The organism is Microvirga sp. 2MCAF38, assembly GCF_052115485.1.
Taxonomy (GTDB): domain Bacteria; phylum Pseudomonadota; class Alphaproteobacteria; order Rhizobiales; family Beijerinckiaceae; genus Microvirga.
This window is the reverse complement of record NZ_JBFRGU010000008.1, coordinates 1-113,372: the sequence shown is the minus strand read 5'-3', so window position 1 is coordinate 113,372 and position 113,372 is coordinate 1. Positions and strand designations below refer to the sequence as shown.

Genomic DNA, 113,372 nt, shown 5'->3' with positions numbered 1-113,372 from the left:
TGCGCCGGTCTACTGTTTCTGGTGTTGTGAGTGCAACCCACGCGAAGGCGGCTAGAATTTGCTGAAGCGCGATGCCTGCCGCGAATGCGGTTGAGACGAAGCGAGGTTCGATCGAGAGAATCCAGTCGACGGCAATCAGGCTGATCACCAGTCCGTAGTACGCCAGACCAAGAGCTGCGACGAGCGTGGTGCAACGTCCTTGCGCGATCATCAACGCGAGGATCGACCACCCACCGAGTGCCAGAACCGTCCTTGCCAGGAATAATGGTTCGTTGAGGTAGAACCTGCTGAGCCCCGGCGGAAGCGATTGTGGGTTCGCGACCCACGGGAAAACCGCCGAGAGGTTCACCACGAGCGGCAGAAATGCGAGCATGACGAGCGGGATCATGCTGGCGGCGGAGAAAAGCGTCGGGCTAAGCACCTCGCCCCATTCACCGCCGACGAGGCGATGGATCAGCAGAACGACGAGGCTTCCAACCGGGATACTGCTCCAGAAAACGAACGCGACGAGCCAGCCTTGCGCCACCGCTTGCGATTTGGTGCACAGGAGCGCGGCGAGCCCGAGAACCACGCAGGCCCCTCCCGCCCAGGCGACAAGTGGAAACGGCGAAAACCGGGAAGGGAGGGCTGAGCTTGTCAAGGCAGCTTCTCCTTCGCTTCCGGCACGTCGGCTTCCTGGGCTCCTTGCGAGAGTTGCAAGGCCCGGACATAGGCCACGATGGCCCACCGATCCTGCGGAGGGACGCGCGCTGCATAAGAATACATGACGCCGTAACCATTGGTGATGACGTCGAAGACATATTGCGCCGGTGCCGCTCTCAAGCGTGCGGTATGATAGGATGGCGGTGTGGGAAAACCGCGCGCAACGATCATGCCCTCACCGTAGCCGGAAAGACCATGACATGGCGAACAGAAGACATTGTAACGCTCCTCGCCACGTCGAAGAAGCGCCAAGGATACCTGCGGCGGTGTTGTTATCTCCGCCAAGCGGGAGAGATCGCCACGCGCGACGACATGGGCGGGCAGTGGGCGGGCTTCTGCCCCGTCGGGCCATAGGCCGGCTGGCCCGAACACGTCGTATCGGTTCTGTCGTTGCATGGATTGATCTTTGCAGCCGGCAAGAACCCACAGAGCCATGAGCAGCAGGATGCATCTCATGATCCGACCTCCGAGACGGTCAGCGCTCCTGTTTGATGGAGAAGGTCACGAAGGCGTCCGTCGCGCGAATCGGGCTTCTCTTTCGTGAGCAGGAAGAAGCGGTCCTGGCTCGCCCTCTCAAACTGAACTGCCCCAAACACCGGGTGGTGCAGCCGCGGCAGGCCACAGCGCCAAAGAAGAATGACGAACCCGGCCACGGCGGCTGCAAGAACTCCGATCTCGAAGGGCACGAGGAGGAAGACCGGCCAACTGTGCAGCGGTCGACCGCCGAGATTGAGTGGAAAGTCGATGACAGCGCTCCACCATTGCAGCCAATATGCGAACGCAGCCACGCCAAGACCGGCGACCAGCATGCCCCCGCGGATCCGGGAAGGAGCGATATCGATGGTGTCCGCGATCCCCTCCACGGGAAATGGCGTAAACGCATCGAGAATGCTGTGCCCGTTTTCGCGAACTTGTCGCGAGGCAGCGAGCAGAGCATCCGGATCGCGGAATTCGGCGAGGAGAGGTCCATTCATGCCGCTTTCTCCTCGCGACAGAGCTGTCGGACCTCATGCATCGATACTGCCGGCACGAGGCGCGCGAAGCAGAGGAATAGCAACGCGAACAATCCAAGCGGCCCGAACAACAATGCCCAGTCCCATATTGTAGGGTAGAAGAGGCGCCAGAGAGGAGGCATGTAGTCGTGAGACAGCGTATTCCAGATGATAAGGATCCGCTCCAGCCACATGCCGACATTGATCAGAATGGCGATGACGACAAGCACCGGGATGCTGCGACGTACGCGTGGGAACCAGAGAGCCTGCGGGAGAATGCAATTGCAGAGAAGCAATATCCAATAGAGCGGAGCATAGGAGCCCGCGAACATATAGGCCACGAGTGAGCGATCGACTGGATCACCGCCATACCAGGCCATGAACCACTCCGTCGCGTAGGAATACCCCATGACGATCGATCCCATCAGAAGGATCTTTGCCATGACATCGAAATGGCGGATCGTGATGAATGCTTGAAGGGAAAGGCCCCATCGCATGGCGGCTGTGAGCACGACAACCATCGCGAAACCGGAGAACATGGCACCGACCACGAAATAGGGCGGGAAAATGCTTTCCTGCCAGCCGGGCATGAGGCTCGCGGCAAAGTCGAGCCCAACGATGGAATGCACGGAGCACACAAGCGGAACCGCGAGGGCAGCCATCGCCGGATAGTAGGTCTTAAAGTAATGCCAGTGCCGAGCCGAACCGCGCCAGCCAAGCGCGAAGGCGCCGTAAAGGGCGCGCCCAAGGGGGGTGCGTGCGCGATCCCGCATGGTCGCAAGATCAGGCAAGAGCCCGACATACCAGAAGAACAGCGAGAACAGGATGTAGCAGAGGATGGCCCAGAAATCCCATATCAGGGCACTCCGCCATTGCGGCCATAGCAGCATGGTGTTCGGATAGGGAGCGAGCCAGTAAAAATACATGGGACGGCCGAGATGCAGGATCGGAAAGAGGCCCGCGATCGATGCCGCGAACAATGTCATGGTTTCCGCAAATCGATTGATCGATGATCGCCAGCGCTGACGGGTCAGCAGAAGCATGGAAGAAATAAGCGTTCCGGCATTTCCGATTCCGATCCACCAGACGTAATTCGCGATCGCGTATCCCCACACGATGGTTGAATTGACGCCCCACACGCCGATTCCGCGCGTGAACAGCCAACCGATGGCGACGAGCGTGATGACAACGAGAGCGAAGCTGATGCCGATGGCAATCCACCACACTCGCCCGGCACGTCGCTCGAGGATCGGATCGGCCACCGCAGCCGTTATCGCTGTGTAGCTCGCGTGTTCCGTGGCGATCCACTCATGGCTGAGCGAATTATGCCCAAGCGAAACCTGGCGGCCGAGCGCGGCGCTCATGAGGCGTCGTCCTCTATGACGGGGTTGAGGTTCTTGAAATCCGCGAGGTAAGTGGTGCGCGGTCTCGTTCCGAGGTCGCCGAGAAGTGCGTAATGGCGCGGCCCGCTCTTGAGACTTCTCACTTCCGATTGTTCGTCATTGAGATTGCCGAAGGTGATGGCTTGGGTCGGACAGGCGGATTGGCACGCGGTGACGACCTCTCCGTCGGCAATGACACGATCTTCTTTCTCCGCGGCACGCCGGTTGCGGCTTATCCGCTGGACACAATAGGTGCACTTCTCCATGACGCCGCGTGTTCTCACACTCACATCGGGATTGCGCTGGGCTTTGACGGCTTCACCGCCGAGGTCGCCATATTCCTGCCCGTCGGCATAGGCGAAGAAGTTGAAGCGACGCACCTTGTAGGGACAATTTGCTTCGCAAAAACGGGTCCCGATGCAGCGGTTGTAAACCTGCACGTTCAGGCCCTCGCGATCATGGACGGATGCGGCCACCGGGCAGACGGGTTCACAGGGTGCTTGTTCACAATGCATGCACGGCACGGGCTGGAAGCCCGGTTTCGGTTGATCGGGCGTACCGTGGTCGTAGATGTCGATCCTGAGCCAATGCATGTCGCGACCTCGCGCAATCTCCTGCGGCCCGACCACAGGCACGTTGTTTTCCGCCTGGCAGGCGATGACGCAGGCATTGCAGCCGATGCAGGCAGCCGCGTCGATCACCATGCCCCAGGCATAACGATCCTGCGGCCAGTTTGGATACAGACTTGGTAGTGGACTCGTATTGCCTTTGATTGCCCCTCCATCGGCAAGGCTCGCGACTGTGATGACGGGATAAAGATCGTCCACGCGTCCTGGAATTCGGACATAGCTCTGGGTTGTCAGGATTTCCCCTCGCTGCTCGGTTTTGGCGATGCCAACTCCGCGGATCAGCCAGGGCTCATTGGGAGAGCGCAGCGCGAAGGCATTGGCTCCGATTCCCGATCCGATGACTCCGGCGCCGGTTCGGCCGTAGCCTAGCGTCAGGCTCGCGACGCCCGGTGCATGCCCCGCAACGACGTTGACGGGGGCGAGAACCGAGCGGCCTCGGACGTCGAGACGAACGTTGTCGCCCGTTACAAGATCTAGGCGTTTCGCATCGGTTGTGCTCAACTCCAAGGCATTGCCCCAGACCTGCTTGGTGATTGGCTTCGGGCATTCCTGTAGCCAGGCATTGTTGCAGAAGCGGCCGTCCCACACGCAATCGTCCGGCTGAAGTACGATTGTCATACCCTCTGAAGGAGAGGAGGGCGTGATTTCTGGCAGGCGGGGCTCTGGGGTTGTCAACGGCAGCGCCTTGGATCCTGCAATCACGCCGTCGTGGAGTATCTGCCACCACCATTGGTCGAAGTTTTCGATGCCGCGCGCAGTCCAGGTTTCGCGGACGATGTCATAGGATGCAGCGTCGATCCTGCCCACGAGGCTTGCGAGGAGCTCGTGTTCCGTCCGGGTGGCGTAAAGCGGACGAATGAGCGGCTGCACGATACTCGCCGTGCCGTCGACGGAGCGCAGATCCGACCAGCTTTCGAGAGGATGAGAGGCGGCCACATGCCAACGGCAGAGACTTGCCGTCTCGTCCACATAGGAACCGTGATGGATGCTGAACGGAACTCGCGAGACCAGCTGGCTCAGCCTGAGTTCTGCCGGAGCGTCGTAGGCAGGGTTCACGTCGAGGAGCACCAGCATTTCGACGCGATTTGCCTCAAGTTCCGCGGCGAGGGACGAGAGTGAACCCGGTTGCTGGCCGATCGCGCTGTCCGGCTTTTCGAAGAATTCGACGGGGGCGGTCAGTCGCGCATTGATCCAATGGACGAGGGCATGGGCTTGTGGGGAGAGCGTTCTCCCTGCGAGCACTAATGCGCGACCGCGATGAGCGGTCAGATCCTGAACGGCGGCATGCACGAAATGAGACACGTGCTGCGGAAGGTTGGGCGTCGATAGGTTTGCGCCGAGTGCGTTCGCAATCAGGATGGCAACATCCTGAATGTGATCCGGATGCAGGGCCATGCGGTGATCGGATTTGACGCCGGTCAGGGTGGGCGCAGACTCGATCGCATAGAGCCGCGAGAAGGCTTGTTGTCCCTCGACGGTTTTGCGGCCTTCGAGCCATCCGCGCGCGTTTCTGATCTGATCGGGACCCGGCCCCAGCGGATCGGCATCGAGTGTAACGATCACGTCGGCCCGGTCGAGATGCGGAAGCACCTGTAGCGCGCGACCAAAGGCGAGTGTTGCGCCCGCTTGTTCTGCATCGTCACTGACGGGCTCATACGAGTACCAGCGTGCCTGCGGATAACTCTTCAGGATAAGACCGAGTTGATGAATGAGTGTAGGAGAGGTGATGCGGCCGGTCAGGAGACTGAGCCCCTGGCCGCCGATTGTTCGGAACCTCTCAAGTTGAGGGATAAGTGCCTTGAGGAACATGTCCCAGGAGGCGATGGAACCATCCTGCAACACGGTGCGCGACCGACCGGGATCGTAGAGCGAGAAGATTTCGGCCTCCGCGAAGACGTCGGTTGCTCCGAGGCTTGCCGGATGGAGTGGGTTACCCTCGACCTTGATCGGTCGCCCATCGATCGAAATCCCCAGAACGCCGCGTGCATATCCACCGAGTGGAAGGCTGGTTGCAAAACGGAGCGGCTCTCCCGGAACCAGTCGCTCGGGCATCCGAACGTAGGGAACGATTTCCTCGTCGGGCTTGCCACAAGATGCGAGGCCGAGGGCAATCTGCGTCGCGAGAAGTTTCAGGGCCTGTCGACGCGTAAGCTCATCGCTTTGGCCCCCCACGGGTGTGATCATGCATTCGGATACTGAAGGGATCAGCGATGACATAGGGAGCAATCGGTCAGGTTGGCGCGAATGTGATATTCTGCGACGAGCCTCTTCCCTTTCTCCGTTTGGTCCGCAGGCGACGTCCAGCTCATGTCGAAGATGGCCTCGCGCGGACGCACATATTGTTCAGGATTGCGGTGGCAATCGAGGCACCACCCCATGGTGAGGGGCGCGGCTTGCCGCATGAGCGGCATTTGATCGACCGCCCCATGGCATGTGCTGCAACCGACGCCTTTCGCCAGATGGATGCTGTGGTCGAAATAAACGTAATCCGGCAGCGTGTTGATGCGGCGCCAACGGAGAGGCTGATTGTCCGCGAGGCTCATCCTAACCGGCGCGAGCATACCTGCGTTGGTCCACAGTTGGGAATGGCACGTCATGCAGGTTTCGGTCGGCGGCATTCCGGCAAACCGGGCCTTCTCGACCGATGTGTGGCAGTAGCGGCAATCGATACCCAGTTCTCCGGCGTGATGCTTGTGACTGAAGGGTATCGGTTGCTCGCGCGTCTCATTCTGCGCGGTCACGTAGGGCGATCGCACAATTGCGTAGGCGAGGCCGACGACGAACACCGGAAGGAGTGCGATTGAGACCAGCACGACCCGTGCGATGGTGTCGGCCTGCGGACGAAAAATCTGCATTCCGCATCCCCGAGCTGCTGGAGAGGCCGTGCGACGATGCTGAGCTTCCGAATCCGAGGTGTCAATTCACCCGGAAGACTTAGCGGATTGTTCGAATTCCATATTCTCGACCGCTGTCGGCACTTCCAATTTGCTCCCAGCTTCTTCGATCAAGCCGACCTTGATGTCTGAGTTTCATCCCAACAGAAGATGTTCCAAGTCCTCCCTCTTTTGCGCAAGGAACATAGGCTGCGCAAGATGGTTCCACCCTTGCAATCGGGGTGTTCCGATGCCGCTTCGTCGCCGCGATTTCCTGGCCACGACAGCCATCCTTATCGGTGGCAGCATTGGCGCGCGGGCGAGAGTGCTGTCGGGCCGGTTACCTTGGGAGCCCAATGCCGGAGTACCTCCCGATCAAGTCAAACCAGGCCCTTGGCTTTACTTTACCGGGCCCGAGGCAGAAATGGTCGAAGCTCTGGCAGATCGCATCATCCCGCCTGATCCCGAAACTCCGGGAGGAAAAGATTCTGGATGCGCGGTTTTCATCGATCGTCAGCTCGTCGGTCCCTACGGCCGCCAGGAAGGTCTCTACATGCGACCGCCGTTTCTCAGGGGCACTAAGGAACAAGGGCCTCAGGATGAAGCTGGGCCGGCGCAGAAATACCGAAAGGGCCTCGCGGCGTTGGAGGCATATTGCAAAGGCGGAGCAGATAGCCGGTCGTTCGTCGCGCTGACGGCGGAGCGCCAGGACGAGATCTTGAAGGGCCTCGAAAGCAGCTCGCTCAAGCTTGTCGATGCCGATGGGCAGGCCTTCTTCGAAATGGTGCTGAAGGACGTGCAGCAGGGATTTTTCGCGGATCCGATTTACGGGGGAAACCGTGACATGGCGTCCTGGCGGATGATCGGATTTCCGGGGGCCCGGTATGATTATCGGGACTGGGTCGGCCGTCACAACGAGCGCTATCCACATCCGCCCGTCAGCATCACCGGTCGGGTGGATTGGACGCCTAGAAAAAGCTGAGAGGTCGATCGATGGCTCGAAGGCTCCCGCATAAGGACGTGGTCATCGTCGGAGTCGGATGGGCCGGATCGATCATCGCACAGGAGCTGACCGATGCTGGGCTGGAGGTGGCAGGGATCGAGCGCGGCCCCTGGAGGGATGCGGCGACTGACTATCCACCAACCTACAATCAGGACGAACTCCGCTATCGCATCCGTCACGAACTGTTCTTGCGTCCGGATCAGACGACGTTCACCTTCCGCAACAAGATGAACCAAACGGCACTCCCCATCAGAACCTGGGGCGCGTTCATGCCGCCCAACGGAGTCGGCGGCGGCGGCGTTCACTGGAATGCGGAGACATGGCGCTTTCTGCCGTCCGATTTCATCCTGAGAACACATCTGACGGAACGCTACGGCGCGGACTTTCTGCCGCCGGACATGACAATCCAGGACTGGGACATCACCTACGACGAACTGGAACCTCACTACGATCGTTTCGAATATTTGTGCGGAACGAGCGGTACCGCAGGTAATTTGCGTGGAACAATCCAAGACGGAGGAAATCCCTTCGAAGGGCCGCGCTCGAGGCCCTATCCCACTCCGGCGCAAGCTCAGCCTTTCAGTCATGCGCTGTTTGCGAAAGCCGCGCGCGATCTCGGATACAAACCGTTTCCGCAACCGTCCGGTAATTTGTCTCAACCCTACTTGAACCCCCTCGGTGTGCGTCTCGGGCCTTGCACTTATTGTGGCTTCTGCGAATGGTTCGGTTGCGGGAATTACTCCAAGGCGAGCCCGCAGACGACGATCCTGCCTGTTCTGATGCGCAAATCGAATTTCACGCTTCGGGACAATAGCGAAGTCACGCACATCAACGTCGACAAGGCGGGCCAACAGGCGACCGGGGTAACCTTCGTCGACACGAGCGGTGAGGAATGGGAGCAGCCGGCGGATATCGTCATCCTCTCCGCCTACACGATCTTCAACGTGCAGATCCTGCTGCTTTCCGGAATCGGAAAACCATACGATCCGGTCGCCAATGAGGGCGTGATAGGTCGCAACTTTACCCATCAGACGATTTCCGACGTCACCGGATTCTTCGACAACACGAAGTTCAACTTCAATCCATTCATCGCATCCGGTGCCATTGGCATGTGCATCGACGAGTTCAATGGCGACAACTTCGATCATGGGCCGCACGGCTTCGTCGGAGGCGGATATGTGGGACAAGTTCAGACCAATGGGCGTCCCATCGAGACCACGCCTGTTCCTCCAGGCACCCCGCGCTGGGGCGCGGAATGGAAGTCGGCTGTTCGAGACAATTACCTCAGCACCGTCAAACCCGGAACCGGCACGCATGGAAGTTTCTATAGCTATCGCGATATCTATCTCGACCTGGACCCGAATTATCGCGACCGCTTCAATCGTCCCCTCGTACGAATGACGATCGATTTCCACGAGAATGAATTGAAGCAGAATGCATTTCTGACGGATCGATTTGCCGAAATCATCCAGGCCATGGGTGCGAAGGCAGTCATGAAAGAATACAGAAAAGGGCCTTACGACATAACCAAATATCAAACCACGCACCTTTGCGGTGGTGCGATCATGGGAACCGATCCCAAGACAAGCGCCATCAATCGCTACCTCCAGAGCTGGGACGTGCCCAATCTCTTCGTCGTCGGCGCAAACGCGTTTCCGCAGAATGCCGGCTACAATCCGACCGATACGGTCGGGGCCCTCGCTTACTGGTCGGCTGCGGCGATCCGGGAAAAGTATCTCAAGAATCCGGGGGGTCTCATGCATGGCTAAATCGCTCACAATCTCAGTCCTCGCGCCGACCTGCCTGTCGGTTCTCGTCCTTATCCTCGGGAGTGAGCGGAGTAGCCCCGCGAGCGCGGCCGATGCGCAGGATTTTGCGCGGATCGAACGAGGACGCTATCTGGCAACGACGGCGGATTGTGCGGCGTGCCACACGTTGCCGGATCAGAAGCAGCCCTTTGCCGGCGGGCGTTCCATTGAAACGCCATTCGGGATGATCGTCGCTCCCAACATCACGCCTGATTTCGAGACGGGCATCGGGGCTTGGACAGACGATGAGTTCGATACGGCCTTGCGCGAAGGGAGGCGCCCTGACGGTGCATATCTCTATCCGGCGATGCCCTATCCTTTCTTTACGAAGATGTCGCGGGAAGACGTGTTGGCGATCAGGGCCTATCTAAACACCATCACATCCGTGCGGCATGAGGTGGAGCCGAACCAGCTGCCATTGCCGTTCAACATTCGCACCGCGATGTCGGTCTGGAATGTCCTCTATTTTAAGAAGGGACAGTTTCAGCCGGACGCGGCGAAGTCCGCTGAATGGAATCGCGGGGCATATCTGGTCGAAGGGCCAGGCCATTGCGGCGCGTGCCATACACCGAAGACGTTTCTGGGCGGAGATAAAGGCTCTCTTTCTTTCGACGGCGCTGTCATCCAAGGTTGGTTTGCGCCGAATATTACCGGCGACAATGCGCAGGGCATTGGTCGATGGAGCAGTGAGGATCTGATCGCGTATCTCAAAACTGGACATAATCGAATGACCGGCGCGACAGGACCCATGGCTGAAGTGATCACCTTGTCGACGTCACGCATGACCGATCCCGATCTACGGGCGATCGCGACCTATCTGAAAGACTTGCCTGGCAGAGCGAGTGTTGCTTCCGCGTCACCCGCACCCGATCCCATTATGAAAGCGGGAAGCGCCATTTACCTTGACAGGTGTTCGGCATGCCACGCATTGGACGGGAGTGGGGTCCCTAATTTGTTTCCATCGCTTGCTGCCTCATCATCATTGCGTTCTTTCGATCCGACGACACTCATTCGTGTTGTCCTTCGCGGTGCCCGCAGCGTCGCAACAGATGCCGAGCCCACGGCACCGGCCATGCCGGCTTTCGGATGGCAGCTCGATGACGAACAGGTGGCGGCGGTTCTAACCTACGTTCGTAACAGCTGGGGCGGCGCTCCGTCAGGAGTTGTCAGCGCCGCTGACGTTCAACGAACAAGAATGGAGCTGGCGAAAAGGCGCGATTGAACGGGTCCGCAAGAGGTTAGATTCACGGTGCTTGTTGAGCCCCGTACTCGCAGGTTTGTACAGGTTCTTCACTAAGCTTTGTCAGAACTCGGCAGACCGGGAAAGGTCGCTACTGGCGCTCGCTCCGTTCCATGCCTGCAAGCCGACCTGCGGCGTAGCCGCCCGCAAAGGAGGCAATCACGCCGGACAGAAGAAACCAGGCCCCGGCCCCGATGGAAAGGGAGCGGATTTAACCGACGCCTCGTGTAAAAAGAAGTAGGCGGCAAGTGGCCGCCCACTTGTGCGCTGTCACTCGGCGGGATTCATCCGCACGGTCGGCCCTGAAGCTGCCGACGTGGTCGGGCGGAATACGAGATACGCAAACAGTAGCGTCGCGGCGAGCACAATAAGCGAAGCGACTGCGGCGGCCGGATCCGCAGCCGTATAACCGAGATGAATGGCGGCGACGGCGATTGTCATAACGATCGTCCCGACTGACCACAGGCCAACCTGGATAAAAGCAAGGCGGCTGGTATCGAGAGCCGGACGGCGCTCATAGTAGAGGCCAAAAAGAAAAAGCGAGACCCACCCAAGCAGATTGAGGTGAGCATGGGCAGGCATGATGGAATGATCCTGCGTGGCAGCCATTCCGATACCCATGGCAATGCCGACGATAATGAAAGTAACGGCGAATCGGAAGCTAAGTGATGATGCAGTCATAGAAAAATCCCTCTTCTTTCCCTGGCGCATTGAACCAGAAAAAGGAATCTTACACCTTTAATTCCCATTTGTCCGTATGGGATGAGGGATCAATTTTGTAATACACTAGGGATATTGATATATATCATACAGCTCCATCAATGCGCAGTAAATTTGAGTGAGCGGTTCTTTGAATTTATTCAATTTGAATGACTTATTTAAAGGTTCCCATGTCTTAAAGGTTTGAACAAAACGAGGTTATATTCCGTAGTTAAATGCTCACATTATTTCTTGAGTGGCTTGGGACTGCGCGCGGCCGGGCTGGACGGCATTCGATCGGGCTCTGATCTACGCGACCGGAGGTCTCGCTTTGGCAGTACAAAGAATGCGACGACCATCAGTTCGGTCGTGACCGGCCCCGAAGGCACGGGTAGCGAGTTGTGGGCGGGATCGAAGAGCGACACGCGTATGGGCTGGGCTCTGGGAGGCGGCGTCGAATATGCGTTCACGGCAAATCTCTCGGCCAAGGTCGAATATCTCTACTACAATCTCGGCACAGCCACTCACGTCATTGCCCCCGAAGAGGAGTTTCTCTGCGGCATTGGTAAGCGCAGGATCGAAGGCAGCATCGTGCGCGCTGGCGTGAACTATCGGTTCAGCACCGACTAGTCGCGGCATGCGAGTGTGATGATCGAACGACGGCCTGGACGGTCGCCGGTTTTCTTATATCCCGGAGCCGATGGGAAGATTACGAGGGAGGCGGCTTGTGATCAGTATCGAGGGGTCGCGCAGGAGCTATCCGTCCTGTCCATTTTGCATCCGGGATAAGCTGCGTAGAGGCAAAGCTTGCCAACGGAGCGGCAATGCGTAACTTAGTTACCGCATTTCCGCCTGTATTGGGTTGCATGTCGCGCGCGTCGTGACTGTCCCTCACCGTGGCGGTCTCGCGTTTTGTCGCCACTGCTGCTCTTCGAATGCCAGGTAATGTTTTGACGGACATCATAAAGCCCACGGAGGCTCAGCAACTCGCTCTCCAGGTTCTGGAATATATTGCGCGCGACGAGGGGCGGTTTGACGATTTCATCGCCGCCACCGGCTGCGGATCATCTTCCGGCCAAGCGAGAGAGACAACGGCGCGCTTTCTTCTTAGCGTCCTGGATTACACCCTGAAGGACGAGGCGCTCTTGATGGCGCTTCAGCAAGAACAGCACATTAGGCCTGCCTCAGTTATGGTGGGTAGCGTGTACCTTACCGCAGGAAATATGGTTGGCGCGTCGGATCAGAAGTCGGAAATTTGTCTGTCCTTCTCGCATTGGCCCCTGTTCTATTGAGGGATGGGTGAGAGGGCGGCTAACTCGGCTCGTTGCCCGTCATATTGATGCGCTGCGGCTCCATGAGTTTGAGGGTTCCGTCAAGGTCTCTCGCTAGCGTGTGGACATAGAAATACGTATCTCGATCGTTGGTCGCTTCCATGACGGGCGATGGAGCGGACACGATCAGAAGCTCACCGCATTTCCCGATCCAATCCACATGCCGATGGCCGTGCATGATAACGGCACGACCCGCAAGGCGTTGGAGATGGCGCACGAACCAGCTGCCATTGACGAGGGCCGTGCCGATGCGCTCCGAGAGCGCTTTCGCAGGTCGTGGATACTCGACGACATGGTGATGGAGAGCCACGATCCAGCAGGCGCGTGGATATCGCGTGGTGGCGATCTCCAGGGCCTGCGCCTGCTCTGTTGAGACAAGACCGAGCGCATTGGTGAAGGAAAAATGCGTTTCGGCATTCGAGTTCAGAATGATGACTCCAAGCCCGTCCTCGGTATCCGGCGGGAGCACCATCGGAAAGAGTGCCGCCCACAGATTCGACAATGCCCATGAAAGGCGTAACGAGCCCTTATCGGCGAAGGTCATCATATTGGCACGATGCGCCGCCAGCGCCTTCGTGAGAGTATCGCCGAGGTTTTCGGTTTCTCGCTCCACGACTTGAACGCGCGCCCCTTGCAGCGCTTCGAGTGCGGAGATTGTCCTTACCTGACGAAGCCGCTTCTTAGGGCTCGTCGGTAAGTCGAGCCGCGCCGGATTGGCCTTATCGACCACGTTGACGTCATGATTGCCGGGGAGGGCCAGCATTCGCTCGGCGAGTTGCGGATAAGGCGTGAGCGCCTCAAAGAATTCCGCCCACTCCACCGAGAGACCGGCATCCGTCATGTCGCCGGTGATCAGGATGAGATCGAGAGGGCTTTCTGTGTGAATTTTGTCCAGCTGCGCGAGTGTTCGCCTGAACCTCTCATTCCCACGCGGACCGGCGCGTCCGCTTTCGATGCGAAATCCAAACCGTTCGCCGACGGTGTGGATGTCGGACAGGTGAGCGATGCGCCATGTCCGTACGCCGTCGACAGCGGGATGGAATGAGACGAGATCGTGAGGTTGCGCCATCGTCGCATCGGCGATGCCCCATGTGAGGGAAGCGACGGCGAGATAGCCTGCGATCAGCAGAATGCTGTTGGCAAGAGCCGCCAATACGAGACGGGATGGTGCTGCCAAATCCGAGAGGTGGCCCACCCATTGCGTGGATGGCCATACCAGCACAGCGACCCACAGCGCGAGGCCGCAGATCAAAACGCCTGCGATACCGGCGGTTGCAGCCTGCGTATAAGGGCGCAAGCTTTTGGCTGTCGGGCGCGGGAACAACAGATCGACGAGATGTCGAAGGCCTTCGCGGCAAAGCATATAGGCTGGCTGGACCGCAAGTGAATTGAGGGACCAGAAACTGGTTTCGGCAAGCCGCAGAAGAGGCCTCCCTCCGAACCAACCCAGAACGGCGAAGGTCACCAATATTAATGCAGGCCAGAGTCCGGTGAGGATGGTCGAGGCCTTGGATGAGATTGTGCCTATCCAGATCGAGGCGAAGAGCGGCGCCACGCCGAGGAGCAGGCAGGGTAAGCCGATGAGGAGGAACCAGGCCGAGATGAGTTTTGGCAGGCTGATTTCCGCCAGCAAGCTGCCTGCAAGGGACAGCAGCGAGCGCTGCTTCGTGCTGGAGGCGTCGTCCTCAGTATCGCCTTTGCGTGGATCGATTACTGGTTCCATGGGGCATCTCCAAGGAAGAATACCCGCATGACAGCGTCAGGGCGTCAAGATCGACTTCGTGTTCTATAGAGGAGCCGGCGCAAGCGAACGCCGGCTCCTGTACCTCTCAGGTGGCCGTGGTCAGGCGCGCGCGCAGGGCTTCAAAGCGTGCGAGCTGATCGTCCTTCAGGCTGCGATCCTCGTTGCGCCCGACAAACACTTTGAACATCGCCTCGCCGTCATGGTTGATAAATTGCACGGAGCAGGAGCGCTTACCGAAGAAGGGACGGTCCACGAAATAGATGACGTGGCAGCGGTCCGCTTTGATGTGGCCGCTGATAGGGCTGTCGCCGTGGACGTTGAAATAGCCCCGCCCTGTCGTACCCTCGGGAATAGCACCCTTGGTTTCAAAAACACCGTCGCGAGTGTGAACGACGAAGGTGATCTCGCCCCATTTCGTCAGGTCGCTCCAGACGCCCTCGAAATTCTCGTCCGCGGCAGGAGAAGCCGCGCCATCAGCGAGGCATTCTAAGACTGCCCGAAGGGGGACGCCGTGCTTTTCGGCAACTGTTTCCAAAATGCCGTCTGGTTTTTCAGCGAGATCTTGCCGGATCAATGTCTGGGCCTCGGGTCTTGCGTGCATGGGGAAACTCTCACGCTGCGACTTGAGAAGGGCGGCGGATAGTCTGGACAACTTCGAAGCCTTCGAACTCCGGGTGGCCTAGAGTCAGCGGCTGGCCGGCGCTCGCTCGCGTGTGCGAGATGCGAAACTGCTCGGATTGGGTCCAGGCCTCGAAATGCGCTTTCGTGGCCCAGAGCGTGTAGGAGGAATAGAGCACATGATCCTCGCGCGCTGGGCCGCGCAACATATGAAACTCGATGAAGCCTTCGAGCTCGTGCAGATAGCTCTCTCTTGTCAACCACCGCTGCTCGAATTCCTCCGATGCATCCTTGATGACCTTGAAGCGGTTCATGGCGATGAACATGGCTATTTCCTTGATGTTTGAGCAATGCGCCTTGTCACGAGCGTCCCGGCCTTCCGGTGGGGCTGAGTGAACGCGCGCGCGATCGGTGATCCGGTTGTTCAGGCCCTTCCGCGCAAATGCAGAATGCGCGCAAAGGCAGGTTGAAGTCACCGCACAGGAACGTAATCGTCCCATCGATTCCAGTTGTTGCAGATGTTCGTTTGGATATCTGGCTGGCTTGCGTCGAAATTGACTTCGCGCTGGCTGGCTATTTGACTCGGCTCTCTATGAGAGAATTTGCATCCGATATCTAAATCGAGTAACGGCGTCAATATAGACCTGAGCCGACGCAGTTTTACATAATTCTAAACTGCGAATACATGGTCAGTATATCGGTATACATTAGAATCAGTACAATGGAGATTATCGTGCTGAACAAGCCGCCGCCCGAGGCGAAGGGTGGAAAGCCCGCCAATGTCAAAGAAGTCGACGTGTCGACCTTGATCGAAGGTGGCCGCGAGGTTGTGCTCGTCCATCGTGGCGAACGTTACCGATTGCGCATCACGGCAAACGACAAGCTCATCCTCACGAAATAGGGAAACACACCCATGAACCGCCTGTCCCGTCGCGAGATGATGCTCGCATCCATGCTGCTTTTTGCATCCTCCTCCGCGCGAGCCGATGCCGCCCGTCGGATCGTGAGCGTCGGCGGTGCCATCACGGAAATTCTCTATAAGTTGGGGGCAGAGGCCGAGATCGTCGGCGTCGATTCCACGAGCCAGTTTCCGGCAGGCGCTCTTCAGGCGAAGGCCAATGTCGGTTACCTGCGCACCCTTGGCGCGGAGGGCATCCTGTCGCTCAATCCCTCGCTCGTTCTAGCGTCCGAATCCGCTGGACCGCCGGATGCCGTGCGCCTCATCGAGCAGGCTGGCATTCCTGTTATCAGGATCACAGACGAGCCGAGCCCTGCCGGGATTGTGCGGCGCATTCGCGATATCTCAACTGCGGTTGCGGCGCAGGAGAGAGGCGCGGCTTTGGTTGCGGAAGTCGAGCAAGGTTTCTCGCGCCTCGCTCAGGAGCGCTTGCAGATCAAGTCCGGCACCCGCGCGCTGTTCGTCCTGTCGATCCAAAATGGGCGCCCGCTCGTCGGAGGACGAGGCACGACAGCCGACGCCATGCTGGCGCTCTCGGGTGCAACGAATGTCGCGTCCGCGCTCGATGGCTGGAAGCCATTGTCCGATGAGGATCTGATAGCTGCAGCGCCGGAGGCGATCGTGATGATTAATCATGGGCCGGGCGGTGCTGCAACCGACCCGTTTACGCTCCCGGCTTTCGCGGCGACCCCGGCCGCGGCCAAGCGCAAGCTCGTCGTGATGGATACGCTCTATCTTCTCGGCTTCGGTCCACGCACGTCCGCCGCCGCGTATGATCTCATGCTCGCGTTGCATCCCGACCTTCCTGGAGAGGTCAAAAAGGCACCGCAACCGTGATGGCGTTTGTCATAGAGCGAAAGAAGCTTCGCGAGCAGCATAGCCTCGTTCTTGGGATGCTGGCCATGCTGCTTGTCGGGGTGAGTCTCGTCGCATTGAATTTCGGGGCGAGCGGCATCGCGACGAAACGCATCTTCGCAATTCTGGTGAGTGTTTTCGGCGCGGACGTCGGCACGACGGGAGGCGATGCTCTCATCGTTCTGCAAGTCCGACTGCCGCGCCTCCTGCTGGGGCTTTTGATTGGCGCGGCGCTCGCATCGTCGGGTGCGTTGATGCAAGGGCTGTTCCGTAATCCACTTGCCGATCCTGGTTTGGTCGGTGTATCGGCCGGCGCATCACTCGCGGCAGCCGCTACCATCACTTTGGGCGACAGACTTGTCGGAACGCTCCCGTTCAGCATGTTGCCGCTGGGCGCTTTTGCTGGCGGACTTTTTACAACACTGGGACTTTATCTTGTCGCGACGCGTACCGGGCGCACATCCGTCGCAACGATGCTCCTTGCCGGAGTCGCTTTCGGCGCTCTCGGGGGGGCGCTCATGGGGCTCCTTTCTTACCTCAGCGACGATCGGCAATTGCGCGACCTGACATTCTGGTCTCTAGGATCGCTCAGCGGAGCGACATGGACGAAAGTGATTGGCGTCGTGCCGTTCGTGGCGCCCGCACTCCTGGCGATGCCTTTTCTGGCGCGAGGATTGAACGCGCTTGCGCTCGGTGAGGCAGAGGCCTTTCACCTCGGCGCATCCGTTCAACGGGTGAAGGCGCTTGCGATCTTTCTCGTGGCCGTCTCTGTCGGTGCTTCAGTTGCAAGTGCAGGTGTCATCGGCTTTGTCGGAATCGTCGTGCCGCATATTTTACGATTACTCGCGGGGCCCGATCATCGCTTGCTTTTGCCCGCCTCGGCACTTCTCGGCGCCGCGTTATTGACCGGGGCCGATATCGTAGCGCGGACTATCGTGGCACCTGCCGAGTTGCCTATCGGAATTCTCACCGCTGCAATTGGTGCGCCTTTCTTCCTGTGGCTTCTTCTGCGCCGGCAAAGGAACATGGGATTATGAGCCTTTTTCTGGAAGCCAGGGCGGTCTCGTATCGGCGTGACGGACGAACGCTCGTGAGCAATGTCGACCTCGCCGTGGAGCGCGGCAGTTGCACAATCGTCGTTGGGCCAAATGGAGCGGGCAAATCGACTCTTATGAGACTCCTGTGCGGTGAGCTTGCCCCGACAGAAGGGGAGGTTCGTCTGCATGGTGCTCTCATAGGCTCGCTGCCGGCATGGCGTTTGGCCCATGCTCGAGCTGTGATGCCGCAGGCTTCCGATCTCGGCTTTCCTTTCACATGCTTCGAGGTGGCCAATCTCGGTGTTGAAGGGATCGGGCGGGGCCTCGGGCATGAGGATAAGAGGCGCATCGTGCATGGAGCGCTCGCACGGGCCGATGTCGCGCATCTCGCGCGTCGGAACTATCAGTCCCTGTCCGGTGGAGAGCGCCAACGCGTCCACTTCGCGCGCGTTCTGGCGCAACTCGAAGCAGGGAGTTCCGACGAGCCTCGGCAGATCCTTTTTCTCGACGAACCGATTGCAAGCCTCGATCTCAAACATCAGCTGGCCGTGCTAGAAGAAGCGCGCCGCCTTGCCCGAAGCGGACTTGCGGTGGTCGCGATTTTGCACGATCTCCAGTTGGCCGCGAGCGTCGGCGACGAGCTCGTCCTGATGAAAGACGGCGCTGTGGTTGCAAGCGGGCCCGCAGACAACGTTCTGAACGCAGCACTGCTCACCGATGTTTTCGGCGTGAGGTTGAAGGCTGATCTGTGGCCCGCTTATCCATGGGACATAGCAACTGGATAACGTTGAACGCTTGCGCGGCATCGGTCCCGTGTTAGCTGAGCTTGCAACGAGCCGATTAGAGCCGGCTCGGATACGTGGTGCATTTTCTCGAGCCTCACCGATAAGCGGAACAGTCAGCCGGGCTTGAGGGTTGAGAGCAGGGAGGCGAGGCATGGCTGTGCAGAATTCGTATCTTCTCTTTAAATCTGTTTCTCGTGTTCTCAGGGCGAGTGGTCGTGGGTTAACTCTTTTCATTCTCATAGGCTTTGCGTCGGTCGCTCACGCCACGTGCCAGGATGCGCCTAATCCGGGCGTCAACTGGATGAATTGCTCGAAGACGCAACTCATCCTCGCCGATGACGATTTGAGCGGGGGGATTTTCAGTCGGGCTCATCTGACGTTCACGGATTTCTCCGACGCGAACCTACGGGGAGCGAAGCTCAATGAGGCAGAAATCAGCCGGGCTCGCTTCGAGGGCGCCGATCTCTCGGGGGCCGACCTGTCGAAAGCCGTCGGTTGGCGTGTGGATTTCAACAATGCAAATCTTGCGAATGTGAACTTCTCGTCAGTTGATGTTGGGCGCGCCAATTTCACCGGTGCCAAAATAGCCGGAAGCAATTTTTCCAAGGCAGAAGTGAACCGTTCGGACTTCACCGGCGCGGATCTGACCGGCGTGGATATGTCGAGGGCAGAAGCAGCGCGCGTTATATTCAGCAATGCCAAAATGGCGGGAATGAATTTCAGTTACACGAATCTTTCGCGCGCCAAGCTCGACGGGCAAGATTTGACGGAGGTCGATATGAGCAGAGCCTATCTTTTCATGACCCAGATTCGTGGAACCAACTTAAGCAGGGCGATCGGCCTCACACAGGAGCAACTCGCCCTGGCCTGCGGGACGAGCGAAACAAAGTTGCCGCAAGGATTGATCGCGCCAAAAATCTGGCCTTGTCCCGAGGGAGACGACTGACTGACCAACACAAAAAGTAAGGCAAGAGGGGGGAACGCTTGCTCAGGCCGCAGCTTCGATGACATCGTTTGTCATTATGCAAGACCCACGCAAGAAAAGTGAGCGACTCTCGATCTTTCCTATGGCATGAGGTTTTTGTTCGAGGGCTTTGGGATGAAAGCCGCTAAAAGGCGCGCCACTCATTCAAGCCGTCATGATGGCTGTAAAAGATTCAAGATTACATGATATCTCGCGTCTCACGCCCAAGCGCCGTGCTCAAATGGAGCGTCCCTGGCACACTTTTGAATCTGATTGCGACGGTCATCGCCCTCAGTATATTTGCCCTTTTCATCGAGGCACTATGGGAAGCGCGTCGCGATACGTGGCGTGAAGCCGAGCAGTCTTCGAAGAATCTCCTGACCGCGATTGCGCGAGATATCGGCGGGAACATCGAACTTCTGGATCTTTCGATCCAGGGTGTTATGCGAGGATTGAACTATGAAGGCTTCGACAAGCTACCGCATAAAATCCAGCATCTGATTCTTTTCGATGGGGTCGCTGTCACGACCTATATGGGGTCTATCGTTATTCTGAACGAGCATGGCGATATTGTTGCCGATGCTTTTTCTCTCAGTCCCCGGCCGGGCAACTTCGCCGATCACGACTATTTTTCCGTCCACAAGCAGGGCGAGGATGTCGGACTGTATATCAGCAAACCCTACAGGAGCCACCTGCGCGGAGACGATGTCAGTTTTGCGGTCAGTCGGCGCATCTCGAATTCGGATGGAAGCTTCGGAGGAGTCGTCATAGGTGCGGTATCTCTGACGAACCTTCAACAGGCGATGGCCAATATTCAGCTGGGTGAGAATGGCACGATCAGTCTGGTCCGGAAGGACGGTGCCATGCTGTTGCGCCATCCTTCCCAGGAAGAGAACCTCAATCGCGATTTCGGAAAATCCGAGAATTTCCAACGCATTCTGAGAGAAGGCGCAGGTACGTTTGACGGTGTCTCAGTTGTTGACGGCGTACATCGCATTTACACGTTCGGTCCGGTTGCGAGTCTGCCTCTTTTCCTCACGGTCGCGGTTTCCTACGACGAGGTTTTTAGCACGTGGTGGCGTAAGGCAATGTCTCTGAGCATTATTACGCTTTTGCTTTGCACCTCGGTCGTCACGCTTACCTTCCTTTTTCAGCGGGAGTTGCGCCGGCGTCGCACGGCCGAAGCCGAACTGGCGAAGCTCGCATTGACCGATGGGCTGACGAGCCTGCCCAATCGCCGCGCTTTCGATGAAGCGCTCGCACGAGAATGGAGTGAAGCGCTGCGCACTGGGAGATCACTATCCCTTCTCTTCATCGATGCGGACTTCTTCAAAGGCTTCAACGATCATTATGGGCACGGCAAGGGCGACAATCTATTGATCTCCATTGCGCGGGTGCTAACGGAAGCATTGAAACGGCCTCGGGACTACGCAGCGCGCTATGGTGGCGAGGAATTCACAGTTTTGCTGCCCGAAACCGATGAAGCAAACGCAATACTCGTTGCGGAGAGAATTCGCGAAGCGGTCATGAAACTCGACATCAAGCATGCAGTAAGCGCTCACGATGTCGTGACCATCAGCGTCGGTGTGGGGAGCGTGATTCCGATCTCCGGACAGAAGGCGGATTCTCTTCTGAATGCCGCCGACTCGGCACTTTATCAGGCAAAAGCCCTCGGACGGAATCGGGTCAGTCTCGCCTGAATCGAATTGCAAGCTTCACGCAATCCAACCGTGTTCAATCTTCAGGTTGTGGCGCTTATGTCACGGCCGCACGGCGCCACACTTTTGCCATATCGGATCCACTTTGCGGCCATTCGCGACGACTTGAACCTTCGCAATGAGGTCGATGTCATGTCGACTCAACCGATAAAATGCAATTCAGGAATAATGAGTTCCGATCGATGTTCGTGCTTCGCACAATGATGAGCCGCGTCACCCGCTTCAATGCTTCCGGCCTTTTCGTTACCCTTATGGCTCTTGCGACAGCCGGCTGCGTTTCCACTGCGCAGCCCCCGTTGCAAAACACGCGTTTGGGACCGGATCCCGCTTACGTTGCCATGTATGGCCCACGACCTGACGAGGTCCATTCCCTGCCCGCGACTGATATTTCGGAGGTCGATCCGCAATTCTTGCGCCATGAAGTCGCCTATAACGGATCTGAGCAGCCAGGCACCATCGTTGTCGATACGGCCAACCGTTATCTCTATCTCGTCAGGGAGAACGGCCGCGCGATCCGCTATGGCATCGGCGTCGGCGCAGAAGGGATGGCATGGAGCGGTCGCGCACGCGTCGGACGCAAGGCCGCCTGGCCGCGCTGGACTCCAACCACAGCGATGATCAGGCGTAACCCCGAGAAGAACGGACCTTGGGCAGGTGGAATGCCAGCCGGACTCGAGAACCCTCTCGGCCCACGCGCCCTCTACTTGTATGATGGGGACCGCGATACGCTTTACCGATTACACGGGACCTCCGAGCCGTGGTCGATCGGCGAGGCGGTCTCCAGCGGCTGTATCCGCCTGTTCAACCAGGACATCATTGATCTCTACAATCGCGTACCCGTGGGTGCGCCGGTGGTGGTGCTCAATAACGGTCTGCGATTTGAGACCGAGAGTGATTTTGATGAAATGCCGGACCTCATCGATGGTTAACGAAATTAAGAAAATTCCAACCCATTGGCCAAAGGTTGCTTGACATCGCGCGCTCGCGAAATGAAGACCACTGCTCGTCTTTAGGGGAGCAAGCAATGAAGCATCCGATGTCCAGCACCGTCCTGTCCGGCCTCGTCGTTGCAGCAGGATTTGCTGTGGTTGCGCCCGCTTCGGCTGCTGACCCTGTCTTTACGTCCTTGAATGTAGCCTCCACCGGCTGGATCGCGACCGTGAAGGGGAACCTGGGAGCCGGCCCCCGCTATCCTGGGGCCGACGATTTCGGGTTTATCGCCTACCCTTCCATCAGTTTCAGCCGTGTGGGAACTGTACAGCGCTTCAGCGCGCCCGACGACGGCCTGAGTTTCTCCGTCCTTGAGGATTCCGGGCTGCGTGTAGGCGTAGTCGGTCGCTTCCAGGGTGGGCGTTATTTGAAAGACGACCGAAAGCTGTTTGGCCTCGATAAGATCAACTGGGCGGTCGAGCCTGGTGTTTTCGTCGAATATTGGCCTGTCGCGTTCCTTCGCGCGCGCGCAGAAATCCGCCGGGGTTTCAATGGACACGAGGGTTTCGTCGCCGATTTCGGCATCGATTGGGTGCAGCAATATGGCGCCTTCACCGTGTCGCTCGGGCCGCGCCTGTCGCTCGCCGACAGCGAGTTCATGCAAACCTATTTCGGGGTGACGCCTTTCGAGGCGTCTCTCAACGGCCTCGTCACTCCCTACAAGCCGTCAGGCGGCATCGAGTCGGTCGGCGCGACAGCCGGAGTGACGTACAATTGGTCGGATCGTTGGTCGACGACTGCCTTCGTCACGTACAAGCGCTTGGTCGGCGATGCAGCCGACAGCCCGATCGTCAAGCGCTTCGGATCAGAAAACCAGATTGGTCTCGGCCTCACTGTTTCCTATTCCTTCGATAGCGGCCTCTGATAAACTCTTCGCACTGATTGGTACGCAGGCCTTCAAGCCGCGGCGCTTTCTTGCGCAGCGGCTTTTTTGCGTCTGCTTCGTGATGTTGGGATCGCAGATTCTGAGCCTGTGACACCGCCTGTTTTGTTAACGCTGTGCGCAAGAAAAAGGGCCGCGTACGAGACGCGGCCCGAAGTTCAGGGAGGAAAACATCGATGAGATGTCATCACGCCGTAAGGACCACGTGATGAGAACAATAGAACACAGGACCCATCTGGGGTCAATCATTTTTGTTCGATATTAAGAACAATTACTCGACGGCGTGAGAAAAAAAGTTGGAATTCGCGCGATTCTGGTTCGATTTTAGGGATTAATTCAAATAAACAACGAAATATTCTCTCGTTTTCGGGCCGGAGAGGAGAAGCTTCTACATCGGACGGTTCTAAAAAAAGAACATTCGGGTTGACGAAAAGTCGCTCCTTGGGCCATTCTTTCATGGTCTTCGGAGTGGTTTTCCAGTGCCGAAGTCCGCGGTGATTTGAAGTGTGCAGCTTGCGCCGCGTCATCAAACGCTAAAGCGCCACGGAGCGTATCGCGCGCCTCGTGGTCCTCAAGTGAGGATTACCGCCCATGATTTTACCTTTGCTGAACTTCGCGCTGCTTCGCATCTCCCGTCTGCGCGTTCGCGGCGTACGCGACTGGTGTCGGTTCTAGACGCAATTTTTTCACTTCGTCTTCAATCCGTCACGTCAACGCCGGTATTAAGCTGCCGGCGACAGGAGAATTGTGCCATGAGCATCGCCTACGTCATCGAAGTCGGCGAGACCACCGCAGGCATCGTCGTTGCAGAAGAAGGGGGATTTCGGTTCTTTACGGCCGAACATCTCTTCAGAGCTCTCGATGGAGCTGTATTTCGCTCTATCGCGGAAGCGAGCCGCGCAGCGCGCGAGAAACTGAAAAAGCGTCGTTAACGATCCGAAGCTGGCGCGAACGGCCTGAATAGCCGCGTTCCTTCATGGACCGTTCGCCTTTTCGCCAAAGCGTGAAAATGCGAAGGCCGAGAGATCGATCTTGCTTTGGCCCTCTGTGACGATTTCGGCTGCGGCTTCACCGATGGCTGGCGAATGCTTGAAGCCGTGGCCGGAGCAGGGCGAGACGATGAGGATGCGTTCGAATGCGGGGTGACGGTCGATCAGAAACGCTGAATCGGGCGTGACCGTGTAAAGGCATGTCACAGCTTTGAGCCTGCCTGGGCGAACACCATTGAGCCTACCCGCCACATGGCGCTCATACATGGTTTTCGATTCCTGCTCGCTGACTTCCCGTCGTATATCATTCGGGTCGACTGTCTCGCCGTGTTCATCGGCGGTCTTGATCGCGCCCATTCCGGCGAGCGACGGGAAGCCGTAGAAGAAATCGTCATTTTCATTTCCAGAACCGTGTGGCCAGATGAAAACAGGTCCTCGCTCCCAGTCCCTCTTTTTATTTTCTTCAACACCAAACCAGTGCATCATCTGGCGCCTCGGTTCGAGAAGCTTGTCGAACGGTCGTCCGAGCAATGCAGGGGCCCAAGCACCGACCGAGACAATCACCTGACCGGCAAGAAAAGTGCCCTCGCTTGTGGTTACCGTGACACCGTCGCCCTTCTGCCCGACGCTTTCGACGATGGTCCCGAGGTGAATTGCTGCGCCGAGTTGCGCGGCCCGCGTCAACTGCGCATTCACGCAGGCTTCCGGGCGGACATAGCCGCCACCCGGCTCGAAATAACCGATCTCCGCATCGGTGGCGGCGAATTGTGGATAGCGGTGACGGATTTCCGCTGCATCGATGATCTCGTGCCGAATTCCATATTGTTCCGCCGCTTCGCGGGTCCGCATGAGAAAGCTCGTACGCGCGCGCCGGTCCGTGCTAGCGTTCTTCGGAGCAATGATCAGACACCCGGCCTCGACAAGAAGGCTCTCGCCTGTGTCGGCCTCAAGTTCCTTCCAGATTTCGTGCGCGCGCAGTGCAAGCGGCACATAGAACGATCCCTCTCCGATGGCCTGACGCGTGATGCGGGTTTCCCCGTGAGTCGAGCCGCGATCGTGGGGAGGGGCAAACCGATCGATGCCGACGACTTTCGCCCCGCGCTTCGCAAGCTGGTAGAGCGCCGCAGAGCCCATGGCGCCGAGGCCGATGACGGCGACATCGTAGGAAAGGGTGTTGGAAGTCATGTCGGACCTTCTCGGGAAAACGCGTCTTGCTTCATCACTGCCTCGAGGCCGCGGGAAAGTCTACGGGAGCGTTTGCCCAAGCGCCTGATCCCGAGACAAGTTACACCCGAGAGCAGGCCGCCATTTGCGAGTAGTGGGCTTACGAGACGTGTGCTCAGTGCGCCATCAGAATCGGGAATTCCGAATTCGCCAACATGTCGCGGGTTGCACCGCCCATGATCCACTCACGTGCGCGCGAATGGCCGTAGCCGCCCATGACGACCAGATCGGCCGACAGGCGGCGCGCTTGCTCGAGAACGACCTCACTGATGCCGCGATCCTCGCTCTCGACGAGATTGATCTCGACTTCAGTTCCGTGACGGTCGAGATGGCGGGCGATATCGGTTGCAGGTGCGCTCTTGGTGCCACTCCCGTCAGGTGTTGGATCGACGACGAGGATCTCGGTGCGCGTCGCTTTTTCCAGAAACGGCAGTGCTTCTGCGACCGCACGCGTGGCTTCCCTGCTGTCGCGCCAGCAGATCAGGATACGCCGGATTGCATCAGTCGGCTGCCTGTTCGGCGGAATGACGAGAACGCTACGCCCACCCTCGAACAGAACCGTCTCGAACAGATCGTCCCAATCGGTTTTGCTGTTTTCGCGATAGGGTTGGCCGACGACCATAAGGTCGCCCCACCGGGCCTCTGAGGCGACAAGGTTCGAGATCAGGCCTGGAACGTCCTCGATCCGCCTGATCTCGTTGGAGACCCCGAGCCTCGCGAAACGCTCGGTGAGACGTTGCTGAACCTCATCGGCTTCTCGTTTGCTTTCGTCTTGTAACTGCGCCAGCAACGCGGCGGCTCCGGCACCGCCGTCCATGGATGCGAAGGCCGCGTAATCCGGCAACGAATTGGTGAATAATCCGGTAATGTGTGCTTCGTGGGTCGACGCAATCGACTCTGCGTGCCCGATGCGCATCTCGTCTTCGGGCGAACCGTCCAAATGCACGAGAATGTCCTTGATCATCGATATATTCTCCACTTTTCAATCCACTCTACTGGATTGCGGACAACAACTTACTTGTTTAAATTCGGCTTCGGCTCTTCCCCCTGCATATCAGGCCGATAGACGATTGAACCGCTATAAGGCTCGACGAAAACGAGATGATCTCGCACTCTGATCACGCCCGGAACATTTTCGACGGCGACACGCACTGCGTTGCGCTCCCGCTCGTCCAGAAGCGTGCCCCACAGATCGACGACGCCTTCGTCGACCGTGATATTGAGAAGCGCGACCGGAGCCCAGCTTTCTTCCTTGAGCTTGTCGAAGATCGCATCGCGCAACCCGGCATCCTCAGCGCTGACCTCCGCTTCACGCTCTCGCAGACTGGTTGCAAGGGCACGCATGACGTCCGCTCGACTGACAATGCCGATGGTGCTCTCGCCGCGCCGAACCGGCAAACGCTTGATGCGATTCTCGATCATCAAAGACACGACTTCATCCAGTGTCGTGTCTTCGGTGACGCTGATCACGTCAGGTGTCATCACATCAGCCACTTTGCGGCCATGCGTTTGCACATATTCATCGGCCAGCCTGCCGGGACTAAACAGAAACTCGAGCCATCGCGGCCTTTTGCGTTCGGTGCCTAGTTCCGCGCGACGAAGAAGATCACCTTCCGTGACCATGCCGACGAGCTTGCCGTTTGCGTCGATGACCACGAGACCGCTAATGCGTTTTTGAAGCATCAGCTCTGCGGTATTCGCGAGCGGCGTTTCCGGTAGAACGCTCAGAACTTCTCGCGCCATGATGTCGGCAACGCGCATCGATAACCCCAAGCACTACTTCTCTTGAGACCGACAATAGGAAAGTTCGCTCCTTCTGCATTGATTAGGATCAAATCTCCAAGCCCTCGAGCGAGGAGATCATCGGAAATGGAGCTGCGTTTATGCTCTTCGTGCAGTGCGTATCAGCCCCGATGGTCTACCAACCGATGCTTTGGGGCAGAAGGTTGTTGCCAAAGCGATCGTAGATCGGATGCACACCGCCTGCGCTGTCGGCAACATAATTGGGCGCCCGCCGTCCTGGCGCGGAGATAGGGCCCGGATCGAGGAAGCTTCGCTCTTCCGGCAGCGCGACGGGCGCTCGCTGAGCCTGAACCTGCGGCTTTCGCGGCTTTGTCTGCGCATCTGCTCCCGGGGAGACAGCCAAAGTGCACAAGATGGTCAATAGGGTGATGCCGAGGCCGAAGGGTTTGGCGGTCATGAGAGGCTCCTCGCTGGACACTAATATCCTTCACTGTCGAGGATCGGCACGCTATCGGGATTTGACCTGAGAGGCTCTCGATTATTCTACCGAGGTGGACAACCCCCGTCGCGGGGTTGCCCAGCGTGCAACAATGCAGCATGGATCTGCAACCTTTGCAGGTCTCGCAGCATGCCAAAGCTGCTACAGCGCTTGTGTTGAAACGAATCGCGGCCCAATGCCCCCCGTCAGCTCCTCCAGCCTCAAAGACAATCCCCTTCGCGGCATCGCGCTCATGCTCGTCGCGCTCATATTCTTTTCCTTTTCGGATGCTGCGTCCAAAGGGCTGACAGCTACGATTCCGGCCGTTCAGGCGGCCTGGCTTCGCTTTGTGATCTTCACGATCCTCATGTTCTCGGCGGCAGCTGTCATGCGCAAGGGAAACCCGTTGCGCTCGCAGCGCCCTTCGTTACAGATCCTGCGCGGTCTCGGAGTTCTCGGTTCGGCGACGTTCTTCGTAATGGGCCTGCACTATCTGCCCATGGCCGAGGCGACGGCCATTTCCTTCATCTCGCCAATCTTCATCACCGGACTTTCGATTGTTTTCCTCAATGAGACCGTGGGCATCCGGCGCTGGGCGGCGGTGGTTGTCGGTCTGATCGGTGTTCTCATCGTTATTCGACCTGGCTCGGGTGCCTTCGACCTTTCGGCTCTTTTCCCCATCATTTCGGCGTTGAGCTGGGCTGTGGCCTTGACCGTCACCCGTAAGATGAGCGCGGCGGACGGTCCCATCGTGCCGTTGACCTATGCAGCCCTGACGGGGCTGATCGTTCTCTCTTTTGTGGTTCCGTTTTTTTGGACTCCGCTCGGCTGGCACGAGATCAGGCTAGCCTTGGTGACGGGCTGTACCTCGACAATCGGGCAATTGCTCGTTGTCCTGGCGTTCCAGAACGCTAAAGCGTCGGTTCTGGCGCCCTTTTCCTACATGCAACTGATCTCGTCGTCCGTGCTCGGCTTCATCTTCTTCGGCAATCTGCCGGATATATGGACCCTGGTGGGCGCGAGCGTAATCGTAGGGAGCGGTCTGTACACGGCCCATCGCGAGCGTGTTCGCGGCTCCGCGTGAGTTTTAAGTGTTTGCCAGAGCCTCAGAAACAGGCCGGGGCCGCGTGAAGCGCAGCCTATCGAGCATCAGGTAGATGATCGGCGTCGTATAGACCGTCAAAAATTGCGACATGATGAGGCCGCCGATAATGGTGATGCCGAGCGGCGCGCGGATCTCCGATCCGGCACCGGAGGAGAGAATCAGCGGCAATGCGCCCAGCAGCGCGGCGAGGGTCGTCATGGTGATGGGCCGGAACCGTTCGATGCACGCTTCGCGGATCGCAATTTCGGGCGAGACGCCTCTCTTGCGCTCAACCTCCAAAGCGAAGTCGATGAGCATGATGCCGTTCTTCTTCACGATGCCGATGAGAAGCATGATGCCGATCAGAGCAAGAAGCGACAAGCTCGTGCCGGTGAGTTTGAGAGCAAGCAACGCGCCGAGCCCCGCGGAAGGCACCGTGGAGAGAATCGTAAGCGGGTGGATCAGGTTCTCGTACAGAATGCCGAGAACCAGATAAACCGCGACGATGGCCGCAAAAATGAGGAAAACCTGACTTGTCTGGTTTTGCGCGAGAGTTGCCGCATCGCCCGCGAATTGCACGTGGACGCTCTCCGGCATGTGAAGCCCAGCGATCGCCAGAGCGATTTGATCGGAAGCTTCGCCGAGCGCCATATCGTCAGCCAGATTGTAGCTGATGGTCACGGACGGAAACTGCCCTTGATGGTTGACGACGAGCGGCGCGGAGGAGGTCTCCAGACTCGCCACGGTAGAAAGTGGGATTTGCTTACCGCCACTCGCGGTCACGTAAAGCTGGTTCAACCCCGTCGCGTCACGCTGCAGGCGCGGGTCCACCTCGAGGATAACTTTGTATTGATTGCGTTCCCCATAGAGCGTCACGATCTGGCGCTGGGAGAAAGCGTTGTTCAAGACATTGTTGATGTCGCGCACGGCGACGCCGAGCCGTGCCGCCTGCACCCTGTCGATACGAACGAAGACCTCGGGGCCGCCCTGTTCGCGATCCGTATTGACGTCCAGAATGCCGGGGATCGAGCGGACACGCTGCACCGCTTGAGGCACCCAGCGTGTGAGATCCGCGAGATCGGTGCTCCAAAGGGTGACCTGATATTGCGAGCGTGAGCTGCGCGCGCCGATCGAAATTTCCTGCGGAGGAAACAAAGTGACCTGCGCCTCGACCACAGCCGCGAGTTTCGGCCGCAGGCGCGTGATGATCTCGAAAGTGCTGACGCCGCGCTCCGCCGGAGGTTTAAGATTGAGAAAGAAGCGAACCTGATTGTTCGCGCCGTAACCCGAGCCGCCGACGGAATAGCTGACACCCTCAACGCCTGGATCCGACATCAGAATATCGGTCACGCGCTCGCTGATGCGGTTCATAGCTTGGAACGAGGTATCGGGCGATGCACGTGCGAAGCCGACGATAAGGCCGGTATCACTCTGCGGCATCAGCGATTTCGGCAACGTCACATAGAGATAGCCGGTGAGCCCAATGGCGCCGAGCGTCACGAGCAACATGAGCCAGCGATGGTGGAAGGCCCTGTTCAGGCTTGCCGCATAAAGACGAGTCACGGCATCGAGAACAGGCTCGATGATCCGGTCGCTGACAGTCTCACGAGGCTTCGGCAGGCGGCGGATGAACCGGCCGCAGATCATCGGTGTCACAGTCAAGGACACGACAGCGGATACGGCAACCGCGTAGGTCAGCGTGAGGGCGAATTCGCGCAGGATCCGGCCGGTAACGCCGCCCATGAACAGGATCGGGATAAAAGCAGCGATCAGGGAAATGCTGATCGAGATGACCGTGAAGCCGATCTGGCGCGATCCGGCCAGAGCGGCCTGGTAGGGGCGAAGGCCTGCTTCCATGTTGCGATAGCAGTTCTCGATCATGACGATGGCGTCGTCGACGACAAAGCCTACTGAAATCGTGAGCGCGAGCAGAGACATGTTGTTGAGGCTGAAGCCCGAAGCCCACATGAGAGCGAGTGTTCCGGCAAGTGATAGTGGAACCGTCACGCCAGCCGCGACGATGGCTGCGCCGCGCCGCAGGAAAACGAAGACGACGAACATCACGAGGGCGACGCTGGCGCCGAGCGTGAACTGAAGTTCGTCGATGCTCGCGTTGATCATCTTCGTCCGGTCGTTCATGACGAAGAGGGTCACGTCGGCCGGGATAAGGTTCTGAATCTCGGGCAGAAGCTTGCGGATGTTGGCAACGGTCTCGACGACATTCGCTTCGGACGTCTTCTGGATCGTCAGCGTGACGGCCGGTTGCTTGTTGTATCCACCCGCGCTCAGGCGGTTGCGGGTCGCGGCTTGGACGTTTGCCACGTCGGTGAGGCGAACGATGCGCCCTTCGCTCGATTTCAGAACGATGGTGTTGAAATCCTCGATGGTCTGGATCTGGCTGTTCGTGCCGATCAGGACGCTGTTATCCGGCCCATCGAAGCGGCCCATCGGAGCAAGTGCGGATGCACTCGTGATTGCGGTGCGAACATTCTCGAGACCAAGCCCTCGCGCCTGGAGTGCACCTGGATCGACCGCCACGCGGAAAGCCGGTTGCTCCGAACCGCCGACATTGACATCGGCTACGCCTGGGACCTGCGCGATGCGGGTCCCGACGACCAGATCGGCGATGTCGTAAAGCTCGCTCGCGCTCCGCGTCTTCGATGTCATGATCAACATCATGACTGGGATCGAAGCGGGATTGAGCTTTCGTACCGTCGGTTCACGGGAAAGGCTGCTCGGCAGATCGGCGCGCGCCGCCGTAATCGCCGCCTGCACATCGCGTGCGGCGTCGTCCACGTTGCGGCTCAGATCGAACTGAACGGCGATATTGGTCGAGCCGAGAGAGCTTGTGGAAGTGAGTTCCGTCACGCCCGCGATGGTCCCGAGATGACGCTCGAGCGGCGCGGCGACGGTTGCCGCCATAGTCTCGGGGTTGGCTCCCGGCAAACTGGCGGAAACGCGGACGGTTGGAAAATCGACACTCGGTAGACTAGCAACAGGAAGGAACCCGTAAGCGACTGCACCGGCCAAAAGAAGCCCGACAGCCAGCAGCAAGGTGCCTATTGGTCTGCGAATGAAGGGCTCCGAAAAGTTCATGGCCGCTGCTCCGGCGGTTCCGTCTCCACATCGGGTTCAAGGCCGGGAAATTCGCCGATGTGGTTGACGATGCGGCGGCGAAGGCCGTCCATCGCGAGATAGATCACCGGCGTCGTGTAGAGCGTGAGGATCTGGCTTAAGATAAGCCCGCCGACGATGGTGATGCCGAGCGGCACACGCAGCTCCGCACCGGCTCCGTGGCCGACGGCGAGGGGGAGAGCGCCGAGAAGGGCAGCGACCGTCGTCATCATGATCGGGCGGAACCGCAGGAGGCAGGCCTCGCGGATCGCCGCTTCCGGCGAGAGGCCTTGCGTGCGTTCGGCCTCTATCGCGAAATCGATCATGAGGATCGCGTTCTTCTTCACGATGCCCATCAGCAGAATAATGCCGATGATCCCGATCAGCGACAATTCCATGCCGAACATCATGAGCGCGAGCAGCGCGCCGACGCCGGCGGAGGGTAGGGTGGTGAGGATCGTGAAGGGATGAACGAGGCTCTCGTAGAGCACGCCGAGAACGATATAGATCACGACGACAGCGGCGAAGATGAGCCAGGGTTGGCTCGCGAGAGATTGCGCGAATTCCTGCGCATCGCCGGCAAAGCTGCCGACGAAATTCGACGGCAGATTGACACTTGCTTCCGCCGCTTTGACGTCGCGGATCGCCTCATCGAGGGAGGCTCCTGGTGACAGCTCGAAATTGAACGTGACCGCCGGGAATTGCTGGACGTGATTGACGACGAGAGCTGCTGCGACGCGTTTGACCTCGGCGACGGCGAGAAGAGGAATTTGTGTTCCGCTGGTGCCTGCGACATAGAGTTGTGCCAAGGCGGCCGGGTCGGTCTGATATTTCGGGTCAGCCTCCATCACGACGCGATACTGATTAGCCTGGCCGTAGATGGTGGAAATCTGGCGTTGTCCAAAGGCGTCGTAGAGTACTTCGTTGATCGCCTGCATGGTGACGCCGAGACGGCCGGCTGCTATGCGGTCGACGTTGATCTGCACGCGTTGGCCATTGTTTTGCAGGTCGGAGGAGACGCTCGTGATCGATGGCAGATTGAGCAAGGCATCGTTGATGCGCGCAGCCCACGTCGGGAAAGTCTGCGGATCCGCGCCGACGAGAACGTATTGATAGGGCGTGCGCCCGGTTCTCGTGCCGATCTGGATATCCTGCACCACCTGGAAGCTGGAGTTGATGCCGGGGATGCCGTTCAATTGAGCCTGCAGACGCGCGACAATGACTTTGGCGTTCGCACGCTGAGAAAGCGGCTTGAGAGAAACCGCAAGACGTCCCGCATTGAGCGTCGGGTTCGCAGCACCGATGCCGACGAGCGAGACGACGCCCGAAACGTCAGGATCGCGACGGATGACCGCCTCCACCTGAGCCTGCAGCTCTTGCATCCGCTCGAAGGACACATCCTGAGCCGCCTCGGTGGTGACGGTTAGCAACCCGCTGTCTTGCTGCGGCATGAATCCTTTGGGAATGACCACGTAGAGGGCCACCGTCGCAATCAGCGTGACAATGGCCGTGACGAGTGTCAGTCTCCGATGTCGCAAGACGCTATCGAGCGTGATGCGGTAAAAGCGGAGCAGCGCGTCGAGCCCTTTCTCACTCCAGCGCACAAGGAAGAAATGTCCGTTGTGGCGCGGTGCTTTCAGAAGGCGCGCCGACATCATCGGAGTCAATGTCAGCGAGATGACGGCGGAGACGATCACCGTAATGGTGAGCGTCAACGCGAACTCGCGGAACAGGCGGCCCACGATGCCGGTCATGAAAAGGAGCGGAATGAAAACCGCGATGAGCGACATGGTGAGCGAGATGATGGTGAACCCGATCTCGCCTGCACCTTTGTAGGCCGCCTCCAGAGGGGAGAGGCCCTCTTCGATGTAGCGTGTGATGTTCTCGATCATCACGATGGCATCGTCGACCACGAAACCAGCGGCGATCGTCAGCGCCATGAGAGAAAGGTTGTCGATGCTGAAGCCGGCGAAATACATCACGCCGAAACTCGCCATGATGGACAGGGGAAGGGTGACGCCTGCGACGATTGTGGCGCTGAACGTACGCAGGAAGAGAAGCACCACGAGAATGACGAGGCCGACGCTGAGCACGAGGGTCAGTTGCACTTCCTGCACCGAGGCGCGGATCGTGCCTGTACGGTCGCTGACGATGGTAAGCCTTGCGCTGGCGGGCATGGATTGCGAGAGCGTCGGCAATTGTTTCTGAATCAGCTCGACCGTCTGCACGATGTTCGCGCCGGGTTGGCGCTGCACATCGATGATGATGGCGGGCTTGCCGTTGTAATATCCGCCGACCTTGTTGTTCTCCAGCCCACCGATGACCGTCGCGACGTCTTTGAGGAAAATGGGCGTGCCGTTCGGCGACGCAATGACGACATTCTCGTAGGCCTTCGCGCTCTCCAGCTGGTCGTTGGCGGAGATCGAGAGCGCTTGCTGAGCACCGTCGAGCGAGCCTTTCGAGCCGGACAGATTGGCATTGGCAATGGCAGCCCGCAGGGTTGAAAGCGAAATGCCGTAGGACGCAAGGCGGGGGAGATCGATCTGCACACGAACAGCCGGGCGAAGCCGGCCTTGAACCGTCACGCGCCCGACACCCGTGATTTGACTCAGGCGCTGGCCAATGAGCGTGTCGGCGATGTCGCTCAGTTGCGGCAGGGAAACGGTGTCGGAGGTAATCGCCAGCGTCACGATGGGCGGATCCGCCGGGTTCACCTTGGCGTAAGTCGGCGGGTAGGGCAGATCGCTCGGCAGGGTCGAGTTGGCGGCGGTGATGGCCGATTGAACATCCTGCGACGCTGCATCGATATTCCTGTCGAGGATGAATTGTAGCGTGATCTGGCTCCAGCCGTAGGAACTCATGGAACTCAGCGTCTGCAGGCCGGAGATCTGACTCAGTTGTCGCTCGAGCGGCGCGGTCACCAAGGCGGCGACCGTATCCGCGCTGGCGCCGGGGAGCTGCGTCGTAATCTGAATGGTCGGAAAATCGACCTGAGGAAGAGAGGAGATCGGCAGCAGCCGATAGCCGAGAATGCTGCCGAGAAGGATCGCTATGGCGAGAAGCGCTGTCGCGATGGGGCGCGCGATGAAGGGCGCGGAGACGTTCATGGCACGCGCGTCTGCTCAGCCGACGAGGCGCGGCGTGGTCTGCGAGCTGTTGGCTCCTCGCTCGTTTGAGGAGATTTCTCTTCGGATACATTCACCCGCGAGCGATCCTGAAGATTGGCAAAGCCGCTCGTGATCACGCGCTCGCCGGGCATCACTCCTTTCGCGATCACGGCCTGAACCTCGTCCTGCTGTGTCAGCGCGACTTTGGTGAGTTTTACGGTGCTGTCATCCTGCAGCACGTAGACATAGCTGCCGATGGAGCCCTGCTGCACGGCTGCGGCCGGGACCACGGTTGCATTGGCGAGGGTCTTCAGGAGAAGCCGCACATTGACGAACTGGCCCGGCCACAGGCGACCAGCCAGATTCTCGAATGTGGCCTTCATCTTCACTGTGCCGGTGGTCTGATCGACCTGATTGTCGATGACGTCGAGAATGCCCTGATCGAGTGTCTGCGAGCCGATGCTCGCCGTCACCGGAATGGACCGCACCGAAGCCGCGCTCGCGACATCGGAGACCTTCGTTTCCGGCAAGGTGAACAGCACCGAGATGGGCTTCAGCTGCGTAATCACGACGATGCCCGCCGCATCGCTCGACGTCACGAGGTTGCCTTCGTCTACCTGCCGGATGCCTGTGCGGCCATCGATGGGCGCAATGATGGTCGTGTAATCAAGATTGGCTTTGGCGCTGTCGACAGCCGCCTGGTCCTGCCGCACTTGGGCTTCGGCTTGCGCAACTGCTGCGCGCTGCGTGTCGGCCTGTTGTTTGGAGGCATAGTCGGATTTCGCAAGGCCGGTATAGCGCTCGAGATCGCGCCGCGCGTTTTCGAGGATCGCCTCGTTCATCGCCTTCTTGGCGACGGCCTGATCGTAGGCGGCCTGATAGGTGACAGGATCGATCCTGGCGAGAATGTCGCCCTTGAAAACGTCCTGGCCTTCTTTGAAATTGACGCTCACCAGTCGCCCGCCGACTTGCGGCTGAACGGTGACGGTCTTGTAAGCTCGCACTGTGCCGACGCCGTCGAGATAAACCGGCACATCAGCCGTCTTTACGGCCTCGACCAGAACCGGCACGACCATATTGCGGCGGCCCGACCCACCTGCACCGGACCTGCCGCCCGGCGCTCCGGCTGCTTCTTGTGTGGTTGGGGACTGAAAATACCCGCGCCAATAAAGTCCGCCGGCGGCGAGAGCAACGATTCCGACCGTAGCAATGAACACTTTGCGTTTCATGGGACGCGCGCCACATCGATGGCGGGGCTGCGCTCCCATCCGCCGCCAAGGGCGCGGTAGAGATCGACCACCGCTTGCAGCCGCGACAAGCGGACCTGGACAAGGTTATTCTGCGCCGAGAACAAGGTCTGCTCCGCGTTGAGGAGAGTGGTGCGGTCGATGATGCCCGCCCGCAACTGCTCCAGTGATATATCATAGGCTCGCTGCGAAGACTCGACAGCTTTGCGTTGCAAGACTTCCTGTTCCGAAGTCTTTTGATAGGCGATGAGCGCGCTCTCGACTTCCTGGAAAGCCACGAGAACGGCCTTCTGATAGTTTGAGAGAAGCTCTCGGAAGCGCGCCTGATCGACCTCCACCTGGCCTTGCAGAGAATAGGCGTCGAGGATTGGCTGCGTGATGCCGGCGGCCATCTGATAGAACTGGCTCGTCGGATTGAGCAGGGTACGGAACGCCGCACTTTGGAAACCGCCTTCTCCCGTCAGCTGAATCGACGGCAAGAGTTTCGCTTTCGCTGCCTGGATGTTGAATCGGGTAGCCGCGAGCTGCGCCTCAGCGAACGCGACATCCGGCCTCCGCTCGATGAGTTGCGAAGGAAGACCGGGTCGGATGACTGGGACTTTGATGGCATCCGGATTGTTGCCCGCAATTTTCAGGCTTTCCGGTGTCTCGCCCAGGAGAATAGCGAGAGCATAGATGCCCTGTTCGACTTGCAGCTCCAGCCCCGGCACGGCCGCGAGCAGATTGTCGAGAAGGCTTTCCTGTTGCGCCTCATCGAGAACGGACGCCGTGCCGAACTTCAAGCGAGCTCTGACCGCGTCCAAGATGGTCCTCGCGCTGGCGATGTTCTCGCGGGCGATGGTGACCCGGCGTTTGAGGGCGAGGATTTGAAAATAGGTGTTCGCGACACTCGCATCGGTGGTGATGACGACAGTCGCGAGATCGAACTCGCTGGACGCGGCATTGGCCTCGGCGGCGCGCCGGATCGAAAGGTTCTTACCCCACAGATCGAGTTCATAGCTTGCGCCGAGAGAGGCTGAGCGGGAATGGTTCAGGCCTCGGCCGGCGCTCCCCGAGCGGCTTCCCTGAAAGGATTGGCCCGCACTTGCCGATCCGGAGAGGCTCGGGATCAGACCCTGGCTTGCGACCTTGATCTGGGCATTGGCCTGTTCGATCCGGGCCATGGCGGCTGCCGTATCGAGATTGCCGGAGCGCGCGGTCTCCATCATCCGGTCGAGTTCCTTCGACCCGAGAATACGCCACCATCCGTCTTTTGGCCAAGTCGAGCCCGTTGAAAAGCCGCCATTCTTGAACTGCTCCGGCACTTTGGCCGAGAGGTTCGGCACATCGGGATCCAGTGCACAGGCCGAGATTGCCAAGGTGAGGGCGACCGGGCCGAGAACGCGAATGAAACGGATAAACGTCATCAGGAAGTCGATTACGGCTCGGGCGCGAACGAATGTCGCAGGGTATAGGGGCTAAATGGATCCGAAGGGCTTCAACCCTTGGGCCAGCTTGGAAAAGTGGCGAAACGAGTCGTCATCTCACCGCATGCTCTACATCCCAAATAACGTCAAGCTTATGACCGAGCACGCATTGTGCACATGATGCGACTTTTGTCCTGTGCCCGAAGGGCCTATATACCCCTCCGATACCGGACCGAGACGATCCTGCCACAGGATCTCTGACAGGACGAGGCCGATGCACAGTTTGGTCTATTCCCAAAAGATGTTTCCCCGGCAGGCTTGCAACGCCTGCGGAGGCTGCGAAACCCGCCACATGGCGCTTTGCGCGGCGCTCGGCCTGGACGAATTGCCGGAACTCGAACGGATCATGGGTTCGACCAAGCTGGATGCCAACCAGGCTCTTTTCGAGGAAGGAGATTCTCGCCGGCGCGCCTACACGCTGACGTCTGGAATGATCCGCCTGTCCTTAGCGCTACCGGACGGGCGACGCCAGATCACCGGCTTCCTCATGCCGGGCGACTATCTGGGCCTCGCCGACGAAGATACCTATCTGCAGACCGCCGAAGCGGTTGTTCCTTCGGTCCTGTGCTCATTCTCTGTCAATGAAATGGATGCTTTGATGGAGCGTTACGGTCATCTCAAGGACCGGCTTTATGAAATGACCCGTCAGGCCCTGCGTCAAGCGCGTGAAAGTCAGATGATCTTGGGACGCTTGGCGCCATCGGAGAAAGTGGCGTCATTCCTGCTCGTCATGTCCGCGCGCGCAGCCGAACACGGGCTTACGGACAATCCGCTTCACCTGCCGATGACGCGGACCGACATCGCGGATTATCTCGGGCTGACCATCGAGACCGTCAGCCGGACTTTCACCAAGCTCAAGACGCAAGGACTGATCCGGTTGCCCGAGCCGCATCTGGTCGAAATCGTCGACAAGCGTCTTCTTGCGGCCGTGGCGGGCAACATCGCTTATTGAGCGGCCACGAGGCGCCCGGCTTCCAGCGTGTAGATCCGGTCGACCGCTCCATCAGGAAGTTGCGCGTGAGTGGCGATGAGAAGGGTGCGCCCCGCCGTCGCCGATGAAAGGTCGTTCAGGAACGCCAGTTCGGTTTCACGGTCGAGGCCGCTTGTCGGTTCATCGAGGGCAACGATACCGGCGGGCGAGAGAAGAACGCGGGCGAGGCAAAGACGGCGCGCTTGCCCGGTAGACAATGTCCGTCCCGATTCTCCGAGCCAGGTATCGAGTCCTTCCGGCAGGATGCGGACGAAGCTATCGAGCCTTGCAGCTTCAAGGGCTCGCCAACAATCCTCCTCGTCAGCGCCTGGATCGCCGAGAAGAAGATTGTCGCGGATCGTCCCGAGAAAGACAGGCGTGTTCTGGGTGAGAAGCGCCACACGGCGGTGAAGCGCTGCCTGAGGCACTTCTCGAATGTGGGCTTTTGCGACGCTGATAAGGCCATCGTCGACATCCATGAGTCGCAACAGCAAGCTCAGTATCGTCGACTTTCCGCTGCCGCTTGGGCCCACCAGGGCGACACGCTCGCCGGATGAAATTCGAAGAGTGAGGCCGTCCAGAACAGGGCGATTCTTATCGTAGCCGAAACGCACGTTTTCAAATGAGACATCGGTGCCACGCGGCAGGTTTCGTGGTGCGCCGGGGTCGCGCACCGCAGGCTCCGTCGTGGAGATTTCGCGGACTCGATGGGCGGCTGCTCGCGCAACGCCAAGATGCCCCGAATATCGTGCGACTGCACCAGCGGCTTCGAAGCTTCCGAGAACCGCGAGAAGGAGACCGACCAGGAGCGGCCCGCTTATATTGCCGAATGCAAGTGCGTCGAGCCCGAACCAAAGAACGATCAACAGTGTGAAACCGGCGAGAATCTGGGTCGACGCGGTGCCGAGCGCGTTGAACAGGATACGACGTATTTTCGCGTGCGCGAGATCCTTGTTGCTTGCGTTGAATTGTTGTTCCGCCCAAGGCGTTGCACCGAGAGACAGAAGATCAGCGTGACCTTCGATGCCGTCGAAGACGCGTATGCGAAGCGCTGCTGAAGCTGCGGTCGAAGCCTCGCCCGCCGAGCGCGACGCCGTCACCAGAAGGGATGGAATAACGAGCGTGGCTACGCCGAAGCCGAGGCCGTAGGCGAGCCCGGCAGCAGGTATGAGCAATGTGAGTACTGTCGTGACGACGAGGCCCACGGCGAGCCCTGTCAGGATCGGGCCGATGGCGGTAAGAAAAACCGTATCGAGCGCGTCGATATCCGCTGTCAGTCGCGACACGAGATCGCCGTGCCGCAGGCCGAGATGAGGAAGCGGCACGCGCGGGATGAGCGCGCGAAATTGCCAGCCCCGCAAAGTGGAAAGAAGGCTCAAGGTGGCATCGTGGCCGATCAGCTTTTCGAAATAGCGCGAGACGATCCGCACCATCGAAAATCCCCGCACGAGTGCGGAAGGGCCGAAAAGATTGAAGGCGATCCCGGCTCCGGTGAGCGCGGCTCCGGTTAGAAACCAGCCAGAGACTCCTAGCAAGGCGACGCCCGCAGCGAGGGTGATAATGGAAAGTCCGAGTGCTGCTAGAAACGCGCTGAGGCGTTGCATGAAGAAGTGTCGAAGGAACAGAAAAGCACTCATGCGACACCTTGCTGCGAACGACGATCCCTCATGTTCTGGCGCAGACGCGGGGTCGGAAGAATGGTGCCGCCTGCGATCCGCACAACACGATCCATCGTCGATGCGACTTTGAGAGAATGCGTGGCGATGACGAGTGTTCGCCCTTCCGAGAAGGCATTGATGGCGGATAGAACGCGGTCTTCCGTGGCCTCATCGAGATGGGCCGTCGGTTCATCGAGAAGGATGATTCCGGGATTGCGCAAGAAGAGGCGCGCCAGTGCAACGCGGTGCGCTTCGCCGCCAGAGAGCCCGATCCCGCCTTCACCGATGACGGTTTCCAGTCCGTAGGCGAGCGCGTCGGAGAATTCGGTGACGCAGGCCAGCGAGGCGGCCTGACGAATGTCTTCCTCTGACGCGTTCTGGCGGCCGAGGCGAATATTCTGGGCGATCGTGTCGTGAAACAGATGCGGACGCTGCCCGATGAACGCGACACCTTCACGTAGATCGTCCTCGCTTATGCTCGATAAATCTTGCCCATCAAGTAAGATCGATCCGTCAAAAGATCGAAGCCGCGCCAACGCGTCGAGCAAAGTCGATTTGCCGATTCCACTTTCCCCTAGAATGGCGATCCGTTCGCCGGGCGTGACGCTAAGGTCGACTCCATTGAGGATCATGCGGCTGCGATCCGGCGTCCGGATCGTCACATCCTGCAAGGTGACGGCACCCGGGTGAGGGAACCCGGTTGAGGCGACAACGGACAACGCCTCAGCGCCAAGATCCGGGAGACCGTCGAACAGGTTGGCGATCTCGGCCACTGCCGCTTTCGCGGCGGCGCGGTCGTGGTAGTGCACCGCCAATTGGCGAAGCGGGAGATAAACTTCCGGGGCCATCAGCAGACAGAACAATCCCGCTTGCAGCGTTAGAGGGGATGAGCGCAGGTCGAGAAGGCCGAGATAGGTCAAGCCCACATAGAGTGCGACGCCGGCGACGCCGAGGGCGGCGAAGAATTCGAGAACGGCGGATGACAGAAACGCGATCCGCAACACGCCGAGGGTGCGGCGGCGCAAATCTTCGCTTGCCTCTTGGATAACTCCTGCTTCCGCTTCAGCGCGACCGAAGAGCTTAAGCGTGACGATCCCGCGCAGACGATCCGCAAAGAGCCCTGACAGACGCGCAAAGGCCTGCACGTTCTTTCTGTTGGCTGCTTCAGCGCCCCAACCGATCAAGGCCATGAAGACCGGAATCATGGGAGCGCTGACGAGAAAGAGGAGCCCGACGGTTACGTCCACCGGGAGAACGGCTAAGGCGAAGGCGACAGGTAGGAACGAAGCCGCGATCATGGCCGGCATGTAGCGCGCGAAAAATCCTTCGAGCGCTTCGACCTGATCGACGATCATGCCCGCGAGAGCGCCCGAAGGGCGTGCGGCTACCCAACCCGGCTCTTCCTGCAAGAGACGCGAGAAGAGCCTTTCGCGAAGATTGAGCTTGATCGTCTCAGCGGCATGGCCACCGGCGCGCTCGCCAAGAAAAGAAAGGGCGGCCCTGACTGCCATCAGGCCGCCAATAGCGACAATGAAAGGCAAAAGTGTCGCCCGTGCTACCTGACCGATGATCGCATCATGCAGCACTCGGGCAATAAGGTAGGCCTGACCGATGAGGAGAAAGCCGGAGAGTAGGGGGGAAGCAACGGCAATCAGAGCAAGAGGACGGACGGTTTTTCCGAGTGCCATCAACCAGCGCATCTGAGCCCGGGCGACCTCCCGATCGGTCATGCCCGAACTCGTCTCGATACCCTGCACCATTCCAAGTCCACCTCTCCCGGAAGGCTCAAGCTAGTTCCCCGCTTCCTCGGACTGCATTGATTTGAATCAAGGTGCGTCGCCGAACGCGGGCTTATCGCTGAGCACGATCCGACATCCGATGGTCGGCTCCAGATGAGGCAAAACTATGCTGGACTATTCCATTGTCGATCTGTCGCGGCTGCAATTCGCGGCAACGGCCATGTATCACTTCCTCTTCGTGCCCCTGACGCTCGGCTTGTCGTTCCTGATGGCAATCATGGAGAGCGTCTATGTGATGACGGGTCGCGAGATCTGGCGACGGATGACGCTTTTCTGGGGAACGTGCTTCGGCATCAACTTCGCCATGGGAGTGGCGACGGGCATTGTAATGGAGTTTCAGTTCGGAACGAACTGGTCCTACTACAGCCACTATGTAGGCGATGTGTTCGGCGCACCGCTTGCGATCGAGGGCCTGATGGCCTTTTTCCTTGAAGCAACCTTCATCGGCCTGTTCTTCTTCGGGTGGGATCGGTTGCCGAAAGTCGGCCACCTTGCCGTGACATGGCTTGTTGCCATCGGCGCCAATTTCTCCGCGCTCTGGATTCTCATCGCCAACGGGTGGATGCAAAATCCTGTCGGCTCGACTTTCAACCCCGAAACGATGCGGATGGAGGTGGTCGACTTCATGGCCGTTCTCTTCAATCCGGTGGCGCAAGCGAAATTCGTCCACACCGTCAGCGCGGGTTACGTCACGGGCGCGATGTTCATGATGTCGGTGAGCGCCTATTACCTCCTGCGTGGCCGGCACCTGGACATCGCCAAACGCTCGATGGCGGTTGCGGCGAGCTTCGGTCTGGCGTCCGCATTGTCGGTTGTCGTTCTTGGCGACGAGAGCGGTTACGTCACCACCGAAAACCAGAAGATGAAGCTCGCGGCCATGGAGGCCATGTGGCACACGGAGCCGGCACCGGCGCCCTTTACGGTTTTCGCCCTTCCCAATGTGGGAACGCGCGAGAACGAATTTCAGATTCAAGTTCCCTATGCACTCGGCCTCATCGCAACACGCTCGCTGACGCAGGAAGTGCCGGGCATCCTGCCGCTCGTCGATCACGCCAAGACTCGTATTCGCAACGGCATGACCGCTTATTCCGCCTTGGAAGCTGTGAGAGCGAATCCGAAGGACGAAGCCGCACGCAAGACGTTCGACGCGACGTGGCATGATCTCGGCTATTCGCTTCTTCTCAAGCGCTATCGCAGCGACGTGACAAAAGCGACCGACGCGGAGATCGAGAAGGCGGCGTTCGATACGGTGCCCAACGTGCCGGTGCTGTTCTGGAGTTTCCGCGTCATGGTCGGAATCGGCTTTTACCTCATCGTCTTTTTCGCCCTGTTCTTCTGGCTCTCTACAAAACATAAGATCGACAATAGCCGCTTTCTTCTCGGGGTTGCGCTCCTCAGTTTGCCGTTGCCCTGGGTCGCCATCGAATTGGGGTGGCTCGTGGCCGAATACGGACGTCAGCCCTGGATCATCGAAGGCGTTCTGCCGACGTTCTACGCGGCATCCGGCCTGACGCTGACGGATCTCGCCATCAGTCTTGGTGCGTTTCTAATCATCTACACCGTGTTGGCGATCATCGAAGTGATCCTGATGCTGCGCGTCATCAAGAAAGGGCCCGCCGATCGGTCCGTTCTCGAAGATCAAGCGGAGGGGGCAGCCCATGTACCTGCCGCCGCTCACGCCAATCCGAACCGCTGACGTCAGCCTATCAGGATATTCATCATGATCGATCTCATTCCTCTCTCGTATGAAATGCTTCGGGTGATATGGTGGCTGCTGCTCGGCGTGCTGCTCATCGGGTTTGCGCTGACCGACGGTTTCGATCTCGGCATCGGCGCGCTGCTTCCCTTCGCCGCGAAGACGGACGCGGAGCGGCGCGTGCTCATCAACGTCGTCGGCCCCGTGTGGGAAGGTAATCAGGTATGGCTGATCCTTGGCGGCGGTGCGATCTTCGCCGCATGGCCACCGCTCTATGCCATTTCTTTTTCCGGCTTTTATCTCGCTATGCTGCTCATTCTCGTGGCGCTGATCCTGCGGCCGGTAGCGTTCAAGTTTCGCGGCAAGATCGAGGATCAGAGATGGCGCAATCTGTGGGATGGGGCGTTATTCATCGCGGGCGTTGTTCCCTCGTTGGTTCTCGGTGTCGCCGTCGGCAACGTTCTTCTCGGCGTGCCCTTCCGGTTGGATGAAACGCTGCGCGCGCATTACGATGGCCATTTCTTCGGCCTGCTCACGCCCTTCGCTCTGCTGTGCGGCCTCGTCAGCCTCTCGATGATCGTCGCGCATGGTGCCGCCGTCATCGGGCTTCGTACGGAAGGTGTGCAGGCCGAGCGCGCGCGGATCTATGGCCGTTATGCGGCGCTGACGGCAGCGGTGCTGTTCGTTCTCGGCGGCTTATGGGCCACTTTCGGTCTCGATGGCTATACGGTCACGAGTGTTCAGGACACGCTCGGCCCCTCTAACCCGCTGCGCAAGACGGTGGCGACCGTACCAGGGGCGTGGATGAACGGTTATGCGTTGCGGCCCTGGACGATGATCGCCCCGGCGCTCGGCATCCTCGGCTGCGTTCTGGCTTTCGTCGGCATGACCATGCGAACCTGGAGGGTTGCGCTCACCGGTACGAGTGCTGCGATTGTCGGCATCATCTCGACGGCGGGCCTTTCGTTGTTCCCGTTTCTGCTGCCGTCCTCAGTTCAACCGAACGCGAGCCTGACCGTGTGGGATGCCTCGTCGAGTCTTTTGACGCTTTGGACAATGCTTCTCGTCACCGGCTTCTTCCTGCCGATCATTCTCGCCTACACCGCATGGGTTTATCGCGTCATGCGCGGCACGGTGGATGCCGAGAGCATCGGCCGCAACCCGAACGCTTATTGAGGAGTCTGACCGATGTGGTACTTTTCTTGGATTCTCGGCGTTGGCCTCGCCTGCGCCTTCGCGATCTTGAACGCCATGTGGTTCGAAGTGCGCGAGGACCGCCGCAAGCGGGAAGTGGGCAAGCGGTAATGTCTGATCTCGTCAACCGCTATGGCGGACTACCAGTCCCTCGTTACACCTCATATCCGACGGCGGCCGAGTTCGCGCCGAACGTCGGGCCGGCGGATTATGCCGGCTGGCTTAGCCGGATCGATCCGAGGGAGGGCGTTTCAGTTTATCTCCACGTGCCGTTCTGTCGCGATCTTTGTCATTATTGCGGATGCCATACCAAGGTGGCACGGCGTGACGATGTCATCGCCGCGTATCGCGAGAAGCTGGAAGCGGAGATCGCGCTTGTTGGATCACAGTTCCCTGCGTGCCTGAAAATGGCGCGATTACACTGGGGTGGCGGCACGCCGGGCATCATCGGCGCCGAGGGCATGAAGAGAGTCATCGATGTGCTTCGGCGCTATTTCTCGGTTGAACCCGATTGCGAACACGCCATCGAACTCGATCCGCGCTTCGTCGATGCCGCCTTTGCACGAAAACTCGTTGCGCTTGGGGTCAACCGGGTCAGCCTTGGTGTGCAGGATCTCGATCCTGCCGTGCAGACCGCCATCGGGCGAGTGCAGCCGCAGGCTGTCGTCGAAGTGGCAGTCGGCGCGCTTCGTGCGGCAGGATTGCATCACATCAATTTCGATCTGATGTACGGACTTCCGCTTCAGACGGAAGATTCCGTGCGTCGCACCAGCGAGGCCGTTGCCACACTCTCCCCGGAACGGATCGCCTGCTATGGTTATGCCCATATGCCGGCGCGCAAGCGCCAACAGCGCCTCATCGACGAAGAGGCATTGCCGGACGTCGCTGCGCGGTTTCGTCAGTCGCGGGTGGTGGCTGAGACCTTCCTGGAACATGGCTATGTGAGCATCGGGATCGATCATTTCGCGCGGCCGGAAGATCCTCTTGCACGCGCTGCACGCGAAGGGCGGCTTCATCGGAACTTTCAGGGCTACACCGATGACGATCGGCCTATCCTCATCGGGTTCGGCGCATCGGCGATCTCGTGTCTGACGAATGGCTTCGCGCAAAACGTTCCCGACATCTCGACCTATCAGCGCATCGTCGCGGAGGGAATTCTACCGACGGCGCGCGGCTGTCGGTTCACTGATCGTGATCGGACACGCAGTGAGATCATCGAACAGCTTATGTGCAACTTCCGGGCCGATCTGGCTTCGCTCGAAGGGCTGGAAGAATTCGCGGACGAGTTGGCTCTGCTGCGTCCGTTGGTCGTTGACGGCATCGTCACGGTCGACGGGCGTCGGGTGACTGTCACCGATGAGGGAAAGCCGTTTGTTCGCCTTGTCGCTGCCGTCTTCGACCAATATCGTGAAGACGGCCCGAAACGGTTCAGCAAGGCGATTTGACGCGTCTCCGGTGAAAAAGCCCGGCACGAAACCGGACTCTTTTGGTCACGCCGTCTCAGACGACGCGGACCTCGATGGTGCCCACGCCTTCGACACCACCTGAGATCTCATCGCCGCGCTCGACCGCGCCGACCCCTGCGGGCGTACCCGTCATGATGACGTCGCCCGGAGCTAGCGTGAAGAACTCGGAGAGATAGGCGATGGTGTCCGGAACGTTCCAGATCATCTGTGCCAGATCGCCCGTTTGGCGGCGCGTTCCATTCACGTCGAGCCAAATCGCGCCCTTCGAGGGATGGCCGATCTCCGACGCAGGAACGAGCACGCTCGTCGGGGCTGAATCCTCGAAGGATTTAGCGATCTCCCACGGACGTCCCATCTTCTTCGCTTCGGCCTGAAGATCGCGGCGCGTCATATCGAGACCGACCGCATAGCCATACACGTGGTCGAGTGCGCGATCCGGTGAGATGTTCGAGCCACCCTTGCCGAGCGCGACGATGAGTTCGATCTCATGATGCACGTCGTTGCTTTTCACGGGGTAAGGAAATTCGCCGGTAGTGATTAGCGCGTCGGGGTTCTTCTGGAAGAAGAAAGGCGGCTCGCGATTAGGATCGTGTCCCATCTCGATGGCGTGATCCGCGTAGTTGCGGCCGACGCAATAAACGCGTCGAACCGGAAACAACTGGTCCGTTCCCTCCACCGGAATGGAGGGAACGGCAGGAACCTCGATCACGAAACCTGTCGAGCGCGCGCTCATGGCCTTGTCCTTTTGAAACGCATTATTGTTCGCATCGGTGAATTGTTTAATTGCCGATGCGATTGCGTCTTACGGCGTCTAAGCCGGAGCGCCAAGCGCTTTCGCCTCCCGGCGACGCGCATGAAGAACCCATTCGGTGTAGCCGTTCGCCTGTGCGCGCCCCTTGTAGATGAGATCGCAGGCAGCCTTGAAGGCCGGGCCATCGAAGTTAGGGGCCATCGGACGATAGAGGGGATCGCCTGCATTCTGGCGATCGACGACTTGTGCCATCCGCTTCAAGGTGTCGAGCACCATTTCCGCCGAGACGACGCCGTGGTGCAGCCAATTGGCGATGTGTTGGCTCGAGATGCGCAAAGTTGCGCGGTCTTCCATGAGGCCGACATCATGAATGTCCGGCACCTTGGAGCAGCCGACGCCCTGATCGATCCAGCGCACCACGTAACCCAGAATACCCTGGCAGTTGTTGTCGAGTTCCTGCTGCACCGCATCCGGTGCCCAGTTCGATTGCGAAACCGGGATCGTGAGAATGTCGGAGAGCTTCGCTCGTGGACGCTTGCGCAATTCGTCCTGGCGCGCCTGCACGTCCACCTGATGGTAGTGAAGCGCATGCAGTGTCGCGGCGGTGGGGGATGGGACCCATGCGGTGTTCGCGCCGGCTTGCGGGTGGCCGATTTTTTGCGTCAGCATATCCGCCATCTTGTCGGGCGCAGCCCACATGCCCTTGCCGATCTGAGCATGTCCGGGTAGTCCGCAGGCGAGGCCGATATCGACGTTGGAATCTTCATAGGCCTTGATCCAGGCCGTCGATTTCATGTCGTTCTTCCGCACCATGGGGCCAGCTTCCATCGACGTGTGGATCTCGTCGCCCGTGCGGTCGAGGAAGCCGGTATTGATGAAGAAGATTCGCTCTTCCGCCGCACGGATACAAGCGGCAAGGTTGATGGTGGTACGCCGTTCCTCATCCATGATGCCCATCTTGAGCGTGTTGCGCGGCAGGGACAGCATTTCTTCCACGCGGCCGAACAGATCGTTGGCGAAGGCGACTTCGTCAGGCCCATGCATCTTGGGCTTCACGATATAGACCGAACCGGAGCGGCTGTTGCGCAGGAGACCTGTCGCACGTAGATCGTGGATGGCGATGAGCGCCGTGACGGCGGCGTCGAGGATCGTCTCGGGAATTTCCTGGCCGGATTGGTCGAGTACAGCGTCGGTGAACATGTGGTGGCCCACATTGCGCACCAGCATGAGGCTGCGGCCATGCACGCGCACTTCGCCTGTCAGGGGCTCCTTGTAAATCCGGTCTGGGTTCAGGCGACGCTCGATGGTGCGGCCGCCTTTTTGAAGTGTCTCCACCAGATCGCCGCGCATCAGACCGAGCCAGGTGGAATAGACCGCGACCTTATCCTGCGCATCGACAGCGGCGACGCTGTCTTCGAGATCCATGATGGTGGACAACGCCGATTCAAGCACAAGATCGGCAATACCCGCCGGATCTTCCGCGCCAATCGGATTCCCACGATCGATCTTGATTTCCACGTGCAGGCCGTTGTGGCGCAGAAGCACGGCGGAGGGAGAGGCTGCTTCGCCTTGATAGCCGACGAGCTTTGAGGGCGTCGCAAGCCCGGTCTTGCTGCCGTCCGTCAGCAGGACATCCAGCGCTCCATTCTCAATGGAATAGCGGCTCGAATCCTTGTGGCTGCCCTCGATCAGGGGGGCGACCTGATCGAGGAATTCGCGGGCGCGGGTGACGACACGGGCGCCGCGTACCTTGTTGTAGCCGCCTGAGCGCGTCGCGCCGCCGTCTTCGGGAATGACGTCCGTACCGTAGAGCGCGTCATAGAGACTGCCCCAGCGCGCATTGGCAGCGTTCAGGGCGTAGCGTGCGTTGGACACGGGAACCACGAGCTGCGGCCCGGCGATGCGGGCAATCTCGTCGTCCACATTGCGGGTCGAGACGGAGAACTTGTCCGGCTCCGGTAAAATGTAGCCGATGTCGCGCAGAAAGTGCTCATATTCGGCTTGGTCGAAAGCCTTTCCGATGCGGGCACGGTGGTATTCGTCGATCTGTGCTTGAAGCTTGTCGCGAATGGCGAGCAATTCACGGTCGCGGGGCGCGAAATCCGCGATGAGGCGAGCAAGACCGTTCCAGAAGGTTTCATTGGAAATGCCGGTGCCGGGGAGGGCTTTTTGCTCGACGAAGTCATAGAGAACTTTCGCAACCTGCAAACCGGAAACTTGAACCCGTTCCATCGTCTCGCTCTTCCCTTTAAAACTGCTCCGTATCTAGCGGCCGGAGGCCGGGGGAACATAGTGCGAGAGCTTCCTTCGACCAAGTGATATACGCTTCCACTAAAGTCAGGGGCGCTCCGGTGATCGGAGGAAAATTCAACAGATCGCCGGAGGGACGGGCTTCTCAGGAAGGCTGAAGTCCCTAATCTGCGATCCTGGTCGGTCCGGAGTTGCGATGCCAAACGATGCCGAAATCCTGAGAGAGCTCTTTCAAGCCGCGCTCGATGCTGCCCTGCCCGAGGGGAAGTTGGACGGAATCCTGCCGGACCGTCCGAAGGGGCGCACGATCGTTCTGGGAGCGGGCAAGGCCTCGGCTCGGATGGCGGCTGCTTTCGAGGAGGCGTGGAGCCGGGTCGGCGGGACCTGCGAAGGGCTTGTGGTCACCCGCTATGGCCATGGTTTTCCCACGCGCTCCGTTGAGATTGTCGAGGCTGCCCATCCGGTGCCAGACGAGGCAGGACTCAACGCCGCGCGCCGTATTCTGAAGCTGGCGGAAGAGGCGGGCCCCGAAGATCTCGTTGTGTGCCTGATCTCCGGTGGAGCTTCGGCCCTCCTGGCTCTCCCCGCCGAGGGTCTCACTCTGACAGACAAGCAGATGGTGAACCGGGCGCTTCTCGCATCCGGCATGCCAATCAGTGCGATGAACCGGGTCCGTAAGGCCCTTTCCGCCATCAAGGGTGGGCGGCTTGCTGCCCATATCGGTGGCGCGAAGCTTGTCACTTATCTGATTTCAGACGTTCCCGGTGACGATCCGGCCAGTATCGGATCTGGCCCGACCATTCCCGAACGCTCTGATCCGCAAGCGGTGCTCTCGCTTCTGCGGGATTACGGGATTGAGGTGCCGGAGCGGATCGAGGCCGCCATCCGCGCTAATGCGATCACGTCGTCAGCCGCCGGCGGCGAGGTTCATATGCTGGCGACGCCACACATGGCGCTTCGGGCGGCCGCTGAGAAATCCCGGGAATTCGGTCTCACGCCGCTGATTTTGGGCGATGCCATCGAAGGCGAGGCCAGAGAGGTTGCGCGGGTCATGGCGGGTATAGCGCGCTCCGTCGTCAGCCATGGAGAGCCCGTGTCGACACCGTGCGTGCTTCTCTCCGGCGGTGAGACCACCGTGACGCTTCGGGGCAAGGGTCGCGGGGGTCGCAATGCGGAGTTCCTGTTGGCGCTCGCCCTCGCTTCACGCGATTTACCGACGCTTTCCGCCATTGCCTGCGATACGGACGGGATCGACGGCTCTGAGGATAATGCGGGGGCATGGTTCGATGCTTCCCTTTATAGCCGGGCGGAGGAACGCGGGATCGACCTTGCCGCTTCACTCGTGGACAATGACGCCTACACGGCGTTCAAAGCCTTGGATCGTCTCGTGATGACCGGGCCGACCTTCACCAACGTGAACGATTTTCGGTGCATTCTGGTGCGTTGAGGGAAGGGTTGCCGCGAAAAGCTTGAATTCGGGAGATGTTTCAGGTTCAGAGGAAGCATGAAAGATCGACCGATGACGCAGATTGCCATTCTCGCCGATGTCCATTTTCACGACGTCTATGGCGATTACGATTTCGAAGGGCCGGTCATCCCGCGCGCGGGTCGAAGGGCCAACGTGCGGACCTTGAAGGACACGGTCAGCTCGACACGGATCTTCAACGAGAATTACTTTGCGTTGTTCTCAGTCCTCGACGATCTCGCTGCGCGCAATATCAAGCATGTGGTCTTGGTCGGGGATTACTCGGATGATGGCCAGCGCGCGACGGTTGCAGGCCTGAAGGTCATTCTCGACCGTTATCGTGAGCAGCATGGCATGGCGTTTTATGCCACCATCGGCAATCACGATGTGAGAACGCCGGTGGGCGGCCATCATGACAAGCGGTTTCTCAATGCCGACGGGAGCCACACGCTGACCACCAGTTCGTCTTCCATGAAATCGAGCGGGTCGCAGGTCGTGACGGACAAAATGTTCGGCCTTGGCTATCGTGACGCCATGCTCGCAATGGCGGATGCCGGCCTCTTCCCGCAGGAACACTTCCTGCATTGGGAAACACCCTTCGGCACCGATGGCGATTTGGCGCGACGCGAATTCGAGATCACGTCAGAAGATGGCCGTAATACGCGTAAAGTCATCGATGCGTCCTATCTCGTCGAACCATTCGACGGCACTTGGCTCGTTGCTATCGACGCCAACGTCTACGTGCCGAAAGATGGTTCCTTCTCGGACGACAACCCAAAGGGTTATGTGGAGAGCACCGATGCGGGTTGGAACGCCATGGTGCAACACAAGTCGTTCATCCTGGATTGGCTTGCCGATGTAGAGCGCAGAGCCAAGGCGAGCGGTAAGAAGCTTCTCGTTTTATCGCATTATCCTGTCGTCGATTTCCTGCGCGGGACAGTTGCCGAAGAGACCGCACTTTTTGGCTCGACCGGATTTACGCGCCGCTCTCCGACATCGGTGACGAGCGATGCTTTTGCGAAGACCGGTGTTCTTGTTCATTTCAGCGGACACCTGCATGTGAATGCCCTTGGGTTTCATGAAGGAGAGCGTGGCACGCTGGTCAATATCGCGATGCCATCGCTCGTCGGATATCCGCCCGCCTACAAGATCGTGTCGCTGGGCGATGGCGAGATCAAAATCGAAACGGTCGTCATCCGTGATGTGCCGCATTTCGACGATTTTCTCGATCTCTACCGACAAGAGGTTGCTCATCACGGCGACAAGGAAAGCGCGATCCTTGGCGCACGGAATTACTACGAGTTCGTCCGTGCTCACATGACGGAACTCGTCGATCATCGTTACCTGCCGAAGGAATGGCCACACGAGTGGCGTCCCTTGGTCGAGCGCTTGAATGGACGTGATCTCGTGACGCTTTCGCGCATCGATGAACCACTCGAAGTCGAAGAGGTGTTTGCGCGCCTCCGGCAGGAGGAGGCCAGTTCGGATTCCAAGCGATATACGCGAGTAACATTCAAGGAGATGGTGGTCGATTGGTATCGATTGCGCCATGCGTCCGATCTCGCCTTCAGCGATATCGATACCGAGCGCGCAGGACTCTATGGTGAGATCGTCGGGATCCTGAGACAACGCAAAGGCAAGGGAGGCCTTCAGGGGCAGTTGGCACTCTTTGCGGAAATCATGAGAGCTTATCTGGAAGGTCCACCTTCCATCGATATCGCAATCGATACGGCGACCGGCACTGTCCGGTCTCTAGGGGCAAGCGGACGGATCAGCTCCGTCGTTTGCTCGGTTGCCTAATCCAGAAGGCGAGTTGAGATTATCTTGCATTTGAGACACAAACGTCGAAATAGCGACCGTTTGGCCTCAGCTCGCCGGCCCCGGTTTCAACAAGGTATGGCGTATGGTCGATCTTAAACCCTGGCTCATCGAAGAATCCCTCCCGTTCTGGATGTCTCAAGGGTGGGACAGGCGCTATGGCGGGGTTTATGAACATTTTCTATGGAACGGCACTCCCGACCATCACGCCATCAAGCGTGTGCGTGTCCAGGCCCGTCAGATCTATGCCTACAGCCACGCGGCAATTCTCGGCTGGTGCCCGGGAGGTACCGAATTCGCCCTCGGCCTGCTCGATTGGATGTTGAAGAAAGCCCGCTCGCCCGACCGCGAACCGGGCTTCGTGCATCTGCTCAACCCGGATGGCTCCGTAGCCAATCCGTTGCGCGACACCTACGACCACATGTTCATCCTGATGTCGCTGGCTTGGCTCGCACACGCTAGCGGCGATGCGCAGGTGCGCGGATTGGTCGATGAGGTCATGGATTTCATCGACGAGCGCCTGACCGCGCGCGATGGCGCTTTGATTGAAGGTATCCCCGCATCCTTGCCGCGTCGACAGAACCCGCACATGCACTGTTTCGAGGCGATGCTCACTCTGCACGAGACTCTGGCCTATCCAGGCGCGCTCGAACGCGCTGGAAAGATTCTGGGGTTCCTGAAGGAGCGTTTTTTGGCACCGTCTCCTAAGCTGCGCGAGCATTTCAGCGACGATTGGAAAGTGTGGCCCGGCCCGGAGGGCGAGAGTATCGAACCGGGCCATCAGGCGGAATGGGCTTGGCTCCTGCGCCGCTATGAGCGCGCCACCAACAGCGCTCCCGATACCTTGCCCAGCCAGTTGCTCGACGATGCTGTGAAGGTCGCCGATCCGAAGACGGGTTTCCTTGTCGACGAGGTCGATTCCAAGGGGAAGGTTCGCCGCGGGACGCGCCGTATGTGGCCGCAGACCGAACTTGCCAAGGCATGGCTTGTGGAGGCCGAGATTGGACGTGAGGGCGCCCTCGACCGCGCGCTCGAAAGTCTGACGAAATTGCGCGATGTTTATCTCGCCAAGCCGTTTACGCCCGGTTGGATCGACCAGTTCGATGCGGATGGAAAGGTCTCTATTGAGACCGTGCCGGCGAGCACGCTTTACCATGTGCTCGGTGCCGTGGTCGAAGCCGATCGCGTGTTCGATAAATTGGGCGTGCGATGAGCGCGGTTCGAATTGGGATCGATGTTGGCGGTACGAAGATCGCCGCAGTCGTTTTGAGCGCGAAAGGCGAGATGATTTTTCGCACGCGGATCGATACTCCAGACAACTATGTTGATCTCATCGCAGCCGTTCCGATTGTTCTCGATCGTTGCAAGCAGGCGGCGAAAGATGTCATCGGGGTTGGCATCGGCATGCCGGGGTCGCAGTCGCCGAAGACGGGTCTTTGGCGCAATTGCAACATGACTTTCGTCAATGGTCGCGATGTCGTTTCCGATCTTCTGGCGGCCATTCCCTATCCGACCCGCATTGAGAACGATGCAAATTGCTTCGCCTTGTCCGAGGCGCTCGGCGGAGCTGCCGATGGACGCGCCGTCGTTTATGCGCTGACCCTTGGGACCGGTCTCGGCGGCGGGTTGGTGATCGACGGTCGCGTCAGGCGAGGTCCGCTGGCGATTGCGGGCGAGGCGGGGCATGTTCCAATCGTTCTCGCCGATGGCGCGACGCCGCGTCCCTGCTATTGCGGCAGTTTCGATTGCGCCGAGCTTTTCGTTTCCGGCACAGGCATGGCGCGCGATCACTTCGAGAGAACGGGTGCACGTTTGACGGCGCCGCAAATCATCGGGGCCATGAGAACCGGCGATATCCATGCGCGCGCCACGTTCGACCGGTGGATCGACAGGCTTGCCCGCCTCATCGGCTCCGTCACGAACGCACTCGATCCCGATGCTTTCGTGCTTGGGGGAGGATTAAGTGGGGTCGATGAGCTTCTCGATGCCTTGAACGCAGTAACACCACACTACGTCTTTGGGCAGGAATCTGTCCCTCTCATCGTGATTGGGGAGACGACAGAAAGTGGCGCGCGCGGCGCGGCGCTGCTATGGCCGTGAGATTGCACTCTTGAAATTAGCCGCGCGCGGTGGACGTTCCTGACGTGCCTGCAAGGCGTTTTGCGTCGAGCAGAACCGAAGCGAGTTCGGTAAAGCCCTCGCCTGAATGGCCCTTCGTGACATAGGTCGGCTTCGCCTTTAGGCGGTGAGCGAAATTATGAATGTTGGCCACGCCGACGCTGAGCGGGAAGGCGGCGAACATAGGCTCGTCGTTGGGGGAGTCCCCTGCATAGATCACCGCATCGCCATCGCGCGCGATGTCGATGCCGAAAATCTCTTCGAGCAGAATCTTCGCCATGCTCAGTTTGTTGTAGTTGCCGAACCAGCCATTGACGTGAATCGAGCTGACCTTGGCTTGCGCTCCGGCTTTCTCGAAAATCGAGACGATGCGATCCACTTCCGATTCCGGCAGCGGCGGCACGTCCTCGCAGAAATCGATGGCGAGATCAGCGATGCGATAAGGCTGATCGCTCGCCAGCGCGGAGCCGGAGACAGAGGCCAGAACCTCATCGCGGATGGTGACGAGACGGGCGCGGTTTATTGCGAATTCCTCCTCGCTCGCCCAGAACCGCTGCTGCATCTTCTTCAGCTTGCGGTCATAGCGGAAAAAGAAAGCGCCATTTTCGCCGACGATTGCGTCTACCGGCCACATGCGCGCGATGTGATCGCACCAACCGGCGGGACGGCCCGTGACGGGGATCACGATAAAACCAGCCTTATGCAGATTCTCCAACGCCTCATAAGCGACGGCGGTGAGCACCCCGTCGGTCGTCACCGTATCGTCGATATCGGTCAGCACCACGCGCACAGACTGCGCTTTGGAGAGCGGTAGTTCCGAGATCGGCTTCATGATTGGGTTCCTGATACCGAGAGCCACCATCGAGCGCGAGCGTCCCAGAGGCAGGCAACTAATGAGTTGGCTCTATGACACAGGAAGGCGGTTCTCGCAAAGTGACCACGCCGATTTGCGAACGCGGTCCCGCCGCTCAGGTGATCACCGAGGGAGTTGAGCGGCCGGTATGCGTTGTGATTTGCGCGATAGCCTCAGCCGCTTCCGCGACCGAAGCGAGCGCATCTTCGCGCGAAAGATCGTGGCGGCTCGGATCCGGCTCGAACCTTTCCAGATAGACACGCAACGTCGCGCCGGAAGTGCCGGTGCCTGAGAGACGGAACACGGCTCTCGCGTCTTCCTTGAACAGGATGCGGATGCCCTGCTGCGGTGTAAGCGATCCATCGACGGGGTCCGTGTAGGCGAAATCATCGCAAGCCTCGACCGTAAGACCTCCGAAGGTCTTGTCGGGCAGGGAGGGCGACGCTGCCCGCAAATGCGCCATGAGCGCGTCGGCGCGGGCCGTCTCGATCTCCTCATAATCGTGACGTGCGTAATAGTCTCGGCCATAGGTCGCCCAATGCTCTCTGACGACTTGGTCGGCAGGCTTCTTCAGCTCGGCCAGAATGTTGAGCCACAAAAGAACTGCCCACAGGCCATCCTTCTCACGGATATGATTTGAGCCTGTTCCAGCGCTCTCCTCGCCGCAGAGGGTCACGAGGCCCGCATCGAGCAGATTGGCGAAGAACTTCCAGCCGGTGGGCGTTTCAAAAGCGCGAATGCCGAGTTTCGCGGCAACCCGGTCTGCCGCGCGACTCGTGGGCATGGAGCGCGCCACGCCGGCGAGGCCCTTGGCGTAGCCGGGGGCAAGATGGGCGTAGGCGGTCAGAATTGCGAGGCTGTCGCTGGGCGTCACGAAGAGGCCAGGCGCGACGATCATGTTGCGGTCGCCGTCTCCGTCTGAAGCCGCACCGAAATCCGGTGCGTTCGGCCCAAGCATCAGTTCCATAAGGTCGTGAGCATGAACGGGGTTCGGGTCCGGGTGATGGCCGCCGAAATCGGGCTTCGGCTCGCCGTTAGCCACTGTGCCTGCGGGAGCGCCGAGCTGTCCCTCCAGAATGGCCTTGGCATAGGGGCCGGTCACAGCGCTCAGAGCGTCGAAGCGCATGCGGAAGCCGGACGCGAACAGAGCGGCGATTTTGTCGAAATCGACGAGGGTCTCCATCAGCTCCGCATAATCGGCGACGGAATCCACGACCTCGACGACCGTACTTCCGAGCCGCGTTTCGCCGAGCACATCGAGATCGATGTCGGATGCGCGATGGATATGATAGCTGGAGATCGTCTGCGTGCGCTTGAACACCGCATCCGTGAAAGTCTCGGGCGCGGGGCCGCCATGGGAGACGTTGAACTTGATGCCGAAATCGCCATCCGGACCGCCGGGATTGTGGCTTGCCGACAGAATGACCCCTCCGATGGCCTTGTATTTGCGAATGAGGCAGGAGGCGGCGGGAGTCGAGAGTAGCCCGCACTGGCCAATGAGAATGCGTGCGAAGCCGTTTGCCGCGGCCATCTTCAGGACCGTCTGAACGACCTCCCGGTTGAAGAAGCGCCCATCGCCTCCGACCACGAGGGTCGCGCCTTGGCGCCCCTCCACGGAGTCGAAAATCGATTGCACGAAGTTTTCGACGTAGTTCGGCTGCTGAAAGACGGTGACCTTCTTGCGCAGGCCCGATGTGCCGGGTTTCTGATCGAGGAAAGGCTTCGTCGGGATTTCTGTAAGGGTCATCGTCTTTGGCGCTGGAGAATGAGAGTTCAGGTGATGAGGAGGCGACGGCAGTATTAAAGAGGCAATATCTCCGGTTTAAGGCCCATGACCGAGCCCTTCAACATCCATGTTTACGGGAGTGGCACAACATTTTGAGGAACTGCCAAGCGCTGGGGGGCTTGTCGGGAGAAAAGTGTCTCTTATGGTTAATGGATGCCTCGAAATCCGGCCACCGGATCGCTCAACTCAAGCGGCTTTTGCCTCGACTTTGAAATGATGTCACATTAGACCGTCAGAGGTTCCTATGAATATTGTCATGAAAACACTCGGTGTCGCTCTCGCTCTGGGAATGGCTTTGTCCACAGGCGCGAAAGCCGACGTGGTCGTTTCCTCGAAGATCGATACGGAAGGCTCGGTTCTCGGAAACATCATCCTGTTGATGCTCGATGCCAACGGCATCAAGACGCAGGATCGCATTCAGCTCGGGGCGACCCCCGTGGTTCGGAAGGCGATCACTTCGGGCGAAATCGACATCTATCCCGAATATACCGGAAATGCCGGCTTCTTTTTCAACAAGGCGGACGATCCGGTCTGGAAGGATGCGGCAAAGGGTTATGAGGCCGCAAAGAAGCTCGATTACGACGCGAACAAGATCGTCTGGTTGACCCCCGCCCCGGCCAACAATACCTGGGCGATCGCGCTGCGTAAGGATGTGGCGCAAAGCGGCAAGCTTGCGAGCATGTCCGATTTCGGAAAATGGGTTTCCGGTGGGGCCAAGGTCGTGCTCGCGGCCTCCTCCGAGTTCGTCAACTCGGCTGCAGCGCTGCCTGCGTTTCAGGCGACCTATGGCTTCGCCATGAAGCCGGATCAGCTGATCGTTCTCTCTGGCGGCGACACCGCGGCGACCATCAAGGCCGCAGCGGAGAAAACCAACGGCGCCAATGCGGCGATGGTCTATGGCACGGATGGCGGCATCGCACCGTCCGATCTTGTGGTTCTGACCGACGACAAGAACGTGCAACCGGTTTATGCGCCCACGCCGATCATTCGTGAGGCGATTCTCAAGGAAAACCCCAAGATCGCCGATATCTTGAGCCCTGTCTTCAAATCGCTCGATCTTGCGACGCTGCAGAACCTGAACGCGCGCGTTCAAGTGGGCGGCGAACCTGCGAAGACCGTAGCGAGTGAGTATCTGAAATCGAAAGGCTTCCTGAAGTGATGCATTACGGGTTCAGCCTTTCTTGCAGAGCGAAAGACATATTTCGCTCGTGACGACGATGCCTCAAGGACGCATCGTTGGCGTGGTCTCACGTCGTGAGGGGCGCGCCGTCGATCGTCTCGGTTGCGTGATCGCCATCCTGATCGGCATCGCGATGATTGTCGGGCCGTTTGCGATTTACCGCGCCAATCGCATCGCCGCCGGTGACGCGCGTCTGATATTCTCTGCCTTGCCGCCATTGGGTGCGATCGGACTTGTGATTGTTTGCGGAGCAATCGCTTTTGTCTCCGCAATCGTCAGGAAGCCTGAGATGCGACTTGCGGCCTCCGCATTGGGATTGATCGCCGTCTTTATAACGATGGGCCTCGCGGCCGACTTTCTCACGCCGCCGGGCAACAGCTTTGCACGTGTCTCTCCCGGCTGGGGCTTCTGGGTGCTTGTGCTTGCCTTTGCCCTCCTGGTGGCCGATGCGCTGGCGCGACTGCGCTTCGGGCCTTGGCAGAGAATTGCGGCCCTTGTCGTCGCGGCCTTGACGCTTGGCCTTCTTCTCGGTTCCGGGGCCTGGAGCAACGTCGCCCTTCTCAAGGAATATGCGGCGCGGGCCGACAGTTTCTGGCGTGAGGCGCGACAGCATCTCGTGCTCGCCCTTGGCTCCGTGAGTGCAGCGACTCTTGTCGGCATTCCGCTTGGAGCCCTGTGTCATCGGGTCTCCGCCATCAAGGGGGCGGTGCTGCAGGTTCTCAATGTCGTGCAGACGATACCAAGTATCGCTCTGTTCGGCATGCTGATGGCCCCGCTGGGGTTCCTCGCCGCAACGGTGCCTCTGGCAGCGGCGCTTGGAATTCGTGGCATCGGCGCGGCCCCCGCCTTCGTTGCGCTCTTTCTCTATTCGCTTCTTCCGGTGGTCGCCAACACCGTTGTGGGGCTTGAACAGGTGCCCGCGAAAGTCATTGATGCCGCGCGCGGAATGGGGCTCTCCTCCTCGCAGCGCTTGCGACAGGTCGAGTTTCCGTTGGCGTTCCCGACAATCCTGACCGGCATCCGCATCGTTCTCGTTCAAAATCTCGGTCTCGCCACTGTGGCGGCGCTGATCGGCGGCGGTGGACTGGGAACATTCGTTTTTCAGGGAGCAGGGCAGACAGCGTTGGATCTTGTGTTGCTCGGCGCCATTCCGACAGTGTTGCTCGCTTTCACGGCCGCCGTGATCCTCGATGCCATTGTCGATCTGACAAAGAGAGTTCCGTCATGATCGAGATCGAGCATCTGACAAAGCGCTACGGTGCAGACCCCATCGTCGATGATGTCTCTCTCAACGTCGAGAGCGGCACGATTACCGTCGTCGTTGGGACGTCCGGGGCCGGTAAATCAACGCTGCTACGTATGGTCAATAGACTTGTCGAGCCGACGGCGGGGCGCGTGCTGATCGACGGTCAGGACACGATGTCGATTCCCGAAGACAAGCTCCGGCACGGGATCGGCTATGTCATCCAGGGCAACGGCCTCTTCCCGCACCGCACTGTTTCCGAAAACATCGCGACAGTTCCGCGCCTGCTCGGTTGGGAACGCAAACGAATCGATGCGCGTGTTGATGAACTGCTCGATCTTTTCCAGCTTGAGCCCGCAACCTTCGCGTCGAAGTATCCGCATCAGCTCTCAGGCGGCGAACAGCAGCGCGTCGGCGTTGCGCGCGCTTTGGCGGCGGGGCCGAACCTGCTGTTGATGGATGAGCCCTTCGGCGCGCTTGATCCACTGATCCGCAGCAAAGCGCAGGCCGATCTCCTCACTATTCAACGCCGCTTCAAAACCACTATTCTTCTCGTGACGCACGACATGGAGGAAGCATTCCACCTCGGTGACCGGATCGCTGTCATGGATCAGGCGCGGCTTTTGCAATATGCGACGCCGGCAGAGATTCTGGTCCAGCCTGCTCACGAATTCGTCGAGCGTCTCGTCGGCACAGCGGAGCGTCCCTTCCGGCTTCTGTCGCTGTTGAGGGTGGAAAGTGCCCTCGAACCGGGCCACGCTGCCGGACAGCCGATAGATAGTTCCGCAAATCTTCGTGATGCGCTGTCGGAACTCGTTTGGAGCGGGCGCGATGCTTTGCCAGTTTCCGATGCTTCCGGCGCAATTGTCGGAAGGGTCAGTATTGCAGGTATCCTCGCTCACGGGCGGGCACATTCATGACGCCTTTTTCTATTGCTCTGCGGTTTGCAGCGCTTGCCCTTCTCGTGACATTCATCGCGGTACCGCAGCTCTTCGCACAGGTTTTCGAGCCGCTGACAGTGAATGGCGCGCCGGCGATCTATAATCACGGCAATCTCGTTTCGCTCACGCTCTCGCATCTGCGGACGGTGTTCGTTGCGACATTTGCAAGCGTCGTGCTCGCCGTTTCACTCGGAATTTTCGTCACGCGGCCCTCGGGCTTGGAATTCCTGCCCCTGTCGCGAACACTCGTGAATGTTGGGCAGACCTTCCCACCCGTCGCAGTTCTTGCCATCGCAGTACCGCTCGTCGGGTTCGGTGAAACTCCGACGCTGATTGCTCTTTTCCTTTACGGTCTTCTTCCCATTTTCGAGAATACGCTGACGGGCTTGACTCAGGTATCGCCACTAACACTCGATGCTGCTCGAGGCATGGGAATGAATGGGCGTAAACGTCTCGTTGGAGTCGAAATCCCGCTCGCATTGCCGGTCATTCTCGCTGGCATCCGTTTATCGCTCGTCATCAATCTGAGCACCGCGACCATCGGATCGACCGTTGCAGCCAAGGGTCTTGGCGAAGTGATCATTGCAGGGCTTCAATCCAACAACACAGCCTTCGTTGTGCAAGGAGGACTTGTTGTCGCGATGTTGGCGTTTTTCATTCACGATCTCTTGAGTCTTGTGGAACGACGTGCCGCGCAACGCATCGGTGCGTAGTTCGACTGCGACAAGTCCATATGCAGAGATATGAAACCAATTCCAATCTTCGACGTTCTTACCCTCGTTGAACGTGATTGGAGATTGTCGTTATGAATAAAGATCGCATCGAAGGTGGCCTGAAAAACGTCAAGGGCAGCGTGAAGGAAGGTCTCGGCAAGCTTGTCGGCGATACGAAGCTGGAAGCGGAAGGTAAGGTCGAAAAGACCGAAGGTCGCATTCAAAATACGGTCGGCGGTATCAAGGATTCCATTCGCGGCAATCGCGATTGATCAAGCTGCTTGAATATGCGAAGGGCCCGGCATCGCCCGGGCCTTTTCAATGCGCGCCCGATGCTTTCGCAATCCGAAAGATCATCCTTTTGCCGTCGACATATTGCTCGATCAGTCGGTCCCCAGTCTCACGAATGAGATTGGGAATGTCGATGGCCGCCAGCGGATCGGTGCAGGTGACCTTGATCTCGTCGCCTGCATTCAATGTTCTGAGAATCTTCCGCGTCTTCAAGACGGGAAGGGGGCACTTCAGTCCGCTTAAATCCAGTTCAATCATGCCGCGCGCTTGAAATATCGTAGACTGTTTCCATCATCGCCTCCGCGCCCGCAAGATCCTCGGGGGTGTTGATGTTGAAAAATGGATCGAAGGGTTCTACAGGCCATTCGGCATAGGCAACCCGATGACGGGAAATCCAAGCGCGTACGGCTCTGACTTTCTCGACATCGAGCGCATGCCGCAGGCTCGCTGCCAAGCTGACCGGCCATAGACCTATGGTCGGATGAATACGTCCACCGGATGTGGCGCAGGCGACCGACGCACTATCCTCCACGCGCGCGCGATGCAGGCGTTCGACAAGATCGCTTGGCAGGAACGGCGTATCGCCTGGAACACTTGCAATCCATTCGATCTGAGGTCGATGCGAGGCAGTCCATTCGAGTGCGGCGAGAATGCCTGCCAGAGGGCCCGCATGACCGGGCAGGGTGTCGGCAACGACTGGCGCATCATATTCCGCGAACCGTGTCGCATCGTCATTCGCATTGATGATGAGCGTTTCGCATTGGGGCTGCATCGCTGCGACAATGCGGCCAAGGATCGTCTTTCCGTCAAGCCGAAGGAGGGGCTTGTCTGCACCTCCCAGGCGCGTTGCGCGTCCGCCCGCGAGAACGACCACAAGCGTTTTCTTGCGGAGAGCGAACTCCGTCATCCCGTTACTCGATGACGATGCGTGGTGCGGGCTTGGCGCTCTCGCCGCCCGAGAGTGTCATCCAAACTTGCTCGGCCATGGCCTTGTAGAGTGCGGTATGCGGTCCGTTCGGATCGGTTGCGACAATAGGGCGGCCGGCGTCTGACAATTCGCGGATCGTCATGTTGAGCGGGATTTCGCCGAGGAACGGCACGCCGAGCTTTTGAGCTTCAGCGCGCGCACCGCCATGGCCGAAGATGTGGGATGTCTGGCCGCAATGGGGGCAGACGAAGGTCGCCATGTTCTCGACGATGCCGAGGATCGGGATCTCGACGCGCTTGAACATGGAAACGCCACGTCGCGCATCGATGAGCGCAAGATCCTGCGGTGTGGAGACGATGACCGCGCCGGCAAGAGGGGTTGCCTGCGCCATGGTCAGTTGCGCATCGCCGGTGCCGGGAGGCATGTCGACGACGAGCACATCGAGATCGCCCCAGGCAACTTCGCGCAGCATCTGCGTGATGGCGGACATGACCATGGGGCCTCGCCAGATCATGGCGGCTTCCTCATCGACCAGGAAGCCGATGGACATGACTTTCAGGCCATAGGCCTCCATGGGTTCAAGGATGCGATTTTCGAGCAAACGCGGCTTGCCGTGAATGCCGAGGAGCTTCGGCAGCGACGGGCCATAGATATCCGCATCCAGAAGCCCGACCTTGAGACCAAGGGACTTCAACGCGAGGGCAAGGTTGCATGCGGTCGTGGACTTGCCGACGCCGCCCTTACCAGAGGCGACGGCGATGATGTGGTTCACGCCGGGGATGCGTTGCGTTTTTTGGCCAGGCGGTGCGCTTTGAGTTCGAGGCTGAGGAGAGGGAGGCGCTGAGGGACCGGCCGAGGCAGGCCGCTCCGCCGTGAGGCTCACAAGAACGCCGCTGACGCCGGGAACGTGCTGAACGGCCGCTACGGCCGCCTGGCGCACAGGTTCCATCTTCGAAGCCTCTGACGGATCGATCACGATGGCAAACACCACCCTGCCGCCTTCCTCGATCAGAATGTCCGTTAAGCGGCCCGATGCAGAGAGGGGCGTGCCGCCCGCATCCAGCGGCACGGTCGAGAGGGCCTTGAGCACGTCTTCCCGGGTAATCGCCACGCTCGGATCTCCTGTCGCAACCTTGTATTGAAAGTCATGTATAGGGCGCGGCGGCGTTCGTTAAGGCGTCTTGCGAGTTCTGACGGTGCAAAACCTCAAGGCGAACAGCCTAGATCCCGGTTCAGGTGTATTATGCGCCCGTGTGCCTTCACGCCGCAGGCGACCTTCGTTATGGTCCCGGTCCCCGAATGGCGAGGAGTAGGCGATGGTGGACATCGCGACCAGGGTGTATAACCACACCTGGAAGATCGATCCGATTGTGAGATCCGTGCTGGATACGGATTTTTACAAGCTCTTGATGGCCCAGACGATTTTTCGTCGCCATCGAGATGTTCAGGTCACGTTCGGTATTCACAACCGCACCACCCGAATCCCGCTTGCCGAGATTATCGATGCTGGGCAGTTGCGCGAGCAGCTCGATCACGTGCGCTCGCTCTCGCTGACCCGTGGTGAATCTACCTGGCTCCGGGGCAATACGTTCTACGGCAAGCGGCAGATGTTCTCGCCGGAATTCATGGATTGGCTCGAGACCTTCCGTTTCCCGGAATATCTGCTCGAGAAGGAAGACGGGCAATATGTCCTGACCTTCCACGGGCCCTGGATCGAAACCACCATGTGGGAGATCCCGGCTCTCGCCATCCTCAACGAGTTGCGCTCGCGCGGCGTCTTGAGGGGCATGGGCAAGTTCGAACTGCAAGTGCTCTACGCCCGCGCCATGACCCGTGTGTGGGAGAAGATCGAGCGACTCAAGACCATGCCCGGCTTGTCCGTCACCGATTTCGGAACCCGTCGCCGCCACGGCTTTCTGTGGCAGGATTGGTGTGTGCAGGCGATGATCGAAGGGCTCGGTTCGTCCTTCCTCGGCACCTCCAACTGCCTCATCGCCATGCGCCGCGAGGTAGAGGCGGTAGGCACGAACGCCCATGAATTGCCGATGGTCTATACGGCACTCGCGGAGAGCGAGGCCGAGATGCTGGAAGCGCCTTACCGGGTGCTTGCCGACTGGCAGCAGGATTATGAGGGCAATCTGCTGGTGATCCTGCCCGATACCTACGGCACCACGAATTTCCTGAAGAGTGCGCCCGATTGGGTCCAGAACTGGACCGGTATCCGCATCGACTCGAAGGATCCTATCGAGGGTGGCGAGGAGGCGATTGCCTGGTGGCGTTCGCGTGGGCAGAACCCCATGGAGAAACTGGCCATTTTCTCCGATGGTCTCGATGTGGATGTGATGCAGCGCATCCATCAGCATTTCGTCGGCCGCATGCGCATCGGCTACGGTTGGGGCACGTTGCTCACCAACGATTTTCGAGGGCTGACTTCAGACGGCTCGCTCGATCCCATCTCCATCGTCTGCAAGGTGATTTCAGCGGACGGTCGTCCGACGGTGAAGCTCTCCGATAATCCGACGAAGGCGATGGGACCCAAGGACGAGATCGAGCGCTACAAACGCGTCTTCCACGTCGGCACGCAGGAAGCACACCCCGTTCTGGTTTAGAGCATGATCCGCTTCAGTTGAATCTGATCATGCTCTCAGTTTTATTTTGTCCATTCTCTTCACGCGAACCGGTGCCACTTCGCTTGAAAATGCTCTAGAGCGCGACCAATTCCATCCGATCCACATCGAAGAGACCGCGATCCGTGATCTTGAGGTGCGGGATGACGGGAAGCGGCAGGAAGGCCACTTGCAGGAAAGGCTCTTGCAGGGTCACACCAAGGCCTTTCGCGGCATCGCGCAAGGGATAAAGCGCATCGCGCACGTCTTCGTAACGCTTGTCGCTCATGAGCCCGGCAATCGGGAGTGCGAGTTCTGCGCGGACCTCGCCTTCGGACACGACGACGAAACCGCCCCGGATGTTGCGCAGGCGGTTTACGGCCGTTGCCATGTCCGCATCACTCGCGCCGACGACGCAGATGTTGTGGCTGTCATGGCCTACGGAAGACGCGATGGCACCGCGCTTCAAGCCGAAGCCTTTCACGAAGCCGAGCCCGATATTGCTGTTGATCCCGTGTCGCGCGATGACGGCGACCTTGATGATGTCCTGCTTAAGATCGACAAGCGTTTCGCCGCCTTCGCGTGGAAGGGAAGCATGCAGATATTCGGTGATGATCTTTCCCGGCATGACACCGATCACGGGAATGGAATCCGACGACGCCTCGACGCGAAAATCGGCAGCGGCCACGGATTGCAGTTTAACGCTATCGAGGCCAACCGGCGGCACACTGCCGCGTGTTGCGAATAGTGCGTCGTTGACGAGGCGGCCAGCGGAGACGACCTCTGAAACCTCACATCCCTCCAGATCGTCGAGAAGAACGATATCGGCGCGCTTACCCGGCGCGATGATGCCGCGATCGGTGAGGCCGAAGGCCTGAGCAGCAGTAAGTGAAGCGGCACGATAGACGGCCAAGGGATCGCATCCGAGCGCGATGAGCGTGCGGATCATGAAATCGAGATGCCCTTCTTCGGCAATATCGAGCGGGTTTCGATCATCCGTGCACAAGGCGAGGAACGGCGATGTTTGAATGGTCAGCAACGCGCTTAGCGCGTGGAGATCTTTCGAGACTGACCCTTCGCGGATGAGAATGGTCATTCCCTTGCGGATCTTCTCCAGGGCCTCGTCGAGCGTCGTGGCTTCATGCTCCGTGCGAATGCCCGCCGCGATATAGGCGTTGAGACCAAGCCCGCGCAGGAGCGGTGCGTGGCCATCGATGTGGTGGGTGGAGAATGCTTCGAGCTTGGCGAGGCAGGCGGGGTCACCATTGATGACGCCGGGAAAGTTCATGAACTCGGCGAGGCCGATGACCTTCGCGTGGTCGCGGTAGCGGATCAGGTCCGCAGCCTCGATCTGCGCTCCGGATGTTTCGAAAGGCGTCGCCGGTACGCAGCTCGAAAGATTTATGCGCAAGTCCATGATGGTCTCGTTCGCGCAGGCGAGGAAGTAATCGAACGCTGCGGTGCCGATCACGTTTGCCATTTCATGCGGATCGCAAATGGCTGTCGTCACCCCATGCGGTAGGACGCAACGGTCGAATTCGAAAGGCGTGACGAGCGAGGACTCAACGTGGAGATGCGTGTCGATGAATCCCGGTACCGCGAAGCGGCCACGACCGTCTATGGTGCGCTCTCCACTGTAGGATCCATAGGTGCCGACGATGGTGTCGCCGCAGATTGCGATGTCGGTTTTCGCGAGAGAGCCTGTCACGAGGTCCAGGAGGCGGACATTCGTGATGACGAGGTCGGCCTTCTCCCGTCCCGCGCCTTGCGCCACCCGCTTCGCAAGCGTTGCGGCATTCACTGGTCTCGCCATCTCTTTCCCCCTCACATTGGCCCATAAGAGATTAGAGCAGACCACCGGGCGAGGCGAGATCGAAGACGTGAGATATAGATCTCGTTCCTATGGTTTCAGAACCAAGCGTGAAAAGCCGAAGGCGCGGCCGCGACCGCGCCTTCTTATCGATGGCTCGAAATGAACTGCTTGAAGCGTTCGGATTTCGGGTTCGCGAAGATCTCCTGCGGCGCACCTTCTTCTTCGACAACGCCTTTATGCAGGAACATAACGCGGTTCGAGACATCCCGGGCAAAGCCCATTTCGTGTGTCACCACGAGCATGGTGCGGCCTTCTTCCGCGAGCGAGCGCATCACGCGAAGCACCTCGCCGACAAGTTCCGGGTCGAGCGCGGAGGTGGGCTCGTCGAAAAGCATCACCTTCGGGCGCATGGCAAGCGCGCGGGCAATGGCCGCACGTTGCTGCTGGCCGCCCGAGAGATGCGAAGGATAGCTGTTACGCTTGTCGGCAATGCCCACCTTGGCGAGCAGCGCTTCCGCCTCTTCGAGGCATTCCGCCTTCGGGCGCTTCTGCACATGCACCGGCGCTTCCATGACATTTTCCAGGATCGTCATGTGGGACCACAGATTGAAGCTCTGGAACACCATGGCGACGCGGGAGCGGATGCGGTCGACCTGCGAGCGGTCGGAAGGCTCCATGCCACGTCGACCTTTCTTGAGACCGATCAATTCGCCGCCGATGCGGATGTCGCCGGAATCGGGAATCTCCAGCATGTTGATGCAGCGGAGCATGGTCGATTTGCCGGAGCCGGAAGCGCCGAGGATCGAGATCACGTCACCTTCGTGCGCTTCGAGTGAGACGCCCTTGAGGACCTCCAGCGCACCGAAACTCTTGCGAAGCTGGTTGACTGAAACGGCGGACGGGGTGGAGGACATGGAAACTCCGTTAGAGCATTTTTTGCAGAAGTGGGAACCGGTTCTGCATTAGAAAATGTGGCAAAATAAGAATTTCTAGAGCGAACTTTGACACGCTTGGGTCGGAGCTCGCTCTAGACATGCGCGGCCTCCAGGCTCGGCTTCGGCACTGGAGGGTGACGCAGGTGAGGGGAGAGCCACCATTCGAGCGCCATGATGAGGCGTGTGATGATGAAGTTGAGAATGAGGTAGATCGCGCCTGCGACGACGAACACTTCGACGGCGCGGAAGGTTTGCGAGATCAGCTTGGCGGCGATCCCGGTGATTTCCATCATGGTGATGATAGAGGCCAGCGACGTCGCTTTCACCATCAAGATCAACTCGCTGCCGTAAGCCGGAAGGGCTTGGCGGACAGCGATGGGGAACGTGATGCGGCGGAAGAGCAGGAAGCCCGACATCCCGCAGGCGCGGGCGGCCTCGACCTGTTGCGCGGGAACCGCCTGCAAGCCGCCGCGAAAGATCTCGCTCGCATAGGCCCCCGTGTTGAGGGTGAGCGCGAGGATGGCGCACCAGTAAGGCTCACGGAAGAAGGTCCACAAGCCCCATTCCTGCAAGGTCGGGCGGAATTGTCCGAGACCATAATAGATCAGAAATATCTGGACGAGCAGCGGCGTGCCGCGGAAGACGAAAACGTACCCCTTGGCGATGGCCTCCACGACGCCGATGCCCGACATGCGCATGAGCGCAAGCAGCAGCGCCAGAACAGCGCCGAAGGCGACCGAGGTGAAGGCAAGGTTGAGGGTGAGCGGAACGCCGCTCAACAGGCGCAGGAACGTTTCCTGCATGAACTCGAAATCCATCAGGAAGCCCTCCTTATGCCGCGCATCGAGTAGGTTTCCGCACGTTGGAACAACACTGTCGAGACCCAGGTAATGACGAGATAGAGGATCGCCGCCGTCACATAAAAATCGAAGGGACGCCGGGTCGAGCCGGCGGCGATATGCGACTGGCGCAACAGCTCGACAAGGCCGGTCACGGAGATGAGGGCAGATTCCTTGAGGATCAACTGCCAGGTATTGCCCATGCCGGGAATGGCATAGCGCAACACCTGCGGAGCGACGACCCGGCGGAACATCAACCAGCGATGCATGCCGACCGACCGTGCGGCCTCGAGCTCGCCGCGGCTGACAACCTGAAAAGCTCCACGGAAGACCTCAGCCTGATATGCGCCGGAGACGATGCCGATGGCGATAGCCCCCGTGACGAAAGCCGGCATGCCGATGAACCCATCGGCTCCGAACAGACCGCCAATGGCACCCAGCACCGCGCTACCGCCGAAATAGAAGAGGTAGATCACGAGAAGGTCAGGGATGCCGCGAAGAACCGTCGTATAGCCGTCCGCCAGAGAGCGGGCGATGAAGTTCGATGAGAGTTTTGCCCATGCGACAAAGGTGCCGATGACAGCGCCGGCAATAAAGCCGCAAAGAGCGACGGCCAGCGTCATTCCCGTTGCGATCAGAAGCGCATAGCCCCATCCGTTCGGTCCAAAGCCGATGAGCTCGAAATAGGTCAGCTGTTGCACGCGGTCGGTGTCCTGCTGTTTGTCGCTCTCAGCGATGGGGATCGAAAAGTACGCTTACGGTTTCCGAAAGGCGGGTTTTCCGATCCTTAGCCATCACGCGAACAACGTAATACTTTGAATGAGTTAGAGCATGACTTCATTTCGTCGAAACGCAATCATGCTCTGTTGTTATGTATCATAAACTTTCGGCGATCCGTTACTCGCATCGCCTGGGCATGACCAGGGCTCTTAGCTCTGGGGCGACATATCGACCTTGAACCACTTCTGCGTGAGCTTCTGGATCGTGCCGTCGGCAATGGCGCCCTGGATGGCCGTATCGAAGGCGGTCTTGAGGTCCGCATCGTCCTTGCGCAGGCCGACCGCGACGCCACGTCCGAGCGGACCGCCCGAGACACCGGCACCGGCGATCATCATGTTCTTGAACTCGGGCTGATCGATCGTCGCCTTCATGGACGAATGAGCGGCGAAGATTGCGTCTACGCGACCGGCGGCGAGATCGAGATCGTGCTGCTCGGTGGTCTTGTATTCGCGGATCGTGATCACGTCCTTCAGATACTTCTCGAGGAAGGCTCCGTTCACCGTCGAGGATTGGGTACCGACGGTCTTGCCCTTCAGGAGGGTCTTCCATTCGTTGATGAGCTTCTCGGCGGCGACAGGATCCTTGTCGACATTGACACGTTCACCCGTGCCGGCGAGCTTCGCCAGCGGCGAATCCTTCATCGTGGCAAAGCCGTGAAGACCGGAGGCGTAGGGGCGCGAAAAGGCAATCGCTTCAAGGCGCTTGTCCGTGATGTTCATGCCGGCCATGATGGCATCGTATTTCTTGGCGTTGAGAGCGGGGATGATGCCGTCCCAATCCTGCGCGACGATCTCGCACGTTACTTTCATGCGGGCGCACAGGTCGTTCGCGAGGTCGATCTCGAAGCCTTCGAGCTTGCCGCCGGCGCCGGTGAAGTTCCACGGGGCATAGGCGCCCTCGGTGGCGATCTTGACGGTCTTGCCCTGAGCCGCCGCGCCGCCGATGGCAAACGCCGATGCCAGGATACTCAGGCCGATAACCTTGAAAATTTTCATCTTCGTCGTTCCTCTGTCAGGCTTTGTTGATGCCTTTTCGATGGAAGCCTTTATCGGCCATTCTCACCGGAACCGTAGCTAACAGACAAAGCGTATGAGAGCGCAAGCCCCAATCACGCTGCAGGTGCAAGCGGAGCTGACGCTTTGCGTCGCAACCGCCCCGGATCATGCAAAAAAGGCGCGACCGAAGCCGCGCCTTTCTTTGTTCAAAGGGTTGCCGTTAGCTCCTGGGCGTAACGTCGATCTTGAACCACTTCTGGGAGAGCTTGGCGATGGTGCCGTCCTTGATAGCCGCGCTGATCGCCTCGTCGAAGTTCTTCTTCAGCTCGGTATCGGCCTTGCGCAGACCGACACCGACGCCGTTGCCGAGCATGCCGCCGGTGATGGACGGGCCGACCATCACGTAATCCTTGAACTCGGGCTTCTCGAGGGTGCCGATGATGGCGGTCGAATCCGCGAGAACCGCATCGATACGGCCTGCGGCGAGATCGAGATCGTGGGCTTCCGTGGACTTGTACTCGCGCACGTCAGCGGTGCCCTTGAAGTACTTGTCGGCGAAGGCCGAGTGGATGGTCGAGCCCTGGACGCCGATGGTCTTGCCCTTCAGAACAGGCTTGAGCGCGTCGATGGCCTTCTCAGCCGCATCCTTCTGCGAGCTCAAGTTGAAGGCCGCGCCCGTGCCGGGCATCTTGGCGAGCGGCGAGCTCTTGGCGACGAGGAAGCCGTTGGGGGAATTGGCGTAGGAGCTGGTGAAATCAATCACCTTCTTGCGCTCGTCGGTGATGCTCATGCCGGCCATGATGGCATCGTACTTCTTAGCGTTGAGAGCGGGAATGATGCCGTCCCAATCCTGCGCGACGATCTCGCACTTCACCTTCATGCGGGCGCAAAGGTCATTGGCGAGATCGATCTCGAAGCCTTCAAGCTTGCCGCCGGCGCCGGTGAAATTCCACGGAGCATAGGCGCCCTCGGTGGCGATCTTCACGGTCTTGCCCTGAGCCGCCGCGCCGCCGATGGCGAGAGCGGAGCAGACAATAGCCAGGCTGACGGTTTTGAGGAATTTCATCGTTGTTCCCTTGTTTTCCAGATAAGCACCGTTGAACGGGGCTTGTTCTTTCACGGTCATGGCGACCGCATCGTTACGCAGTAACCGCCAAAGTCGGGAAAAAGGCAAGGGGGCGCGGGAACGCCGGTCGGGGGCGATTTCGCCGGAAAAACCGGCCACTGCGGGCCGGGCGCACGCGGGTCATTGACGATTTTTGGGGAAAACGAGGGTGTCGGAACGAGAATGGCCTCCTGCCGACCTTGGAAGCCTGAGGCAATAAGGCTTCATGGAAACCGGCCTCAGTGACAGAAGGCGCGGCCAGAACCGCGCCTTGCCGTGATTTATCCGTGTGGCTTCAGCTCTTCGGAGAAATGTCGACCTTGAACCACTTGAGCGCGAGCTTGCTCACCGTGCCGTCCTTGACGGCGCTGTCGATCGCCTCGTCGAACATCTTCCTCAGCGCCGCATCCTGCTTGCGGATGCCGACCCCGACGCCGTCGCCCAGCATTCCGCCGGTCGCGCCCGGGCCGACCATCACGTAATCCTTGAACTCCGGCTTGCCGAGCGTCTCCATGATCGCGACCGAATCCGCCAGGACAGCATCTATACGGCCTGCGGCGAGGTCGAGATCGTGTGCCTCGGTGGTCTTGTATTCACGGATTTCCACCGTGCCCTTGAGATACTTCTCGGCGAAGGCCGCGTGAATGGTCGAGCCCTGCACGCCGATGGTCTTGCCCTTCAGGAGGGGCTTGATCGCTTCAAAGGCCTTTTCCGCTTCGGCCTGCTGAGTGCCGAGGTGGAAGGACTGGCCCGTGCCCGGCATCGCCGCCAGCGGCGAGCTCTTCGCGACGAGGAAGCCGTTGGGGCCGTTGGCATAGGAGTGCGAGAAGCTGATGGTCTTCTGGCGCTCCGGGGTGATGCTCATACCGGCCATGATGGCATCGTACTTCTTGGCGGTGAGCGCTGGGATGATTCCGTCCCAGTCCTGAGCGACGACGTCGCACTTCACTTTCATGCGCTTGCACAGTTCGTTCGCCAGATCAATCTCGAACCCATCGAGCTTGCCGCTCGGTGCGGTGAAGTTCCACGGGGCATAAGCGCCTTCGGTCGCGATTTTCACGCTCTTGACCTGAGCCGCTGCGCCGCCGACGGCGAGGGCGGAGCCGAGCAGAGCCAGGCTGACGGTCCTAATGAATGTCATCGGTGTTCCCTTTGGTGTCTGTGTCGCCTCTTCGAAGGCTTTTCTTGCGCGGTACGATTTTCGTGCCGCTATAAAGTAACTGGAATTTTTGGGAAAAAGACAAGCCCCCGGGTAAAACTCTCAAAAATAGGGCGTTGCGGGGGAGAGCCCGGAATGCCATGACCACTTTTGATGAAACGAGGATGCGCACGGGGATGGACCTGGGGCTGATCGAAAGGCTTGCCGCAAAACTGGGCCCGGACGCGGTCATCTCCGACCCGGCGGGCATGGCGGGCTATCTCGTGGAAACCCGTGGCCTCTATCGTGGCTCGGCCCTGGCCGTGGTCCGCCCGAAGGATACGCAGCAGGTGGCGATCGCTGTCGAGGAATGTGCGGCGGCTCGTGTGCCCATCGTCCCCCAAGGCGGCAATACGGGCCTCGTCGGCGGCGGGGTGCCGTTCGGCGGCGTGGTTCTGTCGCTCACGCGCCTGAACCGCATCCGCGAGGTCGATGCAATCAATGCCACCATCACCGTCGAGGCCGGTTGCATCTTGAGCGAGGTTCAGGAAGCCGCCGATCGGGTCGATTGCCTGTTTCCGCTCTCCCTCGCCTCCGAGGGTTCGTGCCGAATCGGTGGCAATCTCGCCACCAATGCCGGCGGCACCGCCGTTCTGCGCTACGGCAATATGCGCGAATTGACCCTCGGGCTCGAAGTGGTCCTCGCCGATGGCCGGATCTGGAACGGCCTGAAGGGTCTGCGTAAGGATAATACCGGTTACGACCTGCGCGACCTGTTCATCGGCTCGGAAGGGACCCTGGGTATCATCACGGCGGCCGTCCTCAAACTCTTCCCCAAGCCGAAGGTGCGCGCGACGGCCTTTGTCGGATGCGCCGGGCCGCGCGATGCCTTGAGCCTGTTCCAACGCTTTCGCGATGCGGTCGGCGATCGGCTCACCGCTTTCGAATACATTCCGCGCTTCGGGCTGGAGATCGTGCTGAAACACGCGCCCGGCGCGGTTCGTCCGCTCGCGGACGATCATCCGTCCTACGCACTGATCGAATTGTCATCGGCGGAGGAGAGCGTCGATCTGCAAGGGGCGCTGGAAAATGTGCTCACGCGCGCCATCGAGGACGGGATCGTCACTGACGCGGTGATCGCGACGAGCGAGGCGCAGAACCGCGCGCTCTGGGGGCTGCGCGAAAGCCTGTCGGAAGTGCAGCGCAAGGAAGGCGGCTCGATCAAGCACGATGTGGCTGTGCCGGTTTCGCGCGTCGCGGAATTCATCCAGGTCGCAACGAAGGCATGCGAGGCCGAAATGCCGGGCATCCGCGTTTGCGCTTTCGGGCATTTCGGGGATGGCAATATCCACTTCAATCTTTCGCAACCGGTCGCCATGGAGAAGGCGGCGTTTCTTGCGCAATGGGCGCATTTCAATCGCATCGTCCACGATATTGTGCACGGCATGAACGGCTCCATTGCGGCGGAGCACGGCATCGGGCTCATCAAGCGCGATGAGCTGACCCACTACAAGGATCCCGTGGCACTCGACTTGATGCGAACCATCAAGCACGCGCTCGATCCTCACAACATCTTCAACCCCGGCAAGGTTATCGCCATGGGCGATCATGACATTGCAACCGTTCCAGGCGCAAAGATCCCATGAAGACACTCGACATTCTCACCTTCGGCGAGCCGATGATGGAATTCGCCGAGACGCGGCGCGGCGAAGAAAAGCTCTATCTTCCGGGCTTCGGCGGCGATGTGTCCAACACCGCCGTTGCAGCGGCGCGGCAGGGCGCGAAAGTCGGCATCTTCACCGCCGTGGGCGATGATGCTTTCGGGGCGGATTTTCTGAATTTATGGGATCGGGAGGGCATCGACCATTCCACCGTCATTCGCCGTGTTGATGGACGCACGGGCGTCTATTTCATCAGCTACGGAAAAGAAGGGCACGTCTTCTCCTACGCGCGCGCCGGTTCGGCGGCGAGCCTTGTGACGGCGGCCGAGTTGCCGCTGGCGCAGATCGCCGCTTCGCGTGCGCTGCATGTCTCCGGCATCAGCCAGGCGATTTCCACCTCCTGTGCCGATGCGGTCTTCGCTGCGATCCGTCATGCGAAGGCGAACGGCACGGTCGTCAGTTACGATACGAATTTGCGCCTGCGCCTGTGGCCGCTCGACCGCGCGCGCGCGGTGATCCACGGCGCGGTGGCGCTGAGCGATATCGCGCGGCCGAGCCTCGACGATGCGCAGCAGCTCACGGGACTGGAGCGGCCCGAGGATATCTGCTCGTTCTATCTTTCGCTCGGATGCAGCATTGTGGTTCTCACCATGGGCAAGGCGGGAACCATGGTGCGGGCGAAAGAGCGCCTCGACGTCGTGCCGGCGCGGCCCGTGCAAGCGGTCGATGCGACGGGAGCCGGAGACACGTTCGGCGGCGCGTTCCTCGCCGATTGGCTGAAGCATGGCGATCCATTCCAGGCAGCTGCTTACGCCAATGCGGCGGCGGCGCTTTCCACTCTCGGTCAGGGCGCTGTCGCACCCATGCCGCGCCGGGAAGACGTGATGCGTTTTCTCGCAGCTTGAGGCGCGCAGATTTGTCGAAGCTCATTCACATCCAACTGCTTCGTGCGCTCGCGGCACTCTCCGTCGCGTTTCTGCACGCGCAGCATGATGCGGCCACGCGGGGCAACCTTCTCGGCTTTTCCTTCACGCCGCTCGAACGCTTTCCCTGGATGGCCGGGGTCGATGTGTTCTTCGTCATCTCCGGTTTCATCATGGTCTACACCTCGCGGGACCTTTTCGCCGCGCCGGGTGGTCAGAGCATCTTTCTCGCGCGGCGTATCGCGCGCATCGTGCCGCTCTATTGGGCCGTGACGACGCTTTATGTGATCGCGGCTCTCGTCGTTCCAACACTCGTCAACGGCGGCTTGCCGAGCACCTGGGCGGTCATCGCATCCTATCTCTTCATTCCGTTCGATCGTCCGGGGCCGATCCAGCCGATTTATTCATTGGGCTGGACGCTCAATTACGAAATGTTTTTCTATGGGCTTTTCGCGCTCGTGCTGATCCTGCGTGAACGTCTGGCGCTTGTCGTGCTGACGGGCGTGCTGATCGCCCTGACGATTGTCGGGCGCCTCGCATCCCTGCCGCAGCCTCTCGCCTTCTGGACCGATCCGATCATTCTCGAATTCGCGTTCGGAATTGGTCTCGGATGGCTGCGTTTGCAGAATGTGATGCTTCCCTTTTTCGCGCGCTGTGCGTTGGCGCTTTTGGGGTTTGCCCTTCTCGCGGGGAATATCATCGGCCTCAACGCGGATGCGACGACCATGCGGCCCATTGCATGGGGATTGCCCGCGGCCCTTCTGGTCGCCGCCGCAGCGCTCGGGCCCGAGCGTCCCGCGTCATTGAATTGGCTCACGCGCTTTGGCGTTCGCATCGGGGACGTGTCCTACGCAATTTATCTCATTCACCCCTTCGTCATCCGCTCGGTAAGCGAAAGTGTGGCGCGCAGCGGTTGGGGATCGATGCTCGGACCGTGGGGCTTCTTCGCGCTGGCGCTTGCCGGAACGCTCGGCGCGAGTTTTGCCGTCCATCTGTGGTTCGAGCGGCCGGTGACGTCGTGGGTGAGGCGACGGCTGGAGATCAGAAAATTGGAGCCGGTCAGGCAACCCGGATGACTTTGGCGCCGATGGCCTGAGACAGATTTTTCGGCGCGACCGAGAAAACCGCGTTCGGCGTTCCTGCCGCTGCCCACACGATCTCGAAAGGCAGAAGGTCCTCATCCATGAAGGTCGCAAGCGCGGTCTCATGCGCGAAGGGCGGAATGCCGCCGATGGCGAACCCGGTCCAGGCACGCACCGCATTGGCATCGGGACGGGTCAGCGCTTCGCCGATGACTTTCGCCACGCCCGATTGATCGACACGATTGGAGCCGGAGACGAGCAACAGATAAGGCTTGCCGCTGTCCTGGCCTTGAAACACCAGTGACTTGACGATCTGGCCCACATGGCAATCGCAAGCCGCCGCCGCTTCCTCCGCCGTGCGTGTCGATTGCGGCATCTCGCGGATCGTGATGGCAAGCCCGAGCCCTTGCGCAGCGTCGTGAACGCGTTGGGCGGCGGGCGGAAGAGTGGTGCTCATGATTGTCCTTACGGATGCCTATGCGAGCGACAGCATACCCATGCCGCCGAAGGTGTCATCTGGCCTCAAACCTCGCAATTCGGCGGAGAGCAGAAAGCCGGTCTCATCCTGATCGATGGTGAAGAGATGATATCCTGCGCGATGCGTGTGCGTGCCGCCGCGTGCGGAAGCGGAAGGCGCGCCGATCACGGGCACCTGACCGCGCGGACCTTTCAGATAGGCGAGCGAGCCCACATGGTTGTGGCCGTGCAGAACGAGTTCCGCTCCGACGCGGCGGATCATGGCCTCGAAGGCAGGCGCATCGGTGAGGCTGCGTCCGGGCGTTGTTCCGCCCACATGCGGCGGGTGGTGGATCAGCACGACGCGAAAGCATGAGCGATCCTGTCCGAGGTCGTCGAGAAGTGTCTCTGCGTCCCGCAGCTGCTTTGCTCCAAGACGCCCGCTCGCCATGAAGGGCAGTGTCGGAACGGCGGATGAGAGGCCGATGATGGCGATGGGGCCATGGCGCCGCAGGAACGGAAAGACGCCCTCGCGCCCATCATCGCCGCGCGTGAAGGGAGCGACCTCGCGCAGTAATCCCTGGAGCGCGCCCGGCACATAGGCATCGTGGTTGCCCGGCACGAAGCTGACCGTCTCCGGCCCGCCGAGACCTTCGAGAAAAAGACGCGATGTCGGCCATTCGCTCGGCAGGCCGATATTGCAGGTATCGCCCGTGCAGGCGATGTGATCGGGCTTCTGCGCCTTGATATCGGCCACGAGCGCGGCGAGCAGCGCCATGTCGTGAAGGGCCTCGCGGCTGCGCTGCCAGTTGACCCAGCCGGTCACGCGCTTGCTCAGAAGCTGGCGCAGTTGCGGCCGCGAGAGCGGCCCCACATGAGGATCGGTCAGATGGGCGAGGCGGAACATGACAACCGGTGATGCGAAGGAGCGGCGAGAGTTCGCCGCTTCGCCAAACTTCGTCAAGCGCTGCCGATGAAAATACCGGCGAGAAGAACGAGCACGCCGCCGACGATGACCTGGAAGGAGGCCCGCAGGAACGGCGTATCCATATAGCGGGAGCGAATCCAGGAAATCACCACGAGTTCGATGGCGACCACGAGTGCGGCGATGCTCGTCGCGATGTGAAAGGCGTTCGGCCAGGAATCCGGCACCAGATAGGGAATCGTATGGCCGAGCCCGCCGATGGCCGTCATGACGCCGCAGATCACGCCGCGCCAGAATGGCGAGCCACGTCCGGTGATTTCGCCATTGTCGGAGAGCGCTTCGGTAAAGCCCATGCTGATGCCCGCGCCGACGGAAGCAGCCAAGCCGACGAGGAAAGTCTCCCAGTTGTTCTGCGTGGCAAAAGCGGCGGCAAAGAGCGGGGCGAGGGTGGAAACCGAGCCGTCGATCAGCCCCGCGAGCCCCGGCTGCACATATTGCAGCACGAAGAGCCGCTTGCGCATGGCTTCCTCGGCGACCTCGGCGTTCTCGCTCAGATGCGCATCGTGGAACTCGCTGGCCTTCTTCTCGTGGCCGCGCTCCACTTCCGCGAGCTTGGTGAACAATTCACGCGCGCCCACATCCAGGGTCTGGAGGGCGGCTTTGTCGTAGAAATTGGCCGCCTGCAGCTCCATGATCTCCGCTTCGCGGCGCATCTTGTCGAGGTCGAGATGGGGGCTCCACCAGATGGGGCGGCGCTTGAGGAAGCCGCGCACGTCCTCCCGCCGGATCGGCGGCAGGTGCTCGCCGAAGCGTGTGCGGTAGAGTTCGTAAAGGGAGTTGCGGTGCTCGCGCTCTTCCTCGGCCATATCGTCGAACAGGCCGGCGGAGGCCGCGAAATCGGGCCGGAGCCGGTCGGCGAAGCTCTGGTAGATTCGCGAATCTTCTTCTTCGTTAGCGATGGCGAGCGCCAAAATCTCGCGCTCATCGAGTTCCGCCAGGGCTTTCATTCTTAAAAACTCCTATTTAGAAATATTCTAAACAAGAATTTCAGGAGTTGCCAAGACTCTGTCTGCGAAGACTCTGGGAGAAATTCTTCGGCCCTTCTACCGGAGGACAGGTTCGGCGAGGGGCAAAAAAGCAAAAGGCCGGTAAGAACCCGGCCTTGACGGCATTCTTTAGGTTTTGCTGCGCTTCTTAGTACTGCGCGCCCGGGATCAGCGTCGAATAGATCGTGCGATCATCGAAATCGAGGGCGGGCGACCACGAGAAGCGGGCCGAACGGGTCAGGCGGGAGAGGATGAGAGAGATGAACATTTTCAACACCATTGATCTGGCGCTGTATTAGACCCGCGTAGGTTGAGGGTCACGCGCTCAATTTAGTGGTCAGATATGCAACTTTGGTATGACTTGTTCAGGATTCTGTAATCTTTCTGTGTCCCGTTGGTCTTTATGCTCGCCAATCGCCTCTCAAGCCTTATCCCAGAAGCTCTCCTCCGGCGGGTTCTCCATACCTATTGGCGGTTTTCACGTGGCCTGACAGTCGGCGTTCGTGCGGTCGTAGTGGATTCCGAGAACCGCGTCTGCCTGATCCGGCACACTTACATCTCCGGCTGGCACCTCCCGGGCGGTGGGGTTGAGGCCGGGGAAACGGTCGTGGAGGCCCTGGAGCGCGAGTTGCGGGAGGAGGCCTGCATCGAGGCCGCAGGTGTGCTCGAACTCCATGGGATCTTCTTCAACGCGCGGATTTCCAGGCGCGACCATGTCCTTGTCTATGTGGTTCAAAACTTCCGTCAGCTCGGCACGAAACAGCCCGACCGGGAGATCGCCGAGACCGGGTTCTTCGCGCTCGATGCCCTACCTGAAGGGACGAGCATCGCCACGCGCCGACGTCTTGCGGAGATTTTTGAAAGAACTCCGCGCATCCAAATGTGGTGAGAGTGTTTGCGCCGAGACCGGAACGCTGCTATTGGCCAAACCTCTCTTAAAGGAACGACCACTTTCATGACGGCAGAGCGGACATTGCGACGACGAAACGGCTGAAGTTTTCCGCCGTTCCCATTGCCATGTTTTTCGCGAGTCTGCCCGTGACCGAGCTGTCGTTGATTATCCGCTCCGAACTTCCTATCGATTCCGATGCGATCGAGCGCTTGCATGAGCGCACTTTCGGCCCTGGCCGCTTTGCCCGCACGGCCTCTCGCCTTCGGGAAGGCGCCTCGCATGACATGGCTTTGTCCTTCACGGCCCTCGTGGGCACCCTACTCGTCGGCTCGGTCCGTCTGACGCCGATCACGGCGGGTGAAAAACCCGGCTTCATGCTTGGACCTTTGACGGTGGAACCGGCTTTCGAGAACCGCGGCATCGGCGGCGCCTTGATGCGCCGCTCTATCGATGCAGCGCGAGACAAGGGGCATGAGCTGGTCCTTCTTGTCGGCGACGAGCCTTACTACAAACGCTTCGGCTTCAGGCGCATCCCCTATCACCAGCTCACGCTGCCCGGCCCGGTCAATCCTGATCGGTTTCTTGCATTGGAGTTAGTCGAGGGTGTGCTCGCCGAAGCGCATGGGCTGGTTGCGCCAAGGCCGGATTGATCACGAACTTCGGCGTCGGCCTTCTATCACCCAGGCCGCTAGCGTCGAACCGAGAAGCAGCACCAGACCGAGAAAGCCAAGAGCGACAGGGAAGACTGAAACCCCGCGCACGACAGCGCTGTCGCTCATTTTAAAACCGATCCAGTCGCTGCCCGCGAAACGGGAACCTGAGCGCATGGTGACGAGACGCGGAACCGTGATGCCGTTGCCATCCGCCACACGCCGCACCGAACCGCCGGTCGCTGTCGCGACAGGACGGAGCAGTTCGGTGTTGCTGAAGACGTCCGCAAGCTCGCGCGGGTTGGCCGGGCCGAGACTGACGAAGGCGACAAGATTGCCTGAGCGCAGGGTGTGAAGACCGAGTTCCGGGCTCTCGACGCTGGCACTGAAGAGGCCGGGTCGTTCCGGGCTGAGTTGCAGGCTTCGTTGCGTTCCGCTCGGCGCGGTCAAGGTCACCGGGTCGGCAAGGTCCTGCATCGTCTGCCGTTCGATCCTGATCGTTTGGCCGCGTGAGGAGGCACGCAGCGCCTCTTCTTCCAAAGCGGGCTCCTTCATCAGCCAATGGGCCAGCCGCCGAAGCAGATCGAGGTGAGGGCCGCCCTCGCGATAGCCGCGCGCCCAAAGCCAGGCGTGATCGGAGAGAAGAAGCGCCACGCGGCCTTTCTCTTCACGTCGCAACACAAGAAGTGGCAAGTCGCCTGCACCAGACATGAGTGTCGAGCCCGATTGAACCTGCGCGCCGATGATCCGCAGCCACTCGCCCCAGGTGGGAGGATTCGTTTCCGAACCCGGCAGGTCGCGCGTAACAGGATGGCGCATGCCGGGGCTGGTCAGGCGCGCCTTGTACGGCTCCTCAAGGATACGTCCGTCGGGGCGTCCGGGAATGATCGAGGCGAGGCTGGTCTGCGCCAGGCTTCCATAGCTCGTGAATTCGGGACCCGCCGCGATGAGAACAGCGCCGCCTTCCGCAACATAGCGCGCGATGTTGTCAAAATAGCCAGCGGGCAGAACGGCGCTCTGGTTTGCGTAGCGGTCGAAGATGATCAGGTCGAATTCCTTGATCTTGTTCTGGAACAGCTCGCGATAAGGAAAGGCGATCAACGACAGCTCGTTGATCGGCGTACCGTCCTGCTTCTCAGGTGGGCGCAGGATGGTGAAATGAACGAGGTCGACATTCGCGTCGGACTTCAGAAGATTGCGCCAGGTGCGCTCGCCAGCATGGGGCTCGCCGGATACGAGCAGTACGCGAAGCTTCTCGCGTATGCCCTCAACGGTGATGACCGCACGATTGTTGGTCAGCGTGAGTTCGTTGGGAAGTCCCTCCACTTCAAGTTCGATCACGTTCGGCCCCCCGTGATCGATCTTTACAGCGAGGGAGAACGGGGTATCGGTGCGGATGCGCTGCTGCGCGAAGACTTGCCCATCTCTGCGCACGATCAACATCGCTGAGCCCGTACCCCCGCGTTCCTGCACTTCAGCACGGATGGTCTGCTCCTTGCCGACAATGCCGAAACGCGGTGCTTCGATAAGCTTGATCTGCCGATCCCGTTCGTCGGGATGGCCGGTGATCAACGCGTGGAGAGGGGCCTTGAAGCCGAGGGCTTCCAGTGATGCGGGGATGTCGTGAACGACACCGTCCGTGATCATCACGATCCCGGCGAGCCGATCCGGCGGCACATCCACGAGACTGTTCGAGAGTGCCGTGAAAAGGCGCGTGCCGTCATCGCCCTGGCCATCTGGAACATCGATGAAGCGCGGCTCTATATCCGTGAGAGAACCGAACCGGCGCTGCAACTCGTCGCGCACGCGATCAGTCATGGCACTTCTGTCGCCGAGGGTTTGTGAGGTCGACCGATCCACCACAATCGCTACGATGCCTTTGACCTTCTCCCGCTCCTCTTGGACGAGCGACGGGTTCGCAAGAGCGAGTAGCACTAGTGCAAGTGCGAGCGCGCGGATCAATGCCAACGCACCGCGCGAAATGACAGCCACCACTGCGAGCAGCGCCGTGATGACGCCGAGCGCCCAGAGTGCATACTCAGGAACGAGAGGGGAGAAGTTTAAGGAGATCATAGTGACATGCCCTCCCTATTGCCCAAGCCGTTCGAGCAGGGCCGGCACATGCACCTGATCCGCTTTGTAGTTTCCGGTCAGCGCATACATGACAATGTTGATGCCACCGCGAAAAGCCATTTCACGCTGGCGCAGATCGCCACCGACCACCGGATAAAGCGCCTCTCCGCGCTGGCCGACGGCCCAGGCCGCCGCCAGATCGTTTGACGTGATGATGATCGGGGACACGCCGTCGCCGGAGCGGGCGGGACCTGTCGTTTCTCCCTCCACAGGCGGCGCCAGCGCCTCGACCCAGGTCTGGCCGGTTGCGTAGCGGCCGGGGAACGCGTCGAGAAGATAGAATGTCTTCGTCAACACATGATCCTTGGGAACGGGAGCGAGTTCGGGAATATCGAGCGTCGCGAGCATGCGTCGCAGATATTGCGCCTCGGGCGTCGATGCGCCGCTGCGGCTCATGCCGAAGGCGTCGCGCGTGTCGAAGATCACCGTGCCTCCATTCTTCATGAAAGCATCGAGCCGACGAATGGCCGTCTCGGACGGGATCGGACGATTGGCGACGATGGGCCAATAGAGAATGGGGAAAAAGGCCAACTCGTCTCGGGCCGGGTCGACGCCAATGGGATCGCCCGGTTGAAGCGCCGTCCGCAGGCCGATCATCTGCGTGAGGCCTCTCAGACCCGCCTCGCTGATCGCATCCACTTTCGCATCGCCTGTGATGACATAAGCCAACCGTGTCACAAGCGCGGCGGAAATGGTGTTGCGATCGATCGGGGGCAGGCTTTCTTGCGCTCGCACGTCGGAGAAGGAGGCGACAGCAATCAATGCAGCCAAGATAAGAACGACGCCGGCGCCTGCGCGACGAAACCGGCTCGCCAGGGCCGCGAATTGGCCGCCGAGCCACAAGGACGCGATGGTATCCAGCAAGAGCAGCAACAGAGCAGCGGCGAGAAGTGATGGGCGCAGATCGATGGTTTTTTCTCCGACCAAAGCCGCCACTTTCGCGTTCAAAGGCTTGTAATCCAGGGGGGCCAGCAGGTCGTTTTGAATGAGTGCATTCACGGCGAGGTTGGAATCGGCCGGCCCGTAGAATCCTGCCGGGTGTTCTTCCGTCGCGCGTTGTGCATAATCGCGTGGGACAGCATGCGATTGGATCGGTGGCGAGACCAGCGTGCCGAATCCGTCGAGCGTCACGCGGGGCGTGAGCGCCTCCGTGCCCGCATCGCGGGCTTCCGTTCCGAGTTCTACCGATGTGGCGGCAAGCGCGGTGATCCTGCGCAACATGTCGACGAACAGGCCTGACAACGGCAGGTTCGACCAGTTGGTATTCGCCGTGACGTGGAAGAGTACGATCAGCCCCTTGCCGCGCTTATCGGCGGTAACGATGGGCGTCCCGTCTTCGAGTGCAGCCCAGGTCTTTGACGGAAGATCGCCATCGGGCTCCGCGAGGATCTGGCGATGCACGCCGATTTCCGCGGGGACGGTGAGACCGAAGAAAGGGCTTTCGCGCGTAAAAGGCGCGAGTGTGCGTGGTGTATCCCACGAGAGCGCGCCGCCGAGATTTCGCTCGCCACGGCGCAAACGCACGGGCACCAATTCGTCATTGCCTGCGACGAGGCGCGTTCCGGCAAAGCGTAGGAGTAATCCGCCGCGCTCGACGTAATCTTTCACCTTGGCGAGCGTATCGGCGTCGAGACCTCCCACGTCGGCGAGAACAAGAACAGAGGCCTGCTCGTCGATGAGTTGACTGATCGCTTCCGCCACGGCGCCACGCCCCTCGCGGACCTCCGCATAGGGGTTGAGCGCCTTCGTGATGTAATAGGTCGGTGCGAGCAAAGGCTGTGATTGATCGACGGTTCCGCCGAACACGACGCCGACACGTTTACGCTTGCCGCTTTCATCGACGAGCGTGACGGCGCCGGCCGACCGTTCGCCCAGAATTTCGATGCGCGTGATCGAGTTTCGCACTTCTAGCGGAACCTTGAAACTCGCTTCAGTTTCAAGAGCATTCGCTGCGAAGCCGAAGCGCGCATCGGCGAGCGGAAGCCCCTTCTGATCGAGGGCACGAACGATTCCGCTGTCGCGCTCGTTGGTTTCGGCGCGCACGATGCGGACCTTGAGCTCGTCGGCTTGGTTTTCGATGCCGGTAAGCGCCAAAGCCCGCGCGCGCTCGGTCTTGAGCACGGTTACCGGATGGTTTGCGACGAGAGGAGCAAGATCGTCGATGAATCCCTGCTCATCGATGCCGCGAACGCCGTCGCTGATCCACACGATTTCTGCATCCGGCGTTGCTTTGAGGAATTGCCGGATTGGTTCAACGAGGTTTTTGCGGTCGGCCAGATAAGGCTGGGGTTTAAAACTGCGAAGCCGCTCGAGTGCGCTTGCGGGATCCGACAATTCGACAATCGGTGCGCGTGAGGCCGTACCTGTGACGGCGACGGCGCGTCCCTCCCGCTCGGCGGACTCGATCCGCGCCGTGGCGAGATCGACGCGTTCCACCCAATCGTGGGCCGCTGTGAATCCGTTATCGATGATGAGCAGGATGGGGCCGCGTCCTTGGCCTACAGGCAATGGATTCCAGATTGGTCCTGCTGCTGCGAGGATGAGGAGCGTTGCGAGAGTGAGGCGCAGCAACAGAAGCCACCACGGCGTGCGTGCAGGCGTTTCACGCTGCGGTAGAAGATCCGCTAAAATCCTCAGAGGCGGAAAATCGATCCGCTTCGGTTGTGGCGGCGTTACGCGCAAAAGGAGCCAGATGGCGGGCAGTGCAATGAGCGCTGTGAGAACGAGGGGAACGGCGAAGGTGAGGGGAAGACCGAGCATGATCTAGCGCCCCCTCGGCCCGACGCCACGAGCTGTTGCGACGAGGGTGATGACGCGAAGCGCCGCTTCGCTCGCCGGGCGATCCGTTCGGTGAATCGTGAATGTCCAGCCGCGGCGGCGCGTCAGCTCCTCGATCGCATCGCGATGCGTCGCGATCCGCTCCCGATAGGAGCGGCCCCACAAATCGGCATCGCCGATGCGTAGCGACAGGCCCGCTTCGAGATCGTGCAACTCGGCCTGTCCGTGAAACGGGAAGCTCTCCTCCACCGGGTCCACGATCATGACGAGATGTCCGCGCGCGCCGCGACTCGAAATCGCCTCCACGGTCGTCGCGATCTCGTTCAGAGGGGAGAGAAAGTCGCTGACGAGGATCACCTCATCCTGTGCGGCCACCGGAGCTTGCGGTGGGAGATCGTCCTCGAGTGCGATCTGATCGGCGACGATGACTTCGGCCATGATCTCGGCGATGCGGCTCGTCGCGCGTGGCGGCATAAGGCCCAGCATGCCGACGCGCTCTCCGCCATCGACGAAGGTATCCGCGAGCGCAAGTCCAAGGACGAGCGTGCGTTCGATCTTCGAGGCCTGGGCGAGATCCGATACAAAGCCCATTGACGCGGAGCGGTCGAGCCAGAACCAGACCGTATGGGCCGTTTCCCATTCGCGCTCGCGCACATAGAGGCGGTCGTCCCGCGCGGAGCGCCGCCAGTCGATCCGCTGCGCAGCCTCACCGGTCACGAAGGGGCGAAACTGCCAGAACGTTTCGCCCATGCCCGCGCGCCGCCGCCCGTGAATGCCGTGCGACAGGGTGGCTGCAACTCGCCGTGCTTCGAGCAGAACGCGCGGCATACGGTCCGCCAGCGTGAGCGCTTCCCGCGTTTCACGAGGACTGGGAAAGCGGCTGGTTTCGGGAAGGACCCGGGTGCGGGCCATGACGCTGACCTTTAAGCGCCGAGCCGCGCCGTCAGGCGAGCGATGATATTGGAAATGGTCTCGCCATCCGCCCGCGCGGCGAAGGTGAGCGCCATGCGGTGTTTGAGAACCGGTTCCGCCAATGCCGCCACATCCGCGATGGAGGGCGCGACGCGCCCTTCGATCAGCGCCCGCGCTCGCACGGCGAGCATCAGCGCCTGACTTGCACGCGGCCCGGGGCCCCAAAGCAGCTTGTCGGATACCCCTGAGATGGCTTCGCTTTCCGGCCGTGCCGAGCGCACGAGATCGAGAATGGCCTCGACAACACTCTCGCCGACCGGCAGGCGACGCACGAGGCGTTGTGCGTTCATCAATCCATCGGCGCTCATCACAGTCGAGGGCTTGCGCTCGTCCACACCCGTGGTTTCGATGAGGATTCGCCGTTCCGCTTCGCGACCCGGATAACCGACATCGATCTGGAGCAGGAAGCGGTCGAGCTGGGCTTCTGGGAGGGGATAGGTACCCTCCTGCTCAATGGGGTTTTGCGTCGCCAGCACGTGGAACGGTTGCGGCAGATCGTGTCGCTCGCCAGCCACCGACACGTGATGCTCCTGCATCGCCTGCAGCAAAGCCGATTGCGTGCGCGGACTCGCGCGGTTGATCTCGTCAGCCATCAGGAGCTGCGCGAAGACAGGTCCTTTCACGAAGCGGAACGAGCGCCGTCGGTCGGCTCCTTCGTCCAGGATCTCGGAGCCGATGATGTCAGATGGCATCAGATCCGGCGTAAACTGAACGCGTCGCGCATCGAGGCCGAGCACGGCCCCGAGCGTTTCGACAAGCTTGGTCTTGGCGAGGCCTGGCACGCCGACAAGGAGACCGTGGCCGCCTGCGAGGAGCGTGATGAGGCTCAGATCGACCACATCTTCCTGACCGAAGATGACGGTATGGATAGCTTCCCTGGCCCGCCCGACGGTTTCAAGCGCTTCTTCGGCGTGCTGAACGATGGCGTCGTCGAGAATTGTAGGCGCTTGCGCTGTGCCGGCCGTCATCGGGATCTCCTCAATCAAATCCACTTGCAAACCAACTTGCATCGCGTCGAAACCAGTTTGCCTTCCTTCGAGTGCCGGATGCAAGCGCGTCTATGCGCCATAGAAAGGGCGAACATGAGGCGAACTGGACGTCGCGTCTTACGCTTCTATGCTCTGTATCGTCATGCAGACGACCTTGAAAATCGAATTTCCCTTTTCCGGCCGCGTCCTAGCAAGTAGCAAAGATTTCATGTCCGTCGATCCTCAAAGTTCAACATTCCTGTTCACGTCCTTGTCATGAGCAACCCCGCCACCAACGCCCTGGCCCGCCTCATCGAGGCTCTCGGCCCAGATTCCAAGCGCAAGGGCCCGCCGCCCGTCGAGCGATGGAACCCGACTTATTGTGGCGAAATCGACATGCGGATCGCGGCGGACGGATCCTGGCACTACATGGGTTCGCCGATTTCTCGCCCGGCGCTCGTTCGTCTGTTCTCTACCGTCTTGCGAAAAGACCCGGAGCGCTACGTTTTGGTCACGCCGGTGGAGCGGGTCGGCATCGTGGTGGAGGACGTTCCCTTTCTCGCGGTGGAAATGGCCGTGGAAGGGGCGGGGATGGAACGCCAGATCGCGTTCCGCACCAATGTGGACGATCTAGTCTCTATCGGTCCGCAAAACCCGCTACGCTTCGAGCGGGATGCATTCGATGGCGTGCGCCCCTATGTGAAAGTACGCGGCGACCTCTGGGCTCGCCTGACACGCAGCCTTGCCTGGGACCTGATAAGTCTCGGCGAGGAACGCGAGATGGGCGGAGAGATCATGTTCGGCGTTGCCGTTGGAGGCACTTTTTTCCCCATTGCCCCGGTTTCCTCGCTCGATGGCGCCGTCTGATGTCGGAGTTTCTCGATTCCGAGCATTTCCTGGCCCTGGCCGCTGAAAAGCTCAGGTCGCATCCTCCGGAACTGGGTGAGGCCTTGTCCAACCCGCGCGGCGACCATTCAATCGACAATGTGCCGCTCGTCTCCCCTCTGCAGCCGAGAATTGCGGCGGTGCTGGTTCCAATCGTGATGCGCCATGAGCCGACCCTGCTTTTCACCGAGCGAGCGACAAGCCTTCGCGAACACTCTGGACAGATTGCCTTTCCCGGCGGCCGGGTCGATGCGACGGACCCTACCATTCTCGCGGCGGCTTACCGCGAGGCCGAGGAAGAGATTGGGCTCGGTCAAGCCTTCATCAGCCCGCTCGGCTATCTCGACGCCTATCTCTCGACCACAAATTATCTGGTGATGCCGGTGGTGGCTCAGGTTTCGCCCGCCTATACGCTCGCGCTCAATCCGCATGAGGTAGCTGATACGTTCGAGGTGCCGCTCCATGTGCTCATGAACCCTCAGCGACACGAGCTTCACGCGCGGGAGTGGAAGGGTCGTCTGCGCCGCTACTATGCAATGCCCTATGAGGGACGCTACATCTGGGGTGTTACCGCGGGCATCGTCCGCAATCTCTACGAGAGGCTATACTCATCATGACGCGGGCGATTTTCGGGGAATTTCTGTTCTTTCTCCTGCCGTTCGCCGTCTTTGCCGTCTACCTTCTCATTTTGCGACGAAATCCTCTTTTCTGGGAGCACTGGAGCGATCAGGCCGTCTGGCTCGCGGCGGCGGGGCTCATCTGTGTCATCCTCGCGTTGCTCGTGACCGGCCTCACCGCCGACCGGGAGACAGGGGCCTTTCAGCCGACGCACGTAGAAAACGGGCGCATCGTGCGCGGGCAATTCAAGTGACGTCTCCACTCGATCACAAAGCTCTCGCGGAGCTTTTGGCGCGGCCGCATTTAAAGCGACTTCTGGATGTCCTGAACGGGCGCGGGGAGGAAACCCGCGTGGTCGGCGGCGCGGTGCGCAACGCGCTTCTGAGCCGTCCCGTATCGGATCTCGATCTCGCAACCACGGCTTCACCGGATGAGACGATGAGGCGTGTTGAGAAGGCTGGTTTCAAGGCTGTGCCGACGGGCGTCGAGCACGGTACCGTGACCGTCATCGTCGATGGCGAGCCCTTCGAAGTGACGACCCTGCGCGAAGATGTCGAGACGGATGGCCGCTATGCCGTCGTCTGCTTCGGACGCGATTTCAGGGCGGATGCTTTCCGGCGCGATTTCACCATTAATGCTCTGTCGGTCGGGATCGACGGTCGGCTCTACGACTATACCGATGGCGAGGCCGATCTCGCTGCGCGGCGCGTGCGGTTCATTGGCGATGCCCATGCCCGGATCCGGGAGGATTTCCTGCGCATCCTGCGATTCTTCCGCTTTCATGCGGAATACGCGAACGGAGAGCCCGACAGGGAAGGACTGCTTGCCGCCAGTACCGAGCGTGCGGGGCTCGAACGCCTTTCCCGAGAGCGGGTCCGCAACGAACTTCTCAAGCTTCTTTGCGCGCGTCGCGCACTGGAAACGGTTGCCGTCTTCGCGGAATACGGCTTTCTCACCCTGCTTCTTGGATCAGCGGTCGAGCTGGGGCGTTTCACTCGCATCGCCGAAGCGAGTCCGAGAATCCCCTCGACCGGACGTCTCGCGGCCCTTGCGGTTATGGTTGAGGATGATGCCGAAAGACTGCGCGAGCGGTTGCGGCTCTCGAACGAGGAACAGGCCAGCCTCGTGATCTACGGACAACTCCTTGCTCGTCTGAAGAATGCTGCGGAGGTCATCGACGCGGCGGCCATGCGTCGGCTTGCGGCGGATTATCCAGTCGAGAGCCTCGAACTCGTCTTTGCCGCGACGCGTGGCGAGCCTCGCCCTATCCTGCATGATGAGGCGGCCGAGCTGCTTGCGAAGTATGCGCAAGGAGAGGTGGGCGTCCCGGTTTTTCCTCTCCGGGGCGCAGATCTCATCGCCCATAACGTTCCGAAGGGTCCAAAGATCGGCGAACTTCTGGCCCTTGCCCGGCAAGGCTGGCTCGACCAAGGCTGTCCTTCCGATGAAGCCTCGGCAAAGGCCCTGCTTCAGCGTTTGCTAGCGTCGGTTTAATCGGAAAGGGCAGGGCGGTAGTCTATCCTTACGGCCACCGCGCAGTCGGGGGCATCGAGGAGAGGATCGAATCGATATTGCCGCCGGTCTTCAGTCCGAAGATCGTGCCCCGGTCATAGAGCAGGTTGAACTCGACGTAGCGGCCGCGTCGCACCTGCTGCTCCACCCTTTCGGCCTCGGTCCAGCTCTTGGTCGCGTTCCGGCGCACAATCTCCGGGTAGATCCTGAGGAAGGCCTCGCCCACGTCGCGGGTGAAGGCCAGATCCTCATCCGGGTCGCCGGACCAGTGATAATCGTAGAAAATGCCGCCGGTGCCGCGCGACTCGTTGCGGTGCTTGAGGAAGAAGTACTCGTCGCACCACTTCTTATACTTTTCATAGGGAGCCGATGCCGCGTGGAGGTCACAAGCTTCCTGCATCGCGGCATGAAAGGCGATCGTATCGGGGTCCTTCTGTGTCCGGCGGGCGTCGAGAACCGGCGTCAAATCCGCGCCACCGCCGAACCAAGGCTTGGTGGTGACGACGAAACGAGTGTTCATGTGCACGGTCGGCACATTCGGGTTCCACGGATGGGCGATCAGCGAAATGCCCGAAGCCCAGAAGCGGGGATCCACGTCCGAGCCGGGGATCTGGCCGCGAAATTCCGGCGCGAACTCCCCATGGACTGTCGAGACGTGGACGCCGACTTTCTCGAAGACGCGCCCGCGCATCATCGACATGACCCCGCCGCCGCCGGGATTGCCGCTGTGGTCCTTGCGCTCCCAAGGCTTGCGCTCGAAACGGCCAGGAGTGGAGGCTTCCACAGGAAGCGGCGCGGTCGTCTCGTCCTCGATAGCCTCGAAAGCCGCGCAAATCCGGTCGCGAAGAGAGGCAAACCAGAGGGGAGCTTCGGCTTTCATGCGCTCGACAGCGGCATCATTGTTCATCGGTGTCTCGGCTCAGTCTGAAGAAATAGCGGGAAAGGCATCGGTCTGGCGTAGGCTTTCGCCCAATAGCATGGCCGCTGTCACGGCAACGTTGAGGGAGCGCAAACCCGGCTCCATGGGAATGATGACGCGGGCATCGGCGGCGTTGTGGACGTCGTCCGGAACTCCGGCGGATTCACGGCCGACAAGAATGATGTCATCAGGCGCGAAGGCGAAGGTTGTATAGGGCACCGCTGCCTTGGTGGTCGCCAGCACAAGCCGCGAGCCGCTCATCCGGCGCCAGTCTTCGAACACATTCCAGGAAATATGGCGGGTGATCGCCACCTTATCGAGATAATCGAGGCCGGAGCGACGCAAGTGGCGGTCGGACACGTCGAAGCCTGCCGGCTCAATGATCTCGACCGGAACGCCAAGGCAGGCCGCAAGGCGCAACATCGTGCCGGTGTTTTGTGGAATATCCGGCTGAAAAAGGGCTAGACGGGGCATGGGTGCGTCTTCGGCGGATGCCGGAGCGACGTCAAGGGGCGAAGGATAAGAATCAAGTGCGAGGGAGAGTCAAAGCCGCCGCTGCGTACGACTTCCCACCCTGCGGCTTTTTGAGCCAAAGGGCCCCCAAGGGCGGTTGGATCTTCGATTCGACATTTTCAGGCTGGAACATCTCCAATCCACCTATGGACAGGCGGGCTGGAGCGTGCCAAAGAGCCGGTGCGTGGCGACTCCCCGTCGCATTGCGCGCGCGTTGGCGCGTATGCTTGTTCCTGAAGCTGAGCAGCGTGCCGGACGTTCGGGGTTCCCGGATGGAAAGACGCGCGGTTCTCGTTTGTTGACGTATGCTGGAGAGCCAAGTGGCCGAGACCACCACTGCCGTCGCTGAGCCGACACGGCGCGATTTTCTGTTCATCGCCACGGGCGCTGCCGCTGCTGTCGGCGGAGCAACCCTGGTATGGCCCTTTATTCAATCGATGACGCCTGATGCGGCAACCATTGCCGCCGGCGCCCCGGTTGATGTGGATCTGTCTCCCATTGCGGAAGGACAGATCGTGAAGGTCTTCTGGCGCGGAAAGCTGATCTTCGTTCGGCACCGCACGCCTGAAGAGATCAAGGCCGCCGAGGATGTGAATGTCGCGACTCTGCGCGATCCGCAAACCGACGCCGCCCGCGTGAAGCCCGGTCATAACCAGTGGCTGATCGTCTACGGCAACTGCACCCATCTGGGCTGCGTGCCTCTTGGTCACCAGGGCGAGTATCACGGCTGGTTCTGCCCCTGCCACGGATCGATCTTCGATACGTCCGGTCGCGTTCGTGGCGGTCCCGCCCCGATCAATCTGCCGATCCCGCCGTATTCCTTCTCGTCCGACACCAAGATCATCATCGGCCAAGAAGCTTCGGCTTAAATCAAATCTAGCGACGACAGATCGTTCAGGCGACATCCATGAGCCAGCATTCCAGCAGCACCTACGTTCCGAAGAGCGCCTTCGCCAAGTGGTTTGAAAGCCGCCTGCCGATCGCGAGCCTCCTTCACTCCTCCTTCATCGCCTATCCCGTGCCCCGGAATATCAACTATTTCTGGACCTTCGGCGCGATCCTCTCGTTCATGCTCGTGGCGCAGATCCTCACGGGCGTGTTCTTGGCGATGTACTACACGCCGCATGCCTCGCTGGCCTTCCAGTCGGTCGAGCACATCATGCGCGACGTGAATTACGGCTGGCTCATCCGCTACATGCACGCCAACGGCGCGTCGATGTTCTTCGTCGCCGTCTACATCCACATTTTCCGTGGTCTCTATTACGGATCGTACAAAGCACCGCGCGAAATCCTCTGGATCCTCGGCGTGATCATTTACGGCCTGATGATGGCGACCGCCTTCATGGGCTACGTGCTGCCATGGGGCCAGATGAGCTTCTGGGGCGCGACCGTCATCACCAACATTCTGGCGGCCATTCCGGGCGTGGGCGATACCATCCAGAGCCTGCTCTGGGGCGGGTATTCGGTGGGAAATCCGACCCTGAACCGCTTCTTCTCGATCCACTACCTCCTGCCGTTCATGATCGTTGGCGTGGTCATCCTCCACGTCTGGGCGCTGCATGTACCGGGCCAGAACAACCCGACCGGCGTTCCGATCAAGTCGAGCAAGGATGCTCTTCCGTTCACGCCTTATGCGACGATCAAGGATCTGTTCGCGACGGCCGTGTTCATGATCTTCTTCGCCTGGTGGGTGTTCTACCTGCCGAACTATCTCGGCCACGCGGACAACTACGTTCCCGCCAACCCCGCCGTGACGCCCGCGCACATCGTTCCCGAATGGTATTTCCTGCCGTTCTACGCGATCCTGCGCGCTATCCCGGACAAGCTCGGCGGCGTCATCGCAATGTTTGCGTCGATTGCGGTCCTGGCGTTCCTGCCCTGGCTCGATACTTCCAAGGTTCGCTCCACCAGCTACCGTCCGCTGTACAAGCAGTTCTTCTGGATCCTGGTGGCCGACACCCTTCTCCTCGGCTGGCTCGGTGCCAAGCCGCCGGAGGGTTGGTACGTCATCGTCTCGCAGATCGCGACGGCCTATTATTTCATCCACTTCCTGATCATTCTGCCGGTTCTGGGCTTTGTCGAGCGCCCTCTGCCGCTGCCGAATTCGATCCTGGAATCGGTTACCGCGTCCAAGAAGAGCGGGTCTGGCATTCCGGCGGGAGCCAATGCCGAGCCGCACTCCAAGGGCTGATGCGAGCGTTGAGGATCAAGAACATGATGAAACGCACTCTCCTCATCGCCGCTGCCGTGATCGGCTTCTCGGCACCGACCTTCGCGTCGGAGTCCGCAGCGCCGCCACAGCTTCAGTGGAGCTTTGCGGGTCCCTTCGGCAAGTTCGACCGGGCTCAGCTCCAACGTGGCTTCAAGATCTACCGGGAGGTCTGTTCCTCCTGCCACAGCCTGAATTACATCGCCTTTCGCAACCTGTCGCAGCCCGGCGGCCCGGAATTCTCCGAGGCGCAGGTTCGCGCTCTGGCGGCGGAATATAAGGTTCAGGACGGGCCGAACGACGCTGGCGATATGTTCGAACGTCCCGGCCGTCCGGCCGACCATTTCCCGGCACCGTTCCCGAACGAGAACGCCGCTGCGGCCGCCAACGGTGGCAAGGCTCCGCCGGATCTCTCGCTGATGGCCAAGGCCCGCACCTATGAGCGCGGCTTCCCCTGGTTCATCATCGACGCGTTCCGCCAGTTCGCCGAGAACGGCCCGGATTACGTCCACGCTGTGCTCGACGGCTATCACGAGGCCCCGGCAGGCTTCCAGGTTCCCACAGGCGGCCACTATAACGCGTTCTTCCCCGGCAACATCATCGCCATGCCGAAGCCTTTGAGCGACGGTCAGGTGGAATATCCGAAGGACGCGAACGGCAAGCCGCAGGCTCCCGAAACCGTCGATCAATATGCGCGCGACGTCACGGCCTTCCTCATGTGGACAGCGGAGCCACATCTCGAGGCCCGCAAGCGCCTCGGCTTTCAGGCCATGCTGTTCCTGATCGTGCTGTCTGGCCTCCTCTACTTCACGAAGAAGAAGATCTGGTCGAAGGCTGACGAAGTCAGCGCATAAGCTGTCGCCAAGATTTGAGAATGCAAAAGGCCCCTTGTTGGGGCCTTTTTCTTTTGGATCATGCCATGGACTCCCTATCCCCCGACGTTTGCCGCGTCTTAATGGAGCGACAAATTTAGGCGGAAAAGGATCGGGGCGATGACCAAGGCGGTGTTGGGAATTATCGGCGGTTCGGGCGTCTACGATCTGCCGGGCCTCGAGGACGTGCGCGAGGAGCGCGTGACATCGCCCTTCGGCGAACCATCCGACGCTTTGCGTGTCGGTCGCATCGGCTCGACGACCGTCGTCTTTCTGGCGCGTCATGGGCGCGGCCATCGCTATTCGCCGTCCGACATCAATTATCGCGCCAATATCGATGCGATGAAGCGTCTCGGCGTAACGGATCTCATCTCGGTCTCGGCTTGCGGCTCGTTCAAGTCGGAGCTTTATCCCGGACATTTCGTGCTCGTGGATCAACTCGTCGATCGCACGCATCGGCGCGAGAGTTCCTTCTTCGGCAAGGGATGTGTCGCGCACGTCCCCATGGCGCATCCTGTCGGGCCGCTCCTTCGGCAACGCGTCGCGGACGCTGCGAAGGCGGAAGGGATCGCCTTCACCCTGGGCGGCACGCATGTCACCATCGAAGGCCCGCAATTCTCGACCTATGCGGAATCGCTCACATACAAAGGCCTCGGCTATGACGTCATCGGCATGACGGCGATGCCTGAGGCCAAACTCGCTCGCGAGGCCGAGATCTCCTATTCTCTCGTCGCCATGGTGACGGACTTCGATTGCTGGCACCCTGAGCACGACGATGTGGATGTGGCCTCCGTCGTTGCAGTCGCTCATCAGAATGCGGCGAAGGTGACAAAGCTTCTCGCGCGGGTCGCCCGCGACTTTCCAGCCGAGCATGAGCCATGTCCCGGCAGGTCTGACCGGGCGCTCGATGGCGCCATCATGACAGCGCCATCCGCATTCGATGCCGTTGTCGTGGCGAGGCTCGATGCGGTGGCGGGGCGCGTGCTGAACGCGAAGCGGTGAGCCTAGTAGGTCATACTCATATGGCCGAAACCGAAGATCAGGCGGGCCACCCAACCGATGAGACCCAGGATCAGGGCGACGATGATGGCTGCTGGAATGGCGGCCAGCGACGCCTTGACGAAAAACAGCACTAGGCTTCCGAAGGGGATATCGATATCGGTGAGGACTGTTCGGGAGGACGGTTCGGTCACAGCCTTGCTCCTTCGACGATGAAAACCTCCCTTTCAAATATGGCAGACCACGTCATGGACCAGCGCCGCCTCACCGACCTGAAAGCCGCGATCCGCTCCATCCCGGATTACCCGAAGCCCGGCATCGTCTTTCGTGACATCACGACCCTGCTCGGCGATGCGCGCGCCTTTCGCCGGGCGGTGGACGAACTGGTCCATCCCTTCGCCGGTGGGCGCATCGACAAGGTCGCCGGTATTGAAGCGCGCGGCTTCATCCTCGGCGGCGCGGTGGCGCATCAGCTCTCGGCCGGATTCGTGCCGATCCGCAAGAAGGGCAAGCTTCCGCACGAGACGGTTCGGATCGCCTATTCGCTGGAATACGGCGTGGACGAGATGGAGATCCACACGGATGCCATCGGCCAAGGGCAGCGTGTCATTCTCATCGACGACCTTATTGCGACCGGTGGCACGGCGGTTGCCGCCACGCAGTTGCTACGCCAGATCGGGGCCGAGATCGTCGCGGCTTGCTTCGTGATTGATCTGCCCGATCTCGGCGGCGCGGAGAAGCTGCGCAATCTCGGCGTCGAGGTGCGAACTCTCATGAGCTTCGAAGGGCATTAAGCGAAATTGGGAGCGGCCTGTTACGAAGGCCGCTTCTCCCAAAAGACCGCGCCGTCGAACGCGAACACCTCTTCGCCCTTCTGATTGACTCCACTGTTGTGATGAAACGCCAGGCCCCAGCCTGAGCGAGAGGCCGAGGCGCGCTTGTTGGTCAACGTCGTGGTGTAGGTGATGGTGTCGCCCGCGAAGACGGGCTTGAGCCATTTCAGGTTCGTGAAGCCGGGGGAGGGGCCGAGCCGCGCCGGTCGCTCGCCACGTCTCAAGGCATCATCACGGACGCGTTCCCGCTCCGCTGCCATCAACTTCATCCAGACGCTTGCCGTATGCCAGCCCGAAGCGCAGAGACCGCCGAAGAGGCTGTGTTTTGCTGCCTCCGCATCGATGTGAAAGCGCTGCGGATCATAGTGAGTGGCGAAGCGGATGATCTCTTCGGCCGTAAAGGTGTAGGAACCGATTTCCCGCATTTCGCCTGCCACGAGATCGTCCAGGTAGGCGTCGCTGGTCACGCGGATCGGAGTGACCTTGGGGGCGTCCGATGCTGCCGTCTTGGACGGTGATTTTGCCTGCTTTGGGCGCTCCGGTGCAGCGGGTCCGGGCTCCCGTCGACCGAACATCACCCAGGCGGTCTGCTTCAACACCACCTCGTCGCTCTGGTTCACGAGTTCGAACTGAAACCGCACCAGCCCGATATCCGGCCGGCTTTGTGAAGGACGGGTTTCCAGGGTGGTCATGCGCGAGCGCAAGGTATCGCCGGGGCGTACGGGCTTGAGCCATTTCTGCTCCTCGATGCCGGGCGATCCCATGGAGGTCGAATCGAGGAGGACATTGTCGGCGAAGAGCCGCATGTTGATGCTGCTCGTGTGCCAGCCCGAGGCGATCAGCGTCCCAATGAAGCTGTCCTTGGCGGCGATCTCGTCCACGTGAAAGGGTTGCGGATCGTATTCGCGTGCGAAGGCGATCATCTCTTCCTTCGAGACCGGGACCGGCCCGAAGATCTGCGTCGTACCGGGCACGAAATCTTCGAAATGCAGACGAGGCATCGCTTTCCCCTCAAGGCGTTCCGTTGGTCGTGCGCTTCAAAACGTCAAACCGCGAAGCGGCCAGCCGCGTTATGCGCCAGACGGATGGGTTCCGGGAGTCGGAATTTAGGAGAACATCGCAACACAAGCTCCATCGCCGTGGGAATATCGGCCATGTGTCCGGGGGAGATGAACATGGGATTCTTGGCTGTCCGCGTCCGCAACGCGACGCCGATCGTCTCACCTTTGTCGATCAACGGGGCGAAGGAGCCCTTCTCTTCACCGAGATCGCTGTAGCGCCCGCATAGAAGAGTTTTACCGCAGCCGATTGTCGGGCGCTGAAGCCAGAGGCCCATGTGGCTCGCAATGCCGATACGGCGGGGATGGGCGATACCCATGCCATCGAACAGGAAGACGTCCGGGTCGCTCTCAAGCTTTTCGAATGCCTCCTCCAGCACAGGACCTTCACGAAAGCTCAGAAGTCCAGGAATGTAAGGAAAGGGCGTCGGGCACCGCGCCAGAACGGTCTCCACCGGTACGAAGCCCGGAAAGGTCATGACGACGACAGCAGCCTGCGATTGTTCGTTCTTGACGCTTACATCGACGCCCGCGACGAGGGAGATTTTGTCGAGGTCTATAGGGCGCTTGGAGATTACCTCGTTCTTGAGCTTCTTTTGGAGCGAGATTGCTTCCTGCGGCGTCAAGTTCCACGAATGTCGATGATCAAGGCGCATGAGCGCGACGGTCAGCTAACGGAAAGCACAGCGACACGCCGACCAACTTTCAGAAACGGCCCCGCCGGGTATGGGTTTGATCGGCATTCCGCCGAAAAATCGCAAGAAGGGCGCTGAGTACGAAGCCGCAAGCGACGAGCAGACCAACAATGAGTTCAGCCGAGCCAAGGCTCGGCGAAATGATAGCATCGCTTAAATTGAAGGCGACGTCTTCGATTGTGTCCTGCATAACGGAACCCTCCAATAGAGGACTAATGCTCAAGGTACCTGAACGGATGAGCAATAGTCCGTTCACATTTCCGTCAGGAAGCCCAAACGGAACGGAATGGTTCTGAGAAACATTGTGACGATTTCCAGGTTCGCAAAGGCGAGTCCCTATGGAAAACGCTTTGCGCCGATAGGGTTGGAGACCTCATCGGCGCGCTAAGTTTTTGATTTATTACCTTTTGTCGATGGTTGGGGCGGCGCGTCAGTTTGCGAAGCGGAAGTGCAATACGTCGCCATCCTGAACCATGTATTCCTTGCCTTCGAGCCGCAGCTTGCCCGCATCGCGCGCGCCAGCCTCGCCTTTCAGTGAGACATAATCCGTGTAGGCAATCGTTTCCGCGCGGATGAAGCCCTTCTCGAAGTCCGTGTGGATCACGCCTGCGGCCTGCGGCCCCTTGGTGCCCTTGGTGATCGTCCAGGCGCGAGCTTCCTTCGGTCCCACCGTGAAATAGGTGACGAGGCCGAGAAGCTCGTACCCGGCGCGGATCACGCGGTTGAGGCCAGGTTCGGCGAGGCCGATGGCGTCAAGGTAATCCTTCTGCTCGTCCGGCGGCAGAACCGCGATCTCGCTCTCGATCTTGGCGGAAACGACGACGGATTTCGCACCTTCCTGCTTGGCGCGCTCCATCACCTTGGCGGAGAAGACGTTGCCGTGGTCGGCGGAGGCCTCTTCCACGTTGCACACGTAGAGAACAGGCTTCGAGGTCAGGAGACCGAGCATCTGGAACAGGCGCTCTTCTTCGGGTTTGCGCTCGACGAAACGAGCGGGCTTGCCCTCGCGAAGAAGCACGAGAGAGCGATTGACGAGGTCGAGCGTCTCCTTGGCTTCCTTGTCGTTGCCCTTAGCCTTCTTCTCCAGCGCGGTGACGCGCTTCTCGAGGCTGTCGAGATCGGCCAGCATCAGCTCGGTCTCGATGGTCTCGATATCCGCGATGGGGTCGATCTTGCCTTCCACGTGAGTAATGTCGGAATCCTCAAAGGAGCGCACCACATGGGCGATGGCGTCCACTTCGCGGATGTTGGCCAGAAACTGGTTGCCGAGGCCTTCACCCTGCGATGCGCCGCGCACGAGGCCTGCGATATCCACGAAGGTTAGGCGGGTCGGGATGATCTGCTGCGAGCCCGCAATGCTCGCCAGTTGATCGAGCCTGTCATCCGGCACGGCGACATCGCCCACATTCGGCTCGATGGTGCAGAACGGGTAATTCGCCGCCTGCGCTGCCGCCGTCTGGGTGAGCGCGTTGAAGAGCGTCGATTTTCCGACATTCGGCAGACCGACGATGCCCATCTTGAAGCCCATGCCTCACTCCTTGTTATTGGGGGCCCGTTCTCCGGGCCGCTTCACATCCGTCCAGCCACGCCCTTCCATGGCGAGGTGGACCTTGTTCTGAAAGCCTGCATCGTCGCTCTTGGCGATGAGCGCGGCGTTGTCGGCGATAGCCCGGCACAGATCCTCGACCCAGGGCTCTTCCGCCTTGCCGAAATCGCCGAGCACGTAGGAATGCACGAGCTCCTTCACGCCGGGATGTCCGATGCCGAGGCGCACGCGCCGATAGTCGTTGCCGCAATGGGCTGAGATTGAGCGCAGGCCGTTGTGGCCGGCATTGCCACCGCCGATCTTCACCCTGAGCTTGGAGGGCGGAAGATCGAGCTCGTCATAGAAGACGGTGACGTCCGACAGAGGAATCTTGAAGAAGCGCTGCGCCTCCGCGACCGCCCGTCCGGATTCGTTCATATAAGTTTCGGGCTTGAGCAGCAGTACACGCTCTCCGCCTATGAGAGCCTCCGCCGTCTCGCCCTGAAAGCGGCGCCGCCACGGAGACGTGGCATGGGCACGCGCGATCGCATCCACCGCCATGAAACCGATGTTGTGGCGGTTTTTCGCGTAGCGTGATCCAGGATTGCCGAGACCGACGAAGAGACGCATCTGTGCCGTCATTCATAAGGAAACGCTCCGGCCTTGCGGTCGGAGCGTCGAAACCGTCGAAAGAAGAAAAACCGGATCGGTAAACCGATCAGGCCTTGGCGGCGGGAGCCGCAGCTTCGGCCTCGGCCGGAGCCTCTTCCTTCATGCCCGACGGAGCAACGACCGTCACGAGGGTCAGGTTCTCCTGCGAGGTCGCCTTGGCGCCCTTGGGCAGCTTGATGTCGTTGAGGTGGATCGACGAGCCGATGTCGAGATCGGCCACCGAAGCCTCGATGAAGTCCGGGATCGAGTCGGACGGAACGAGGAGTTCAACCGAGTGCTCGACGATCTGGAGGGTGCCGCCGCGCTTCACGCCAGCGCACTTGTCCTGGCCGATCACGTGGACCGGAACGACGACCTTGATTGCCTGGCCCTTGGCGAGACGCAGGAAGTCCACGTGCACGGGGAAGTCGCGAACCGGGTCGAGCTGGTAATCGCGCGGAAGGGCCTGGATCTTCTTGCCGTCGACCTCGATCTCGAAGATCGTGGTGAGGAAGTGACCAGCGAAAATCAGCTGCTTCGTCTGGTTGAAGTCGAGAGCAATCGCCACGGCCGGCTGACCGGCTCCATAGATGACGGCGGGAACTTGGCCTTGGCGACGAACGGCCCGGGCGGCCCCCTTGCCGGCCCGGTCGCGCGCCACGGCCTTGATTTGCTTGATAGCGCTCATGGTCGTGGTCCTTTGAAGTATGTCTGGAAAAACCAAAAGCCGCCCAGGATTTTAAAACCATCCGGCGGCCAAGGTCTGCGCCCCTGCCTCCAAGGGTGTCGAGAGGGCGCGAGCGGCTTATAGCGCTAAAGACCGGACGCTGACAATTGCTTTTATACTTGGTTTTCAAAGCTTATAGTCGCGATACGATACATCTTGCCATATCAAGGGACACCGAATGAGTCTGGACCGCGCCGCGCTGACCCTGGCAGAGCAAATTCTCTCGTCGTCGATGAATGAACGGCAGAAGCTCGAACAGATGCTGCGTGCCCTCGCAAAGTGGCGGGCGCAACTCATTGGCTCCGCCTTGGTGGCCCGAGAGGGGACGACGGTAAGGGGCGGTCCTTTCGATGGGCTGAAATATCTCCCGGGAGGATCCGAAGGCGGTCTCGCACCGAAGCTTCTCGGCGTGTACGAGACGGCCCTACAACCCTTCTTCGCCAAAGCCCCGCAAGAGAATTACGACGCCGTTCTCAATGTCGGTTGCGCCGAGGGCTTCTACGCGGTCGGCTGCGCGCGTCTTCTGCCCCAGGCGCGAATCCTCGCTTGGGACATTGACCCGATGGCACGCCGCCTATGCGCGGCGCTCGCCCGGTTGAACGAGGTCGAGACCCGCGTTCATCTGCGCGAGGAATTCAAAGCCAAGGCCGTAGACGAAGTGGCGGCGGAGCTCGGCTCGTCCCTCGGACGGCGTCCGCGCGGCCTTCTGGTCATGGATTGCGAGGGAGCGGAATTCGATCTTCTCGATCCCGCGAGCGCCGATTTCGGCTGGCTCGATATCGTCGTCGAGGTTCATCCCGGACGAGGACGCGGCGTTGCGCAGATTGCCGGGCGGTTCGAGGCCACTCACGCGATCGAAGTGAAACAGGCCAACACCGTCGTCCCTGATCTTCCCGACTGGCTCGCCAATCTCGGCCATCTCGATCAGTTGTTGGCGGTGTGGGAGTGGAGAGCTGTCCCCACTCCATGGCTGGTCATGCGAGCGAAATAGCATTCATTGCATGATCCTTTCGGAAAACCGGATTCCACTTTTCCGGATCATGCTCTAGTCGAACAGGCTCGACACCGAGCTTTCCGTCGCCGTACGGCCTATGGCCTCTCCAATCAGCTGGGCGATGGGGAGCACGCGGATGTTGTGCGCCACCTTCACCGCTTCCGTCGGCATGATTGAATCCGTGATCACCAACTCCTTAAGTTTGGAATTGGAAATCCTGGAGACCGCGCCACCGGAGAGCACGCCGTGGGTGATATAGGCGTAAACTTCCTTCGCCCCGTTGGCGAGAAGCGCCTCTGCCGCGTTCACCAGCGTGCCGCCTGAATCGACGATGTCGTCGAGAAGGATGCACGAACGGCCGGAGACGTCGCCGATGATGTTCATCACTTCCGATTCGCCCGGGCGCTCACGGCGCTTGTCGACAATGGCGAGCGGTGCATCGATGCGTTTAGCCAAGGCGCGGGCGCGCACCACGCCGCCCACGTCGGGGGAGACGACCATGCGGTTCGAGCCGTCGAGCCGTTCCTTGATGTCGCGCACCATGACGGGCGCGCCGAACAGGTTATCGGTCGGGATGTCGAAGAAGCCCTGGATCTGGCCCGCATGCAGATCGAGGGTCAGAACGCGGTCGGCGCCGGCATTGGTGATGAGGTTGGCGACGAGCTTGGCCGAGATCGGTGTGCGCGGACCTGGCTTCCGGTCCTGGCGGGCATAGCCGAAATAGGGGATCACCGCCGTGATGCGGCGCGCCGAGGAGCGGCGCAGCGCGTCTATGATGATCAGAAGCTCCATCAAATGATCGTTCGCCGGGTAGGATGTCGACTGGACGACGAACACGTCCTCGCCGCGAACATTTTCTTGGATCTCCACGAACACTTCCATGTCCGCGAAACGCTTCACCTGACATTTGGCGAGCGGAATGTTGAGATAGGCGGAGATAGCCTCCGCCAGCGGACGATTGGAGTTTCCCGCGACGAGCTTCATGAGAGCATCTTTTGCTGCATGTGACCTGTGGAGATCGCCGCACGACCAGTCTGCTCAACGCGGCAAGATGAGGGGGTCTTAGCAGCGTTCAAAATCCGTCACAATACCGCGAACGCCGAATGAGTGCGGCATTCACGCCTTACGGAAGAACCGTTACTGAGCAGCCACAATCGGTTCGGATGGGGAGGCATTGGCGGTCTGGAACGGCGCGTCCGCCTTGGAAGCGCTCAGGAATTCGGCAATCTCGTCGATGCTTGCATTGGCAAGTCGCGCCAGGGTAGCCTTGTCGAGCGAGGTCCACGGATTCTTGGAGGCCGCCGTGATAGGGCTGGAACCCGTCAAACGCTTCGCTCGGCGTTTCTCGGAATCGAAAACATCCCAGACGTAAGCGACGCTGGTTTCGCCGTTGGTGGTCTCCGTGGAGAGATAGCCTCGAACCCGGTAACGGGCCTGAGTGCTCGTTCCCACAAATTCCACCTTCCGATTCGTCGCGGCCGAGTTCAACTCGCCGACAAAGGCGGTCTGAACCGGAGCAGGGGCGCCCTCAATGCTTTCGAGCACGATCGGAACGCCTTCGGGTGATCCGGCAACGGAGCCACCGCCGCCCTGGCAGGCGCCTAGCCCAATTATCGCCGTCATGGCGGCAAATCGCCACAAATGCTTCGTTTCAATCATGAATCGTCCGCCCGTTTTAAGCCCCGGTGGTAACGGAATGTTAAGCTTAAGCCGTGGGAAGGTCCAGTCAGGCCCTCTGGAAGCGGGTCCGGCTGTTCAAAACATCGAGCCCGAGCACGAGCAATCCGGCGGCCAATCCCCAGAATGCCGAGCCGATTCCAAACATCGAAACACCCGAAGCAGTCACTGCCAAAGTCAGGGCCGCCGGGAATCGCTTCGCCTCGTCAGCGAGCGCCGAACCCAACGCGCCGGCGAAGGAGGCGGCGAGCGCCAGCCCGGCGACCGTCTTGATCAGTTCCGGGGGGAGGGCTCCGATCAGTGCGATCAGCGGTGCGCTGAAGACGGCGAAGATCAGGTAGCAGAGCGCATAGAATGGCCCGACCATCCAGCGCTTGGCAGGATCGGGATGTGTATCCGGCCCGGTGCAGATGGCGGCGGAGATGGCCGCGAGGTTACTCGTATGCGCCCCGAAGAAGGCGCTGACGACGGAGACGAATCCCGTCGTAGCGAGAATCGGCCGTGACGGAGGCGCATAGCCAGATGCGCGCAGGACGGCGAAGCCCGGCAGGTTCTGCGACGCCATGGTGACCAGAAATAGAGGCACCCCAAGGCCGATAAGGGTCGCTGGATCGAAAGCCGGAGAGATGAAGGTGAGCGAGGAGATCGTGAGATCCGAGGGCAGGGCCTTCGCGAACCCACCGCCGAAGGCGATTCCGAAGCCCGCCACGAGGACAGCGAGGACGGCCATTGCCGGATTGAAGAGTCGGACGAGAAGAAAAATACCGATTAGGGGCAGGACGAGAACGGGTGTTGCTTGAGCGCTCTCGAAGACCGCCATCACGAATCGAATCAGGATGCCGGCCAACATGGCGGCGGCGATGGAGGTCGGAATGCGCTCGATCAGCCGACCAAAGGGTTTGACGGCGGCCGCCAGCACGATGAGCAGCCCTGCGAGCAGAAACGCGCCGACGGCTGCGGAAAGCGAGACCCCACTGGAAGCCGCGATCAACGCCGCACCGGGGGTGGACCAGGCGGTCACTACGGGCATGCGATAGCGCACGCTCAGAAACCCGCTGGTTACCGCCATGCTGAGGCACAAAGCCGCGACCCAGGAGGTGGTTTGGGCATCGTTTGCCCCGACAGCGTGGGCCGCCGCGATGATCACGGCAATCGTGCTGCCGAACCCGACCAGGGCCGCCACAACGGCAGAAACGACAAGCGACAGGCGCATGGGCGACTCCAGTGAAGGGGCCCTGAGCTTAGACATGAAAGCAGCGCGAGGCACCCTTTGCGGAATACGGGAAGCATGCTCTTTCCACGGGAAATGAGAGCCCTTAAATCAGCTTCATGAGTCGAATTCCCACAAATGACGTTCCGCCCGACATCCTCGACAACGAAGATGAGGAGGATGCCGTCGCCGTTCTGGAGAGCGGCTCGGACGTGGAATTCGACCTCGAGGCCAATCCGGGATCCGTCAAGCGCGGGACCGAGGTCATCAAGCGCTTCTGGACGACGCTGCCTAATGCGCCCGGCGTTTACCGCATGCTCGATGTCAAGCACGAGGTGCTTTACGTCGGCAAGGCGAACAGCCTGAAGAACCGCGTCGGCTCATACGCGCGTGGGCAGGCTCACTCGAACCGCATCGCCCGTATGATCGCCGAAACGGCGTCGATGGAATTCGTCACCACGGCGACGGAGACCGAGGCGCTTCTGCTCGAAGCGAACCTCATCAAGCAACTGCGACCGCGCTATAATGTGCTGCTCAGGGACGACAAGTCGCTCCCCTATATTCTGTTGACGGGCGATCACGAAGCGCCGCAACTCGTGAAGCATCGTGGAGCGCGCAAGCGCAAGGGCGATTATTACGGCCCCTTCGCCAGCGTCTGGGCCGTCAATCGCACCATCAATGCCTTGCAGCGCGCATTTCTTTTGCGCTCATGCAACGACAGTTACTATGAGAACCGCACGCGGCCGTGTCTGTTGTTTCAAATCAAGCGCTGCTCGGGACCGTGTACGAAGGAGATCTTGCCGGAGGACTACGCGGAGCTTACCAACGAAGCCCGCGCGTTCCTGTCCGGCAAATCCAATGCCGTGAAGGCACATATCACTGCGGAGATGCAGCAGGCCTCCGAAGATCTTGAATTCGAGCGGGCCGCGCGGTGTCGCGACCGTCTTGCCGCGCTGTCCGCGATCCAGGGCGTGCAGGGCATCAACACGCAATCCATCGAAGAAGCGGATGTGTTCGCGCTCGACGAGCAGGCCGGTCAGTTCTGCGTGGAAGTGTTCTTCTTCCGCAATTGGCAGAACTGGGGCAACCGCGCCTATTTCCCGAAGGCCGATAAATCACTCTCGAAACAGGAAGTGCTGACCTCATTCCTCGCGCAGTTCTACGACGATAAGCCCGCACCGCGCCTCATCCTGCTCTCGCATGAGATCGAGGAATTGGAGTTGATGGCGGCGGCCCTCTCGACCCGCGCGGAATCGAAGGTCGAGATCCACGCGCCGAAACGCGGCGAGCGGCGGCAACTCATCGATTACGTTCTGCGCAACGCGAAGGAAGCGCTCGGGCGCAGGCTGGCTGACACGGCCTCGCAGCAGAAGCTGCTCATCTCGCTCGGACAGGCTTTCAACCTGGAAAAAGCGCCGAAGCGCGTCGAGGTCTACGACAACTCGCACATCATGGGCACGAACGCGGTCGGCGCCATGATCGTGGCTGGCGCGAGCGGCTTCATGAAACAGAACTACCGCACCTTCAACATGCGCTCTGAGGACCTGAAACCCGGTGATGACTACGGCATGATGCGCGAAATGCTGCAACGACGTTTCGCGCGGCTGGTGAAGGAAAATCCAAGGGACGGGTCACAAGAGGTCGCCGCAGATGCCGATGTGGTGGATGGCTCCTTCCCCGCATGGCCGGATCTCGTTCTGATCGACGGCGGCAAGGGGCAGCTCGACGCGGCGCGTCAGGCTCTCGCGGAAGTCGGAGTCGGTGAAAGCGATGTCGCCTTGATTGGCATCGCCAAGGGCCGGGATCGCGATGCAGGCAGGGAAACGTTCTTCAAGATAGGTCAGCCGCCTTTCAAACTGCCTCCGCGCGATCCGGCCCTCTATTTTGTGCAGCGCCTGCGCGACGAAGCCCATCGATTCGCTATCGGCTCCCATCGCGCCAAGCGCAAACGGGAGATGACCAAGAATCCGCTCGATGAAATTGCTGGGATTGGTCCGACCCGTAAGCGCGCCCTTCTGCATCATTTCGGAACCGTGAAGGCGATCCAGCGCGCGGCTTTGGAGGACTTGGTCAAGGCTCCGGGCGTCAACGCCGCGACGGCTCGCGCGGTCTACGATTTCTTTCACGAGCGAGGCTGAAAAGCGGCAAATGGCGCGGTCGCAATAAAGTTACCGTGTGAGCCTTGCTTGAAACGTATCGAGCATTACCCTCTGACAAGTCGACCAATTCGGGTTGACGCATCAAACCCAAGCATGCTTCCTCCAGATCATGAGTTCAGCCTCTCCTATGCGACGATCGAAAGCCTTCAATCTCCCGAACATGCTGACATACGGTCGGCTTGTAGCAGTGCCTTTGGTCGTCGCTTTGATGTTCTGGCCAGAGGACCACTGGTCCCGCTGGGCGGCATTAGGCGTCTTCGCCGTGGCCGCCATCACTGATTACTTCGACGGTTATTTCGCCCGCGCCTATGCCCAGCAATCGGCGCTCGGCCGCATGCTCGATCCTATCGCAGACAAGCTTCTGGTGGCTGCCTCGCTGCTGATGCTCGTGGCCGATAAGACGATCCACGGTTGGGCCTTGTGGGCCGCCATCGTCATCCTCTGCCGCGAGATTCTGGTGTCCGGTCTGCGGGAATTCCTGGCGGAGTTGCGTGTAAGCGTTCCCGTCAGTCGTGTCGCCAAGTGGAAGACGACGCTCCAGCTTCTGGCACTCGGCTTCCTCATCGCCGGCCCGGCGGGGGAGACGGTACTGCCTGGAACGGTCGTTATCGGCACAATCCTCTTGTGGGTCGCCGCCATTCTGACGATCTATACGGGTTGGGACTATTTCAAGACGGGCATCCGGCACGTCATTGAGGAATAGCATCGTGAAACTCGTCTATTTCGCCTGGGTACGCGAGCGAGTCGGCAAAACGGACGAGGATGTGGCGTTGCCAGAGACTGTGGAGACGGTTTCCCAGTTGGTCGGCTGGCTCAAGACACGGGGTGAGGAATATGAATATGCCTTCGAGAAGGAAGGTATCATTCGTGTTGCTATCGACCACGTCCACGCCAAGCCCGAGGAGCGCCTCGCCGGGGCCCGCGAGATTGCCTTCTTTCCGCCGATGACCGGAGGATAGGGCGGTTGCCTGACAGGCCCTGAGCTGAGAGCCATGACAACGACCATTCGGATCCAGGCTGAACCTTTCGACGCCGCTGCCGAAATCGATACGCTGACGGCCGGGCGAACGGATATTGGCGCCGTCGTCACCTTCACAGGACTATGCCGCGATGAGGACGGTCGGCTCACGGCTCTCGAGCTAGAGCACTACCCTGGCATGGCCGAGGCCGAGATAGCCCGCGTCGCGGGGGAGGCGGCAAGCCGATGGCCCATTTTAGGGCAGACCATCATTCACCGGTTCGGCCGCATCGCGCCGGGAGAGCCGATTGTTCTCGTCGTCACGGCTTCCACCCATCGTCGCGCCGCCTTTGAGGCTGCGGAATTCCTGATGGATTATCTCAAGACGCACGCCCCGTTCTGGAAACGGGAACATTTGAAAACCGGCGCTCCGGGATCGTGGGTCGAGGCGAAGGGCACCGACGACGTGGCAGCCCAACGCTGGCGCTGGAACAAAGCTCCCGACCTATTCCGATAATCACAAAACTCCCGCGACGATGGCGGTGACGAAAGTGAGGGCGGCGCAGCCACCCAGAAGGCCGAGCTTGGAGGTCCAATCGAGATTCGAGATGAGGCGCATTTCCTATCCCTCCTACATGAATGGGGAGGGCATCTTAGCAAGCTTATCCATGTGAAGAAAGCCCAAGCGTTGCGCTATATCTCAGTAACGGCAACTTCATCTTGGTTTATAAGAGCTTAAAGTTCTGTATTGATGTGAAATAAGATGGCTTTCCCTAAGATATATTCAGAATTTTTTCTCAGCTTTGATACGTTCTCCGTTGCAAGCGCTGTCCTTGGCCTATAGCGCGTACTGAAACTGTCTAACATCTTAGGTTATAGGCAAAGCTGAGACGCAGCACATCAGATAGCTGCCGTTGACGAGTTGTTTACGCGAGATGGTTCATGGTCCGGCCCATGAGCCGTGGGTTAGTTGCGTTCATTGTTCTCACGCTTGTGGGATTGGGGCTTACCGGTTGCGGGCTGTTTCGTTTTGAACAGCGCGAACCCTGGCGTACGCAAGCCGAACAAGCCTGTCTCTCGCAACACCTCGTCACGCCGACCGCCTATATGGCGCTCAGTTCGAAGATCGACGGGCCCGGTGCCTGCGGCATGGATTATCCGTTCAAGGTCGCCGCGTTCTCGGAAGGATCCATCGCGCTGAAATCCAAGGTGACGCTCGCCTGCCCGATCATTCCGCAGATCGAGACCTGGCTCGAAGAGGTCGTGAAACCGGCCGCGATCATGTATTTCGGTGTGCCGCTCGCCGATTTGAGGGCGGGCAGCTATTCCTGCCGTTCGCGCAACAACCTGAGTGGTGCGAAGAAATCCGAACATGCTTTCGGCAACGCCCTGGATGTGATGGCCTTCGCCTTGGCGGATGGCCGCGAGATCACGGTCGTGAAGGGCTGGAAGGGCGATCCTGCCGAGCAGGAATTCCTGCGCGAGGTCTTCGTGGGAGCCTGCCGCCATTTCACGACTGTTCTCGCGCCGGGCTCGGATCAGTTCCATTACGATCATATTCATCTCGATCTCGCGCGTCACAATCCGCGGGGAGACCGTTCGATCTGCAAGCCGATTCTGAAATTCACACCGCGCATCGCCCCCGAGAACGCCAAGCAGATTTTGATGAGCGCTGGAGCCGCGCCCGATCTGCCCGCGACCGATGTCGAGGAGGATATTTCCGAGGACGCGCCGATGACGCCGCGTCCTTATACGCCATCGACCGCGCGCGCTCCCCAGCTTTCGGTAGGCGGTGGGTTCTCCGCCGATCTGCCGGGGCCGGGCGGGAACACCTATGCTCCGGTTGCGCAGGCCCCGATACCAAGTCCCCGGCCGAGTCCGACTTATGCCGCGCCGTTGCCGCTTCGGCCTCAGGCGGGCTCGCAATCGCGCCTGTCGACTGAACAGGGGATCTACTAGAAGTTTAGCGTGCGAGCCTTGACCTTCGGCGCGACTGCTCACATGGTTCTCTAAGGGTTAGAGTTTAAAATCCGTACGGAGCAGTGAAATGAAGTGGCTGACGGCTCTGATAACCTGCGCGATGTTGAGCACACCCATACTGGCTCGCGAGATCACGCCTGCGGAAAAGCGTGATAGTTCCTACAACGCGAATTTACCGGCCTGTGAGGATCCACTGGTCCTTCAGAGTGTCTCTTCGCGGTTCTCTATAAAGGAGGGCCGTTTTTGGAACTCTCCGCTGGAGATTGTAGCCTTCGAAGAGGTTCATGAAGTCGCCTGGCGACCTTGGGGTCTCGACTACATCCCCCGCCGTTTTTGCTCCGGCACGGTTCTCGTGTCCGACGGAATACAGCGGCGCATCAACTATTCCGTCCGTGAGAAACTCGGCTTCCTCGGGATATCGTGGGGAACCGAATCGTGCATCGACGGGCTCGATCGCGACTACTCCTACGCCCCCGCCTGCAAGCAGGCGCTACCGTGATTGATCTTGTGCGCCGGGTTCTCCTTGGCGCGCTCTTGATCTTCTGTACGCCGGCTATCGCTCAGGACATGGAGCTGAGGGGGCAGCCTGCCGGCGAGTTCGATTTCTATGTTCTCGCGCTCTCCTGGTCGCCCGGCTTTTGTGAGCTTTCCGGTGATGCCAAGCGCCGGGATCAATGCGCGTCAGGCAGCGGACTCAGCTTCGTCGTGCATGGTCTGTGGCCGCAAAACGAACAGGACTATCCTGTCTTCTGCGAGCCGAGCGGGCGTTTCGTGCCCAGAATGGCTCTCGACGAAGCGCAGGGCGTTTACCCGGATGAAGGGCTCGCTCGCTATGAATGGCGCAAGCACGGCACCTGTTCGGGCTTGAGCCCTTCCGCATATTTTCGCCTTGTCCGGGAGGCACGGGACAAAATCCGTATTCCGGAGAGCTTTCTGAAACTCTCAACCGAAACCAAAACCATGCCGATTGAGATCGAACGGGCTTTCGTGGAAGCGAACCCCGGCCTTCGCACGGACATGATCGCCGTGTCCTGCAAGCGGCGCATGCTTGAGGAAGTACGCATCTGCCTCGACCGCGATCTTCGGCAGTTTCGCCAATGTCCGGCGATCGACCGCAACGGATGCCGGGCGGGCGATGTCTTGATCCCGGCGTTACGATAGAGCCATGAATTACAGACACGCCTTTCACGCCGGCAATTTCGCCGATGTCATGAAGCACGTGCTTCTCGTGCGCATTCTCAGTTACTTGCAGCGGAAAGAAACGCCGCTGCGCGTCATCGATACGCACGCGGGCATTGGCCTCTACGATCTCACCGGAGACGAGGCGGGTCGAACGGGCGAATGGGTGGATGGCATCGGTCGGCTCGACGAATCCTTCCCGCAGGAGGTCGAGGATCTGCTCGCACCCTATCGTCGGGTCGTCGGTGATGTGCGCGCGCGGCACGGACAGAGCACTTACCCCGGTTCGCCCGCGATCATCCGTGAATTGCTGCGTCGGCAGGATCGGGGCGTCTTCGTCGAGTTGCACCCGGCCGATAACGCGGTTCTTGGCGAGCGCTTCAACGAAGTTTCGAATCTGAAGGTTCTCCATCTCGATGGCTGGACGGCTCTCCATGCGCTGATCCCGCCGAAAGAGAAGCGCGGGCTCGTGCTGGTCGACCCTCCTTATGAGAAATCGAACGAGTTGGAGCGTCTGGGCGATGAAATCCTGGCCGCCGTGCGCAAATGGCCAACAGGTGTCTACGCGGGATGGTACCCAATCAAGGATACTGCGCCGGTCGATGCGCTTTTCGAGCGCCTTCACGCGGAGTGTCCACGCCCAGGCTTGCGGCTTGAACTACTGATCGACGACCCGAACGATCCCACGCGGCTCAACGGTAGCGGTCTTCTGGTGGTGAATCCTTATTGGACTCTGAAGGACGAAGCCGAGATTCTATTGCCGGCCTTGGCCGAACGCCTATCGCAACAGGGGTATGGGGCGTATCGGTGCGAGGCTTTCGGCCCGCACGCCTGAAATCGGGCACGAGTCCTGTTCCAGATTCATGGTCGCATGCAAAGGGACAGCTTGCAGTCGTCTTCCACATTGTTCATCACAGAGCACATCGAAACTTGAAGGTGCTCTATGCTAGTTCTTCGTTCGTCGCCTACCTCGCCCTTCGGCCGCAAGGTCAAAATTGCCGCTGCGCTGCTCGGTCTTACCGACCGGATCGAGATCGTGATGGCGGATACGAACGATCCCGTGGACAGCTTGCGCCAGCAGAATCCGCTGGGAAAAATCCCGGCTCTGATTTTGGAGAATGGGGAAGCGATCTACGATTCCCGCGTGATCCTCGAATATCTGGATTACCTTGCAGGTGGGAAAAAGATTATCCCCCTTGGTGAAGCGCGTTTCATCGCATTGCGCGAGCAGGCGCTGGCCGATGGCATCATGGATGCGGCGCTATTGCAGGTTTATGAAGGGCGTTTCCGTGCGACGGAAAAGCACGAGCCGAAATGGCTCGATCATCAGAACGCGAAAGTCGAGCGCGGATTGGCCTATGCGGAAGCGACGCTTTCGACGCCCGCGCCGCAGATTCATGTGGGGCACATCACTTTGGCGTGTGCGCTCGGTTATCTGGATTTGCGCCAGGCGGGCAAGTGGCGCGAGACGCATCCGAAACTCGTCGCATGGCTCGCGGATTTCGAGGCGCGGGTTCCCGCTTTCGAACACACCAAAGTCAAATCGTGACAAACAAAAAGCCCGGTGTTCCCACCGGGCTTTTTTCCATCCGCGAGGACAGATCTTAGTAGCTGCTGAACTTGTAGTTCAGGCCAGCGCGAACAACACCGAACTCGTTGTTCTTGCGGTTGCCGCCAAAGTCGAACTCGTTGACGAAGAAGCGATCGCTGCCGCGCTCC

General features: G+C 60.0%; 106 protein-coding genes (1 of these 106 running past the window's edge). 54 read left to right on the top strand and 52 right to left on the bottom strand.

Annotation, left to right across the window (positions count from 1 at the left end; all coding sequences use genetic code 11):
- The 6 genes in view from AB4072_RS16395 to AB4072_RS16370 are tightly spaced (at most 20 nt apart) and all read right to left on the bottom strand, a layout consistent with a single transcriptional unit that may run on beyond the window.
- Positions 1-640: the 5' portion of a hypothetical protein gene (locus tag AB4072_RS16395; RefSeq protein WP_441969679.1), read on the bottom strand. The gene continues 422 nt to the left of window position 1, outside the view; 640 of the gene's 1,062 nt are visible here — the first part of the coding sequence; the start codon lies at positions 638-640; its stop codon lies off the left edge, out of view.
- A complete protein-coding gene (locus AB4072_RS16390; RefSeq protein ID WP_441969677.1) occupies positions 637-1,158 on the bottom strand; it encodes a c-type cytochrome in 522 nt (173 codons plus the stop codon). Before AB4072_RS16390 ends, AB4072_RS16395 begins: the two co-directional genes overlap by 4 nt.
- Entirely contained in the window at positions 1,155-1,676 is a 522-nt protein-coding gene (locus AB4072_RS16385; protein ID WP_441969675.1) for a DUF3341 domain-containing protein, read from the bottom strand. The genes AB4072_RS16390 and AB4072_RS16385 overlap by 4 nt, the downstream gene beginning before the upstream one ends.
- Positions 1,673-3,058: an NrfD/PsrC family molybdoenzyme membrane anchor subunit gene (gene nrfD / locus AB4072_RS16380; RefSeq protein ID WP_441969673.1), complete on the bottom strand. Its 1,386-nt coding sequence runs from the start codon at positions 3,056-3,058 to the stop codon at positions 1,673-1,675. Before nrfD ends, AB4072_RS16385 begins: the two co-directional genes overlap by 4 nt.
- Positions 3,055-5,889: a 4Fe-4S dicluster domain-containing protein gene (locus AB4072_RS16375; RefSeq protein WP_441969671.1), complete on the bottom strand. Its 2,835-nt coding sequence runs from the start codon at positions 5,887-5,889 to the stop codon at positions 3,055-3,057. The genes nrfD and AB4072_RS16375 overlap by 4 nt, the downstream gene beginning before the upstream one ends.
- 20 nt (positions 5,890-5,909) lie before the next feature.
- A complete protein-coding gene (locus AB4072_RS16370) occupies positions 5,910-6,560 on the bottom strand; it encodes a cytochrome c3 family protein (protein WP_441969669.1) in 651 nt (216 codons plus the stop codon).
- A 268-nt stretch (positions 6,561-6,828) separates the two neighbouring features.
- On the opposite strand from AB4072_RS16370, the gene AB4072_RS16365 reads away from it, so the two are divergent.
- From AB4072_RS16365 to AB4072_RS16355, 3 genes are read left to right on the top strand one after another with little or no spacing between them, the layout of a single operon-like run.
- The gene (locus tag AB4072_RS16365) at positions 6,829-7,560 is read left to right on the top strand and encodes a gluconate 2-dehydrogenase subunit 3 family protein (RefSeq protein WP_441969667.1); all 732 of its coding nucleotides are present in this window, start codon (positions 6,829-6,831) and stop codon (positions 7,558-7,560) included.
- A gap of 11 nt (positions 7,561-7,571) precedes the next feature.
- A complete protein-coding gene (locus AB4072_RS16360; protein WP_441969665.1) occupies positions 7,572-9,350 on the top strand; it encodes a GMC family oxidoreductase in 1,779 nt (592 codons plus the stop codon).
- A complete protein-coding gene (locus AB4072_RS16355) occupies positions 9,343-10,611 on the top strand; it encodes a c-type cytochrome (RefSeq protein WP_441969663.1) in 1,269 nt (422 codons plus the stop codon). The genes AB4072_RS16360 and AB4072_RS16355 overlap by 8 nt, the downstream gene beginning before the upstream one ends.
- Positions 10,612-10,899: 288 nt before the next feature.
- On the opposite strand, the gene AB4072_RS16350 is transcribed toward AB4072_RS16355, so the two are convergent.
- On the bottom strand, positions 10,900-11,310 hold the full coding sequence (locus AB4072_RS16350) for a hypothetical protein (protein ID WP_441969661.1): 411 nt from the start codon (positions 11,308-11,310) through the stop codon (positions 10,900-10,902).
- Between the two features lie 387 nt (positions 11,311-11,697).
- Here AB4072_RS16350 and AB4072_RS16345 point away from each other — a divergent pair, with 387 nt between their 5' ends.
- Both AB4072_RS16345 and AB4072_RS16340 read left to right on the top strand, forming a co-directional pair.
- Positions 11,698-11,958, top strand: a complete 261-nt coding sequence (locus tag AB4072_RS16345) for an outer membrane protein (protein WP_441969659.1) — start codon at positions 11,698-11,700, stop codon at positions 11,956-11,958.
- Between the two features lie 266 nt (positions 11,959-12,224).
- Entirely contained in the window at positions 12,225-12,620 is a 396-nt protein-coding gene (locus tag AB4072_RS16340; protein ID WP_441969657.1) for a DUF3572 family protein, read from the top strand.
- 19 nt (positions 12,621-12,639) lie between these two features.
- Here the strand turns inward: AB4072_RS16340 and AB4072_RS16335 are convergent, their stop codons facing one another.
- The 3 genes from AB4072_RS16335 to AB4072_RS16325 all read right to left on the bottom strand — a co-directional run bounded on the left by AB4072_RS16335 (position 12,640) and on the right by AB4072_RS16325 (position 15,347).
- Entirely contained in the window at positions 12,640-14,382 is a 1,743-nt protein-coding gene (locus AB4072_RS16335; RefSeq protein WP_441969655.1) for a metallophosphoesterase family protein, read from the bottom strand.
- Positions 14,383-14,488: 106 nt separating this feature from the next.
- A complete protein-coding gene (gene hutX / locus AB4072_RS16330; RefSeq protein ID WP_441969653.1) occupies positions 14,489-15,004 on the bottom strand; it encodes a heme utilization cystosolic carrier protein HutX in 516 nt (171 codons plus the stop codon).
- Between the two features lie 10 nt (positions 15,005-15,014).
- Entirely contained in the window at positions 15,015-15,347 is a 333-nt protein-coding gene (locus AB4072_RS16325) for an antibiotic biosynthesis monooxygenase family protein (protein ID WP_441969651.1), read from the bottom strand.
- A gap of 407 nt (positions 15,348-15,754) precedes the next feature.
- On the opposite strand from AB4072_RS16325, the gene hemP reads away from it, so the two are divergent.
- From hemP to AB4072_RS16280, 9 genes are all read left to right on the top strand, one after another.
- Positions 15,755-15,922 carry a hemin uptake protein HemP gene (gene hemP, locus AB4072_RS16320; RefSeq protein ID WP_441969649.1) on the top strand — a complete coding sequence of 56 codons (168 nt, stop codon included), beginning with the start codon at positions 15,755-15,757 and terminating at the stop codon, positions 15,920-15,922.
- A gap of 12 nt (positions 15,923-15,934) precedes the next feature.
- Entirely contained in the window at positions 15,935-16,816 is an 882-nt protein-coding gene (locus AB4072_RS16315) for a heme/hemin ABC transporter substrate-binding protein (protein ID WP_441969647.1), read from the top strand.
- Positions 16,816-17,871 carry a FecCD family ABC transporter permease gene (locus AB4072_RS16310; RefSeq protein WP_441969645.1) on the top strand — a complete coding sequence of 352 codons (1,056 nt, stop codon included), beginning with the start codon at positions 16,816-16,818 and terminating at the stop codon, positions 17,869-17,871. The genes AB4072_RS16315 and AB4072_RS16310 overlap by 1 nt, the downstream gene beginning before the upstream one ends.
- Complete coding sequence (locus AB4072_RS16305) at positions 17,868-18,656, top strand: heme ABC transporter ATP-binding protein (RefSeq protein ID WP_441969643.1); 789 nt, start codon at positions 17,868-17,870, stop codon at positions 18,654-18,656. The genes AB4072_RS16310 and AB4072_RS16305 overlap by 4 nt, the downstream gene beginning before the upstream one ends.
- Before the next feature lie 151 nt (positions 18,657-18,807).
- Positions 18,808-19,602 (top strand): pentapeptide repeat-containing protein, encoded by a 795-nt coding sequence (locus tag AB4072_RS16300; RefSeq protein ID WP_441969641.1) that lies wholly within the window; start codon positions 18,808-18,810, stop codon positions 19,600-19,602.
- 221 nt (positions 19,603-19,823) lie between these two features.
- Positions 19,824-21,320: a sensor domain-containing diguanylate cyclase gene (locus AB4072_RS16295; protein WP_441969639.1), complete on the top strand. Its 1,497-nt coding sequence runs from the start codon at positions 19,824-19,826 to the stop codon at positions 21,318-21,320.
- Between the two features lie 218 nt (positions 21,321-21,538).
- Positions 21,539-22,267, top strand: coding sequence for a L,D-transpeptidase (locus AB4072_RS16290; RefSeq protein WP_441969700.1), 729 nt, complete (start codon positions 21,539-21,541; stop codon positions 22,265-22,267).
- Between the two features lie 107 nt (positions 22,268-22,374).
- Positions 22,375-23,193: a MipA/OmpV family protein gene (locus tag AB4072_RS16285; protein ID WP_441969638.1), complete on the top strand. Its 819-nt coding sequence runs from the start codon at positions 22,375-22,377 to the stop codon at positions 23,191-23,193.
- Between the two features lie 770 nt (positions 23,194-23,963).
- Positions 23,964-24,143 carry a hypothetical protein gene (locus AB4072_RS16280; protein WP_441969636.1) on the top strand — a complete coding sequence of 60 codons (180 nt, stop codon included), beginning with the start codon at positions 23,964-23,966 and terminating at the stop codon, positions 24,141-24,143.
- 42 nt (positions 24,144-24,185) lie between these two features.
- On the opposite strand, the gene solA is transcribed toward AB4072_RS16280, so the two are convergent.
- The 4 genes from solA to AB4072_RS16260 all read right to left on the bottom strand — a co-directional run bounded on the left by solA (position 24,186) and on the right by AB4072_RS16260 (position 27,624).
- Positions 24,186-25,385: an N-methyl-L-tryptophan oxidase gene (gene solA, locus AB4072_RS16275; protein WP_441969635.1), complete on the bottom strand. Its 1,200-nt coding sequence runs from the start codon at positions 25,383-25,385 to the stop codon at positions 24,186-24,188.
- 154 nt (positions 25,386-25,539) lie between these two features.
- Positions 25,540-26,388, bottom strand: coding sequence for a universal stress protein (locus AB4072_RS16270; protein ID WP_441969634.1), 849 nt, complete (start codon positions 26,386-26,388; stop codon positions 25,540-25,542).
- Between the two features lie 50 nt (positions 26,389-26,438).
- Positions 26,439-27,185, bottom strand: coding sequence for a CBS domain-containing protein (locus AB4072_RS16265; RefSeq protein ID WP_441969632.1), 747 nt, complete (start codon positions 27,183-27,185; stop codon positions 26,439-26,441).
- Between the two features lie 157 nt (positions 27,186-27,342).
- Complete coding sequence (locus AB4072_RS16260; RefSeq protein WP_441969630.1) at positions 27,343-27,624, bottom strand: hypothetical protein; 282 nt, start codon at positions 27,622-27,624, stop codon at positions 27,343-27,345.
- A 217-nt stretch (positions 27,625-27,841) separates the two neighbouring features.
- On the opposite strand from AB4072_RS16260, the gene AB4072_RS16255 reads away from it, so the two are divergent.
- Entirely contained in the window at positions 27,842-28,729 is an 888-nt protein-coding gene (locus tag AB4072_RS16255) for a DMT family transporter (protein ID WP_441969628.1), read from the top strand.
- 3 nt (positions 28,730-28,732) lie between these two features.
- Here AB4072_RS16255 and AB4072_RS16250 read toward each other — a convergent pair whose 3' ends face one another.
- From AB4072_RS16250 to AB4072_RS16235, 4 genes are read right to left on the bottom strand one after another with little or no spacing between them, the layout of a single operon-like run.
- On the bottom strand, positions 28,733-31,825 hold the full coding sequence (locus AB4072_RS16250) for an efflux RND transporter permease subunit (RefSeq protein WP_441969626.1): 3,093 nt from the start codon (positions 31,823-31,825) through the stop codon (positions 28,733-28,735).
- The gene (locus tag AB4072_RS16245) at positions 31,822-34,950 is read right to left on the bottom strand and encodes an efflux RND transporter permease subunit (protein ID WP_441969625.1); all 3,129 of its coding nucleotides are present in this window, start codon (positions 34,948-34,950) and stop codon (positions 31,822-31,824) included. The genes AB4072_RS16250 and AB4072_RS16245 overlap by 4 nt, the downstream gene beginning before the upstream one ends.
- The gene (locus AB4072_RS16240) at positions 34,947-36,179 is read right to left on the bottom strand and encodes an efflux RND transporter periplasmic adaptor subunit (RefSeq protein WP_441969623.1); all 1,233 of its coding nucleotides are present in this window, start codon (positions 36,177-36,179) and stop codon (positions 34,947-34,949) included. Before AB4072_RS16240 ends, AB4072_RS16245 begins: the two co-directional genes overlap by 4 nt.
- Complete coding sequence (locus AB4072_RS16235) at positions 36,176-37,603, bottom strand: efflux transporter outer membrane subunit (protein ID WP_441969622.1); 1,428 nt, start codon at positions 37,601-37,603, stop codon at positions 36,176-36,178. Before AB4072_RS16235 ends, AB4072_RS16240 begins: the two co-directional genes overlap by 4 nt.
- Before the next feature lie 274 nt (positions 37,604-37,877).
- Here AB4072_RS16235 and AB4072_RS16230 point away from each other — a divergent pair, with 274 nt between their 5' ends.
- Positions 37,878-38,615, top strand: a complete 738-nt coding sequence (locus AB4072_RS16230; protein ID WP_441969621.1) for a Crp/Fnr family transcriptional regulator — start codon at positions 37,878-37,880, stop codon at positions 38,613-38,615.
- Here AB4072_RS16230 and cydC read toward each other — a convergent pair.
- Entirely contained in the window at positions 38,609-40,237 is a 1,629-nt protein-coding gene (gene cydC, locus AB4072_RS16225; protein WP_441969620.1) for a thiol reductant ABC exporter subunit CydC, read from the bottom strand. The genes AB4072_RS16230 and cydC overlap by 7 nt on opposite strands.
- Positions 40,238-40,266: 29 nt before the next feature.
- Positions 40,267-42,051 carry a thiol reductant ABC exporter subunit CydD gene (gene cydD / locus AB4072_RS16220; protein WP_441969618.1) on the bottom strand — a complete coding sequence of 595 codons (1,785 nt, stop codon included), beginning with the start codon at positions 42,049-42,051 and terminating at the stop codon, positions 40,267-40,269.
- A 145-nt stretch (positions 42,052-42,196) separates the two neighbouring features.
- Between cydD and AB4072_RS16215 the strand changes: the two genes are divergently transcribed.
- Genes AB4072_RS16215 through hemN form a run of 4 tightly spaced genes read left to right on the top strand, consistent with a single transcriptional unit; the run spans position 42,197 to position 46,425 of the window.
- Positions 42,197-43,786: a cytochrome ubiquinol oxidase subunit I gene (locus AB4072_RS16215; protein ID WP_441969616.1), complete on the top strand. Its 1,590-nt coding sequence runs from the start codon at positions 42,197-42,199 to the stop codon at positions 43,784-43,786.
- Positions 43,787-43,810: 24 nt separating this feature from the next.
- Positions 43,811-44,962 carry a cytochrome d ubiquinol oxidase subunit II gene (gene cydB, locus AB4072_RS16210; protein WP_441969615.1) on the top strand — a complete coding sequence of 384 codons (1,152 nt, stop codon included), beginning with the start codon at positions 43,811-43,813 and terminating at the stop codon, positions 44,960-44,962.
- Between the two features lie 12 nt (positions 44,963-44,974).
- Positions 44,975-45,091, top strand: coding sequence for a cytochrome bd-I oxidase subunit CydX (gene cydX, locus AB4072_RS16205; RefSeq protein WP_441969613.1), 117 nt, complete (start codon positions 44,975-44,977; stop codon positions 45,089-45,091).
- A complete protein-coding gene (hemN, locus tag AB4072_RS16200) occupies positions 45,091-46,425 on the top strand; it encodes an oxygen-independent coproporphyrinogen III oxidase (protein WP_441969611.1) in 1,335 nt (444 codons plus the stop codon). The genes cydX and hemN overlap by 1 nt, the downstream gene beginning before the upstream one ends.
- A gap of 55 nt (positions 46,426-46,480) precedes the next feature.
- On the opposite strand, the gene AB4072_RS16195 is transcribed toward hemN, so the two are convergent.
- Both AB4072_RS16195 and AB4072_RS16190 read right to left on the bottom strand, forming a co-directional pair.
- On the bottom strand, positions 46,481-47,179 hold the full coding sequence (locus tag AB4072_RS16195) for a fumarylacetoacetate hydrolase family protein (RefSeq protein ID WP_441969609.1): 699 nt from the start codon (positions 47,177-47,179) through the stop codon (positions 46,481-46,483).
- Positions 47,180-47,257: 78 nt separating this feature from the next.
- Entirely contained in the window at positions 47,258-49,429 is a 2,172-nt protein-coding gene (locus AB4072_RS16190; RefSeq protein WP_441969607.1) for a malate synthase G, read from the bottom strand.
- A gap of 214 nt (positions 49,430-49,643) precedes the next feature.
- On the opposite strand from AB4072_RS16190, the gene AB4072_RS16185 reads away from it, so the two are divergent.
- From AB4072_RS16185 to AB4072_RS16170, 4 genes are all read left to right on the top strand, one after another.
- Positions 49,644-50,894: a glycerate kinase type-2 family protein gene (locus AB4072_RS16185; RefSeq protein ID WP_441969605.1), complete on the top strand. Its 1,251-nt coding sequence runs from the start codon at positions 49,644-49,646 to the stop codon at positions 50,892-50,894.
- A gap of 72 nt (positions 50,895-50,966) precedes the next feature.
- Positions 50,967-52,712, top strand: coding sequence for a metallophosphoesterase family protein (locus tag AB4072_RS16180; RefSeq protein ID WP_441969603.1), 1,746 nt, complete (start codon positions 50,967-50,969; stop codon positions 52,710-52,712).
- 103 nt (positions 52,713-52,815) lie between these two features.
- Positions 52,816-53,943 (top strand): AGE family epimerase/isomerase, encoded by a 1,128-nt coding sequence (locus tag AB4072_RS16175; protein WP_441969601.1) that lies wholly within the window; start codon positions 52,816-52,818, stop codon positions 53,941-53,943.
- Positions 53,940-54,830 carry an ROK family protein gene (locus AB4072_RS16170; RefSeq protein ID WP_441969600.1) on the top strand — a complete coding sequence of 297 codons (891 nt, stop codon included), beginning with the start codon at positions 53,940-53,942 and terminating at the stop codon, positions 54,828-54,830. Before AB4072_RS16175 ends, AB4072_RS16170 begins: the two co-directional genes overlap by 4 nt.
- A 16-nt stretch (positions 54,831-54,846) precedes the next feature.
- Here the strand turns inward: AB4072_RS16170 and AB4072_RS16165 are convergent, their stop codons facing one another.
- Together AB4072_RS16165 and AB4072_RS16160 are read right to left on the bottom strand one after the other, a co-directional pair.
- The gene (locus AB4072_RS16165) at positions 54,847-55,680 is read right to left on the bottom strand and encodes an HAD-IIB family hydrolase (RefSeq protein WP_441969598.1); all 834 of its coding nucleotides are present in this window, start codon (positions 55,678-55,680) and stop codon (positions 54,847-54,849) included.
- A 136-nt stretch (positions 55,681-55,816) separates the two neighbouring features.
- Positions 55,817-57,448: an alpha-D-glucose phosphate-specific phosphoglucomutase gene (locus AB4072_RS16160; RefSeq protein WP_441969596.1), complete on the bottom strand. Its 1,632-nt coding sequence runs from the start codon at positions 57,446-57,448 to the stop codon at positions 55,817-55,819.
- A gap of 295 nt (positions 57,449-57,743) precedes the next feature.
- On the opposite strand from AB4072_RS16160, the gene osmF reads away from it, so the two are divergent.
- The 5 genes from osmF (at position 57,744) to AB4072_RS16135 (ending at position 61,836) form a co-directional block, all read left to right on the top strand.
- Complete coding sequence (gene osmF, locus AB4072_RS16155) at positions 57,744-58,646, top strand: glycine betaine ABC transporter substrate-binding protein OsmF (RefSeq protein ID WP_441969594.1); 903 nt, start codon at positions 57,744-57,746, stop codon at positions 58,644-58,646.
- 58 nt (positions 58,647-58,704) lie between these two features.
- Positions 58,705-59,895, top strand: coding sequence for an ABC transporter permease (locus tag AB4072_RS16150; protein ID WP_441969698.1), 1,191 nt, complete (start codon positions 58,705-58,707; stop codon positions 59,893-59,895).
- Positions 59,892-60,830: an ABC transporter ATP-binding protein gene (locus AB4072_RS16145; RefSeq protein WP_441969592.1), complete on the top strand. Its 939-nt coding sequence runs from the start codon at positions 59,892-59,894 to the stop codon at positions 60,828-60,830. The genes AB4072_RS16150 and AB4072_RS16145 overlap by 4 nt, the downstream gene beginning before the upstream one ends.
- Positions 60,827-61,564 carry an ABC transporter permease gene (locus AB4072_RS16140; RefSeq protein WP_441969589.1) on the top strand — a complete coding sequence of 246 codons (738 nt, stop codon included), beginning with the start codon at positions 60,827-60,829 and terminating at the stop codon, positions 61,562-61,564. Before AB4072_RS16145 ends, AB4072_RS16140 begins: the two co-directional genes overlap by 4 nt.
- Before the next feature lie 92 nt (positions 61,565-61,656).
- A complete protein-coding gene (locus AB4072_RS16135) occupies positions 61,657-61,836 on the top strand; it encodes a CsbD family protein (RefSeq protein ID WP_441969587.1) in 180 nt (59 codons plus the stop codon).
- 46 nt (positions 61,837-61,882) lie between these two features.
- Here AB4072_RS16135 and AB4072_RS16130 read toward each other — a convergent pair whose 3' ends face one another.
- The 3 genes from AB4072_RS16130 to AB4072_RS16120 are packed head-to-tail and all read right to left on the bottom strand — an operon-like array spanning position 61,883 to position 63,894.
- A complete protein-coding gene (locus AB4072_RS16130) occupies positions 61,883-62,068 on the bottom strand; it encodes a sulfurtransferase TusA family protein (protein WP_441969585.1) in 186 nt (61 codons plus the stop codon).
- Positions 62,069-62,105: 37 nt separating this feature from the next.
- Positions 62,106-62,762 carry a molybdenum cofactor guanylyltransferase MobA gene (gene mobA, locus AB4072_RS16125; protein WP_441969583.1) on the bottom strand — a complete coding sequence of 219 codons (657 nt, stop codon included), beginning with the start codon at positions 62,760-62,762 and terminating at the stop codon, positions 62,106-62,108.
- 4 nt (positions 62,763-62,766) lie between these two features.
- Positions 62,767-63,894, bottom strand: coding sequence for a P-loop NTPase (locus tag AB4072_RS16120; protein ID WP_441969581.1), 1,128 nt, complete (start codon positions 63,892-63,894; stop codon positions 62,767-62,769).
- Between the two features lie 205 nt (positions 63,895-64,099).
- On the opposite strand from AB4072_RS16120, the gene pncB reads away from it, so the two are divergent.
- Positions 64,100-65,392 (top strand): nicotinate phosphoribosyltransferase, encoded by a 1,293-nt coding sequence (gene pncB, locus AB4072_RS16115; protein ID WP_441969579.1) that lies wholly within the window; start codon positions 64,100-64,102, stop codon positions 65,390-65,392.
- 94 nt (positions 65,393-65,486) lie between these two features.
- Here pncB and ade read toward each other — a convergent pair whose 3' ends face one another.
- From ade to AB4072_RS16080, 7 genes are all read right to left on the bottom strand, one after another.
- Positions 65,487-67,202 carry an adenine deaminase gene (ade, locus tag AB4072_RS16110; RefSeq protein WP_441969577.1) on the bottom strand — a complete coding sequence of 572 codons (1,716 nt, stop codon included), beginning with the start codon at positions 67,200-67,202 and terminating at the stop codon, positions 65,487-65,489.
- A gap of 143 nt (positions 67,203-67,345) precedes the next feature.
- Positions 67,346-68,116, bottom strand: a complete 771-nt coding sequence (locus AB4072_RS16105) for an ABC transporter ATP-binding protein (protein ID WP_441969575.1) — start codon at positions 68,114-68,116, stop codon at positions 67,346-67,348.
- Between the two features lie 113 nt (positions 68,117-68,229).
- Positions 68,230-68,955 (bottom strand): ABC transporter permease, encoded by a 726-nt coding sequence (locus tag AB4072_RS16100; RefSeq protein ID WP_441969573.1) that lies wholly within the window; start codon positions 68,953-68,955, stop codon positions 68,230-68,232.
- On the bottom strand, positions 68,955-69,677 hold the full coding sequence (locus tag AB4072_RS16095) for an ABC transporter permease (protein ID WP_441969572.1): 723 nt from the start codon (positions 69,675-69,677) through the stop codon (positions 68,955-68,957). The genes AB4072_RS16100 and AB4072_RS16095 overlap by 1 nt, the downstream gene beginning before the upstream one ends.
- A gap of 228 nt (positions 69,678-69,905) precedes the next feature.
- Positions 69,906-70,751, bottom strand: a complete 846-nt coding sequence (locus AB4072_RS16090) for a transporter substrate-binding domain-containing protein (protein WP_441969570.1) — start codon at positions 70,749-70,751, stop codon at positions 69,906-69,908.
- Between the two features lie 220 nt (positions 70,752-70,971).
- On the bottom strand, positions 70,972-71,817 hold the full coding sequence (locus AB4072_RS16085) for a lysine/arginine/ornithine ABC transporter substrate-binding protein (RefSeq protein ID WP_441969568.1): 846 nt from the start codon (positions 71,815-71,817) through the stop codon (positions 70,972-70,974).
- Between the two features lie 334 nt (positions 71,818-72,151).
- Positions 72,152-72,997, bottom strand: coding sequence for a lysine/arginine/ornithine ABC transporter substrate-binding protein (locus tag AB4072_RS16080; RefSeq protein ID WP_441969566.1), 846 nt, complete (start codon positions 72,995-72,997; stop codon positions 72,152-72,154).
- A 158-nt stretch (positions 72,998-73,155) separates the two neighbouring features.
- On the opposite strand from AB4072_RS16080, the gene AB4072_RS16075 reads away from it, so the two are divergent.
- From AB4072_RS16075 to AB4072_RS16065, 3 genes are read left to right on the top strand one after another with little or no spacing between them, the layout of a single operon-like run.
- On the top strand, positions 73,156-74,640 hold the full coding sequence (locus tag AB4072_RS16075) for an FAD-binding oxidoreductase (protein WP_441969564.1): 1,485 nt from the start codon (positions 73,156-73,158) through the stop codon (positions 74,638-74,640).
- Complete coding sequence (locus tag AB4072_RS16070; RefSeq protein ID WP_441969562.1) at positions 74,637-75,560, top strand: sugar kinase; 924 nt, start codon at positions 74,637-74,639, stop codon at positions 75,558-75,560. Before AB4072_RS16075 ends, AB4072_RS16070 begins: the two co-directional genes overlap by 4 nt.
- Before the next feature lie 11 nt (positions 75,561-75,571).
- A complete protein-coding gene (locus tag AB4072_RS16065) occupies positions 75,572-76,654 on the top strand; it encodes an acyltransferase family protein (RefSeq protein WP_441969560.1) in 1,083 nt (360 codons plus the stop codon).
- Here the strand turns inward: AB4072_RS16065 and AB4072_RS16060 are convergent.
- From AB4072_RS16060 to mbfA, 3 genes are read right to left on the bottom strand one after another with little or no spacing between them, the layout of a single operon-like run.
- Positions 76,638-77,117: a YbaK/EbsC family protein gene (locus AB4072_RS16060; RefSeq protein WP_441969558.1), complete on the bottom strand. Its 480-nt coding sequence runs from the start codon at positions 77,115-77,117 to the stop codon at positions 76,638-76,640. The two genes, AB4072_RS16065 and AB4072_RS16060, sit on opposite strands and share 17 nt — an antisense overlap.
- A gap of 18 nt (positions 77,118-77,135) precedes the next feature.
- Entirely contained in the window at positions 77,136-78,023 is an 888-nt protein-coding gene (locus tag AB4072_RS16055) for a metallophosphoesterase family protein (protein ID WP_441969557.1), read from the bottom strand.
- A 53-nt stretch (positions 78,024-78,076) separates the two neighbouring features.
- Positions 78,077-79,048, bottom strand: a complete 972-nt coding sequence (gene mbfA, locus AB4072_RS16050; RefSeq protein WP_441969555.1) for an iron exporter MbfA — start codon at positions 79,046-79,048, stop codon at positions 78,077-78,079.
- Positions 79,049-79,490: 442 nt separating this feature from the next.
- On the opposite strand from mbfA, the gene AB4072_RS16045 reads away from it, so the two are divergent.
- A complete protein-coding gene (locus AB4072_RS16045; RefSeq protein ID WP_441969553.1) occupies positions 79,491-79,976 on the top strand; it encodes an NUDIX domain-containing protein in 486 nt (161 codons plus the stop codon).
- 149 nt (positions 79,977-80,125) lie between these two features.
- Positions 80,126-80,629, top strand: a complete 504-nt coding sequence (locus tag AB4072_RS16040) for a GNAT family N-acetyltransferase (protein ID WP_441969551.1) — start codon at positions 80,126-80,128, stop codon at positions 80,627-80,629.
- Here AB4072_RS16040 and AB4072_RS16035 read toward each other — a convergent pair whose 3' ends face one another.
- Genes AB4072_RS16035 through AB4072_RS16020 form a run of 4 tightly spaced genes read right to left on the bottom strand, consistent with a single transcriptional unit; the run spans position 80,630 to position 87,480 of the window.
- Positions 80,630-82,702 (bottom strand): hypothetical protein, encoded by a 2,073-nt coding sequence (locus AB4072_RS16035; RefSeq protein WP_441969549.1) that lies wholly within the window; start codon positions 82,700-82,702, stop codon positions 80,630-80,632.
- Between the two features lie 15 nt (positions 82,703-82,717).
- Positions 82,718-85,522, bottom strand: a complete 2,805-nt coding sequence (locus AB4072_RS16030) for a DUF4159 domain-containing protein (RefSeq protein ID WP_441969547.1) — start codon at positions 85,520-85,522, stop codon at positions 82,718-82,720.
- Between the two features lie 3 nt (positions 85,523-85,525).
- A complete protein-coding gene (locus AB4072_RS16025; protein ID WP_441969546.1) occupies positions 85,526-86,452 on the bottom strand; it encodes a DUF58 domain-containing protein in 927 nt (308 codons plus the stop codon).
- 11 nt (positions 86,453-86,463) lie between these two features.
- Complete coding sequence (locus tag AB4072_RS16020) at positions 86,464-87,480, bottom strand: AAA family ATPase (RefSeq protein ID WP_441969544.1); 1,017 nt, start codon at positions 87,478-87,480, stop codon at positions 86,464-86,466.
- 276 nt (positions 87,481-87,756) lie between these two features.
- On the opposite strand from AB4072_RS16020, the gene AB4072_RS16015 reads away from it, so the two are divergent.
- The 4 genes from AB4072_RS16015 to AB4072_RS16000 are packed head-to-tail and all read left to right on the top strand — an operon-like array spanning position 87,757 to position 90,477.
- On the top strand, positions 87,757-88,347 hold the full coding sequence (locus AB4072_RS16015; RefSeq protein ID WP_441969542.1) for a DUF1285 domain-containing protein: 591 nt from the start codon (positions 87,757-87,759) through the stop codon (positions 88,345-88,347).
- On the top strand, positions 88,347-88,982 hold the full coding sequence (locus AB4072_RS16010) for a CoA pyrophosphatase (RefSeq protein ID WP_441969540.1): 636 nt from the start codon (positions 88,347-88,349) through the stop codon (positions 88,980-88,982). The genes AB4072_RS16015 and AB4072_RS16010 overlap by 1 nt, the downstream gene beginning before the upstream one ends.
- Positions 88,979-89,236: a DUF6111 family protein gene (locus AB4072_RS16005; RefSeq protein WP_441969538.1), complete on the top strand. Its 258-nt coding sequence runs from the start codon at positions 88,979-88,981 to the stop codon at positions 89,234-89,236. The genes AB4072_RS16010 and AB4072_RS16005 overlap by 4 nt, the downstream gene beginning before the upstream one ends.
- Positions 89,233-90,477 carry a CCA tRNA nucleotidyltransferase gene (locus tag AB4072_RS16000; RefSeq protein ID WP_441969536.1) on the top strand — a complete coding sequence of 415 codons (1,245 nt, stop codon included), beginning with the start codon at positions 89,233-89,235 and terminating at the stop codon, positions 90,475-90,477. Before AB4072_RS16005 ends, AB4072_RS16000 begins: the two co-directional genes overlap by 4 nt.
- A gap of 28 nt (positions 90,478-90,505) precedes the next feature.
- Here AB4072_RS16000 and hemF read toward each other — a convergent pair whose 3' ends face one another.
- Together hemF and AB4072_RS15990 are read right to left on the bottom strand one after the other, a co-directional pair.
- Entirely contained in the window at positions 90,506-91,402 is an 897-nt protein-coding gene (hemF, locus tag AB4072_RS15995; RefSeq protein ID WP_441969534.1) for an oxygen-dependent coproporphyrinogen oxidase, read from the bottom strand.
- Between the two features lie 12 nt (positions 91,403-91,414).
- Entirely contained in the window at positions 91,415-91,888 is a 474-nt protein-coding gene (locus AB4072_RS15990; protein WP_441969532.1) for a tRNA (cytidine(34)-2'-O)-methyltransferase, read from the bottom strand.
- Positions 91,889-92,247: 359 nt separating this feature from the next.
- Between AB4072_RS15990 and petA the strand changes: the two genes are divergently transcribed.
- From petA to AB4072_RS15970, 4 genes are all read left to right on the top strand, one after another.
- Positions 92,248-92,796, top strand: coding sequence for a ubiquinol-cytochrome c reductase iron-sulfur subunit (petA, locus tag AB4072_RS15985; protein ID WP_441969530.1), 549 nt, complete (start codon positions 92,248-92,250; stop codon positions 92,794-92,796).
- A 38-nt stretch (positions 92,797-92,834) separates the two neighbouring features.
- Entirely contained in the window at positions 92,835-94,118 is a 1,284-nt protein-coding gene (locus AB4072_RS15980) for a cytochrome b (protein WP_441969528.1), read from the top strand.
- Between the two features lie 23 nt (positions 94,119-94,141).
- Positions 94,142-94,990, top strand: a complete 849-nt coding sequence (locus AB4072_RS15975) for a cytochrome c1 (protein ID WP_441969526.1) — start codon at positions 94,142-94,144, stop codon at positions 94,988-94,990.
- 138 nt (positions 94,991-95,128) lie between these two features.
- Positions 95,129-96,010, top strand: a complete 882-nt coding sequence (locus AB4072_RS15970; protein ID WP_441969524.1) for an S-methyl-5'-thioadenosine phosphorylase — start codon at positions 95,129-95,131, stop codon at positions 96,008-96,010.
- Between the two features lie 2 nt (positions 96,011-96,012).
- On the opposite strand, the gene AB4072_RS15965 is transcribed toward AB4072_RS15970, so the two are convergent.
- Positions 96,013-96,201 carry a hypothetical protein gene (locus tag AB4072_RS15965; RefSeq protein WP_441969522.1) on the bottom strand — a complete coding sequence of 63 codons (189 nt, stop codon included), beginning with the start codon at positions 96,199-96,201 and terminating at the stop codon, positions 96,013-96,015.
- A gap of 54 nt (positions 96,202-96,255) precedes the next feature.
- Here AB4072_RS15965 and AB4072_RS15960 point away from each other — a divergent pair, with 54 nt between their 5' ends.
- Positions 96,256-96,801 (top strand): adenine phosphoribosyltransferase, encoded by a 546-nt coding sequence (locus AB4072_RS15960; protein WP_441969520.1) that lies wholly within the window; start codon positions 96,256-96,258, stop codon positions 96,799-96,801.
- A gap of 20 nt (positions 96,802-96,821) precedes the next feature.
- On the opposite strand, the gene AB4072_RS15955 is transcribed toward AB4072_RS15960, so the two are convergent.
- From AB4072_RS15955 to AB4072_RS15935, 5 genes are all read right to left on the bottom strand, one after another.
- Positions 96,822-97,841 (bottom strand): MaoC family dehydratase, encoded by a 1,020-nt coding sequence (locus tag AB4072_RS15955; RefSeq protein ID WP_441969518.1) that lies wholly within the window; start codon positions 97,839-97,841, stop codon positions 96,822-96,824.
- Positions 97,842-97,885: 44 nt separating this feature from the next.
- On the bottom strand, positions 97,886-98,554 hold the full coding sequence (nfi, locus tag AB4072_RS15950; protein WP_441969516.1) for a deoxyribonuclease V: 669 nt from the start codon (positions 98,552-98,554) through the stop codon (positions 97,886-97,888).
- 469 nt (positions 98,555-99,023) lie between these two features.
- Positions 99,024-100,121 carry a redox-regulated ATPase YchF gene (gene ychF / locus AB4072_RS15945; RefSeq protein WP_441969514.1) on the bottom strand — a complete coding sequence of 366 codons (1,098 nt, stop codon included), beginning with the start codon at positions 100,119-100,121 and terminating at the stop codon, positions 99,024-99,026.
- Positions 100,122-100,124: 3 nt separating this feature from the next.
- Positions 100,125-100,748, bottom strand: a complete 624-nt coding sequence (gene pth, locus AB4072_RS15940) for an aminoacyl-tRNA hydrolase (protein WP_441969696.1) — start codon at positions 100,746-100,748, stop codon at positions 100,125-100,127.
- A gap of 88 nt (positions 100,749-100,836) precedes the next feature.
- Positions 100,837-101,457 (bottom strand): 50S ribosomal protein L25/general stress protein Ctc, encoded by a 621-nt coding sequence (locus AB4072_RS15935; RefSeq protein ID WP_441969512.1) that lies wholly within the window; start codon positions 101,455-101,457, stop codon positions 100,837-100,839.
- A gap of 217 nt (positions 101,458-101,674) precedes the next feature.
- Here AB4072_RS15935 and AB4072_RS15930 point away from each other — a divergent pair, with 217 nt between their 5' ends.
- A complete protein-coding gene (locus AB4072_RS15930) occupies positions 101,675-102,487 on the top strand; it encodes a 50S ribosomal protein L11 methyltransferase (protein ID WP_441969510.1) in 813 nt (270 codons plus the stop codon).
- A gap of 54 nt (positions 102,488-102,541) precedes the next feature.
- Here the strand turns inward: AB4072_RS15930 and AB4072_RS15925 are convergent, their stop codons facing one another.
- From AB4072_RS15925 to AB4072_RS15915, 3 genes are all read right to left on the bottom strand, one after another.
- Positions 102,542-103,474, bottom strand: coding sequence for a ribose-phosphate pyrophosphokinase (locus tag AB4072_RS15925; RefSeq protein ID WP_441969508.1), 933 nt, complete (start codon positions 103,472-103,474; stop codon positions 102,542-102,544).
- A gap of 153 nt (positions 103,475-103,627) precedes the next feature.
- Positions 103,628-104,149 carry a hypothetical protein gene (locus tag AB4072_RS15920; protein ID WP_441969506.1) on the bottom strand — a complete coding sequence of 174 codons (522 nt, stop codon included), beginning with the start codon at positions 104,147-104,149 and terminating at the stop codon, positions 103,628-103,630.
- Between the two features lie 67 nt (positions 104,150-104,216).
- Positions 104,217-105,380, bottom strand: coding sequence for a benzoate/H(+) symporter BenE family transporter (locus AB4072_RS15915; RefSeq protein ID WP_441969504.1), 1,164 nt, complete (start codon positions 105,378-105,380; stop codon positions 104,217-104,219).
- Positions 105,381-105,496: 116 nt separating this feature from the next.
- Between AB4072_RS15915 and uvrC the strand changes: the two genes are divergently transcribed.
- The 9 genes from uvrC to AB4072_RS15870 all read left to right on the top strand — a co-directional run bounded on the left by uvrC (position 105,497) and on the right by AB4072_RS15870 (position 113,202).
- Positions 105,497-107,515, top strand: coding sequence for an excinuclease ABC subunit UvrC (uvrC, locus tag AB4072_RS15910; RefSeq protein WP_441969502.1), 2,019 nt, complete (start codon positions 105,497-105,499; stop codon positions 107,513-107,515).
- A gap of 130 nt (positions 107,516-107,645) precedes the next feature.
- Complete coding sequence (gene pgsA / locus AB4072_RS15905; RefSeq protein WP_441969500.1) at positions 107,646-108,239, top strand: CDP-diacylglycerol--glycerol-3-phosphate 3-phosphatidyltransferase; 594 nt, start codon at positions 107,646-107,648, stop codon at positions 108,237-108,239.
- A gap of 4 nt (positions 108,240-108,243) precedes the next feature.
- Positions 108,244-108,495: a molybdopterin converting factor subunit 1 gene (gene moaD, locus AB4072_RS15900; protein ID WP_441969498.1), complete on the top strand. Its 252-nt coding sequence runs from the start codon at positions 108,244-108,246 to the stop codon at positions 108,493-108,495.
- Positions 108,496-108,528: 33 nt separating this feature from the next.
- On the top strand, positions 108,529-109,011 hold the full coding sequence (locus AB4072_RS15895; RefSeq protein WP_441969496.1) for a molybdenum cofactor biosynthesis protein MoaE: 483 nt from the start codon (positions 108,529-108,531) through the stop codon (positions 109,009-109,011).
- Positions 109,012-109,448: 437 nt separating this feature from the next.
- Positions 109,449-110,453 (top strand): extensin family protein, encoded by a 1,005-nt coding sequence (locus tag AB4072_RS15890; RefSeq protein WP_441969494.1) that lies wholly within the window; start codon positions 109,449-109,451, stop codon positions 110,451-110,453.
- An 88-nt stretch (positions 110,454-110,541) separates the two neighbouring features.
- Complete coding sequence (locus tag AB4072_RS15885) at positions 110,542-110,973, top strand: hypothetical protein (protein WP_441969492.1); 432 nt, start codon at positions 110,542-110,544, stop codon at positions 110,971-110,973.
- Positions 110,974-111,041: 68 nt separating this feature from the next.
- Complete coding sequence (locus AB4072_RS15880) at positions 111,042-111,635, top strand: ribonuclease T2 family protein (RefSeq protein ID WP_441969694.1); 594 nt, start codon at positions 111,042-111,044, stop codon at positions 111,633-111,635.
- A 4-nt stretch (positions 111,636-111,639) separates the two neighbouring features.
- Positions 111,640-112,488: a 23S rRNA (adenine(2030)-N(6))-methyltransferase RlmJ gene (locus tag AB4072_RS15875; RefSeq protein WP_441969490.1), complete on the top strand. Its 849-nt coding sequence runs from the start codon at positions 111,640-111,642 to the stop codon at positions 112,486-112,488.
- A gap of 108 nt (positions 112,489-112,596) precedes the next feature.
- The gene (locus tag AB4072_RS15870; protein WP_441969488.1) at positions 112,597-113,202 is read left to right on the top strand and encodes a glutathione S-transferase; all 606 of its coding nucleotides are present in this window, start codon (positions 112,597-112,599) and stop codon (positions 113,200-113,202) included.
- Positions 113,203-113,372: the final 170 nt, after the last annotated feature.

Bases quoted from the DNA above. Each gene is read 5' to 3' on its own strand.
- AB4072_RS16085 (WP_441969568.1), bottom strand. From the start codon at position 71,817: ATGAAATTCCTCAAAACCGTCAGCCTGGCTATTGTCTGCTCCGCTCTC.
- AB4072_RS15935 (WP_441969512.1), bottom strand. From the start codon at position 101,457: ATGAGCGCTATCAAGCAAATCAAGGCCGTGGCGCGCGACCGGGCCGGC.
- AB4072_RS16315 (WP_441969647.1), top strand. From the start codon at position 15,935: ATGAACCGCCTGTCCCGTCGCGAGATGATGCTCGCATCCATGCTGCTT.
- mobA (WP_441969583.1), bottom strand. From the start codon at position 62,762: ATGACGGAGTTCGCTCTCCGCAAGAAAACGCTTGTGGTCGTTCTCGCG.
- AB4072_RS16290 (WP_441969700.1), top strand. From the start codon at position 21,539: ATGATGAGCCGCGTCACCCGCTTCAATGCTTCCGGCCTTTTCGTTACC.
- AB4072_RS16010 (WP_441969540.1), top strand. From the start codon at position 88,347: ATGTCGGAGTTTCTCGATTCCGAGCATTTCCTGGCCCTGGCCGCTGAA.
- nfi (WP_441969516.1), bottom strand. From the start codon at position 98,554: ATGCGCCTTGATCATCGACATTCGTGGAACTTGACGCCGCAGGAAGCA.
- AB4072_RS16295 (WP_441969639.1), top strand. From the start codon at position 19,824: ATGATATCTCGCGTCTCACGCCCAAGCGCCGTGCTCAAATGGAGCGTC.
- AB4072_RS15915 (WP_441969504.1), bottom strand. From the start codon at position 105,380: ATGCGCCTGTCGCTTGTCGTTTCTGCCGTTGTGGCGGCCCTGGTCGGG.
- cydX (WP_441969613.1), top strand. From the start codon at position 44,975: ATGTGGTACTTTTCTTGGATTCTCGGCGTTGGCCTCGCCTGCGCCTTC.
- AB4072_RS16230 (WP_441969621.1), top strand. From the start codon at position 37,878: ATGCACAGTTTGGTCTATTCCCAAAAGATGTTTCCCCGGCAGGCTTGC.
- AB4072_RS16070 (WP_441969562.1), top strand. From the start codon at position 74,637: ATGAAGACACTCGACATTCTCACCTTCGGCGAGCCGATGATGGAATTC.
- AB4072_RS16190 (WP_441969607.1), bottom strand. From the start codon at position 49,429: ATGGAACGGGTTCAAGTTTCCGGTTTGCAGGTTGCGAAAGTTCTCTAT.
- hemF (WP_441969534.1), bottom strand. From the start codon at position 91,402: ATGAACAATGATGCCGCTGTCGAGCGCATGAAAGCCGAAGCTCCCCTC.
- AB4072_RS15975 (WP_441969526.1), top strand. From the start codon at position 94,142: ATGATGAAACGCACTCTCCTCATCGCCGCTGCCGTGATCGGCTTCTCG.
- AB4072_RS16135 (WP_441969587.1), top strand. From the start codon at position 61,657: ATGAATAAAGATCGCATCGAAGGTGGCCTGAAAAACGTCAAGGGCAGC.
- uvrC (WP_441969502.1), top strand. From the start codon at position 105,497: ATGAGTCGAATTCCCACAAATGACGTTCCGCCCGACATCCTCGACAAC.
- AB4072_RS16090 (WP_441969570.1), bottom strand. From the start codon at position 70,751: ATGAAAATTTTCAAGGTTATCGGCCTGAGTATCCTGGCATCGGCGTTT.
- AB4072_RS16260 (WP_441969630.1), bottom strand. From the start codon at position 27,624: ATGACCGCCAAACCCTTCGGCCTCGGCATCACCCTATTGACCATCTTG.
- AB4072_RS15930 (WP_441969510.1), top strand. From the start codon at position 101,675: ATGAGTCTGGACCGCGCCGCGCTGACCCTGGCAGAGCAAATTCTCTCG.
- AB4072_RS15870 (WP_441969488.1), top strand. From the start codon at position 112,597: ATGCTAGTTCTTCGTTCGTCGCCTACCTCGCCCTTCGGCCGCAAGGTC.
- AB4072_RS16105 (WP_441969575.1), bottom strand. From the start codon at position 68,116: ATGTCCTCCACCCCGTCCGCCGTTTCAGTCAACCAGCTTCGCAAGAGT.
- AB4072_RS16020 (WP_441969544.1), bottom strand. From the start codon at position 87,480: ATGACGGCCGGCACAGCGCAAGCGCCTACAATTCTCGACGACGCCATC.
- cydD (WP_441969618.1), bottom strand. From the start codon at position 42,051: ATGGTGCAGGGTATCGAGACGAGTTCGGGCATGACCGATCGGGAGGTC.
- AB4072_RS15990 (WP_441969532.1), bottom strand. From the start codon at position 91,888: ATGCCCCGTCTAGCCCTTTTTCAGCCGGATATTCCACAAAACACCGGC.
- AB4072_RS16245 (WP_441969625.1), bottom strand. From the start codon at position 34,950: ATGAACGTCTCCGCGCCCTTCATCGCGCGCCCCATCGCGACAGCGCTT.
- AB4072_RS16145 (WP_441969592.1), top strand. From the start codon at position 59,892: ATGATCGAGATCGAGCATCTGACAAAGCGCTACGGTGCAGACCCCATC.
- AB4072_RS16350 (WP_441969661.1), bottom strand. From the start codon at position 11,310: ATGACTGCATCATCACTTAGCTTCCGATTCGCCGTTACTTTCATTATC.
- AB4072_RS15960 (WP_441969520.1), top strand. From the start codon at position 96,256: ATGGACCAGCGCCGCCTCACCGACCTGAAAGCCGCGATCCGCTCCATC.
- pgsA (WP_441969500.1), top strand. From the start codon at position 107,646: ATGAGTTCAGCCTCTCCTATGCGACGATCGAAAGCCTTCAATCTCCCG.
- AB4072_RS16370 (WP_441969669.1), bottom strand. From the start codon at position 6,560: ATGCAGATTTTTCGTCCGCAGGCCGACACCATCGCACGGGTCGTGCTG.
- AB4072_RS16375 (WP_441969671.1), bottom strand. From the start codon at position 5,889: ATGATCACACCCGTGGGGGGCCAAAGCGATGAGCTTACGCGTCGACAG.
- AB4072_RS16360 (WP_441969665.1), top strand. From the start codon at position 7,572: ATGGCTCGAAGGCTCCCGCATAAGGACGTGGTCATCGTCGGAGTCGGA.
- AB4072_RS16280 (WP_441969636.1), top strand. From the start codon at position 23,964: ATGAGCATCGCCTACGTCATCGAAGTCGGCGAGACCACCGCAGGCATC.
- solA (WP_441969635.1), bottom strand. From the start codon at position 25,385: ATGACTTCCAACACCCTTTCCTACGATGTCGCCGTCATCGGCCTCGGC.
- AB4072_RS16285 (WP_441969638.1), top strand. From the start codon at position 22,375: ATGTCCAGCACCGTCCTGTCCGGCCTCGTCGTTGCAGCAGGATTTGCT.
- AB4072_RS16175 (WP_441969601.1), top strand. From the start codon at position 52,816: ATGGTCGATCTTAAACCCTGGCTCATCGAAGAATCCCTCCCGTTCTGG.
- AB4072_RS15920 (WP_441969506.1), bottom strand. From the start codon at position 104,149: ATGATTGAAACGAAGCATTTGTGGCGATTTGCCGCCATGACGGCGATA.
- AB4072_RS16150 (WP_441969698.1), top strand. From the start codon at position 58,705: ATGCCTCAAGGACGCATCGTTGGCGTGGTCTCACGTCGTGAGGGGCGC.
- ade (WP_441969577.1), bottom strand. From the start codon at position 67,202: ATGGCGAGACCAGTGAATGCCGCAACGCTTGCGAAGCGGGTGGCGCAA.
- AB4072_RS16045 (WP_441969553.1), top strand. From the start codon at position 79,491: ATGCTCGCCAATCGCCTCTCAAGCCTTATCCCAGAAGCTCTCCTCCGG.
- AB4072_RS16180 (WP_441969603.1), top strand. From the start codon at position 50,967: ATGACGCAGATTGCCATTCTCGCCGATGTCCATTTTCACGACGTCTAT.
- AB4072_RS16060 (WP_441969558.1), bottom strand. From the start codon at position 77,117: ATGAGCACCACTCTTCCGCCCGCCGCCCAACGCGTTCACGACGCTGCG.
- AB4072_RS16005 (WP_441969538.1), top strand. From the start codon at position 88,979: ATGACGCGGGCGATTTTCGGGGAATTTCTGTTCTTTCTCCTGCCGTTC.
- AB4072_RS16300 (WP_441969641.1), top strand. From the start codon at position 18,808: ATGGCTGTGCAGAATTCGTATCTTCTCTTTAAATCTGTTTCTCGTGTT.
- AB4072_RS16235 (WP_441969622.1), bottom strand. From the start codon at position 37,603: ATGACGTTTATCCGTTTCATTCGCGTTCTCGGCCCGGTCGCCCTCACC.
- mbfA (WP_441969555.1), bottom strand. From the start codon at position 79,048: ATGAAAGCCCTGGCGGAACTCGATGAGCGCGAGATTTTGGCGCTCGCC.
- AB4072_RS16055 (WP_441969557.1), bottom strand. From the start codon at position 78,023: ATGTTCCGCCTCGCCCATCTGACCGATCCTCATGTGGGGCCGCTCTCG.
- hutX (WP_441969653.1), bottom strand. From the start codon at position 15,004: ATGCACGCAAGACCCGAGGCCCAGACATTGATCCGGCAAGATCTCGCT.
- AB4072_RS15980 (WP_441969528.1), top strand. From the start codon at position 92,835: ATGAGCCAGCATTCCAGCAGCACCTACGTTCCGAAGAGCGCCTTCGCC.
- AB4072_RS16015 (WP_441969542.1), top strand. From the start codon at position 87,757: ATGAGCAACCCCGCCACCAACGCCCTGGCCCGCCTCATCGAGGCTCTC.
- AB4072_RS15955 (WP_441969518.1), bottom strand. From the start codon at position 97,841: ATGCCTCGTCTGCATTTCGAAGATTTCGTGCCCGGTACGACGCAGATC.
- AB4072_RS16335 (WP_441969655.1), bottom strand. From the start codon at position 14,382: ATGGAACCAGTAATCGATCCACGCAAAGGCGATACTGAGGACGACGCC.
- AB4072_RS16265 (WP_441969632.1), bottom strand. From the start codon at position 27,185: ATGCGCGTTGCCGACATCATGGCGCGAGAAGTTCTGAGCGTTCTACCG.
- AB4072_RS16165 (WP_441969598.1), bottom strand. From the start codon at position 55,680: ATGAAGCCGATCTCGGAACTACCGCTCTCCAAAGCGCAGTCTGTGCGC.
- AB4072_RS16390 (WP_441969677.1), bottom strand. From the start codon at position 1,158: ATGAGATGCATCCTGCTGCTCATGGCTCTGTGGGTTCTTGCCGGCTGC.
- AB4072_RS15885 (WP_441969492.1), top strand. From the start codon at position 110,542: ATGAAGTGGCTGACGGCTCTGATAACCTGCGCGATGTTGAGCACACCC.
- AB4072_RS15970 (WP_441969524.1), top strand. From the start codon at position 95,129: ATGACCAAGGCGGTGTTGGGAATTATCGGCGGTTCGGGCGTCTACGAT.
- AB4072_RS16195 (WP_441969609.1), bottom strand. From the start codon at position 47,179: ATGAGCGCGCGCTCGACAGGTTTCGTGATCGAGGTTCCTGCCGTTCCC.
- AB4072_RS16025 (WP_441969546.1), bottom strand. From the start codon at position 86,452: ATGGCCCGCACCCGGGTCCTTCCCGAAACCAGCCGCTTTCCCAGTCCT.
- AB4072_RS16140 (WP_441969589.1), top strand. From the start codon at position 60,827: ATGACGCCTTTTTCTATTGCTCTGCGGTTTGCAGCGCTTGCCCTTCTC.
- AB4072_RS16250 (WP_441969626.1), bottom strand. From the start codon at position 31,825: ATGAACTTTTCGGAGCCCTTCATTCGCAGACCAATAGGCACCTTGCTG.
- AB4072_RS16355 (WP_441969663.1), top strand. From the start codon at position 9,343: ATGGCTAAATCGCTCACAATCTCAGTCCTCGCGCCGACCTGCCTGTCG.
- AB4072_RS16080 (WP_441969566.1), bottom strand. From the start codon at position 72,997: ATGACATTCATTAGGACCGTCAGCCTGGCTCTGCTCGGCTCCGCCCTC.
- AB4072_RS16325 (WP_441969651.1), bottom strand. From the start codon at position 15,347: ATGTTCATCGCCATGAACCGCTTCAAGGTCATCAAGGATGCATCGGAG.
- AB4072_RS15890 (WP_441969494.1), top strand. From the start codon at position 109,449: ATGAGCCGTGGGTTAGTTGCGTTCATTGTTCTCACGCTTGTGGGATTG.
- nrfD (WP_441969673.1), bottom strand. From the start codon at position 3,058: ATGAGCGCCGCGCTCGGCCGCCAGGTTTCGCTTGGGCATAATTCGCTC.
- AB4072_RS16255 (WP_441969628.1), top strand. From the start codon at position 27,842: ATGCCCCCCGTCAGCTCCTCCAGCCTCAAAGACAATCCCCTTCGCGGC.
- AB4072_RS16075 (WP_441969564.1), top strand. From the start codon at position 73,156: ATGACCACTTTTGATGAAACGAGGATGCGCACGGGGATGGACCTGGGG.
- AB4072_RS16305 (WP_441969643.1), top strand. From the start codon at position 17,868: ATGAGCCTTTTTCTGGAAGCCAGGGCGGTCTCGTATCGGCGTGACGGA.
- AB4072_RS16160 (WP_441969596.1), bottom strand. From the start codon at position 57,448: ATGACCCTTACAGAAATCCCGACGAAGCCTTTCCTCGATCAGAAACCC.
- pth (WP_441969696.1), bottom strand. From the start codon at position 100,748: ATGCGTCTCTTCGTCGGTCTCGGCAATCCTGGATCACGCTACGCGAAA.
- AB4072_RS16030 (WP_441969547.1), bottom strand. From the start codon at position 85,522: ATGCTCGGTCTTCCCCTCACCTTCGCCGTTCCCCTCGTTCTCACAGCG.
- hemN (WP_441969611.1), top strand. From the start codon at position 45,091: ATGTCTGATCTCGTCAACCGCTATGGCGGACTACCAGTCCCTCGTTAC.
- AB4072_RS16310 (WP_441969645.1), top strand. From the start codon at position 16,816: ATGGCGTTTGTCATAGAGCGAAAGAAGCTTCGCGAGCAGCATAGCCTC.
- AB4072_RS16240 (WP_441969623.1), bottom strand. From the start codon at position 36,179: ATGAAACGCAAAGTGTTCATTGCTACGGTCGGAATCGTTGCTCTCGCC.
- cydB (WP_441969615.1), top strand. From the start codon at position 43,811: ATGATCGATCTCATTCCTCTCTCGTATGAAATGCTTCGGGTGATATGG.
- AB4072_RS16100 (WP_441969573.1), bottom strand. From the start codon at position 68,955: ATGGATTTCGAGTTCATGCAGGAAACGTTCCTGCGCCTGTTGAGCGGC.
- AB4072_RS16385 (WP_441969675.1), bottom strand. From the start codon at position 1,676: ATGAATGGACCTCTCCTCGCCGAATTCCGCGATCCGGATGCTCTGCTC.
- AB4072_RS16270 (WP_441969634.1), bottom strand. From the start codon at position 26,388: ATGATCAAGGACATTCTCGTGCATTTGGACGGTTCGCCCGAAGACGAG.
- AB4072_RS16185 (WP_441969605.1), top strand. From the start codon at position 49,644: ATGCCAAACGATGCCGAAATCCTGAGAGAGCTCTTTCAAGCCGCGCTC.
- AB4072_RS16215 (WP_441969616.1), top strand. From the start codon at position 42,197: ATGCTGGACTATTCCATTGTCGATCTGTCGCGGCTGCAATTCGCGGCA.
- AB4072_RS15875 (WP_441969490.1), top strand. From the start codon at position 111,640: ATGAATTACAGACACGCCTTTCACGCCGGCAATTTCGCCGATGTCATG.
- osmF (WP_441969594.1), top strand. From the start codon at position 57,744: ATGAAAACACTCGGTGTCGCTCTCGCTCTGGGAATGGCTTTGTCCACA.
- ychF (WP_441969514.1), bottom strand. From the start codon at position 100,121: ATGGGCTTCAAGATGGGCATCGTCGGTCTGCCGAATGTCGGAAAATCG.
- AB4072_RS16365 (WP_441969667.1), top strand. From the start codon at position 6,829: ATGCCGCTTCGTCGCCGCGATTTCCTGGCCACGACAGCCATCCTTATC.
- AB4072_RS15925 (WP_441969508.1), bottom strand. From the start codon at position 103,474: ATGAAGCTCGTCGCGGGAAACTCCAATCGTCCGCTGGCGGAGGCTATC.
- cydC (WP_441969620.1), bottom strand. From the start codon at position 40,237: ATGCAACGCCTCAGCGCGTTTCTAGCAGCACTCGGACTTTCCATTATC.
- pncB (WP_441969579.1), top strand. From the start codon at position 64,100: ATGGTGGACATCGCGACCAGGGTGTATAACCACACCTGGAAGATCGAT.
- AB4072_RS15895 (WP_441969496.1), top strand. From the start codon at position 108,529: ATGACAACGACCATTCGGATCCAGGCTGAACCTTTCGACGCCGCTGCC.
- AB4072_RS16170 (WP_441969600.1), top strand. From the start codon at position 53,940: ATGAGCGCGGTTCGAATTGGGATCGATGTTGGCGGTACGAAGATCGCC.
- AB4072_RS16035 (WP_441969549.1), bottom strand. From the start codon at position 82,702: ATGATCTCCTTAAACTTCTCCCCTCTCGTTCCTGAGTATGCACTCTGG.
- AB4072_RS15880 (WP_441969694.1), top strand. From the start codon at position 111,042: ATGGAGCTGAGGGGGCAGCCTGCCGGCGAGTTCGATTTCTATGTTCTC.